At 45.5% G+C, this 114,034-nt stretch carries 123 protein-coding genes and 1 pseudogene (2 of these 124 only partly in view); 30 read left to right on the forward strand and 94 right to left on the reverse strand.

Annotated features, from left to right (window positions below; translation table 11 throughout):
* The 4 genes from ACSQ8O_RS27850 to ACSQ8O_RS27865 form a co-directional block, all read right to left on the reverse strand.
* On the reverse strand, positions 1–610 hold the 5' portion of the coding sequence (locus tag ACSQ8O_RS27850; protein WP_056621243.1) for a manganese-dependent inorganic pyrophosphatase. 323 nt of this gene lie to the left of the window's left edge; the window shows 610 of its 933 coding nt (coding positions 1–610); its start codon is at positions 608–610; its stop codon lies off the left edge, out of view.
* Between the two features lie 165 nt (positions 611–775).
* Complete coding sequence (locus ACSQ8O_RS27855) at positions 776–1,528, reverse strand: polysaccharide deacetylase family protein (RefSeq protein WP_436244337.1); 753 nt, start codon at positions 1,526–1,528, stop codon at positions 776–778.
* A gap of 206 nt (positions 1,529–1,734) precedes the next feature.
* Entirely contained in the window at positions 1,735–2,295 is a 561-nt protein-coding gene (locus tag ACSQ8O_RS27860; protein WP_436244338.1) for a DUF1697 domain-containing protein, read from the reverse strand.
* A 46-nt stretch (positions 2,296–2,341) separates the two neighbouring features.
* On the reverse strand, positions 2,342–3,232 hold the full coding sequence (locus tag ACSQ8O_RS27865) for an HAD-IIB family hydrolase (RefSeq protein WP_436244339.1): 891 nt from the start codon (positions 3,230–3,232) through the stop codon (positions 2,342–2,344).
* Between the two features lie 168 nt (positions 3,233–3,400).
* Between ACSQ8O_RS27865 and ACSQ8O_RS27870 the strand changes: the two genes are divergently transcribed.
* The 3 genes from ACSQ8O_RS27870 to ACSQ8O_RS27880 all read left to right on the forward strand — a co-directional run bounded on the left by ACSQ8O_RS27870 (position 3,401) and on the right by ACSQ8O_RS27880 (position 5,454).
* Positions 3,401–4,177, forward strand: coding sequence for a threonine/serine exporter family protein (locus tag ACSQ8O_RS27870; RefSeq protein ID WP_436244967.1), 777 nt, complete (start codon positions 3,401–3,403; stop codon positions 4,175–4,177).
* Between the two features lies 1 nt (position 4,178).
* The gene (locus ACSQ8O_RS27875; protein WP_436244340.1) at positions 4,179–4,610 is read left to right on the forward strand and encodes a threonine/serine exporter family protein; all 432 of its coding nucleotides are present in this window, start codon (positions 4,179–4,181) and stop codon (positions 4,608–4,610) included.
* A 148-nt stretch (positions 4,611–4,758) separates the two neighbouring features.
* Positions 4,759–5,454 carry a class I SAM-dependent methyltransferase gene (locus ACSQ8O_RS27880; RefSeq protein WP_436244341.1) on the forward strand — a complete coding sequence of 232 codons (696 nt, stop codon included), beginning with the start codon at positions 4,759–4,761 and terminating at the stop codon, positions 5,452–5,454.
* A gap of 33 nt (positions 5,455–5,487) precedes the next feature.
* Here the strand turns inward: ACSQ8O_RS27880 and ACSQ8O_RS27885 are convergent, their stop codons facing one another.
* The 9 genes and pseudogenes from ACSQ8O_RS27885 to ACSQ8O_RS27925 form a co-directional block, all read right to left on the reverse strand.
* Complete coding sequence (locus ACSQ8O_RS27885; RefSeq protein WP_436244968.1) at positions 5,488–5,934, reverse strand: hypothetical protein; 447 nt, start codon at positions 5,932–5,934, stop codon at positions 5,488–5,490.
* 56 nt (positions 5,935–5,990) lie between these two features.
* Positions 5,991–6,338 carry an ASCH domain-containing protein gene (locus ACSQ8O_RS27890; RefSeq protein WP_236284780.1) on the reverse strand — a complete coding sequence of 116 codons (348 nt, stop codon included), beginning with the start codon at positions 6,336–6,338 and terminating at the stop codon, positions 5,991–5,993.
* A gap of 88 nt (positions 6,339–6,426) precedes the next feature.
* Positions 6,427–6,600 (reverse strand): hypothetical protein, encoded by a 174-nt coding sequence (locus ACSQ8O_RS27895; protein WP_436244342.1) that lies wholly within the window; start codon positions 6,598–6,600, stop codon positions 6,427–6,429.
* Positions 6,601–6,708: 108 nt separating this feature from the next.
* Positions 6,709–7,710, reverse strand: coding sequence for an aldose 1-epimerase (locus ACSQ8O_RS27900; RefSeq protein ID WP_436244343.1), 1,002 nt, complete (start codon positions 7,708–7,710; stop codon positions 6,709–6,711).
* A 198-nt stretch (positions 7,711–7,908) separates the two neighbouring features.
* Positions 7,909–8,103: a hypothetical protein gene (locus ACSQ8O_RS27905; RefSeq protein WP_436244344.1), complete on the reverse strand. Its 195-nt coding sequence runs from the start codon at positions 8,101–8,103 to the stop codon at positions 7,909–7,911.
* A 22-nt stretch (positions 8,104–8,125) separates the two neighbouring features.
* Positions 8,126–8,734: pseudogene (locus ACSQ8O_RS27910) on the reverse strand (L-arabinose isomerase family protein); the annotation flags it as partial.
* 63 nt (positions 8,735–8,797) lie between these two features.
* Positions 8,798–10,480: a ribulokinase gene (locus ACSQ8O_RS27915; RefSeq protein WP_436244345.1), complete on the reverse strand. Its 1,683-nt coding sequence runs from the start codon at positions 10,478–10,480 to the stop codon at positions 8,798–8,800.
* 85 nt (positions 10,481–10,565) lie between these two features.
* The gene (locus ACSQ8O_RS27920) at positions 10,566–11,669 is read right to left on the reverse strand and encodes a GntR family transcriptional regulator (RefSeq protein ID WP_436244346.1); all 1,104 of its coding nucleotides are present in this window, start codon (positions 11,667–11,669) and stop codon (positions 10,566–10,568) included.
* A gap of 97 nt (positions 11,670–11,766) precedes the next feature.
* Positions 11,767–12,609 (reverse strand): helix-turn-helix transcriptional regulator, encoded by an 843-nt coding sequence (locus ACSQ8O_RS27925; RefSeq protein ID WP_436244347.1) that lies wholly within the window; start codon positions 12,607–12,609, stop codon positions 11,767–11,769.
* 111 nt (positions 12,610–12,720) lie between these two features.
* On the opposite strand from ACSQ8O_RS27925, the gene fabF reads away from it, so the two are divergent.
* Positions 12,721–13,956, forward strand: a complete 1,236-nt coding sequence (gene fabF, locus ACSQ8O_RS27930; RefSeq protein WP_436244348.1) for a beta-ketoacyl-ACP synthase II — start codon at positions 12,721–12,723, stop codon at positions 13,954–13,956.
* Positions 13,957–14,589: 633 nt separating this feature from the next.
* Here fabF and ACSQ8O_RS27935 read toward each other — a convergent pair.
* Genes ACSQ8O_RS27935 through hrpB form a run of 3 tightly spaced genes read right to left on the reverse strand, consistent with a single transcriptional unit; the run spans position 14,590 to position 18,085 of the window.
* Positions 14,590–14,853 (reverse strand): hypothetical protein, encoded by a 264-nt coding sequence (locus ACSQ8O_RS27935; protein WP_436244349.1) that lies wholly within the window; start codon positions 14,851–14,853, stop codon positions 14,590–14,592.
* Complete coding sequence (locus ACSQ8O_RS27940) at positions 14,846–15,565, reverse strand: hypothetical protein (RefSeq protein ID WP_436244350.1); 720 nt, start codon at positions 15,563–15,565, stop codon at positions 14,846–14,848. The genes ACSQ8O_RS27935 and ACSQ8O_RS27940 overlap by 8 nt, the downstream gene beginning before the upstream one ends.
* 33 nt (positions 15,566–15,598) lie before the next feature.
* Positions 15,599–18,085 carry an ATP-dependent helicase HrpB gene (gene hrpB, locus ACSQ8O_RS27945; RefSeq protein ID WP_436244351.1) on the reverse strand — a complete coding sequence of 829 codons (2,487 nt, stop codon included), beginning with the start codon at positions 18,083–18,085 and terminating at the stop codon, positions 15,599–15,601.
* A 162-nt stretch (positions 18,086–18,247) separates the two neighbouring features.
* Here hrpB and ACSQ8O_RS27950 point away from each other — a divergent pair, with 162 nt between their 5' ends.
* Both ACSQ8O_RS27950 and ACSQ8O_RS27955 read left to right on the forward strand, forming a co-directional pair.
* A complete protein-coding gene (locus ACSQ8O_RS27950) occupies positions 18,248–18,502 on the forward strand; it encodes a YpbS family protein (protein ID WP_056621204.1) in 255 nt (84 codons plus the stop codon).
* A 14-nt stretch (positions 18,503–18,516) separates the two neighbouring features.
* Positions 18,517–18,681: a hypothetical protein gene (locus ACSQ8O_RS27955; protein ID WP_171630646.1), complete on the forward strand. Its 165-nt coding sequence runs from the start codon at positions 18,517–18,519 to the stop codon at positions 18,679–18,681.
* Positions 18,682–18,796: 115 nt separating this feature from the next.
* On the opposite strand, the gene ACSQ8O_RS27960 is transcribed toward ACSQ8O_RS27955, so the two are convergent.
* From ACSQ8O_RS27960 to ACSQ8O_RS27970, 3 genes are read right to left on the reverse strand one after another with little or no spacing between them, the layout of a single operon-like run.
* Complete coding sequence (locus ACSQ8O_RS27960; RefSeq protein WP_436244352.1) at positions 18,797–19,432, reverse strand: NUDIX hydrolase; 636 nt, start codon at positions 19,430–19,432, stop codon at positions 18,797–18,799.
* Positions 19,433–19,476: 44 nt separating this feature from the next.
* A complete protein-coding gene (locus tag ACSQ8O_RS27965; protein ID WP_056621202.1) occupies positions 19,477–19,731 on the reverse strand; it encodes a DUF2164 domain-containing protein in 255 nt (84 codons plus the stop codon).
* A gap of 15 nt (positions 19,732–19,746) precedes the next feature.
* Entirely contained in the window at positions 19,747–20,055 is a 309-nt protein-coding gene (locus tag ACSQ8O_RS27970; RefSeq protein ID WP_436244353.1) for a Dabb family protein, read from the reverse strand.
* Positions 20,056–20,227: 172 nt separating this feature from the next.
* Here ACSQ8O_RS27970 and ACSQ8O_RS27975 point away from each other — a divergent pair, with 172 nt between their 5' ends.
* The 3 genes from ACSQ8O_RS27975 (at position 20,228) to ACSQ8O_RS27985 (ending at position 21,994) form a co-directional block, all read left to right on the forward strand.
* A complete protein-coding gene (locus tag ACSQ8O_RS27975) occupies positions 20,228–20,407 on the forward strand; it encodes a hypothetical protein (protein ID WP_056621199.1) in 180 nt (59 codons plus the stop codon).
* A 161-nt stretch (positions 20,408–20,568) separates the two neighbouring features.
* Positions 20,569–21,555: a YpdA family putative bacillithiol disulfide reductase gene (locus ACSQ8O_RS27980; RefSeq protein WP_436244354.1), complete on the forward strand. Its 987-nt coding sequence runs from the start codon at positions 20,569–20,571 to the stop codon at positions 21,553–21,555.
* Positions 21,556–21,688: 133 nt separating this feature from the next.
* The gene (locus ACSQ8O_RS27985) at positions 21,689–21,994 is read left to right on the forward strand and encodes a hypothetical protein (RefSeq protein WP_235549908.1); all 306 of its coding nucleotides are present in this window, start codon (positions 21,689–21,691) and stop codon (positions 21,992–21,994) included.
* A gap of 65 nt (positions 21,995–22,059) precedes the next feature.
* Here the strand turns inward: ACSQ8O_RS27985 and ACSQ8O_RS27990 are convergent, their stop codons facing one another.
* From ACSQ8O_RS27990 to ACSQ8O_RS28045, 12 genes are all read right to left on the reverse strand, one after another.
* On the reverse strand, positions 22,060–22,620 hold the full coding sequence (locus ACSQ8O_RS27990) for a DNA-3-methyladenine glycosylase I (protein WP_436244355.1): 561 nt from the start codon (positions 22,618–22,620) through the stop codon (positions 22,060–22,062).
* 81 nt (positions 22,621–22,701) lie between these two features.
* Positions 22,702–23,505, reverse strand: a complete 804-nt coding sequence (locus ACSQ8O_RS27995; protein WP_436244356.1) for a TatD family hydrolase — start codon at positions 23,503–23,505, stop codon at positions 22,702–22,704.
* Positions 23,489–24,265 carry an ABC transporter ATP-binding protein gene (locus ACSQ8O_RS28000; RefSeq protein ID WP_436244357.1) on the reverse strand — a complete coding sequence of 259 codons (777 nt, stop codon included), beginning with the start codon at positions 24,263–24,265 and terminating at the stop codon, positions 23,489–23,491. Before ACSQ8O_RS28000 ends, ACSQ8O_RS27995 begins: the two co-directional genes overlap by 17 nt.
* Positions 24,266–24,284: 19 nt before the next feature.
* Positions 24,285–25,052, reverse strand: coding sequence for an ABC transporter permease (locus ACSQ8O_RS28005; RefSeq protein WP_056621189.1), 768 nt, complete (start codon positions 25,050–25,052; stop codon positions 24,285–24,287).
* A complete protein-coding gene (locus ACSQ8O_RS28010; protein ID WP_056621187.1) occupies positions 25,052–25,342 on the reverse strand; it encodes a thiamine-binding protein in 291 nt (96 codons plus the stop codon). Before ACSQ8O_RS28010 ends, ACSQ8O_RS28005 begins: the two co-directional genes overlap by 1 nt.
* 31 nt (positions 25,343–25,373) lie before the next feature.
* Complete coding sequence (locus tag ACSQ8O_RS28015) at positions 25,374–26,390, reverse strand: ABC transporter substrate-binding protein (RefSeq protein ID WP_436244358.1); 1,017 nt, start codon at positions 26,388–26,390, stop codon at positions 25,374–25,376.
* Between the two features lie 288 nt (positions 26,391–26,678).
* Positions 26,679–27,086 (reverse strand): VOC family protein, encoded by a 408-nt coding sequence (locus ACSQ8O_RS28020; protein ID WP_436244361.1) that lies wholly within the window; start codon positions 27,084–27,086, stop codon positions 26,679–26,681.
* A 13-nt stretch (positions 27,087–27,099) separates the two neighbouring features.
* A complete protein-coding gene (locus tag ACSQ8O_RS28025) occupies positions 27,100–27,951 on the reverse strand; it encodes a patatin-like phospholipase family protein (protein ID WP_436244362.1) in 852 nt (283 codons plus the stop codon).
* 270 nt (positions 27,952–28,221) lie between these two features.
* The gene (locus tag ACSQ8O_RS28030; protein ID WP_164483575.1) at positions 28,222–28,362 is read right to left on the reverse strand and encodes a hypothetical protein; all 141 of its coding nucleotides are present in this window, start codon (positions 28,360–28,362) and stop codon (positions 28,222–28,224) included.
* A gap of 81 nt (positions 28,363–28,443) precedes the next feature.
* Complete coding sequence (locus ACSQ8O_RS28035) at positions 28,444–30,009, reverse strand: DUF3369 domain-containing protein (RefSeq protein ID WP_436244363.1); 1,566 nt, start codon at positions 30,007–30,009, stop codon at positions 28,444–28,446.
* Positions 30,006–31,544, reverse strand: a complete 1,539-nt coding sequence (locus ACSQ8O_RS28040) for an ATP-binding protein (RefSeq protein ID WP_436244364.1) — start codon at positions 31,542–31,544, stop codon at positions 30,006–30,008. Before ACSQ8O_RS28040 ends, ACSQ8O_RS28035 begins: the two co-directional genes overlap by 4 nt.
* An 8-nt stretch (positions 31,545–31,552) precedes the next feature.
* A complete protein-coding gene (locus ACSQ8O_RS28045; RefSeq protein WP_436244365.1) occupies positions 31,553–31,933 on the reverse strand; it encodes a hypothetical protein in 381 nt (126 codons plus the stop codon).
* A gap of 320 nt (positions 31,934–32,253) precedes the next feature.
* Here ACSQ8O_RS28045 and ACSQ8O_RS28050 point away from each other — a divergent pair, with 320 nt between their 5' ends.
* Positions 32,254–32,571, forward strand: coding sequence for a hypothetical protein (locus ACSQ8O_RS28050; RefSeq protein ID WP_436244366.1), 318 nt, complete (start codon positions 32,254–32,256; stop codon positions 32,569–32,571).
* A 111-nt stretch (positions 32,572–32,682) separates the two neighbouring features.
* Positions 32,683–33,318, forward strand: a complete 636-nt coding sequence (udk, locus tag ACSQ8O_RS28055; RefSeq protein ID WP_056621175.1) for a uridine kinase — start codon at positions 32,683–32,685, stop codon at positions 33,316–33,318.
* 53 nt (positions 33,319–33,371) lie between these two features.
* On the opposite strand, the gene ACSQ8O_RS28060 is transcribed toward udk, so the two are convergent.
* Positions 33,372–34,529, reverse strand: a complete 1,158-nt coding sequence (locus ACSQ8O_RS28060) for an MFS transporter (protein WP_436244367.1) — start codon at positions 34,527–34,529, stop codon at positions 33,372–33,374.
* Complete coding sequence (locus ACSQ8O_RS28065) at positions 34,519–35,061, reverse strand: hypothetical protein (RefSeq protein ID WP_436244368.1); 543 nt, start codon at positions 35,059–35,061, stop codon at positions 34,519–34,521. The genes ACSQ8O_RS28060 and ACSQ8O_RS28065 overlap by 11 nt, the downstream gene beginning before the upstream one ends.
* Before the next feature lie 169 nt (positions 35,062–35,230).
* Between ACSQ8O_RS28065 and ACSQ8O_RS28070 the strand changes: the two genes are divergently transcribed.
* Positions 35,231–36,346, forward strand: a complete 1,116-nt coding sequence (locus ACSQ8O_RS28070) for an aminopeptidase (protein ID WP_436244369.1) — start codon at positions 35,231–35,233, stop codon at positions 36,344–36,346.
* 79 nt (positions 36,347–36,425) lie between these two features.
* Here ACSQ8O_RS28070 and ACSQ8O_RS28075 read toward each other — a convergent pair whose 3' ends face one another.
* From ACSQ8O_RS28075 to ACSQ8O_RS28100, 6 genes are all read right to left on the reverse strand, one after another.
* The gene (locus tag ACSQ8O_RS28075; RefSeq protein ID WP_436244370.1) at positions 36,426–37,907 is read right to left on the reverse strand and encodes a L,D-transpeptidase family protein; all 1,482 of its coding nucleotides are present in this window, start codon (positions 37,905–37,907) and stop codon (positions 36,426–36,428) included.
* A gap of 206 nt (positions 37,908–38,113) precedes the next feature.
* On the reverse strand, positions 38,114–38,443 hold the full coding sequence (cyoD, locus tag ACSQ8O_RS28080; RefSeq protein ID WP_056621164.1) for a cytochrome o ubiquinol oxidase subunit IV: 330 nt from the start codon (positions 38,441–38,443) through the stop codon (positions 38,114–38,116).
* Positions 38,444–39,058 (reverse strand): cytochrome o ubiquinol oxidase subunit III, encoded by a 615-nt coding sequence (cyoC, locus tag ACSQ8O_RS28085; RefSeq protein WP_436244371.1) that lies wholly within the window; start codon positions 39,056–39,058, stop codon positions 38,444–38,446.
* Positions 39,058–41,028, reverse strand: coding sequence for a cbb3-type cytochrome c oxidase subunit I (locus ACSQ8O_RS28090; RefSeq protein WP_436244372.1), 1,971 nt, complete (start codon positions 41,026–41,028; stop codon positions 39,058–39,060). The genes cyoC and ACSQ8O_RS28090 overlap by 1 nt, the downstream gene beginning before the upstream one ends.
* A gap of 40 nt (positions 41,029–41,068) precedes the next feature.
* Entirely contained in the window at positions 41,069–42,037 is a 969-nt protein-coding gene (gene cyoA / locus ACSQ8O_RS28095) for a ubiquinol oxidase subunit II (RefSeq protein WP_236284836.1), read from the reverse strand.
* A 230-nt stretch (positions 42,038–42,267) separates the two neighbouring features.
* Positions 42,268–42,528: a hypothetical protein gene (locus ACSQ8O_RS28100; protein ID WP_056621159.1), complete on the reverse strand. Its 261-nt coding sequence runs from the start codon at positions 42,526–42,528 to the stop codon at positions 42,268–42,270.
* 256 nt (positions 42,529–42,784) lie between these two features.
* Between ACSQ8O_RS28100 and ACSQ8O_RS28105 the strand changes: the two genes are divergently transcribed.
* On the forward strand, positions 42,785–43,543 hold the full coding sequence (locus ACSQ8O_RS28105; RefSeq protein WP_436244373.1) for an MBL fold metallo-hydrolase: 759 nt from the start codon (positions 42,785–42,787) through the stop codon (positions 43,541–43,543).
* 65 nt (positions 43,544–43,608) lie between these two features.
* On the opposite strand, the gene ACSQ8O_RS28110 is transcribed toward ACSQ8O_RS28105, so the two are convergent.
* The 5 genes from ACSQ8O_RS28110 to ACSQ8O_RS28130 all read right to left on the reverse strand — a co-directional run bounded on the left by ACSQ8O_RS28110 (position 43,609) and on the right by ACSQ8O_RS28130 (position 46,781).
* Complete coding sequence (locus ACSQ8O_RS28110; protein WP_056621150.1) at positions 43,609–43,917, reverse strand: DUF4870 domain-containing protein; 309 nt, start codon at positions 43,915–43,917, stop codon at positions 43,609–43,611.
* A gap of 88 nt (positions 43,918–44,005) precedes the next feature.
* On the reverse strand, positions 44,006–44,998 hold the full coding sequence (locus tag ACSQ8O_RS28115; protein WP_436244374.1) for an NAD-dependent epimerase/dehydratase family protein: 993 nt from the start codon (positions 44,996–44,998) through the stop codon (positions 44,006–44,008).
* Complete coding sequence (locus ACSQ8O_RS28120) at positions 44,995–45,717, reverse strand: copper homeostasis protein CutC (protein ID WP_436244375.1); 723 nt, start codon at positions 45,715–45,717, stop codon at positions 44,995–44,997. The genes ACSQ8O_RS28115 and ACSQ8O_RS28120 overlap by 4 nt, the downstream gene beginning before the upstream one ends.
* A gap of 128 nt (positions 45,718–45,845) precedes the next feature.
* A complete protein-coding gene (locus ACSQ8O_RS28125; protein WP_436244376.1) occupies positions 45,846–46,010 on the reverse strand; it encodes a hypothetical protein in 165 nt (54 codons plus the stop codon).
* A gap of 114 nt (positions 46,011–46,124) precedes the next feature.
* Positions 46,125–46,781: a deoxynucleoside kinase gene (locus ACSQ8O_RS28130; protein WP_056621147.1), complete on the reverse strand. Its 657-nt coding sequence runs from the start codon at positions 46,779–46,781 to the stop codon at positions 46,125–46,127.
* A gap of 311 nt (positions 46,782–47,092) precedes the next feature.
* On the opposite strand from ACSQ8O_RS28130, the gene ACSQ8O_RS28135 reads away from it, so the two are divergent.
* Positions 47,093–47,323, forward strand: a complete 231-nt coding sequence (locus tag ACSQ8O_RS28135; RefSeq protein ID WP_056621145.1) for a hypothetical protein — start codon at positions 47,093–47,095, stop codon at positions 47,321–47,323.
* Positions 47,324–47,399: 76 nt separating this feature from the next.
* Here the strand turns inward: ACSQ8O_RS28135 and ACSQ8O_RS28140 are convergent, their stop codons facing one another.
* Positions 47,400–49,574, reverse strand: coding sequence for a PAS domain S-box protein (locus ACSQ8O_RS28140; protein ID WP_436244377.1), 2,175 nt, complete (start codon positions 49,572–49,574; stop codon positions 47,400–47,402).
* Between the two features lie 191 nt (positions 49,575–49,765).
* Between ACSQ8O_RS28140 and ACSQ8O_RS28145 the strand changes: the two genes are divergently transcribed.
* A complete protein-coding gene (locus ACSQ8O_RS28145; protein WP_436244378.1) occupies positions 49,766–50,698 on the forward strand; it encodes a zinc dependent phospholipase C family protein in 933 nt (310 codons plus the stop codon).
* A 92-nt stretch (positions 50,699–50,790) separates the two neighbouring features.
* Here ACSQ8O_RS28145 and ACSQ8O_RS28150 read toward each other — a convergent pair whose 3' ends face one another.
* The 6 genes from ACSQ8O_RS28150 to ACSQ8O_RS28175 all read right to left on the reverse strand — a co-directional run bounded on the left by ACSQ8O_RS28150 (position 50,791) and on the right by ACSQ8O_RS28175 (position 55,793).
* Positions 50,791–51,510, reverse strand: coding sequence for a uracil-DNA glycosylase (locus ACSQ8O_RS28150; protein ID WP_436244379.1), 720 nt, complete (start codon positions 51,508–51,510; stop codon positions 50,791–50,793).
* The gene (locus tag ACSQ8O_RS28155; protein WP_436244380.1) at positions 51,507–53,762 is read right to left on the reverse strand and encodes a DNA topoisomerase 3; all 2,256 of its coding nucleotides are present in this window, start codon (positions 53,760–53,762) and stop codon (positions 51,507–51,509) included. Before ACSQ8O_RS28155 ends, ACSQ8O_RS28150 begins: the two co-directional genes overlap by 4 nt.
* Complete coding sequence (locus tag ACSQ8O_RS28160) at positions 53,759–53,884, reverse strand: hypothetical protein (protein ID WP_268796235.1); 126 nt, start codon at positions 53,882–53,884, stop codon at positions 53,759–53,761. The genes ACSQ8O_RS28155 and ACSQ8O_RS28160 overlap by 4 nt, the downstream gene beginning before the upstream one ends.
* Positions 53,885–53,972: 88 nt before the next feature.
* The gene (locus ACSQ8O_RS28165; RefSeq protein WP_436244381.1) at positions 53,973–54,299 is read right to left on the reverse strand and encodes a DUF1904 family protein; all 327 of its coding nucleotides are present in this window, start codon (positions 54,297–54,299) and stop codon (positions 53,973–53,975) included.
* A gap of 325 nt (positions 54,300–54,624) precedes the next feature.
* Positions 54,625–55,290, reverse strand: a complete 666-nt coding sequence (locus ACSQ8O_RS28170; protein WP_436244382.1) for a PIG-L deacetylase family protein — start codon at positions 55,288–55,290, stop codon at positions 54,625–54,627.
* A 23-nt stretch (positions 55,291–55,313) separates the two neighbouring features.
* Positions 55,314–55,793 (reverse strand): glutathione peroxidase, encoded by a 480-nt coding sequence (locus tag ACSQ8O_RS28175; RefSeq protein ID WP_436244384.1) that lies wholly within the window; start codon positions 55,791–55,793, stop codon positions 55,314–55,316.
* A 184-nt stretch (positions 55,794–55,977) separates the two neighbouring features.
* On the opposite strand from ACSQ8O_RS28175, the gene ACSQ8O_RS28180 reads away from it, so the two are divergent.
* Complete coding sequence (locus ACSQ8O_RS28180; protein ID WP_436244385.1) at positions 55,978–58,140, forward strand: HelD family protein; 2,163 nt, start codon at positions 55,978–55,980, stop codon at positions 58,138–58,140.
* A gap of 67 nt (positions 58,141–58,207) precedes the next feature.
* On the opposite strand, the gene ACSQ8O_RS28185 is transcribed toward ACSQ8O_RS28180, so the two are convergent.
* Positions 58,208–59,050, reverse strand: coding sequence for a DegV family protein (locus ACSQ8O_RS28185; RefSeq protein WP_436244386.1), 843 nt, complete (start codon positions 59,048–59,050; stop codon positions 58,208–58,210).
* Positions 59,051–59,067: 17 nt separating this feature from the next.
* Positions 59,068–59,916 carry a DegV family protein gene (locus ACSQ8O_RS28190; RefSeq protein WP_436244387.1) on the reverse strand — a complete coding sequence of 283 codons (849 nt, stop codon included), beginning with the start codon at positions 59,914–59,916 and terminating at the stop codon, positions 59,068–59,070.
* Positions 59,917–60,284: 368 nt separating this feature from the next.
* On the opposite strand from ACSQ8O_RS28190, the gene ACSQ8O_RS28195 reads away from it, so the two are divergent.
* Together ACSQ8O_RS28195 and ACSQ8O_RS28200 are read left to right on the forward strand one after the other, a co-directional pair.
* The gene (locus ACSQ8O_RS28195) at positions 60,285–60,656 is read left to right on the forward strand and encodes a DUF7689 domain-containing protein (RefSeq protein WP_436244388.1); all 372 of its coding nucleotides are present in this window, start codon (positions 60,285–60,287) and stop codon (positions 60,654–60,656) included.
* Positions 60,657–60,672: 16 nt separating this feature from the next.
* On the forward strand, positions 60,673–61,359 hold the full coding sequence (locus ACSQ8O_RS28200) for a hypothetical protein (protein WP_436244389.1): 687 nt from the start codon (positions 60,673–60,675) through the stop codon (positions 61,357–61,359).
* Positions 61,360–61,452: 93 nt separating this feature from the next.
* On the opposite strand, the gene ACSQ8O_RS28205 is transcribed toward ACSQ8O_RS28200, so the two are convergent.
* Positions 61,453–62,223 (reverse strand): SDR family NAD(P)-dependent oxidoreductase, encoded by a 771-nt coding sequence (locus ACSQ8O_RS28205; protein ID WP_436244390.1) that lies wholly within the window; start codon positions 62,221–62,223, stop codon positions 61,453–61,455.
* A 61-nt stretch (positions 62,224–62,284) separates the two neighbouring features.
* On the opposite strand from ACSQ8O_RS28205, the gene trhA reads away from it, so the two are divergent.
* Positions 62,285–62,911 carry a PAQR family membrane homeostasis protein TrhA gene (gene trhA, locus ACSQ8O_RS28210; protein WP_436244391.1) on the forward strand — a complete coding sequence of 209 codons (627 nt, stop codon included), beginning with the start codon at positions 62,285–62,287 and terminating at the stop codon, positions 62,909–62,911.
* 7 nt (positions 62,912–62,918) lie between these two features.
* On the opposite strand, the gene ACSQ8O_RS28215 is transcribed toward trhA, so the two are convergent.
* Both ACSQ8O_RS28215 and ACSQ8O_RS28220 read right to left on the reverse strand, forming a co-directional pair.
* Positions 62,919–63,572: a GDSL-type esterase/lipase family protein gene (locus tag ACSQ8O_RS28215; protein ID WP_436244392.1), complete on the reverse strand. Its 654-nt coding sequence runs from the start codon at positions 63,570–63,572 to the stop codon at positions 62,919–62,921.
* A 69-nt stretch (positions 63,573–63,641) separates the two neighbouring features.
* Entirely contained in the window at positions 63,642–63,950 is a 309-nt protein-coding gene (locus ACSQ8O_RS28220; RefSeq protein ID WP_436244393.1) for a hypothetical protein, read from the reverse strand.
* 133 nt (positions 63,951–64,083) lie between these two features.
* On the opposite strand from ACSQ8O_RS28220, the gene ACSQ8O_RS28225 reads away from it, so the two are divergent.
* The gene (locus tag ACSQ8O_RS28225; RefSeq protein WP_436244394.1) at positions 64,084–65,247 is read left to right on the forward strand and encodes a M20 family metallopeptidase; all 1,164 of its coding nucleotides are present in this window, start codon (positions 64,084–64,086) and stop codon (positions 65,245–65,247) included.
* On the opposite strand, the gene ACSQ8O_RS28230 is transcribed toward ACSQ8O_RS28225, so the two are convergent.
* The 10 genes from ACSQ8O_RS28230 to ACSQ8O_RS28275 all read right to left on the reverse strand — a co-directional run bounded on the left by ACSQ8O_RS28230 (position 65,181) and on the right by ACSQ8O_RS28275 (position 80,014).
* Positions 65,181–66,497 (reverse strand): MDR family MFS transporter, encoded by a 1,317-nt coding sequence (locus tag ACSQ8O_RS28230; RefSeq protein ID WP_436244395.1) that lies wholly within the window; start codon positions 66,495–66,497, stop codon positions 65,181–65,183. The two genes, ACSQ8O_RS28225 and ACSQ8O_RS28230, sit on opposite strands and share 67 nt — an antisense overlap.
* Before the next feature lie 99 nt (positions 66,498–66,596).
* Positions 66,597–67,478, reverse strand: coding sequence for a DMT family transporter (locus ACSQ8O_RS28235; RefSeq protein WP_056621103.1), 882 nt, complete (start codon positions 67,476–67,478; stop codon positions 66,597–66,599).
* A gap of 178 nt (positions 67,479–67,656) precedes the next feature.
* Positions 67,657–67,998 (reverse strand): bacillithiol system redox-active protein YtxJ, encoded by a 342-nt coding sequence (gene ytxJ / locus ACSQ8O_RS28240; RefSeq protein ID WP_068667191.1) that lies wholly within the window; start codon positions 67,996–67,998, stop codon positions 67,657–67,659.
* A 133-nt stretch (positions 67,999–68,131) separates the two neighbouring features.
* The gene (locus tag ACSQ8O_RS28245; RefSeq protein WP_436244396.1) at positions 68,132–69,733 is read right to left on the reverse strand and encodes a PucR family transcriptional regulator; all 1,602 of its coding nucleotides are present in this window, start codon (positions 69,731–69,733) and stop codon (positions 68,132–68,134) included.
* 216 nt (positions 69,734–69,949) lie between these two features.
* Positions 69,950–70,366, reverse strand: a complete 417-nt coding sequence (locus tag ACSQ8O_RS28250) for a PaaI family thioesterase (protein ID WP_436244397.1) — start codon at positions 70,364–70,366, stop codon at positions 69,950–69,952.
* A gap of 54 nt (positions 70,367–70,420) precedes the next feature.
* Complete coding sequence (locus ACSQ8O_RS28255; RefSeq protein ID WP_436244398.1) at positions 70,421–72,091, reverse strand: long-chain-fatty-acid--CoA ligase; 1,671 nt, start codon at positions 72,089–72,091, stop codon at positions 70,421–70,423.
* 37 nt (positions 72,092–72,128) lie between these two features.
* The gene (locus ACSQ8O_RS28260; RefSeq protein ID WP_436244399.1) at positions 72,129–73,901 is read right to left on the reverse strand and encodes an acyl-CoA dehydrogenase family protein; all 1,773 of its coding nucleotides are present in this window, start codon (positions 73,899–73,901) and stop codon (positions 72,129–72,131) included.
* 76 nt (positions 73,902–73,977) lie between these two features.
* Complete coding sequence (locus ACSQ8O_RS28265) at positions 73,978–75,165, reverse strand: acetyl-CoA C-acyltransferase (RefSeq protein ID WP_436244400.1); 1,188 nt, start codon at positions 75,163–75,165, stop codon at positions 73,978–73,980.
* Between the two features lie 323 nt (positions 75,166–75,488).
* Positions 75,489–77,882, reverse strand: coding sequence for a 3-hydroxyacyl-CoA dehydrogenase NAD-binding domain-containing protein (locus ACSQ8O_RS28270; protein ID WP_436244401.1), 2,394 nt, complete (start codon positions 77,880–77,882; stop codon positions 75,489–75,491).
* A 92-nt stretch (positions 77,883–77,974) separates the two neighbouring features.
* Entirely contained in the window at positions 77,975–80,014 is a 2,040-nt protein-coding gene (locus ACSQ8O_RS28275) for a (Fe-S)-binding protein (RefSeq protein ID WP_436244402.1), read from the reverse strand.
* Between the two features lie 272 nt (positions 80,015–80,286).
* Here ACSQ8O_RS28275 and ACSQ8O_RS28280 point away from each other — a divergent pair, with 272 nt between their 5' ends.
* The 3 genes from ACSQ8O_RS28280 to ACSQ8O_RS28290 all read left to right on the forward strand — a co-directional run bounded on the left by ACSQ8O_RS28280 (position 80,287) and on the right by ACSQ8O_RS28290 (position 82,724).
* Positions 80,287–80,874 (forward strand): TetR/AcrR family transcriptional regulator, encoded by a 588-nt coding sequence (locus tag ACSQ8O_RS28280; protein ID WP_268796233.1) that lies wholly within the window; start codon positions 80,287–80,289, stop codon positions 80,872–80,874.
* Positions 80,875–80,937: 63 nt separating this feature from the next.
* Positions 80,938–81,702, forward strand: a complete 765-nt coding sequence (locus ACSQ8O_RS28285; RefSeq protein WP_236284895.1) for an electron transfer flavoprotein subunit beta/FixA family protein — start codon at positions 80,938–80,940, stop codon at positions 81,700–81,702.
* Between the two features lie 38 nt (positions 81,703–81,740).
* Positions 81,741–82,724, forward strand: a complete 984-nt coding sequence (locus ACSQ8O_RS28290; protein WP_436244403.1) for an electron transfer flavoprotein subunit alpha/FixB family protein — start codon at positions 81,741–81,743, stop codon at positions 82,722–82,724.
* A 55-nt stretch (positions 82,725–82,779) separates the two neighbouring features.
* Here ACSQ8O_RS28290 and ACSQ8O_RS28295 read toward each other — a convergent pair whose 3' ends face one another.
* From ACSQ8O_RS28295 to ACSQ8O_RS28310, 4 genes are all read right to left on the reverse strand, one after another.
* On the reverse strand, positions 82,780–83,349 hold the full coding sequence (locus ACSQ8O_RS28295) for a hypothetical protein (RefSeq protein ID WP_436244404.1): 570 nt from the start codon (positions 83,347–83,349) through the stop codon (positions 82,780–82,782).
* 157 nt (positions 83,350–83,506) lie between these two features.
* Positions 83,507–84,652 (reverse strand): winged helix DNA-binding domain-containing protein, encoded by a 1,146-nt coding sequence (locus ACSQ8O_RS28300; protein WP_436244405.1) that lies wholly within the window; start codon positions 84,650–84,652, stop codon positions 83,507–83,509.
* 22 nt (positions 84,653–84,674) lie between these two features.
* Positions 84,675–85,469: an SDR family NAD(P)-dependent oxidoreductase gene (locus tag ACSQ8O_RS28305; protein WP_436244406.1), complete on the reverse strand. Its 795-nt coding sequence runs from the start codon at positions 85,467–85,469 to the stop codon at positions 84,675–84,677.
* A 132-nt stretch (positions 85,470–85,601) separates the two neighbouring features.
* Positions 85,602–86,621, reverse strand: a complete 1,020-nt coding sequence (locus ACSQ8O_RS28310; RefSeq protein WP_436244407.1) for a helix-turn-helix domain-containing protein — start codon at positions 86,619–86,621, stop codon at positions 85,602–85,604.
* A 154-nt stretch (positions 86,622–86,775) separates the two neighbouring features.
* Here ACSQ8O_RS28310 and ACSQ8O_RS28315 point away from each other — a divergent pair, with 154 nt between their 5' ends.
* A complete protein-coding gene (locus ACSQ8O_RS28315; RefSeq protein ID WP_436244408.1) occupies positions 86,776–87,201 on the forward strand; it encodes an ester cyclase in 426 nt (141 codons plus the stop codon).
* 88 nt (positions 87,202–87,289) lie between these two features.
* Here ACSQ8O_RS28315 and ACSQ8O_RS28320 read toward each other — a convergent pair whose 3' ends face one another.
* The 3 genes from ACSQ8O_RS28320 to ACSQ8O_RS28330 form a co-directional block, all read right to left on the reverse strand.
* Complete coding sequence (locus ACSQ8O_RS28320) at positions 87,290–88,240, reverse strand: lysophospholipase (protein WP_436244409.1); 951 nt, start codon at positions 88,238–88,240, stop codon at positions 87,290–87,292.
* A gap of 121 nt (positions 88,241–88,361) precedes the next feature.
* The gene (locus ACSQ8O_RS28325; RefSeq protein ID WP_056621072.1) at positions 88,362–88,580 is read right to left on the reverse strand and encodes a YezD family protein; all 219 of its coding nucleotides are present in this window, start codon (positions 88,578–88,580) and stop codon (positions 88,362–88,364) included.
* 19 nt (positions 88,581–88,599) lie between these two features.
* Positions 88,600–89,430 (reverse strand): alpha/beta hydrolase family protein, encoded by an 831-nt coding sequence (locus tag ACSQ8O_RS28330; protein WP_436244410.1) that lies wholly within the window; start codon positions 89,428–89,430, stop codon positions 88,600–88,602.
* Positions 89,431–89,757: 327 nt separating this feature from the next.
* Between ACSQ8O_RS28330 and cysT the strand changes: the two genes are divergently transcribed.
* From cysT to ACSQ8O_RS28350, 4 genes are read left to right on the forward strand one after another with little or no spacing between them, the layout of a single operon-like run.
* Complete coding sequence (cysT, locus tag ACSQ8O_RS28335; RefSeq protein WP_436244411.1) at positions 89,758–90,564, forward strand: sulfate ABC transporter permease subunit CysT; 807 nt, start codon at positions 89,758–89,760, stop codon at positions 90,562–90,564.
* On the forward strand, positions 90,561–91,391 hold the full coding sequence (locus ACSQ8O_RS28340; RefSeq protein ID WP_436244412.1) for a sulfate ABC transporter permease subunit: 831 nt from the start codon (positions 90,561–90,563) through the stop codon (positions 91,389–91,391). Before cysT ends, ACSQ8O_RS28340 begins: the two co-directional genes overlap by 4 nt.
* Positions 91,381–92,466, forward strand: coding sequence for an ABC transporter ATP-binding protein (locus ACSQ8O_RS28345; protein ID WP_436244413.1), 1,086 nt, complete (start codon positions 91,381–91,383; stop codon positions 92,464–92,466). Before ACSQ8O_RS28340 ends, ACSQ8O_RS28345 begins: the two co-directional genes overlap by 11 nt.
* 43 nt (positions 92,467–92,509) lie before the next feature.
* The gene (locus ACSQ8O_RS28350) at positions 92,510–93,625 is read left to right on the forward strand and encodes a sulfate ABC transporter substrate-binding protein (RefSeq protein ID WP_436244414.1); all 1,116 of its coding nucleotides are present in this window, start codon (positions 92,510–92,512) and stop codon (positions 93,623–93,625) included.
* Between the two features lie 53 nt (positions 93,626–93,678).
* Here the strand turns inward: ACSQ8O_RS28350 and ACSQ8O_RS28355 are convergent, their stop codons facing one another.
* The 12 genes from ACSQ8O_RS28355 to ACSQ8O_RS28410 form a co-directional block, all read right to left on the reverse strand.
* Positions 93,679–94,461, reverse strand: coding sequence for a DUF817 domain-containing protein (locus ACSQ8O_RS28355; protein WP_436244415.1), 783 nt, complete (start codon positions 94,459–94,461; stop codon positions 93,679–93,681).
* On the reverse strand, positions 94,458–95,273 hold the full coding sequence (locus ACSQ8O_RS28360) for a VanW family protein (protein WP_436244416.1): 816 nt from the start codon (positions 95,271–95,273) through the stop codon (positions 94,458–94,460). Before ACSQ8O_RS28360 ends, ACSQ8O_RS28355 begins: the two co-directional genes overlap by 4 nt.
* Before the next feature lie 174 nt (positions 95,274–95,447).
* Complete coding sequence (locus ACSQ8O_RS28365; protein ID WP_056621059.1) at positions 95,448–95,921, reverse strand: acyl-CoA thioesterase; 474 nt, start codon at positions 95,919–95,921, stop codon at positions 95,448–95,450.
* A gap of 58 nt (positions 95,922–95,979) precedes the next feature.
* Positions 95,980–97,158, reverse strand: a complete 1,179-nt coding sequence (gene purT / locus ACSQ8O_RS28370) for a formate-dependent phosphoribosylglycinamide formyltransferase (RefSeq protein ID WP_436244417.1) — start codon at positions 97,156–97,158, stop codon at positions 95,980–95,982.
* Between the two features lie 379 nt (positions 97,159–97,537).
* On the reverse strand, positions 97,538–99,442 hold the full coding sequence (locus tag ACSQ8O_RS28375) for a cobaltochelatase CobT-related protein (protein ID WP_436244418.1): 1,905 nt from the start codon (positions 99,440–99,442) through the stop codon (positions 97,538–97,540).
* Positions 99,443–99,470: 28 nt separating this feature from the next.
* Positions 99,471–100,361, reverse strand: a complete 891-nt coding sequence (locus ACSQ8O_RS28380) for an ATP-binding protein (RefSeq protein WP_436244969.1) — start codon at positions 100,359–100,361, stop codon at positions 99,471–99,473.
* A 75-nt stretch (positions 100,362–100,436) separates the two neighbouring features.
* Positions 100,437–100,649 carry a hypothetical protein gene (locus ACSQ8O_RS28385; protein WP_436244419.1) on the reverse strand — a complete coding sequence of 71 codons (213 nt, stop codon included), beginning with the start codon at positions 100,647–100,649 and terminating at the stop codon, positions 100,437–100,439.
* Positions 100,646–101,308, reverse strand: coding sequence for a hypothetical protein (locus tag ACSQ8O_RS28390; protein ID WP_436244420.1), 663 nt, complete (start codon positions 101,306–101,308; stop codon positions 100,646–100,648). Before ACSQ8O_RS28390 ends, ACSQ8O_RS28385 begins: the two co-directional genes overlap by 4 nt.
* A 29-nt stretch (positions 101,309–101,337) precedes the next feature.
* A complete protein-coding gene (locus ACSQ8O_RS28395) occupies positions 101,338–101,493 on the reverse strand; it encodes a hypothetical protein (protein WP_157257047.1) in 156 nt (51 codons plus the stop codon).
* Positions 101,494–101,793: 300 nt separating this feature from the next.
* Entirely contained in the window at positions 101,794–102,273 is a 480-nt protein-coding gene (locus ACSQ8O_RS28400) for a hypothetical protein (protein ID WP_436244421.1), read from the reverse strand.
* A 47-nt stretch (positions 102,274–102,320) separates the two neighbouring features.
* Positions 102,321–102,956 (reverse strand): trimeric intracellular cation channel family protein, encoded by a 636-nt coding sequence (locus tag ACSQ8O_RS28405; protein ID WP_082595807.1) that lies wholly within the window; start codon positions 102,954–102,956, stop codon positions 102,321–102,323.
* 17 nt (positions 102,957–102,973) lie between these two features.
* Positions 102,974–104,050 carry a Gfo/Idh/MocA family protein gene (locus ACSQ8O_RS28410; RefSeq protein WP_436244423.1) on the reverse strand — a complete coding sequence of 359 codons (1,077 nt, stop codon included), beginning with the start codon at positions 104,048–104,050 and terminating at the stop codon, positions 102,974–102,976.
* Between the two features lie 256 nt (positions 104,051–104,306).
* Between ACSQ8O_RS28410 and ACSQ8O_RS28415 the strand changes: the two genes are divergently transcribed.
* A complete protein-coding gene (locus ACSQ8O_RS28415) occupies positions 104,307–104,528 on the forward strand; it encodes a hypothetical protein (RefSeq protein ID WP_056621044.1) in 222 nt (73 codons plus the stop codon).
* Here ACSQ8O_RS28415 and ACSQ8O_RS28420 read toward each other — a convergent pair.
* From ACSQ8O_RS28420 to ACSQ8O_RS28430, 3 genes are read right to left on the reverse strand one after another with little or no spacing between them, the layout of a single operon-like run.
* Positions 104,525–104,911, reverse strand: a complete 387-nt coding sequence (locus ACSQ8O_RS28420) for a kinase-associated lipoprotein B (protein WP_436244424.1) — start codon at positions 104,909–104,911, stop codon at positions 104,525–104,527. The genes ACSQ8O_RS28415 and ACSQ8O_RS28420 overlap by 4 nt on opposite strands.
* A gap of 14 nt (positions 104,912–104,925) precedes the next feature.
* On the reverse strand, positions 104,926–105,249 hold the full coding sequence (locus ACSQ8O_RS28425) for a thioredoxin family protein (protein WP_436244425.1): 324 nt from the start codon (positions 105,247–105,249) through the stop codon (positions 104,926–104,928).
* A 2-nt stretch (positions 105,250–105,251) separates the two neighbouring features.
* Entirely contained in the window at positions 105,252–105,776 is a 525-nt protein-coding gene (locus ACSQ8O_RS28430; protein WP_436244426.1) for a hypothetical protein, read from the reverse strand.
* 67 nt (positions 105,777–105,843) lie between these two features.
* Between ACSQ8O_RS28430 and ACSQ8O_RS28435 the strand changes: the two genes are divergently transcribed.
* On the forward strand, positions 105,844–106,065 hold the full coding sequence (locus tag ACSQ8O_RS28435; protein ID WP_171630778.1) for a hypothetical protein: 222 nt from the start codon (positions 105,844–105,846) through the stop codon (positions 106,063–106,065).
* Positions 106,066–106,132: 67 nt separating this feature from the next.
* Here ACSQ8O_RS28435 and ACSQ8O_RS28440 read toward each other — a convergent pair whose 3' ends face one another.
* The 6 genes from ACSQ8O_RS28440 to ACSQ8O_RS28465 all read right to left on the reverse strand — a co-directional run.
* A complete protein-coding gene (locus ACSQ8O_RS28440; protein ID WP_056621030.1) occupies positions 106,133–107,746 on the reverse strand; it encodes an ABC-F family ATP-binding cassette domain-containing protein in 1,614 nt (537 codons plus the stop codon).
* Positions 107,747–107,783: 37 nt separating this feature from the next.
* On the reverse strand, positions 107,784–109,733 hold the full coding sequence (locus ACSQ8O_RS28445; RefSeq protein ID WP_436244427.1) for an ABC-F family ATP-binding cassette domain-containing protein: 1,950 nt from the start codon (positions 109,731–109,733) through the stop codon (positions 107,784–107,786).
* Positions 109,730–110,779, reverse strand: a complete 1,050-nt coding sequence (locus tag ACSQ8O_RS28450; protein ID WP_235550577.1) for a M42 family metallopeptidase — start codon at positions 110,777–110,779, stop codon at positions 109,730–109,732. Before ACSQ8O_RS28450 ends, ACSQ8O_RS28445 begins: the two co-directional genes overlap by 4 nt.
* 153 nt (positions 110,780–110,932) lie before the next feature.
* Complete coding sequence (locus ACSQ8O_RS28455) at positions 110,933–111,223, reverse strand: Dabb family protein (RefSeq protein WP_056621024.1); 291 nt, start codon at positions 111,221–111,223, stop codon at positions 110,933–110,935.
* A gap of 25 nt (positions 111,224–111,248) precedes the next feature.
* Positions 111,249–112,805, reverse strand: coding sequence for an ABC-F family ATP-binding cassette domain-containing protein (locus ACSQ8O_RS28460; protein ID WP_056621022.1), 1,557 nt, complete (start codon positions 112,803–112,805; stop codon positions 111,249–111,251).
* Between the two features lie 105 nt (positions 112,806–112,910).
* Positions 112,911–114,034: the 3' portion of a DUF6382 domain-containing protein gene (locus ACSQ8O_RS28465; protein WP_436244428.1), read on the reverse strand. 319 nt of this gene lie beyond the right edge of the window; the window shows 1,124 of its 1,443 coding nt (coding positions 320–1,443); its start codon lies beyond the right edge, outside the window; its stop codon occupies positions 112,911–112,913.

Raw genomic sequence — 114,034 nt, forward strand, 5'->3', positions numbered from 1 at the left:
CATCCAAAGAAATCAACTGTGCAACCGTTTTATCACTAAGATCCGCGCCTGCTTTCAGCATGTTCAGACCATACACTTCAGCGTCTACACCAGCGATTGCAGCTAGTTCACGCGCAGCAGCAACGTCTTGCTCTGTGCACGTTGGGGATTTGAATAGCAAAGAATCAGAAATAATAGCAGAAAGCATCAGACCAGCGATATCTGCATCGATGGAAACACCGTTTTCTTTGTACAATTTATTTAAAATCGTTGCTGTGCAACCAACTGGCTCTGCGCGGTAGTAAAGCGGGTGGCTTGTCTCGAAATTAGCAATACGGTGGTGGTCAATTACTTCCACTACACGTACTTGATCGATGTCGCTGGCGCTTTGTTGGCGCTCAACGTGGTCAACCAAGATGACATTTGCTGCTTCGTTAGCAACAGTTTGAACTTCACGAGGAGCTGCTACTTTAAAAGTATCAAGCGCAAATTGCGTTTCGCCATTAATGGAACCTAGACGAACTGCTTCTACTTCTTGACCTAATTTTGTTTTCAGTGCTGCATAAGCAATTGCGGATGTGATTGAATCAGTGTCCGGATTTTTATGTCCGAAAATAAGTGTTTTTGACATTGTACGACTCCTTAAACGACACATTTTAGTGAGAGTGCTTATCATCTCTATATACGATTATACTCAAAAATTTAGGTAAATCCACTATTAAACGAGGAGTGTTCATAAATCCACTAGAAATGCTTGGTAAAATCGATACAAAAGCAAGGAATAAACAAATCTCGCTTACTTGGACGTATCCTCGGTTAATTGCTGTACCCATTCTTCGAATGGTTTTTGGCTGTCTACGACAATGCGATGCAGCTCCAGTGGGGGTTGATCTGACGAAGCCCAGCCTGAGTGTGTGGTGAAGGCATAGCTAAAATGAGCTTTCTTTAAAATTCTGAGCGTCTTGCGGTTGTAATCACCGTACGGATAAGCGAACGTATTCGCTGGTTTCCCCAGCTCTTGCTCGATCTTGGCGCGCGCAGCGAGTATCTCTTCGCGCTGCGCTTTTTTGCTGAGCTTGGGCAAATGCGGATGCGTCACGGTATGTGACGCAATATCCCAGCCCGCTGCGCTCAGCTCATGAATTTGTGGCCAGGTAAGATAACCTGGCGTGCCCACAAGGCCTGTCGACAAGTACAGCGTCGCCGGGAATTTATGCTTCTGGAGGATGGGCAACGCCACCTCCGCGTTATTGGCATAGCCGTCATCGAACGTGAGCAGCACGGGGTGAGCCGGTGACGGCATCTTGTGTGAGAGGACGCTGGCGAATTCGTCCAGCGTCAGGGGGGTGTAGTGATGCGCGGACAAATAGTCCATTTGGCGCGCGAACGTATCGGGGTGGAGCACGTACGTGTTCCCCGGGGCCACCCCGATGCTATGGTAGTTCAGCACGGGGATGCCGACCCCGTGCTTGGCCTCCGCTGGCGTGGCGAAGCACGCCAGGAGGAGGCCCGCGAGCAGCAACGCTTTCTTATTCTTCCAAAGGTTCATCTTAGGTCGCCTACCTTTAACTGAACACGTATGTTCACTGATTGTTCTCCTAAGCCTCCCCCATCAACTCAGCGAATATGCAAAAAATCCCAAGTACACTAGCTACTTATCAACACTTGATCACTGTTGATAACGTTAGCCATTCACTGGGAGGTGCGTTAGTTCGATATTTCCGAACTAAAATTAGGATTACTTGTGCACATGCACTAATAGTCCGATTTCACCGACTCCCCCGCCAATTGAATCAACTTATTCACTGTCTCCCAATTACGAGTCGTCGCAGCCACACCTAGCTTCTTCTCGATAAAGTTGTTGCTGAATTTGGAGTCGCCGTAGTTTTTGCGTATGAGTAGATACACAGTTAATCCCTTGACGTGGTACTCATCCACTTCACTCTGCGCAGCATCTAGCTTAGCAAGCCCCGCATCCGTCGGAGCTTGCGATAAGAAGGTAACGTATCTTTGCTCATTCGCATCCACATTCACACTCGGATATGGTGTGTCTTGTACCACCTCTTGCAGCTCCGCAGGGGTGCGAATGATGACCGGAATATCAAACGTCAGCTGTTCCTTCAACTCATGTACGATCCGATCTCGAAGGGTCGCAGCATCTACTTCTTCAGCATCAAAAATCACGTTCCCACTCTGAATATAGGTACTCACATTCGTAAATGCCATAGATTCGAAGAGCTGCCTAAGCCTGTCCATTTTAATAATTTTCTGACCACTCACATTGATTCCACGCAACATAGCGACGAACCGTGCCATAAAACCCACTCCCTTACACTCTTTCTACTCACCATTTCCTTACCACTTACCCTACCTCATTTACATGCGTTCCATCGATACAGGCAGCAATATATACAGCTACACCATCCTCATCATTACTCATGACTATCTCATCCGCCAGCAGTAAAATCTCTGGATGCGCATTCGCCACCGCAACTTTACGACCTGCCTCAAGAAACATGCCTGTATCGTTCAAATTATCACCGAATACCGTCACATCCTCGGACGTGCATCCAACGAGCTCAGCCCATAACCTCAGACCCATCTGTTTATTTGCTTCGGGATGACTGAATTCAAGGAAATAATGCCCAGCAATATAATTATCCTTCATCAAATGAATATGTACCTCAGAACCCAACACTTCCTGAACCGCAGTTTTCAAAGGTAGAAGCTCCTCCAACAGCCCGATATATGTCAGAATTAGCGTTCGCAATGTTTCCGTAATGTGGAGCTCATCCACCTCTCGAAATCTCGGATCATTCGGTCGACTAGCCAAGAATTGAAGGTCCCCAGTTCGCTCCAATTTCTCATGATGTACCCGCTCGTTATCCTGCTCATCGAGTGCAAACAGCAGCGGTGTGATTCCAAAACTTTTGCCCATTTGAATAATCGCATTACTCCGCTCGTGATCCAGCCAACGCCCGCCAAGGACCCGCTTCTGTACAGGATCAAACAACATCGCCCCATTATACAAAACGAGTGGATACCGCCACGGAATTTCCGAAACGACTGCCTGCGAGCTCTGATAACTACGTGCAGTTGCGTAACTAATGACAGTCCCCTGCTCAAGCGCTGAAGTAATGACGCTTCTTGTATAGTCCGATGGCTTCGCATTGGCGTTTAACAAAGTTCCGTCCAGATCGGTTAAGAAATAGTTAGGATCCTTATGTTGAACAAATTTGATATCCAGACTCATGATCTATCCTCCAAGTCCCTTGTTCTTATCTGTCTTCTTTTTATCCAAGCATTATATCATAAACACATAGAGAATTTTCCTATGTCTCAACCTGCTCTCATTTTCAATCGCAATCAATTTGATTTATACTTAGGTCAATTATTCCAAAAACAGAAAGGTACGGATCACATGGCGCAGCAGCCTGCAGCGACGAATTATGAAATCGCACAAGTGTGTTTACTCGCGGGTAAAATCATGCTGGAAAACGGCGGCGAAACCTATCGGGTTGAAGATACGATGACCCACGTGGCCGAAGCCTTTGGTATTCCGAATTCTCACAGCTTTGTCACACCTACTGGCATCATTTTCTCGATAGATGGGCCTGAACAGACGACCCGACTCATTCGTATTTCTTCGCGATCAACGGATTTACGGAAAGTAACTGTCGTGAATGCCATTTCTCGCAGAATCAGTCAAGGTGAGCTTTCACCAACAGCAGCGTATCTGGAGCTTGAAGCTCTTTGTGCCGATACACGTAGATATCCCGCGTGGTTACAGGCTTTGGCCGCTGCGATCGCGAGCGGTTGTTTTCTCATCATGTTCCAAGGTACGTGGTCCGATTTCTTCCCGGCCTTCCTTGCTGGTGGTGCGGGTACCATCTCGCTGACTTTTTTCCATCGTTTAGTTCCGATCAAATTTTTCGCTGAATTTCTCGCATCCTTAATCATTGGACTTCTAGCCTATTTAACGGTCAAAATAGGGCTCGGTCATAATCTAGATAAGATTATCATTGGCTCCGTCATGCCGCTCGTGCCTGGGCTGCTGATCACTAATGCTGTGCGCGATTTAATGGCAGGACATTTCGTATCTGGCGTCTCCAAAGGCGCGGAAGCATTCTTGACCGCATTCGCGATCGGCGCAGGGATAGCCTTTGTTTTGACATTTTATCCAGGGAAGGGGTTCTAGTATGGACATGTTAGAGCAGCTCGTAACAAGCTTCATTTCGACTTCCGCTTTCGGTATCATTTTCAATGTACCACGTAGAACGCTTGTACAATGCGGGTTTGTTGGGATGATTGGTTGGATGCTCTATTTTTCTTTTCAAAAGGTGTATCTAGATCCAATCTTGGCCACCCTTATTGCTTCCTTTGTAGTCACGATTATTTCTCAGTTTTTCGCGAAAATATATAAGACACCTGTCATCGTATTCAGTGTCTCCGGGATCATCCCGCTAGTCCCTGGTGGACTAGCTTATGACGCCATGCGTAATGTCGTACAAAATCATTACGATGTCGCTGTGCAGCTCGCTGCCAAAGCTTTTTTGCTCTCAGGGGCAATCGCCATCGGACTGGTATTCTCAGAAGTCATTAACGTGTTGATAAGACGAACACGGGCTTAAACTAACTCAATAAACGAATAACAATCTATTCCTTAATAGTTTTTACCTATAACTCCAGTGCTTTTACATCTTGGATTTTTTCCTAACTGCCCTTTACACTAGGGGTATAGAACAATACACCAAGGTTTGGAAATGGAGCTGAAGACGCATGACCGACAACGCTAACCATCAGATTTTAACGAAATTCGATGAAATTGCTCAAAAGTATGACAGCCAACGCAGAAAGTTGATTCCTTGCTTCGATGATTTTTATAATACGGCCGCTTCTTTGGTCCAATTAGACCAGCAAGCACCACGTATTCTTGATTTAGGCGCAGGGACAGGACTTTTCTCATCCTATATCTTGCGTTCGTACCCACAGGCGCGTTTAACCTTAATTGACCTGTCGACGGGGATGCTGGATATAGCCAAAGAAAGATTTGCTGAAACAGGGGCTTCGGAAGTAACCTACCATGTCGGAGATTATTCGACCTTTGAGGATGGAGAGCCTTATGATGCTATCATCTCCTCCCTCTCCATTCATCATTTGGAGGATGAGGCTAAGCAAGCACTGTATGCACATATTTTCCACTTATTAAAACCAGGAGGCGTCTTCGTTAATGCCGATCAAGTCTTAGGCAAGACTCCCTTCCTTGATGGCTTATACCGATCGGATTGGGTCGCCAAGATTGAAGCCACGGATCTATCTCCAGAAGCGCTGCAAGCCGCCTATGAGCGTACGAAGCTGGACAAAATGGCACCGTTGGATACGCAGCTTGGCTGGCTTCGCGACTCCGGTTTTTCAGATGTGGACTGCGTCTATAAGTCCTGTAATTTTGTCGTGATATTGGCTAGAAAAATTTAATGGGATTGAGATGACTGCTTCTACACGGAAGCTTTACCAGATCGTCGGCTTGGAGACCATGAACCACATCATCGCAAGCGTAATGATCACATACAAGATCAAAGCCTTACGTAGCTTGTTTACGAGGAAATTACGATCTTCATGCGGAGCTTTGAGCTGGCGCAACAGTGGTGAGAATGCACGTGCAATGAAGTAAAGCGAAGCAACCATAATTAGGACTGTCGCGACAATCCAAGAAGTTTTCCAACTCCAGGCTGTAATCCATGTTAATAGAATACCAGTAGCGACCAATACATGTCCTGCATGCTTCGTCAGTCGAACCGTAATCCGAAACGGCTCTAAGTAATCAGGCAGCTGCTCGAATGGTGCTCTACGGATAAGTGCTAATAAGGGAAACAAGACGAAATAAGGGCCGATGCTTAACACAACGCTGAAAATATGAATATAGAGCATGATAATATACCAAGACAAGTTGATCATCCTATCTGTAATGTGAATAAACCGTGTGAATCCAAGGACCCACACGGTTCTTTGTGTTATTCGGCTTTTGTAAATTCGTGTACCCATACTTTCATCTGTGGCAGCCAAGGCATACCTGGATGCATAGCGAGAATACTGTCGCGATACTCATCAACGGTTTCGTGACCTTCTTGTTTCGCATGTTCAGGTGTTAGTTCACCCAAAGCTTGCTGATACACATTGGTTACTGTAAAGGATGTTCCTTGCAGATCCATGGTTTCACCAATATCCGCATAACGTCCATTACGACGACAAGCCGTTTTTTGGCCAGCAAGCACTTTGCTTACTTCTGCTTCTTTCGTAACTAGTCGATCGATGGAACACGTTTTTGGTGGTAATGTCTCATTTACGTTCGTTTCATTCATGTTGTTCCCTCCTTTTGCCAGTTTTCATTATAGCGAATCCGCTTCGCTTTGTCGAACTGACACATTTCTTACATTCCAATAGCCGCAATTACTCCCTCAAAGCTTCCTTCAGCTTCGTTGACATGCTCTCCATAGACCCCGACACAGGGGGTTTAACACCGCGCAGACGCGCGATTTCCGCCTTTAATCTCTCATTCTCAGATAACAAAGCCTCAACTTTGGCGATCATCTGATCTCGATCTAAGTGATCCCACTTCCCCATCCTTACCCCTCCTAGGCTCAAAAATACCCCCTCCTCACAAGTCGATCATCCCATCGGATTCTCTCCATGCATCAAAGGGGGTGCTTCCTATTGCTAATCATGTAGCGATTATTTCGTGATTTTGATTGTATATAATCGTGCAGTTTCTTCCCAAACTTCACCTGGTTCCAAGGAAACAAGTCCGATTTGATCAGCAGGCAGATCCACATTCGGCGCATTAACCAAATTCATTTGCGGCTCAGGGCAGAAGAAACCTTCTGTTTTGCCATTGTTCCAGATCATCCATTGCTTATAGGAAGTCCCTACATCATAAACGAGTTTGATACCTTCACGTGCATCTGTCAATGCCATGAAGTTGCGGCTATTTTGCGGAACACTCGTATAGTGATTATCCATTCCTTCGAAAAATGGCGACAAACCGCCAACTTTCATCTTCTCTTCATCCGCTGATAGCGCTTGATACTCGCCAGTTGGCAGCATTCGCTCGTTCAACGCCCAACGCTCACCGATTGTCATTTGGAACGTATAATCCGAAGGCTGGCTGTTCACGGCAAATGGCGCGTTAATCGTTGTATGGAACGCTAACAAGCATGGCATCGCTTCATTGCCCTCATTATGTACGGAAATCTGTTGGTGCAAACCTTGCTCATTCAAGGTATAGATCAAGCGGATTGTAAAGTCGAAAGGTAGGAATTCATGAACGGAATGTCCCTCACGTACTCGCAAAGCTAATGCGACGCGGCTTTCATTGCCATCACTGCTGAAATTCTCAACTGCCCATGGAATATTGTGTACAAATCCATGCAAATGATTACCTGTCTTTGGTTCATTGACTGGGAATTGGAATACATTCCCTTTCCAAGGGAACTTGCCATCTTCATAACGATTTGGCGGGAATAACACAGGAATCCCATGAACGATTGGTCGCTCTTTAAACGCTTCCATCTCTTCCAGCGCAGGCTCGCGCAAGAAACGGTATTCCTTCTCTATATCACGGAAAGCAATCAGATTTGCACCAACATCTGGCAAAACTACCGCTTCATAACGCCCAGCTTGCAACCAAATCGCTTGTTCTCCGTTGTACGTTCCTTCATATGCTTTGGTAGACATCTCTTCATTCTCCTCCTAAATAACTGCTTATCCTTTTGTCCATTATTTGGACGGACACAATGATTTCACTTTAGCCCATGTGTGCGAAAAAAGTCAATGGACGTAAATTGCTTTTATATAGACAAATGTGACATTCCATGAAGTGTGAAGAAAAACCTGAGGCTATGTGCCTCTAGGTCCATTACATACATGGATAACTTAGCGTTTCCAGACAGCATCATTCCAACGAAGCTCATTGCGGAACTGCAAGGTTGATGTATTTTTATTAATAATGACGACTTCAATCCCTGCTAGCTCAGCCCAATCAACGAGTTGCTCTGTGCTCACATTATAAGAAAACACCGTGTGATGAGCGCCGCCTGCAAGAATCCAAGCTTCTGCTGAATCACGCAAGGACGGCTGCGGCTTCCAAAGAACCGAATTTAATTTGCGCTTCTACTTTATCGCCTTCTGTTACAGCAACATGGCGCATATTATCACCAAAACGAGCGACCTTTAAATTGCGACCTTCAATGAATCCCATGGCCGTGCGCATCCAACCACCAATACGCTCAAGCACGGCTGGATCTTCCCAGTAACCGACAATGACTTTACGAGCAATGCCCATGCGTGCGCCGATGATACCATATTCACGGTCACCGTGAGCAGCTTGGTTTAAGTTCATGAAATCCATATCGATCGTATCCCAAGGAATATCACGATTGAATTGTGTATGCAAGTGAAGCAACGGCTTACGATATTCCGAAAGTCCTGCAATCCACATTTTGGCCGGAGAGAACGTATGCATCCAAGTAATAATTCCAGCACAGGAATCATCCGCATTCGCATCAAGACATAGTCTACGAATCGCATCCGGTGCAGTTAGAACGGGTTTGAATACGAGTTTGCTTGGGATAGCTTCGGAACGATCGATACCTGCTGTAATTTGTTTGGAGTGTTCGTCAACTTGAAGTAGTGTTTCAGGTCCGTACAAATGCTGACTACCAGTAACAAACCAAAATACTTTATCTGAAAAAGAGTTCATGGGATTAATGCCTCCTAGGATATTGGGATATTGAATTGCAAATTACGTTCAGTGTGTCACAGATCATGAATGACGAGCTTCCTCGCGAATCGAGCGAAGTTGTTTCATAACATCATTGTCACCACGACCAAAGTAGTCATGCAGCTTGCTATACTCATCGTACAGCTTTTCGTAAACAGCTACATTCTCAGCAATTGGCTTGAATGTTTCTTTACGAACACGTGCCATTTGCTTCGCGGCATCGACAATGCTGTCATAACCGCCTTTATCCGCACCTGCAGCAACAGCTCCGAACATCGCAGCACCAAGCGCTGGCGTCTGTTTCGAGTCAGCAATTTTAATTTCACGGTTCGTTACATCTGCATAAATTTGCATTAAGAGACGATTCTTCTGCGGTAGACCACCACATGCGTACAATTCTTCAACCGCAACCCCATTGCTATGGAATGCATCAACAATTTTACGTGTGCCAAAAGCGGTTGCTTCCAGCAAAGTGCGATAAATTTCTTCTGGTTTCGTAAGCAAGGAATAACCTAGGATAAGTCCATTCAACTCTGTGTCTACGAGCACTGACCGGTTGCCGTTCCACCAGTCCAAAGCGAGTAAACCCGTTTCACCTGGTTTGTAAGCGGATGCACGACGCTCCAACCATTCATGTACGTTGATGCCTTCTTCAGCAGCAGCTTTTTCCACATAAGCAGGAACTCCTTGCTCCACATACCATGCGAAAATATCACCAACCGCCGATTGTCCTGCTTCATAGCCTAAGTAGCCAGGAATGATGCCGTCTTCAACAACGCCGCACATGCCTTCTACTTCTTTCTCTTCTGTGCCAAGCAGCATATGACAAATGGAAGTTCCCATTGCCATGACTAGCTTGCCTGGCGTAACTACGCCAACACCTGGTACAGCCGCATGCGCATCAACATTTCCAACCGCGATCGCAGTTCCGGCAACGAGTCCCATACGCTCAGCCATTGCAGCAGTCAGTTCCCCAGCTTTCGTGCCTAGGGCAACAACATCTCCGCGAAGCTTCGTTTCTGTGACATCTACAAGTCTAGGATCTAATGCTTGAAAGAAATCTTGGCCTGGGTACCCATCTTGCTTGTGCCAAATGGATTTATAGCCTGCTGTACAGCTGTTGCGAACGATCTCGGATTGACCTGTCATTTGAGACACAACCCAGTCCGTCGCTTCTAAGAAACGATCCGCTTGCTCATAAATCTCAGGTGCTTCATTCAAAATCTGCCAAACTTTCGCAATCATCCACTCAGAAGAAATTTTACCGCCGTAACGTGGTAAGAAAGCTTCCCCTCTGCTCGCTGCAATCTCATTAATGAGCGTAGCTTCATCTTGTGCGGCATGATGCTTCCATAGTTTCACCCAGCTATGTGGATTCGCTGCAAGTGCTGGTTCGAAGCACAGGGGTTGACCTTCTTCATTAATCGGGAGCATCGTACAAGCCGTGAAATCAATACCCAATCCGATAATATCTGCCGGATCTACGCCAGATGTACGTACAACTTCTGGAACAGATTGTGTGAGTACATCAATATAATCTTGAGGATGTTGTAAAGCCCAATCGTATTCTAACTTCACACCGGACACCGGCAGTTTCTCATCAATAACATTATGAGGATAAGGCGTCACGTGATCTGCCACCTCTGTGCCATCACTCAAATCAACCAGAACCGCGCGTCCTGATTCCGTGCCATAGTCAACACCAATCGCATATTTCTTCGACATGGGGAGCCTCCTTCAAAATTATACCTGTTTCTTGCTCTTAGTATATAACTTGTACGTACAAGTTGACTGCCCCCATTATTAAAAATTACGGAATGCGAATTGTTGACTCTCGGATGACCAGTTCAGGCTTGTACACTTTCCCAGTTCCGCTGCCGATTACACGCTTATTCTCAATCATATCAATTAAAATGCCCGCTGCGTCGCTGCCAAGTTCCGTTTTGGGATGCGAAAGTGACGTCAATTTCACCTCGGTTGCCGTTGCAAGATTCGAGTCATCGAAACCGATTAAAGAGATGTCTTGTGGAACCTGCATACCAGTTGTACGTACAGCTTCAAGCAGATGAATCGCTAGCTCGTCATTGTAGCATACGAAAGCCGTTGGCCGTTCCTCTGCTGCACTATGTTCTAGCATAGCGAGCGCGCTTCTGTAAGGCTTGGACCGCTTTTCTTCCGTCGTATAATGAATAACGAATTCAGGTAGCAGCGGAATCTGGTAATGATGATGCGCACGTATAAAGCCTTTTAACCGATTTACACCTTGCAAATCGTCCGTTTTGAAAAAGCCCGCTAACCGTCTATGTCCCAGCTGAATCAAATACGCTGCAGCCTTAAATCCACCATCTTCATCATCGACGATCAAGGAAGGACAGTTCATCTCAGGGTATCGCTCGTTTATCATGAGATAAGGAATATGTTGGTAGTCCAATGACAAATAATAGCTAAGATTCGGGTTGCCCTCCGCGCTTTTCGTCGGCTCAATAATAAGACCGCTTAGAGGCTGACTCATCATCATATCCAAACTTTCCCGTTCTTTCGCTTTGTCGTTATCTGTGGAGGAGAGTAGTAGTCTATAACCTCTCGCCCGTAATGTTGCCTCTGCCCCTCTAACAATATGCGGAAAAATATAGTCAGATATATAGGTCGTCAGGATGCCTATCGTTTGTACATCACGTGATTTTTGCGTTTGTGGTGTAGAGACGAAGGTACCTTTACCTTGCATCCGATACAACCAACCTTCTTTCTCCAATTCACCAAACGTCTGCCTGACCGTCTGACGACTCATCAGGAACTGTTCAGCAATTTCATTTTCGGATGGCATTTGATCATTCGGTTTCAGCCTTCCTGTATGTAGCCAGGATAAAATTTCCTGTTTTAATTGTTGATATTTCGGTAATTGCTTTTCTTTCATGCTTCACCTCAGGGCTTTGATTGTGAACGTATTATAGCACCCGTTCAACTTGTATGTACATATTTGTATGAAACGACGTTGATATGTAAATCAGTTGCTATTCAACTAATTTACTCATCAACAATCTGATCTTCGTATCCGTATCAGATCCGATGGATGGCGTATATACACTGCATCTCAGATCCGTTCTCCCTTGCACTTGCAAGGACGTTAGATCGAATAACATTTTCCCCACCTTAGCATGTCGAAATTCAATGAACACTTCAGGCGCAGTGCTGACATCACTCTCGTTCCAAAATGCACGAAAATCCTTGCTCCGCTCACTCAGTTCCTCAATAAATTCACTATACCAGTTATCTCCCACATATTGACCATAATAGGAACGAAACATCGACAAGAAACCTTTGGCGAAGTCACTCCAATTCACTGCCAATGATTTCAATTCTTTCCGGGTAAATAGCAGCCATATCATATTGCGCTCCAACTCTGGGAGCTTAGCAAAGTCAAGAAAGACTGCCGCTGCTGCTTGATTCCAACCAACAATGTGACATCGGCGATCCGAAACAATCGTGGGGCAATCATGAAGCTCCGTCAAAATCCGATTCAAAGCAGGACTAATCGTCGGTATTTGATCAACAAAAGTCGCTGGCGCTGGTTGTTCCAACGCTAAACTGAACAAATACTGCCGCTCATCCTCATTTAGTTGTAAGGCCATAGCAATGCGATCAAGTACCTGTACGGACATTTTGATGTCTCGCCCTTGTTCCAGCCAGGTATACCAAGTCGTACTCACACCAGCAATCGTTGCGACTTCCTCTCGGCGCAAACCCGGCGTACGTCGCCTGCTGCCACCTAATAATCCAACTTCATGCGGCTGGATACGTGACCGATGTGCTGTTAGAAAGTGAGATAATTCTTGAAGCCTCTCCTTCGTGTTCATGCCAGCTTTCCTCCTCAGCCTAGTATCATAGAAGCCATTATACCAGTATAAACGCTAACTTGTAATAGGATACGTAGTGTGACATTCTATATGAAAAAGGAGGACGACGCGATGAAACGTGTAGTTATAACAGGTATGGGCGTTATTACGCCAATAGGAAATCAAGTGGATACATTCTGGGGGAATTTGACGACAGGGCAATCAGGCATTTCTAAAATAGAGCAATTCGACACATCGGATTACAAAACGAACTTTGCTGGCGTTGTCCGGGATTTTGATGCCGAAGCCGCTGTTGGACGTCGCGAGGTGCGACGCATGGATCGCTACTGCCAATTCGCCGTTGCGGCAGCTAAACAAGCCCTCGATGACGCTGCTCTCGTGATTGATGCCTCCAACGAAGAACGTGTTGGTGTCTATATCGGCTCTGGCATTGGCGGCATCCAAACCATCTTGGACAACTATCGAACGCTGTTGACCAGAGGACCAAGCCGAGTCAGTCCGACCGTTGTTCCGATGATGATCGCCAACATGGCGGCTGCACAGGTTAGCATCTTGTACGGCGTTAAAGGGCCAACCTTGGCTCCCGTTACCGCCTGCGCAACGGGCAATAACGCCATTGGCGAAGCCTTTAAGCTCATCCAGCGCGGAGGCGCAGATGCCGTTATTGCCGGTGGCGCCGAAGCGACGGTCACCGACCTCGCGCTCGCGGGCTTCGGCAATGCAACCGCGTTGTCGACGCGCTGCGACGCGCCGGAGCAGGCAAGCCGCCCGTTCGACGCGCAGCGCGACGGATTCGTTGCCGCCGAAGGCGCCGGCGTCTTGATCTTGGAGTCGCTCGAGCATGCGGAGCGACGCGGGGCTCGGATCCATGCCGAAATCGTCGGCTATGGATCCACCTCAGACGCCTACCACATCGTGGCGACCGATCCTGAGGGCTCGGGGGCTTACCGAGCCATGCGCGAAGCGCTGGTTGATGCGGCGATCGACGCGTCGGAGATCAGCACCCTCAACGCTCACGCGACGAGCACCATCGCTGGTGATCTCTCGGAGACGCTGGCGATCAAGCGTCTCCTTGGCCGCGGCGCTTACGACGTGCCGATCAGCGCCAACAAATCCATGATCGGCCACATGCTTGGCGCCGCCGGTGGTGTCGAGGCCGTCGCCCTGATCAAAACCTTACAGGACGGCCTCATCCCCCCAACCATCAACTTGGACAATCCTGATCCACAGTGTGATTTGGATTATGTACCCCATGTGGCGCGGCGTGCGGAGCTTCAGTATGGGCTGTCGAGCTCGTTCGGCTTTGGCGGGCATAATGCGGTGTTAATATTGAAGAAGTTTGGGTGAGCGTGGGAACGGCACATCACTTCGATGTTCCGCAAATTGAGGAATGACAAATTTCAAATAATGTCAGTTGTAAGTAGTTAGTTGGCTGTGTGGACATAATGCACTCTCCTGAGGTCCATCACATCACTATTCTGCAAAGTGGGAAATGACATTTTTCAAATTATGTCAGTTGTAATTTGTCAGTTCGCTGTGTAGAGAAACATAATACACTTTCCTGAGATCCATATCATCACTATTCTGCAAAGCGGGGAATGACATTTTTCAAGAAATGTCAGTTGTAAGTTGTCAGTTGGCTGTGTGGAGGAACATAATACACTTTCCTGAGGTCCATCACATCACTATTCTGCAAAGTGGGAAATGACATTTTTCAATTAATGTCAGTTGTAAGATGTCAGTAGGCAGTTTTGAAAAACGTTATACCCTCGGAACGTATATCACATCATTGATTCAGCTAAAGCAATGTGACAAAAATCCAATATTGTAAGTTGCAGCACGTGGTGATAACCTCTGTTTAATAAATTGGTCAGGTTATAGCCTGGCAGTATCAGTACCACTACTCACGACAAAAACCCGCGCAATATGCGCGGGTTTTTGTGGATTAGCATTTTCGAAAAAGTTAAGTGTGGAGTTGACTTACTTCGCCAACGTTTCACGTGCTGCGTTCACGAGTAGTTCGAAATGCTCATCTTCCTCTAATAACTCCTCGACAGCTTCAATATCCTCTTCTTTGCCTGATTCACGTAAGAAATGAAGAGCGTAGCTCCAGTCGTTTTTGCCTTTGGTGCTTTGAAGCGTGATTTCGTAAGGATGCTCGTGACCTTCGACTTTGAATTCTACATGTCCTAGGTAGCCATCTTCTTTGCTGTGTTCCATACTTGCTTTCAAAATTTCAATCATGTTCAACATCCTTTTCAATTGTTTGTAGCCATGTCCAAATCGCGTTCATGGTGGTTTGTAAGTTTGATGCATTTTCCCATATGTAAGGATTGTGATCTCTAAAATAATCGGCATGACTCCCGATAATCGGGAGCAACAACTGGTGAATCGGCGCATGTTTCACACGGTTCCAAGCGTAAATTCCTAATCGTTTTCGGCTCCAGCCACCCCATGTTCCTAGTCGAGGAATAGGATCAGGGGATTGATTCTGTGGATTCATAGCACGTACGTACAACACCTTATTTTTTAACGATGTCGGAATTGCACATCTCGGTGAGCCAATTTGGATGACTCCAAGGATGTCACAGCCGTGATGTTCCAGCTCTTTTGCTGCCAAAATAGAGGCTATCGCACCCGCGCTATGCCCGATGAAAAGCAGCTTTTTCCCCAGTCCCCTTGTAGAAACGACGAATTCGAGCAAGCTTTTACCGCCATGAACCGATTGTTTTCGGTGTGCATTATGCCACATATCACGTATGATTTCCTGCAACTGACCTCGCTTCGATCGATCCCAATCGCCATATGGAAAGTGAACATGAACACGTACACGTCTGCCTGCTTGCTCATATCGCGAAGCAAGTTTTGCCGCGAAGTCATCCAGGAAGTTAGACGCCGTTGCAAATCCAGCTGAAACATAGATAACGATGTCCGCGGTAACAGCGTGATTTGTCATGACTTGCTCCGTTCCTTTCTAAGAGAAATGGGTTCAGGTTCTAGGCTTTGCACGGTTCGTTGGAATCGCCGCCATAGGGTCATCTGGCCAGTAGTGCTTGGGGTAGCGGCCTTTGAGATCTTTCTTCACTTCAAAATAGGCTTCCCGCCAAAAGCTAGCCAAATCCTTCGTCACCTGCATCGGCCTTTGTGCTGGAGATAACAAGTGCAATGTGACAGGCACCCTCCCTTTCGCAATGCGAGGCGTATCTGCTAATCCAAACATCTCTTGCAAACGTACAGAGAGTGTCGGTGATTCCATATTGCTATAGTCAACGGGGATACGCGACCCACTTGGCACTTGAATGTGCGTAGGCGCCCATTCGTCTAACGAACGTCGTTGCTCCCATGTTAGCATTTCTTCTAATAGGCTTGTCAAGTTAAGACGGCTCAATGCGCCTTTACTTTTTAGTCCATACAGATGTGGACCTGCCCATTCCTCGAGGGTTGCCAACAAGGTTTCATCTCGAAGATCTGGCCAATTTTCCGTAAAACGATGTAAAAAGATGCTGCGTTCCTGAAGTTGCCGAGCCGATCGTGTCCATGGCAGGACCTCTAAGGATTCCGAACGAATCCCTGCAAGTAATGCTTGTAGGACGAGATCCGGATTGGGTTCTTGAAGTGGTTTATCTTTGAGTGTAAGCGCACCAAGCTGCCAAAGTTCTCTCGCTCGCACGGAACCCACTGCACCGTCCCATTCCACAACTTGTTCCTTACGGATGCGGTTTTCAAAAGCAGTGAACAGCTCCTCCTCTTGCAGAGGAGCTGCGAGGTAGATGCGACTCTCCGTTCCGCTATCGTCCAGCTCCGCTGCGACGATATACCGCTCGTTCGAGAGCGACTGCAGCTCCGGCAGCACGGCCCCGCGGCCGTTCGCGAGCGTAAACCGCCCCGCCGACCGTCGCTGCGCGACGCGGTCGGGGAAGGCGAAGGCGAGCAGCAGCCCGCTCGCCGCTGCAGGACTCACGCTCGGCCGGATGCCGAGCGACTGCATCCAGACCTTGGCCTCCGCCGCGATGCGGCGGCAAAGGCCAAGGTCCACACCCTCGCGCGCGTCGCCTCGCAGCGCGCGCCAGAGCTCTTCGATGCGGCTGCGCACATCCGCATCCCTCTCGGCGGCGCGCATGAAATCGCGCTCGCTGAGCATGACCGCGAGCTCGCACGCCAGCGTGCCGAGCTCAAGCGGAATGGCTTGCAGCACCATGTGCGCAAGCCGCGGGTGCAGGCCTAACGCCGCGACACGCTTGCCGTGTGGCGTTAGGCCCTCGTTCTCGTGCAGCGCGCCTAGCTGCACGAGCAGTTCTCGCGCCTGCTGATACGCAGCAGCAGGCGGTGGGTCTAGCCAGACCAGCGCAGCGGGGTCTGGCGCGCCCCAGGCGGCAAGCTCCAGGGCCAGCGGGGCGAGATCAGCTTCGCGGATCTCGGGCGTAGAGCTCGGCGGGAGCTGCCGCTGCTCGGTCTCGGTCCACAGGCGGTAACACACGCCTGGACCGAGACGCCCTGCTCGGCCTCTGCGTTGATCGGCAGAGGCAACGGATACCGGCACCGTCGACAGACGGGTCATGCCGGTGCGGGGCGAGAAACGAGGCACACGCATGAGGCCACTGTCGATCACAACCGTGATCCCCTCGACCGTCAAGCTGGTCTCGGCGATCGAGGTGGCGAGCACGATTTTTCGATGTCCAGGCGTGCGGACAGCCGTCAGCGCTTGATCTTGATCCTCCAACGAGAGATTCGCGTATAAAGGTGCAACATGCACAGCCTCTCCTAATCGCAAAGCCGCAAGTCCATTTGCTACACGATGGATTTCCGCCGCACCTGGCAAAAATACGAGTATACTTCCACTGTGCGCTTGCAACGCTTGCCCAATACTTGCGACTACGACAGGTTCTATTTTCCCAACTACTTTCTGTTGCAGATAGTGAGTATCAACGGGGAAAGTTCGGCCTTCACTCTCAATAATCGGCGCATCATCTAACAGTGTTGAAATCGCATTGGCTTCCAAAGTTGCAGACATCAGCAAAATTCTCAAGTCATCCCGAAGCAGGGATTGGGACTGACGACACAAAGCAAGCCCAATATCTGCATGCAGGCTGCGCTCATGAAACTCATCAAATATGACGATGCCAACCCCATCTAAGGCAGGGTCCTGCTGCAGCATACGGGTCAGAACACCTTCTGTGATAACTTCAATGCGCGTTTTCGCACCAACGCGTGTATCATTTTTCACCCGATAACCAATCGTCTGACCGACTTCCTCGTCTAGCAATTTGGCCATGTAACGCGCTGCTGCGCGGGCTGCCAGTCTTCTTGGCTCGAGCATAAGAATCTTTTGGCCTTGCAGCCATACTGCTTCCAATAATGCCAAAGGAACCTGAGTTGTTTTGCCCGCACCAGGCTGCGCGACTACGATAGCACACGTTCGATCTTGTAAGGTATGTACGAGTTGTGGAAGTATTGCATTTATGGGTAACACGTTCATCGGGTTCACTCCGAGCTCTCTATCTTATTAATGCCATTAAATGTTAGTGCACTGAATAAAAGATCACGATTTGTTCATCTGTTTTCTGTTTGGAAACCTGTTCCTTCGCTTTTCAATCGTGTATACTAGAAGACAATCTAGTCACTAAAGGAGAACTTTAACATGAATGTACATGAAGCGATTTCCAAACATTCGAATGCACAGCATTTGCATCTCGTTCGATTTGCTGAGCTTGATGCGCAGCGAGAGCACGCCATTGACGCGGCTGTCGATCTGTGCAAACGCGGGCTGCCATTTAACGTTGATGCCATCAACGCGGTTACGGCCCAAATTATCGCCCATGCCCAAAAAGGTATTTCTCCACTCCGTTCCCTTGTTACTGAGGATATGGTTCGTGATTACGTAAACAAAGGGTAAGGAGATACATTTCCATGGGTGTACTAACGTTTATTTCAATGCTTGTCATGGGATCCGCCTTCAGCGCTGGATTCTTGCTCTTGTTTAAGCAAAAAATTGCATGGGGAATCACCTGCATTGGTCTCTCCATCGTGTGTTACATCGCGTATGTCTACGTTGCGAATGCCTATTTCGTCTAAAAGATGCTACGCACTACGAGAACCGATCAGATCGACTGATCGGTTCTCTTTCATATGCCTTCATCTCTTCGCCTCTTCATAACTTCATATCTTCATATTTTCAGTCTTAACATCCTCACGCCCAACCGAGCTTCCCCATCTTCTGAAAAAGAAGCTCAAAATACGCTTTAGGATGAGGAACAATTTCCTTCAATGAAATTGACCATGCGACATCTGTGTACTCGCCGTTACTTCCCATTTTGAAACCATTCGCCGTAATTTCCACCCGTTCACCACTAACAAGTTGTTTAAAATCCGAGACGCACACAGCGAATAGTCCCGTCACCTCATCCGGCTGGAGCTCATAGCTTCGCAACGCTTGATCGCAGCGATAGAGGAATACATGACAGAATTCACGATCTATCAGCGTGTCCGAAATCAGATCCTCCTCCACAAATACACCACAGGAGATTAAGTCCTCGAAGTCTACAGAGAGTCCTAATTCTTCCTCTAACTCCCGTGTCCCCTCTTCGACAGTTTCACCAGCAGCTAAATGCCCTGCACAAGAGATATCCAGTAAATCCGGGAAGAGATCTTTGTCAGGATGCCTTAGCTGAAGCAGAAGCTTCGGTACGTTCTCTTCCAAGCTGACAATCCAGCATTGGAAGGTCTGATGCCATAGCCCCTTGGCATGAACCTCGGAGCGAGGCGCCACGCCGAGCCAATTCCTTTTTGCATCAAACACATCAAACTGCTCTTCCGACTTCTTCATTACGTTCCCCACTCCAATCAGGCTCTTACACGAGTCAATGGACATTATCTCCTAGTAAGCTTGGTAACTTTCAACGCGTAGAGATCGTCCTCCAGCACGGTCATTCGGTCTCTGACACCTTTAATTGCATCCTCAATCGCAAGGTTATAAATAGGAGCGGTTAGCTGCTGAAGCATGTAGTCGATCAATTGCTCTGCTGCAATTTGACCTACCGTTACCCCAAGCTCTACATCTAAATGTTCCTGTAAATCACTAATTAGGGCATCTTTCTCATCCTTGGGTAATTTCAAAACTTTCATCTAAACGTCCTCCTATTACTCGAAAATTTGAAAATCGATTTCCTGGAAGGAGCTAACTTCTTTCATCCAGCGCTCAGCCACATACTGGGTATGTACGGGGTGATTATTATAAGCCTCATAAGCGGCTTGATTTGCAAAAACCATAGAGAATCCGTAGTCATAATCCGCTTTCGCACTCACTTGGCGCAGCACTTCAAATTGCTCAACACCAGGTATTGTTGTTAGCTCTTCCGCACTGATCTTTAGGAATCGCTCGGCATTTGCGTTATTTGTACCTGCATGCAGCTTGAAAACAACCATATGTTTAATGTTTGACGTATTCATCCGTATTTCTCTCCTTTTCCATACCATCTTCGCTTATTATAGCGGATTTTGCCGAAAGGAACTATATGGACTCTCACTACCCTCTCACGATGACTAAAAAAAGGGAATATAATCCTCCTCTTTTGAACACATTAACCGAGTACTGTAAATCAGAAGAAAAGGAAGTGCTCCTATGGTTGAAAATAAGAAACATGAAGGCAACTATACAGGTACTACGAATACGAATGCGGAAAATCAAGATATGGCTTTCGTAAATGATACGTTGGAAAACGCGCCAAGCACCTCTTCCATCAATCTTGCCAAAGACGATATTAGTGAAGAAAATGAAGAAAATCAGCTAAACCAGAAATAGTCGGCTTCATTCGTTTAGAGCAGTCATCTCGTTCCTTCCAAGGAGCCGGTGGCTGCTCTATTTTCGTTAATTCGACTTATTTTCAGTAGTATTCAAACTTGGCATCTCCTACCTCGTGCGCTACTATAGACTAAGAAGCATGCATTGGAGGAGGTAGCTACGTGGAACAAGTCATTGTTATTGGTGCAGGCCCTTGCGGATTATCGGCAGCTGTTGCCTTAGGGCGCGCTGGTCTGTCGCCATTACTCATAGAGAAAAGCTGTATCGTGAATGCTATTTATTTATATCCTACGTATTTGCAATTTTTCAGCACACCAGAATTGTTAGAAATTGGCGGTTACTTCTTTTCGACTCCGCATGATAAACCTTACCGCCAAGAGGCTCTGGTTTACTATCGTGAAGTCGCTCGTCGTGAGCAACTGCGCATTCGATCTTATGAAGAAGCTGTTCGGATTGAGCAAGTAGAAACTGGCTTCAAGGTCCACACGTCCGATCAATTTGGCAATAAAGCGACATATGATACACTTAAAGTCGTTGTCGCTACCGGTTATTTCGATCATCCGAACATGCTGGGAATTCCTGGCGAAGTGCTTCCCAAAACAACGCATTACTACAAAGAAGCACATCCTTATGCCGGAGCGAAGGTGGGGATCATCGGCGGTAACAATTCAGCCGTGGATGCTGCCATGGATTTGCTCCGCGTTGGTGCTGATGTGACTGTCGTCTATCGAGGGAAAGATTTCTCTGCCAATATTAAACCATGGGTCCGTCCCTTATTTGAAAGCATGGTGAATAAAGGGCGTATCCGAATGTGGTTCGATTCTCAGGTAGAACAAATTGACGAACATACGATTCATGTGCGAAAAGGAAGCGAACACGTCACTCTGGAGAATGACTTCGTTCTAGCCCTTACCGGTTTTCGGCCGGATCGGTTCCTGCTTACGGATATTGGCGTTCAGTTTCATGAAGAAACGAACGCACCGTTGGTCAACCCAGAGACGATGGAAACGAACATTCCTGGCTTATATGTCGCAGGTGTGGTCGCTTCATCCAAATATGATGCGAACGAGATCTTCATCGAAACAGGCCGTTTACACGGAATTTCCATTACCGAACATATTATTAACAGTCAGAGTCATCAATCTTAGAGATTGGTGGCTTTTTTCCTATTATTCTATGAAAATATTTCCTTTTTTTCAGAGATTCCTCTTCCATTACGAACACTTGTTTGTTATAATGAAAACAAGAACAAACGTTCTAATAGATGAGGAGGTTGTTAACATGATGAACCCCAGTCACAATTTCCGTTTTATCGAAAGAGATTATTGGTATCAGAAGGCATTGTGTGACACTGACCATCTTTTGCCTGCACAGATCGATGACATGCTTGACGAAGCACACACCTACTATGCCGATTACACGTTCAAGTTTTATGACGACGGGTCGGTGACAATCATAGATAACGACACGAACAACCGTATTAAACCTAAGGAACTTACAGGCGCTGTTTATGATTTCTACATTCGCAAACGAATTTATATGATCAAAGCCAATTTAATAGAGAAACAACTCCAACATGCCAATTGAAGCACAATAAGGCCATCTGATTCGGACACTTCGTCCTTCAGATGGCCTTATGTTATTACTCCAAGTTATTCGTTGTGATAACGGAAGCAAGCTTGGCTATGATCATTTACCATGCCAACTGCTTGCATGTAGGCATAACAAATCGTTGAACCTACGAATTTGAAACCGCGCTTCTTTAAGTCTTTACTCATACGATCTGAGATGTCCGTTTTGGCAGGCAACTGACGGCTATCTTCCCAGTTATTCTTGATGGTTTCGCCACCTACGAAGCTCCAAATATACGAATCAAACGTACCAAACTCTTCTTGCACCTTCAGAAAGGCTTTTGCGTTTCCAACAACGGAAGCTATTTTCAAACGATTGCGCACGATGCCGGGATTTTGGAGTAAATCCTGCAGCTTCGCCTCATCATAATTCACGATCACGTGCGGATCAAAGCCATCGAATGCTTCCCGGTAGGCATCTCGCTTCTTCAAAATCGTATACCAACTTAAACCAGCTTGAGCGCCTTCCAAATTCAGCATCTCAAACAAGACGCGATCATCATGCACGGGAACTCCCCACTCATGGTCATGGTAATCTTGATATAAAGGGTCTTCGTTAACCCAACCGCATCGGTTTGTCATCTTATTCTTTCACCTCATCTAAATGTCGAACGTGTGTTCTATTTCATTATAGATCCAATACGAACACTTGTCCAGTTGGATTTAGTCCAGGTCGCAAGACAAGCTATAGAAGCTATTGGTGTTTTGGATTAGAATAGCTGCCGTCTCTTGCACGGTTTTCCCCTTCAGCTCAGCGATTTGTTCAATAACAGCGTGAATCATACGCGGATGTGTCTCTTCACCTGCGAGCGGTCCTTCAAATGGCCAAGGTCCATCCGTCTCCACCATCAGGAGTTCCAATGGATAGTTACGAACGAGAGTTCGAATCTCATTCTCATAGAGAACATCTGGCGTTATCGATATATAATAACCAGCGCCAATCATACGCTCCACGGTTTCGTCAGATCCTTTAAACCAATGGAAATGTGCCCTCTTGAGCCCGTACTTCGCTAGCAGGTCACATACGATATCTGCATCCTCATATACCGCATGAAGTACAACAGGTTTATCCCACTCGGCAGCAAGCTGTAAGAAGCGCTCCAGCAGCCGAATATAAGGTGCTACGTCAAACCACTGTCCCGCCTCTTTTACTTCGTGTCGCGTATAATAAGGAAGGCCAATTTCACCCACTGCGATCATGTCACTTACGTGCTCACTCATCCAACCGATTAATGCCTCCAACTGCGTTTCCGTGGGCAGTTCCTGCTCTGGATGAAACCCGTAAGCCGCAAAGACGCGATCTGGAGCAAGTGACTTCAATTGCTTCGTTGTTTTGCAGGAATCCAGATGTCTGGATACCGCGATCAAAGCCTGCACCTGTGAATCTTCCAGCTCTGCAATAATTGCCTTCGCCGACTGTTCGTCATACATATCGAGATGAATATGCGCATCAATGGCTGACATCATTTGTTTTCTCCTGTCGCAACAGTCCTTGAATATGCTGTCTTAGTGCTATAAACGCCGCTTCCTGCATGATAGCTTCCTGACGTGGTCTTGCAAATGGCACCTTTAACTCTTCCAAGATACTTGCAGGCTTATTGGAAAGCACATAGATACGATCAGACAGAAAGAGTGCTTCCTCGATACTATGTGTGACGAACAAAATAGATCGTTTATTTTGCTCCCAAATGTTAAGGAGCCATGCCTGCATATCCAGCCGTGTTAACGCATCCAAGGAGCCGAAAGGCTCATCTAAGCACATAAGTTCTTGGGGGCTTAACAAGGCTCGTAGAAAAGAAACTCGCTGCTGCATCCCGCCTGACAGTACATGTGGTAGTTCCCGTTCATAGCCGCCCAAACCAACTTTGGGCAGCCATTCTCTGGCTTTGGCGATCGCCGAGGTGCGCGACTCCCCTGCCACTTCCTGTCCAAGTGCTACATTTTCCTCAATGGAGCGCCATGGAAACAACGCCGGTTGCTGAGGCATGTAAGAAATAAGTCCTTTTTTACCCGTCACCTTCTCGCCATCTAGCCAAACTTCGCCAGACGTCGGCTTTACGAGCCCACCAATGATATGGAATAAGGTACTCTTACCGCTGCCAGAGGGTCCAATGATGGAAACGAATTCACCTTGCTCAACATGAAGATGAATATCGGCGAGTACGGAAACATGCCCCTTTTTATTTGGGAACACATGGTGAATCCCAGTAAGTTTTAATTTGCTCATAGTCACAGCACCTCCTCTCTTACGAAGAACGTTTGACGTTCCAGCGAATGATGAGCTTCTCAAGCCCTGCTATTAGCCAGAAAAAGAGCAAACTCAGAATCACAATGATTCCAATTGCCACAAATTCCCGATCCGCTCGGAAGGCTGATTTTTGTAAGATCATATAATAGCCAAGCCCCACATTTCCGCCTAACCATTCGGCAATAACAGCTCCCATCACACTATAAGTAGCTGATATTTTGAGTCCCGTGAACAGAAATGGCAGTGCATGAGGCAGCTCTAATTTATAGAAAATTTGGCGTTTCGATGCACCAATCATTTGCATGTAGTTGTACATGCTGCGATCTGTCTGCATAAAGCCATCTAGCGTTGACATCGTCACAGGGAAGAAACAAACAAGTGAAATCAGTATAAGTTTAGGTAAAAGGCCAAAACCAAATAAAATAATTAACAGCGGACCCAGAGCGATGACAGGGATATTTTGAGATAAAATGAGCAGCGGATAGAAACCTGCTTTAACGAAAGGAAGCCTATGTAACACGCTGGCAACTAGAACACCACCGATGGCTCCCACGCTAAAACCAATGCACATCAAACGAACGGTAGCCCACATATGCATCCACACGCGCGGCATATCTGTCGTACCGTCTCGCCATATTTTAAGCGGACTCGGAAGCAGCCAATCTGCGGTTCCTCCCCACGTGACAGCAAGCTGCCAAATAAACAACAGAAGGATGACTACCACAAGTGGCGGCCATCCTGCTTTGATCCAGCGATGGATGTTCATTATCTGTATTTCTCCGTTAACTTGTCCATCGAGGCGCCCGAAGGATTGAAGTAAATTTTCACCTGAGAAATGACGTTCGGGCTACCCATGTCAATCATCGCGGTATTCATATCTTGAATAATGAGAAGGAGTTGATCCAACTCGCCCTCCATCGTCGTTTCAAGCGGTGATACGAAATATTTAACACCTGACTTCGCAATCACTTCGATTGCACGATCTACGTAAGGAATGACGTCTTCACCATTCACCGTTTTCGGGATAATTTGAATACTAACAAGTGCATTAGCCATAATTGGAATTCTCCTCTTTTCGGATTAGGAATTATTTCGTGCTTCCTGGTAAAAATGTATTCGTGAAGGCAGCATCCACCTCCAGCTTTTTCTCTAAGAGCTTGTGATCCAACATCCACGTGGCATAGTTCTCCCACACGGATTTCTTTTGCTCACCCCAACGAGCAGCATCGTCCTGATAGCGTGGGCTTAACCATTTTTGACTAGCAACGACCAGCTTAGGATCCAGATCTGGGACGGCTTTAATCAAAATATTCGCCGCATCTTCCGGTTTCGAAATAGCGAATTGATACCCTTTGGATGCTGCAGCAACGAACGCCTTAACGATTTCCGGCTTCGAAGAGATCATCTTCTCATTAGTCGCCAATACCGGTGTGTAATAATCCAGTTTATCCGAATATTTGTTCAAATAAATCATGTTTAGCGGCTCACCACGCAATTCCGCATCTACACCCGTCCAAGCATAGTAAATCCATGCGAAATCAATATCTCGTTTGACCGCTGTGAAATAATCCGCATCGCCGATATTGACCATTTTCACTTTCGTCGCATCAGCCTTCTCCGATTGCATCAATGATTCAATCATGGCACTTTCTGAAGGAGCACCCCAACCGCCATACGATTTATTCTCGAAATCCTTCGGCGTTTTGATATTTTTCGCGACAGGTGAAGCAAAACCAGATGTATTATGTTGAATAACTGCAGCAATCGAGACTAACGGCACTCCTTGAATACGGCCTTGCGTAATGCTTTCTTGATAGCTCACACCAAACTCGGCTGCACCAGAAGCGATCATCGTATCCGCTCCACCTTCGCCAGGGGCAATGATTTGCACATTTAATCCCTCTTGCTCAAAAAAACCTTGATCCTTCGCGACATACAGCCCTGTGTGGTTCGTATTCGGCGTCCAGTCTAGGACGACTTTCACGTCAGTTAGCTTTTTCGCTCCTTCTGTCGGTTGAACTGACTTCGTTGAATCATTACCGCAGCCTGCCATTAAGACGGTAAAGCTGACTAGCACAAGTGGTGCAATTTTGTTCCATTTCATACTTGGTTTCCCTCTCCTCTTATCTCTTTATAACCATAAGAAAAAGCCCCCGTTATCCGGGAGCGCCATGTGTAGAAAATGATATGTCCAAACGAAATAAATCGTTGGATGTGCATTTATATGAGATCTCTACGCTGGCATTACCCAGATCAGATAAACGGTTAGTGACAATGACGGTCACAATCTCAGCCTGACTTCTCAAGCTCCCGTGGGTTCTTATTTGGTTAGTCTCTACCATACCGCATGTTTCGACAAAATGCAAACAAATGCAATGCAAGTAAAGATATACTATTTCTCAAGACTCAACTGCCAAGTTACGCCGAAGCGATCCCCTACCCAACCGAATCTTTCACTAAAAGGGTAAGTAGCTAAGCCCATATAGACTTTGCCGTCTTTCGACAGCGTTTCAAATACACGATTAATCTCCTCGACCGTATCGCAAGTCACAAACAAGGAAATCGACGGTGTAAAGGAAAAGGCATGTTTGACCGGACTGTCACTGCACATTATTTGTTGCCCATGAATAGAGAAAGTCGCTTTCACAACACTCCCCTCAGGCCCAGGTCCTGCAGGTCCATAGCGCTCAATACTGACAATCTCAGATTGATCGAATAACGAGGTATAGAAATTCATAGCTTCCTCAGCCTGACCCTCAAACATCAAAAATGGCTTAACTTTCTGTTTCCCTTCACTCACCACTTACAACCCCCTAATGAAGTAACCATTCCTTTAACTGCGATCCCATCTTCTTCGCATCTTCATAGCCAAGCTCATGCAATTTCTCGAGCTTCCGCGGGTCCTTCTCCATTCGTCCAACTTCCACTTTGGTTGAAGGTCGGATAATGATCGCACTTCCATCCGCTTCCATTCGTTCAATTGTTTCTAAGGTGTTATTATAAATTTCGCTGCGATTCACAAGCACATTTACTAGTCCATTATATTTCGGATAAAAACTTTTCGCTAACCAACGTTGCTTGAACGGCCGTTTGCGGTAACCAAGCTCCTTCGTTAATACAATAATATGCTTTTTATTACCGTCAGCAACTGATTTCTGAACAGGAATCGGATCGACCAAGCCGCCATCAAATAAGGTTCTACCTTCAAAATGAATTGGCGTAGCTACAAAAGGCAACGAACTTGAAGCTTGAACGATCGGCATCGTTTGCTGCTGAAGCTGATGTTTCGTGAAATAAATCGGCTCCCCTGTATGTGCATCTGTTGTACCTATAGCAAATTGCTGTGAAGAGGCATAAAACGTGTCATAGTCAAATGGCACAAGCCTGTTCGGCAGCTCATTAAAAATAAAATCCATGCCAAATATGCTTTTACTGCGCAATAAATTTCGATAGCTTAAATAACGATGATCCGCAACATAGTCAATCGTCACTTTCTTATTCCGCCCAGGTTGTTTAGAAATATAAGAAACGGCATTGCACGCTCCTGCCGAAACACCCACCACATAGGGGAAATATAAATCCTGCTCCATAAAGTATTCCAAGACTCCCGCGGTGTATACCCCTCGCATACCTCCGCCTTCCAGTACGAGTCCAATTCCTTCCATGGTGACACCTTCTTTCTGTCTGTCTCAAGCCCCTTTCTAGCATACAGGAATTGTAAATTAAAAGAAACGGGCTTCTTTCTTCGAAAATGAGACAATGACGAAGATTTCATCCTACTTTCTAAGACAAATTAGGGGAAATCACAGTTCAACCGTATTTTTGCCGAAATTTAACGTGTACGTCAACTTTTCGAACCATAGTTCAAGGGACATGTTCATTAAATTACCAAAAACCCTTGCTCCGAAGAACAAGGGTTGACAGCCTTGCAACAATTAAGATTTGTTTTTACTTATGTTATTAAGGCTTGGCGGGAAATCATCCGCTTTCTGTTTCTTTAGTGTCTGTGCCTCTTCCGTGAAGTGCGCAGCATTTTGTTGGTTATTTTTTTTATCCGGCCGATTAACTTTAGGCATTCCTTTCACCTCCATCATCTCAACCGTAGTATGAGAAGGTGATCCTGATCTTATGCCAGAAGTCGGAAATCCTTAAGGTAATTAACGATTTTCTTTATATAATTCTTTGATGACTAGAAACTCATCGAGATTGCTTAGAAACAAATCAACAATAAGAGGGTCAAAATGCTTACCACTTTCAGATTTCAATAAATCCAGAACGCGATCTAATTCCCATGCTTTCTTATATACCCGATCACTGCACAGTGCATCAAATACGTCTGCTAAGGCTGTTATTCTGCCATATAAGTGAATGTTTTCCCCACTTAGCCCTTGTGGATAACCTGTACCGTCGAATCGTTCATGATGCTGATGAGCAATAATCGCCGCGGCGTGCAGTACCTTTTTATTTGAATGCTTGAGCATTTCATAGCCTAAATTAGAATGAGTTTTCATAATTTCGAATTCTTCCGTAGTTAAGGAGCCCGGTTTATTAAGTATGGCATCTGGAATCCCAACTTTGCCTACATCATGCATCGGTGTTGCTAATCGAATCGTTTCAGCTTCCTGCTCAGATAAGCCATACTTCAGAGCTAACAGTCGTGAATACTCAGCCACTCGCTTTACGTGATGACCGGTTTCCTGCGAACGCGTTTCCGTGATCTCGCCCATCGTATAAATGATTTCCTGTTGCGTACTCTCAAGTTCATTGTTCAAATAAATATTCTCAAAAGCAACCGAAACGTTCGCGCAATAAATATCCACGAGGTAATGCTCCCATTCGCTCAGCGCATTAAAACCGTTCATATAAATCACGTTCTCCATCCCCATCTTACTTTGGAAATAGATGATGAAACGATCTGCAGCAAAGCTGCTTTTACGTGTATGAAAAGCCAATTCAATTTCCTCAAGAACATCAGTGGGAACTACATCCCGTGCTCTTGCATCTTGATTCGCCGCATAATCACCGCTAGCTGCAAGAATGTAGATGTCCTCGATCCCTTTCGTCACCGCAAAACTACAATGAATCGCATTCTTATGTAAATTAACGATGGAGGTCATTTGGGTCAGTACGCCTGACGCAAATTTCTTCATGGACTGTAATTCAAACAATGTCGCCGATGACTTAATAATTTCTTCCAGGCCAATTCTACTCTTCTCAATTGTTTTGATATCACGAAAGGAGCGCAGTGCCGTAACAACCGTAGTAAATAATTTCTGCGAGGTTAACTCCGTCTTTTCTTTATAATCATTAATGTCATAATCCATGATAACTGTTCGCTCAGGCGCCTGTCCTGGCTGTCCAGTTCGCAAAATAATACGTACAGCTTGATTATTCAGTTCTTCACGAATGTATTTAACAATTTGCAAACCTGCATCTTCGTATTCCATAACAACATCTAATAAAACAAGAGCCGTTTGCGGCTGTTCTTTCAGAAGTTGTTTCGCTTCCAAAGCAGAATAGGCACTATGAAACGCCAGTTTTCTGCCAGCAAATTCGAGATCCTGTAACACCATTTTCGTTACTTGGTGTATTTGCTTCTCATCATCGACAATAAGTACGATCCACGGGTCTTGTTCCACAGTCCTTAGATTTGCTGCAACGCTGTCTTCCTCAGCAGCAAAAAGAAGCTCATCCTGATCGACAGACTCCACTTCATTAGTCATATCTCAGCTTCCTCCTCTTTGGGGATTGTAATTGCAAATAAACTGCCCTGTCCTCGTACGCTTGAACATTGAATCGTACCATTTAACGATTCTTTCACAAGGTTATACACGATATTCATCCCTAGGCCTGTCCCGCCTTGACCGCGGCTGGTTGTGAAGAATGGATCAAAAATATGATCCAACACCTCCTCGGACATCCCTTTCCCATCATCGGAATAGGCCAGCATGACATGATCGGGATAGTCTAGTACTCGGATACATAAACATCCTTCATCATCAGCAGTATCGTAAGCATGATTCAGAGAATTCATTACTAAATTCGTAATGATTTGAGATAACGCACCTGGGTACGTATACAACTGCAGTTGATCATCGCAGTAAACATCTAGTTGTATACGTGTTTTCTTAAGTACAGGCTTCAAACTTGCGATAATCCCTTCCACATATTCTTTGAATAGGAAGGTTCGCTTCATCTCTACACTTTGATCCACTGAAATTTGCTTGAAACTTTTTACTAAAGAAGAAGCTCGTTCCAAGTTAGATTGAACCATCACTATGCTCTCATGGGAAATGGATAGAAATTGCTCCAAATCGGATTTCTTCATTTTCCCTGCTTCATACAAGGCTTGAAACTCTTTCGCCTTCTGATCCAAGTAACTTATAGCCGTTACACCAATACCAATTGGGGTGTTAATTTCATGCGACACGCCTGCAACTAAATTCCCTAGTGCCCCCATTTTCTCCGAATGTACGAGCTGATCTTGTGTAACTTGCAAGGTATTCAGAGCCTGCTGCAGCTCCTGATAACGTTCATCCAAATTGCTGACCATATCATTAAAAGCATCAGAAACCTCGGCAATTTCTGGTGAAGCTTTGAATTGCAATTTAGGCAGTTCGCCACCTTGCTTCACAATGACTGCCGCTTCACGCAACCGGCTTAATGGCCGGATAACAATGACTCGCAGAATAAGCCATAATAAAATCGATAATATAATTGCAATACTAAGTCCAACGAACAGAATCAGTTTCGTTCTTTGTTTGAGCAGCAATTCCTCTTCCGATGAGTCGAAAATAACCTCTACTGCCCCGACAACAGAACCATCTTCTTGCAGTGGTGCCGTTAATCGAACGATCGGCCTATCACTCTCGGCAATTGGGATACGATCTACAATCGTCTTGTCTAGCTTAGGAATCACGATTTTCGCGGCATTCAGAATCGTTCCTACCTCTTGTCGATTCGAGGAGGCTAAGATTTTTCCTTGTTTGTCATACAGCTTCATATCCATAACGCGATTATTCTTATATTGAATGTAATCGAAAATCTGCTGGATATCGGAGATCGATCTCGATTCTTCATAACGACCGTTGATTGCAATCGTCATACCGCTGATTTGACTTACATATGCTTCACGGATCGATTGATTCAAGCTGATCGTATCAAACACCATCATCGTCGAGATCATGCCCGCTGTGACCGCTGTTACTAGGAATACAATACGTTTCTGTAAGCTTAATTTCTTTTGACGAAAAGACATCAACACACCTACTTCACATCGAACGTAACTGTTTTGCTAACATCGTAAGGCGTGTGGTCGTTATTATGTAAGGAGATCTTCACTTCATGCGAACCTTTACTTAAATGATCCAATACCTTTTGCTTTGTTGTGACTACGATCTTCTCACCCTTGTCTAACGATATATGAACATGACCTTCACCTTCTACACGTTGTTGATCATAATGTTCCTTCGATAACTTCAGATCCGTTGTCAGATCTAAGGTGACAGTATCATCTTTAACAACGTAAGCGACTTCTAAAGTAGGTGTAAACGCAGGTGTGTTGGACGTTGTCGTTTTGGCTTTCCCACAACCAGAAATTACGATTGTTAATGCTGCTAATAAATACAAACCCTTAAATTTATTCATTTTCATCCCCCATGAAGATGTTTTTATATCTATAGATGCCCAAAAAACTATCCTCTCTAGCTTAAGAATAATCAGTTAATTTGTCCACTTTTATTTTGGTAACATGTGTAAGAATGCACCCAATATAGCGAATAGTTAATTTATTCGAAATTGTCTGACAATTAATGTCGAATCCGCATGATAACACTCACATTTTGCGCTTACCCAGGAAATAATTTCATTTCCCGAATCCGAATTATTTCCCCAATTTTGGTGCAATGTAGTAAAGTCGCTTTTCATAGCTTTCCCTTGTCTTTATGAACCCTAAGGAGGTTTCCCCCATGACAGAAACCAATCAGCATCAACAGCCAGTTCAGCACGCCATCGACGCCGCTGATCATGCCATTCTTCAAGCGCAAGACGCCCAGCATAAGCTGCAAGTCGCCATAACCGAAGCTAATCCCCATGCGATTCAATCTGCTCAAGCGGCACTTGTTCAAGCAGATCAACAGGTTTCGCAAGCCCAAAGACAATTAGCTGAATTTGCCAACGAACAGTTTGGACAGCAAATCAAGCAAACGTTCGAACAGTTAAACCAAGCTGCTCAGGATATTGAAGCTAATCAAGAAAAGTTCCATACGCCAAAGCAGGTTCGGTAACCGCTTTGCCTCCCAAAAGTGATCGATATTCGATCACTTTTTCTTTTTAGGCATACATTATGTTAAACTACGTAGGAAGGTTTTCAAGTTATTTGGGGAGGCACTACTTACATGCTCGTGATTGGAATTGCCGGAGGTACCGGTTCAGGTAAAACAACAGTAGCAAAATCGATTATTACAAAACTCGGATCCACGAACGTGACTTTAATTTCACAAGATAATTATTATCTTCATCATAGCGGACTGACCTTTGAAGAGAGGGAACGCATTAATTATGATCATCCACGTGCTTTTGAAAATGAATTGCTCCTTCAGCATTTGAATATGTTGAAAAGCGGGCAGCCCGTCGACATTCCCGTCTACGATTTTTCTAAACATGCTCGCTCACAAGAAACGATCCGTATTGATGTAAAACCCATTGTGCTGCTTGAAGGCATTCACGTTCTAACGGATGAGGACCTCCGCGGCGCGTTAAATATTAAAGTGTTCGTGGATACAGACCCTGATGTACGCATCCTACGTCGTCTATCTCGCGATATTAATGAGCGCGGTCGTTCCTTACAATCCGTTTTCGACCAATACTTAACGACAGTTAAACCTATGCATGATGCATTTATCGAACCGTCCAAAAAGTATGCCGACATCATTATTCCTGAAGGCGGAGAAAATCAAATCGGTATCTCGCTGCTTACCATTTTGACAGAACGCTATATGACGGATCAAGCTGCAAATTACGAAATCGGCTAGCATCAGAAACAGCAAGAAGCCACCTTCCTTTATCTAGGGAAAGTGGCTTCTTTTCATGCCGTACGAGCTTTGAAAATGAAACCTGAGAGACCAAACAACAAGTACACAAGGCCAAGAAAGTAGAAAATACTGAAGACGCTCAAATAGTGAAGAGCTATGCCGCCTACTAAAGGACCAATGATACTCCCTACACTATATTGAATGGAGGCAATAATATTGGCGGTTGGCAGCAAATGTCGCGGCAAAATATCTGCCGCATAGGCCAACCCTAACGAGAAGAAGGATCCTACCATGCCGCCTGCTACGCCTAAGCAAAGCCCAAGTCCCCATAAGTTTGTCCCAACGAAAGGCACACAACTGAACGCCAAAGCCCCTACAATGGCTGTACCCATGAGAATTGGCTTACGACCAATGCGGTCACTCCATATCCCAAGCGGGAGCTGCATGATGAGTCCACCGATCCCCGTTACGGGAAGTAAAAGTCCAATTGTAGACTCCGAAATGCCAATCCGAAGGCCATAGAGCGGAAAGTTGCTATTCATCGCAGCTTCCATGTAGCCAAAGAGCAAGGAAGTTATCAGCGGAAACCATGCTAATGAAATGACTGTTGTTGCTCGTTTATGCGCGGCTTCCGCACGTTCGGCTCGCTCTGGCTTCTCATTTTTCAGTCTCGTTAGCAGTAATAAGATTAGAAGAAAGAATATACTTGTGACCATAAAAGGCACCCAAATCCCCGCTTTAAGCAAGGTTATGCCTAATGGACCCAGACTAAATCCTACCCCGTAGGCCATTCCATACAGGGAGATATTGCGTCCTCTCTTCTCTTTCGGGCTGGAGGCTACTATCCAGAGTTGTGTAGCAAAATGTAAAGCACTGTCGCCGATACCCACTATTAGCCGCAGTACAAACCAAAAGCCAACCTGCTGCCAGACGGGGAAAAGGCAATTAGCAATAATAATTAAGCTCATCCCGATCATAATGACGGGTTTATAGCCATAACGACGAACAGGCTTCTCGATGAAGAACATCGTCGCGAAAATCCCAATATATAGGGCGGCCGCGTTTACACCGTTTGTATCTGTTGATACACCCGAACGATCTAATAATATCGTGAGTAACGGCAGGAGCATCCCTTGACTCATTCCCGCCACGATGATGACCAAGATTAATGTGGTTAATTGATAATTAGATCGCAGTAATTTAAGCGCCATTCCCGAAATCCACCGTTTCCCATCTCTCGGCACAGTCATTTAGCTTGCCATGAAGGGGAACACGGAACTGCGTAAATATGACGAGTCTAGCTTTTTTTATCCATTCTTTGAAAGATGGGTATGTAACGAAGAGGTTCGCATAACGATCGCTCATACAAATAAAGTGAGGCCCTGAGGATTTCTCCGTTAAAAAGTTTAGTGATGTATCGAGAGGCGTATATTTCTTACGCTTCCCTTCCCATTTGTCCACTTCAACTTGGAGATTCGTATCTACATCCTCCAACAGTTGTTCAAGATGCTTCAGACGGGCATAATAGGGCATTTCCGATCGGATATCCATTCTACGGAGCGTTTCCTCATGCTGTGGATAGAAGATCACACGAACGAATTTCCGTTCTTCTGCCCAAGCGATACAAGCACTCATTTCGTGCTCTGTCCAATCTTCGAATGTCTCGAAAACCATGACTGTTCCCTTATCTGAATTTGCCGGGGGTTCATACCCATAGGGTACTTTTATTTGGTCTCGTGCCATAGCTTCCTCCTCTAGTTGATCTTGCATGTCGTTGGTATGATGGAATTACTTACACATATACCTAGTATACCCCTTCCATCTCCATGAAACCATTGCCCAGATTGGATTACAGGATCGCGTTACGTTATAATTTGAGGGTACGTATTATTTATTAAGGGAGACCTATAGGATGAGAGATCCAAGATTACAAACTTTTGCCCGAAACATTATTCGATATTCCGTGAGCCTACAGCCCGGTGAGAACATATTGATTGAAATGATTGGTGTTAAAGATCCAGAACTTGCGAAATGCTTAATTGAAGAGGTTTATGCAGCCGGGGGTAATCCATTCATTGAATTGCGTGATCCTGCCATTACGCGGAGCTTGCAAATGAAAGGAACACAAGAACAATTCAGCACGTGGTCTGCTATTGAACTTGCTCGCATGAAACAAATGGATGCCTATGTAGCTGTTCGCAGCGGAGATAACATCACGGAATCTTCTGATGTGCCTGACGAACAAATGAAACTGTTCCTTAAGTACTTCCAGCGTCCAATCTTTGATGAGCGTATTAACAATACCAAATGGGTCGTTATGCGTTACCCGAATCCGTCGATGGCGCAGCTGGCTGGTAAAAGCACGGAAGCTTTCGAGGATTTCTACTTTAACGTCTGTAACCTGGATTACAGTAAAATGGCAAAAGCGATGGAATCCCTCGTTGATTTGATGAACCGCACGGATCGTGTCCGTTTGGTCGCCAAAGGTACGGACCTCAGTTTCTCGATCAAAGGCATAGGCGCTGTTCCTTGCTCCGGACTTCGAAACATCCCAGACGGCGAAGTATACACAGCACCTGTGAAAGATTCCGTAAATGGTACAATCAGTTACAATACACCGACGATTTACTCGGGTACTTCTTTTGAGAACATTGTCCTGACCTTCGAAAATGGCCGAATCATTAATGCGACAAGCAACGATACCAAGAAACTGAATGAGATCTTGGATACGGATGATGGCGCACGCTATATCGGCGAATTCGCAATTGGTGTGAACCCCTACATTCAACATCCGATGAAAGATATCTTATTTGATGAAAAAATTGACGGCAGTATCCATTTCACACCAGGTCAAGCCTATGAAACCGCAGATAACACCAATCGTTCATCTGTCCACTGGGACATGGTTCTGATTCAACGTCCTGAGTATGGTGGCGGCGAAATTTATTTCGACGATGTGCTCATTCGTAAAGATGGCCGTTTCGTCATTCCAGAGCTCGAAAAGCTTAATCCAGAGAACTTAATGTAGTTAACTATAAGAATAGACGGTAACTTAAAAAGCAGTTGAGACCTCCGAGTAGATTCACTCGGTAAGCTTCAGCTGCTTTTTAGCCTAGCCAATGGAAAATAGTATTTCCCGCGGATTCTGAGTGCTTAGGCAGGTTAGTTGGAATAAGCTTTGACATTTGACTCACCTGGCCAACTCGAATAGGTGAATGTTCACTTGAAAGTATACGCACCTCAGTTCCTTTCGGTACGAAAGGGAATAATTGCTGTATGTCGTCATTTGTTAAACGAATACAACCTAAGGACTTCGCTTCCCCGATCGAGGTTTCATCATACGTGCCGTGTAAAGCGATAGATCCCAGTCCTAAGCCTGCATCACCATAGCTTTGACTTGTCTTACCTTTTGGCTGCTGCACTCGCTCTATAACCCGATAAACGCCATCAGGTGTGCTGCCATTCGCACCGAGTCCAATTTCTTTGTCCCATAGCAAATATGAGCCGCTAACGAGCTGCAACTGATAATCACGCTGATTGACTTCGAGATGCACAGGTTCATAGGGAACCTCATCCCCTCCAACGACATTCGCATAGAACATATGCGCAATATCTGCCGCTTTGGGGTTAAATACCCAGCCCCCATCCCCCTTATAGGCTGATTTGATCTCATTCGAACCCGAAAGAGCTTCAATCGGGATGAAGCTCAAGTAATTTAGTGGATAGTCTTGCAGGAGTTCATCTATTCGTGTGGGCGCTTGTCCCACATTGTCGCAATAGGATGCCAATGCGGTTCGAACTAAATTAGCACCAATCGCGCTAAGCGGTTGGTGCTCTTCAAATTCAGCGTTCAGAAATCGGATGTGAACCAACGCATCTGCCTCTGGCTGATACGTTGCGATAACCAGCGCACGCTTAATATCATCCTCATTGGTCAACAGCATCGTTTTCCCTTTATCCACATTATCCTCCGTGACAATCCCATAGAGGAGAATCGTTGACTTCGGTATTTCCTTTGCCAAAACCAAGGCTTGAGCATGGAGCTTCTTCTCGATTTCTGCATGTGACATCTCTGGCGAGAGATACAGAATAAAAGGCTTGTCTACCGATTCGTAGGTTACTTGCGGGCCTGCACTCCACAATTTCATTTTACTAATCGTCCGTGGTATTGCCTGATCTCCAGCAAAAAACATAACTAAAAGGAAATTGAGGATCAGAAGGACAAGCAACAACATTTTCATAAATTGCGGTAATAAAGGCTTTTGCTTCTCGGGCAGCGTCTGTTCTAGATTCGCAACATGAGTGGCTTGCTGCTGATCAAGGAGGTGAATCGCACGATTTGCAGCAGAATAGAACGGCGAGGGATAGGTTTTGAGCACTTCCTTGTAATGAAACCTGGCTCTCTTCCAATTCCCTTTCTCACGAAATTTCTGCCCCAGATTGAAATGGGCTTCCGGCGAATTCGCATCCAAATAACGAATAACCTTTTCATGGTAAAGTGGATCAGCATGACTAATGAACAAATTCTTGTGCAAATGGACGAGGTGATCATCGAGTTGGTTACGGAATCGTTGGTTTCGTCGGATCATTTGGCTCCTCTCCGTTCATAAATTTAGCTCGTCACACATGTTGATTGATACATTTAGTATCTCTGATACATAATGTATCATGAGCGAAATGGAAAGACAACCTTTTTTCCGACTTAAGCATTGACGTACGCCATCAATTAGAAAAAGACGCCCTCAGCCTTGATAAACAAGGATAAGAACGTCATCTAATTCATGCTATTAACTATTTAATGCGCGACAGTATTATAGGTCATGATCCAGATGGAACCGGCTACGATGGTTACTAAAATAACTAGACCAAATAGCAGCGCCATAATGTTCCACCGTGCATTCTCACCTTCTTTGACATGCATGAAGAAGAACAACTGCACACCAAATTGCAGAACGGCCATTACTAAAATTAATACCAATGTACCTGTCTTCCCAAGCATATGGTTCATGACAACCACGAGTGGAATGATGGTCAGAATGATAGATAACGCAAAACCGATAATATACGATTTCAATGATCCATGCGACCCGTGATTGTTATGAGATTCTGTATGTGGTTGGCTCACTTACATCACCCCCATGAGATAGACGACTGTAAAGACGAAGATCCAAACGACATCCAAAAAATGCCAGTACAAGGAAATGATCTCTACTTTACGTTTCGTAACAGTTGTGATCCCGCGACGCTTCAGTTGAAATATTAGACCAATCATCCAAAGTAGACCAACGGAAACGTGCAAACCGTGTGTGCCAACTAATGTAAAGAAGGCCGATAGGAAAGCACTCGTACTGATTGTTGCGCCCTCATGGTTAACCATGGTAATGAATTCTGAGAGCTCTAGTCCAACGAACGATGCTCCTAATATCACGGTCACAATCAACCAACCGATTAATTGCTTCAGATTTCCTTTGTGCATACCCAGTACAGCTAAACCGCTAGTAAAGCTGCTCGTAAGCAAAATGAAGGTTTCCGCAATAATTCCCGGCATCTTGAATAACTCTTCCGGTGTTGGTCCGCCATTCGTATTTTGATGAAGAACGATATAGGTTGCAAATAACGAGCCGAATAAAATAACGTCAGTGATTAGAAATATCCAAAAACCGAACGTTTTGAGCGATTCGTGCTCTTGTTCATGATCGTGTTCATGGTCATGTGCACCATGTGCAGCTGCGTGTGCCATTATACCTTCACTCCTTTCCAAGCGGCGTCTTCCGTCTTCTTCACTTCATCCGCTGGAATGTAGTAATCCGTATCATAGCTGAAGGAACGAGCAATCATACAGATGGCAACACCAATTAATGATGGAATGGTTAGCCACATCCAATCCCAGACGAATCCGAAGCCCGCAAAAAACCATAACAGCGATATAATAAACGGAATTGCTGAGTTTTTAGGCATATGAATCGGTTCATAGGTAGTTGGTCTAGATTGTTTCTTGCCTGTCCCTTGCTTCGCTTCCCACCAAGCGTCAGCGACTTCTGCTTTAGGCAGTACAGCAAAGTTGTAAAGTGGTGCTGGTGAAGGAATGGACCATTCCAGTGTACGTGCATCCCACGGATCGCCAGTAACATCTTGTTCTCTGAACTTAATGGAGTGAGCAATTTGCCACACTTGGAAAATGAAACCAAGACCCATTAAGAAACCGCCGACGGTCGAAACCATGTTAAGCGGGCCCCAACCCATATCCCAGCTATACGTATAGGTCCGACGAGTCATTCCGTCTAAACCAAGGAAGTATTGCGGCATGAAACATACATAGAAACCAATGTTCCACACCCAAAATGCCCATTTGCCCAAATGCTCATTGAGTTTAAAGCCGAACATTTTCGGCCACCAGTAGTAGAGACCTGCGAAATATCCGAATGCTACCCCACCAATTAATACTTGATGGAAATGGGCAATCAGGAAGTAACTATTATGAAATTGGAAATCAGCTGGAGCGACAGATAACAGAACCCCAGTCATCCCCCCAACAACGAAACATGGAATAAATGCGATTGTCCATAGCATCGGAGTCGTGAAGCGAATTTTCCCTCGGAACATCGTGAAGAGCCAGTTAAATACTTTTGCCCCTGTAGGAATCGCAATTAGCATTGTACTTATCGCGAAGAAAGCATTCACATCCGCGCCGGAACCCATCGTAAAGAAGTGATGCGCCCAAGTAAAGAAGGATAATAAGCTGATGATCAGCATCGCGAATACCATCGATTTGTACCCGAACAGCTTCTTCTTCGAGAAGGTTGATACGATCTCGGAGAAAATACCGAAGGCTGGTATCACGACGATATAAACCTCAGGGTGACCCCACATCCAAATTAAATTGATATACATCATCGGATTGCCGCCGCCGTCCAAGGTGAAGAAATGGGCACCAAAGAAGCGGTCTAAGAATAATAACGCTAGTGTAACTGTCAAGATTGGAAAAGCAAAGATAATCATAATACAGCTTGAAAATACGGACCACGTAAACATCGGCATTTTCATCAACTTCATACCAGGTGTACGCATTTTCAAAATGGTCACAATGAAGTTAATCCCTGTTGCCAAACTTCCAATACCTGAAATTTGAATACCCCAAATGTAGAAGTTCTGGCCCACCCCTGGGCTATGTGACAATTCGGATAGTGGCGGATAGCTGAGCCAACCTGCATCTGGTGAACCACCGATAACGAACGAAACATTGAATAACATAGCGCCCCAGAAGAACATCCAGAAACTCAGTGAGTTCAAGAATGGGTATGCGACATCGCGCGCTCCGATTTGCAGAGGAACAACAATGTTGAATAAACCAAACATGAGTGGCATCGCCATGAACAAAATCATGATTACACCATGCGTTGTAAAGATTTGATTATAGTGATCTGGCTGTAGGAACTGGCTATCCGGAATCGCTAGCTGTAACCTCATTAGAAGCGCATCTACACCACCGCGGAATAACATCAATAACGAACAGATAATATACATTATTCCAATTCGTTTATGATCGACGCTTGTCAACCATTCCCGCCAAAGCCAACCCCATTTTCGGAAGAACGTGAGTACGAATACCATGGCTACTAACGAGAGCCCGATACTAACCTGGGCTCCCAGAATCATGGGATCGCCCGTTACGAAAAACTCGGATGCAAAATCTTTAATTTTATCCAGCATGAGCAGATCTCCCTTTCATAAAACTCTGATCTATCACTATTTACTTCGACATATTCATCTGACTATGATCCATTTGCGAATGGTCCATGGAGCTTTCTTTCTTTATATCCTTTGAATCTTTGCTTTCATGACTAGCTCCGTGACCATTGTGAACAGGCTGACCGTTCGTATATTTCGTTACGATTTGTTCGAAAAGTCCGTCCGGGACCTCTGAGAAATATCTCACACCAGACTTGCCTGGCAATGCTAATTCATCGTATCCTTCTTTGGTTAATTTCGTAGGGACTTTCTTGGTCTTCGCAATAAATGAATCAAAGTCTTCACGCGAAGTAGCATTCACGTCAAACGTCATGTCAGCGAAATGTTCACCACTGAAATTCGCCCCTGTGCCAAAATAATGGCCGATCTCATCCGCTTGCAAATACAACGTCATCGCCATGCCTGACATCGTATAAATTTGCCCGCCTAATTGTGGAATCCAGAATGAGTTCATTGGCGCATCCGAAGTGAGCTCGAACTTAATTGGTGTATCCTCTGGAATTTGCAAATAATTCACAGTAGCAATCCCTTGCTCTGGATAGGTAAACAACCATTTCCAATCTAGTGATGTCACTTGAATGGTAATCGGTTCTTTATCCGACTTCAATGGTTTCGACGGTTCCAAAGCATATGTGTACTTCAGCGTAACCACAGCCAATGTGACAATGATGATGATCGGCACAGCCCACCAAACGATTTCGAGTGAGGTACTGTGAGACCAATTTGGTTTATACGATGCCTTATTGCTTTTGCTATCGCGATATCGCCACACAATCCAACCCGTAAGCACAAGAACCGGAACAAGGATTACCCCACATAAAATAGTTGCAATCACAATTAAATCTCTCTGCTCTGCACCAACGGGTCCTTTAGGATCCAACACCATAGCTTGGCTGCAGCCAGAAAGTACTAAGATGATGGCGACCATCATGAAGAGCATTCCTGCTTGTACAAGCTTTCTCTTCTTCATCCACTTAACCTCCCAATCAACAAATCCTGCCTGTTATCAACATATCATCTTGTTCGTCAAAGTTCACCATCACAAAGTCAACTTAACAAATACGTCAACGGTTCGACGTAGTAATGTAAAACAAATGTCACAGAACGTTTGTTGACTCTGCTGGAAAAATATGAACAGCAAAAAGCCTTCCAAGTATTAAACTTGAAAGGCTTGCATAGTATTCCTTCGAACCCTCGTTCTCATTCGCTCTTGGAAACATTGCGAGAGTGTACCAAATGAATAGCGGTGCGAATCACATAAATGTGGACACTACCGACCATGAACCCAATACCCACCATTAAAGTTGTATTGCGATCACTGAAGCTTTCTAAACTGACTAAGCTAAGTACTAAACCTATAGCAAGCAACGCCCACGCGGCAAAAGTCATTAATTTCACTAACGGCATCACATCACGTTCAACACGCTCAACGGAATTTACGGACACGGCTCTATTTGACATTATCATCATCACTCCTGACTTAAATGTAAGTGCTTTAAAACTAGTATAACACAAAAATCAGATTTTGTTCATATTTTATTCACACGATGATCAAAATTTGGACAAAAATACACTGGGTAATTTCATATTGTAATTTAGTATTGACATTTATTGAATTATGTGTTATAATAAAATATTTGATTGACATTTAACTTTCCAATGAATATGATAATTCCATGTCTTATCACACTTATCATTCCAATTTGGAGGGTTTCGCATGCAAATTTCAGAAGGACTTTATTCCGTTGACTTATCCGTCCCACTCATGGGACGAATCAACGTCATTCATCCCGCCTTATTCGTCGATGAGCAAGGAGCTGTACTTGTAGATACAGGCTACCCTGGTACTCTTCCACTCCTACATAAAACATTAGAAAACTTAGGCGTTGATGCATCGACTTTGGATTCCGTCATCCTTACACATCAGGATATCGATCATATCGGAGGTTTACCTGCTCTTCTCGAAGCTTCCTCCCACCCCCTTGAAGTATTCGCTTCTGAACTAGAAAAACCTTATATTCAAGGCGATAAAATGTTAATTAAAATAACCCCCGCATCGATTGAACGTGCTGTTGCGAATTTACCTGCCGACACGACTCATGAGTGGCGAGACGCGTTTCAACGTAACCTTGAGAACCCGCCGAAGGCACCGGTTAACACCCTTTTGGAAGATGGTCAGGTAATCGACAGATGTGGTGGAATTGTTGTAATCCTCACGCCTGGCCACACACCTGGTCATTTGAGCCTTTATCATAAAAAAAGTAAAACATTAATCGCCGCGGATTCCATGGTTGTCGCTGAAGGCGAACTTCAAGGACCTATACCAGCTTATTGCGCTGATTATCCAATAGCCCTACAATCATTGAGAAAATATTTGCAATTCGATATCGAACAAGTTCTATGCTACCACGGCGGCTTAATCACCGATAAAGTGAATCAACGAATCGCTGAAATCGTAAATTCAATAGAAACTTAAAGAACCAAAAAGGGCTGACAACCGTATAAGATCTACGGTAGTCAGCCCTTGCTACTATGTACGTTCTACTTCAGAAGTGTATAGCTGCCGATAATAGGAAGAGGTTTTACTTGACCTTGCGCTGCTGCAACAATGCCCAGCACAGCCAAAATCACCAAAGCCAAGTTAGCAATCGGCTGAAGGATCCAACCAATGAACGGGATAATGCCGAGAACCACATTCACAATGACCCATGCCAAAAACAAAGTAAGTCCTTGATTGGCATGGTACCACGCAAACTTGGATTCCTTCGCCGCGATTAACGGGATGAAAAACAAAATGTACGCAAGAATCGCCATTCCCTTGTTACTTTGAATATCTGTGGAATCGTACATGGACAGCACCTCATCTTCTCAGAGTTTTACTCTTCCATTATATTCAAATTTCAGCAGCTATTCATCCGCCTAGTGGACAAATCTCAAATTATTTTTGACCAACCTTCCACTCGTGCCAAGCCTTCAGCAACTCCTGCTCTCGCCCTGGTTTTAATCCAGCTACTCGAATAATATCAGTGCCTCGACCTTGATCCCATTCCCGTGTATCTTTCACGGTGTCAATTAGTGCTCTCGTCGTTAATCCCGATTGGAACGCTTTTGCATTGTTTAACTGCAACATGCCGATCAAGCTGTCGCTTGGCAGCCACAGCGGCAGCTCCATCCATGGACCCACCCCTTTTTCAACTAAGAACTCTTCCGTCACCCAAGTAAGCGTCGACTCCACATCGTTGTCGTTAGATCTGCAAGTTTCCATAACCTCTTCCATTGAATACTCATTTCCACTCGCATGGATAGTTCCTGTTACGCCTTGTTCAATCAGACCTATCGTCCACTTCGCTAGGTCACGTACGTCTATGAATTGAAGCTTTCGCTCTTTGGGCAGCGGAACTAAAACCTCGCCGCCTCGTTGTAAACGAGCAGGCCAGTAAGTGAATCGGTCTGAGGCGTCATAAGGCCCTACGATGAGACCTGGGCGAATGATGAGTGCTCCAAGAGGAAATGCTGCTTGGACAACCTGTTCACATTCCGCTTTGAGAGCCCCGTAGCGCTGTCCAGGATCTGTTGCCTCTTCAAGCTGTAACACAGGTGCCGCTTCATCTAAATGGACCTGCTTTAAATCCGCGTACGCAGATACGGTAGATATGAATGTGTAATGCTTTGCACGTCTTTTCAATATTTCGGTTGCTGCCATCACAGACTCCGGCTCATAGCCACTTGTATCAATGACCGCATCCCACTCCCTATCCTGCAGTTTAGTAAGGTCGGTATTCCGATCACCTAGAAGGTGATGGACTTGAGGAAATGCAGCAGCATCGTTAAGACCACGATGGAACAGTGTCACTTCGTGTCCTTTCGCGAGTGCTGCTTCCGTCAGTGCTCTTCCTAGAAATTTGGTGCCGCCAAGGATCAGAATGTTCATGTGTGACCTCCACCTCGCTCCGGGTTTACTTGAATGATCTCATCTAATATAGTTCTCGCTTTTCTTACCTTCTCTTCCTCAACTGTCCCACTCACACTTCCATTTTCTCTTACAGCTGTGCCAAGGTGGACATTATGCACCCCTGTAGCTTGGACAAATGAACTCAAACTATCAAGTGTGAGTCCACCACCTGGCAAGATATTTAAGTGACTGCCGCGGGTAAGAGCCATAAGGAGTCGTATCTGCTCAACAGCATGAAGTACACTTGTGGATCCTCCCGATGTGAGCACGGATTGAATTTGTTTATAAGACATCAGCATTGGCAAAGCTTCTGCTTGTTCTTCTATTTCGTCGAAGGCCCGGTGAAAAGTCACAGGCAAAGAAGTAGCCGCTAACAAATTTTCAAGATTGTGGCGATCAATCTTCTTCTCCGGTGTCAACACGCCAAATACAAGAGCGGTGGCACCTGCTTGCTCCGCGCCTTGGATCGTATCGATCATCGTTGCGATGTCTTCCTCAGACATATGAAAGGACCGAGCATGCGGACGAATCATCACGTGCACAGGGATATTCACAGCAGATATGATTTGCTTAACAAGCTCTATCTCGGGTGTCAAGCCTCCAAGTTGCAAATTTGCAACAAGTTCAATCCGATTTGCGCCGCCAGCTTCAGCTCGTAAAGCATCTTGCAATGTAGTCGCGATTACTTCCAATAGCATGTTTCGAACGACCTCCACTTTCATATATATGAATTCCCACTCTCACTCTAACACAAAGTGGACAACACAAAAAACTCCATTAATCTATTCGATTAAGGAGTTGTGTTACCCTATGGGAAATGTATGTCCTAAATATTCGAAGCTTTTTGCCATTGTTGTTGATGCACTTCGACGAGCTCAAGATTGGCAAATGAACGACTAAGCTTCAACATTTTCTCCGTTGCTGCTAATTTCGGCAATGGTGCACTCATAGGCTTGCCTTTGTAACATACGATAAACAACAATTTCATCACCTTCGCTTTCTAGGATTACAACGTTTGGTTGGCTTTGCTGCTATATCATTCGAAAGACCCCCTCAGATTTGAGGGGGTCTTTCGACATTTCGACAAATTTCGCTTCGGGTTATATTACACGATCGCCAGTTCAGATAACTTTGCCCGAACTTCTTGTGCTAGTTGAACAGCATCTGCCTTGCGATTCACGACATCGACGCGATCCATATCAACGATAAGAACTTCAGACGCATGATAATGATTCATGACCCAGTCATCATAACCTGACCAAAGCTTACGATAATAATCAACCAATGATTGATCCTGTTCAAAACTGCGGCCACGAAGACCAATGCGGTACATGACGGTTTCGAAGGAAGCCTTCAAATAAACCATCAGATCCGGCGCCTTCTTAGGCAGCTCCGCCAACTCTGACATCATGTTATCAGCCAAGCCCTCATAAACATCAAATTCTAATTGTGAAATGCGCCCTAGCTCGCGGTTCACCTTGGCAAAATACCAATCTTCATAAATACTTCTATCCAGTACATTTCTGTTATGTACTAATGCCTGTTTAATGGCCTTAAAACGCGTATTCAAAAAGTGCAATTGCAGCAAAAACGGATACCGATGCTTTTCGATTTCTTCCGGTGAAGCTGTGTAAAATAACGGTAATATCGGATTATCATCGACACTCTCATAGAAAACATTCGAATTTAGTTCTTGCCCAAGTAAAGTGGATACTGATGTCTTACCAAGACCGATCATTCCCCCAACCACAATCACTGCCATTGACCCCTTTCTCCTTCTACCCAATCGTAATTTACCTACTGTCAATTCAGCAAAGCTTACCTATTATACAAGGAATTCAAAGGTGAGGGAACCCTCTATTTTTTCCTTTATCATTTGACTTAGTTGTTGTTGAAGAGTCCAAGTACTTGGCCACGCAAAATTCCCGGCAACGTCTGCTCATATTCTACATAATTTAGGAAATCCTCAATGTAACCCACAAAAAAATTAAGAACACAGTGTGATGAATTCATCTGCCATACTGTCCCTATTTATAAGTACTTAACAACTATCCATATGACAGAGGTGTATCGATGATTTACGGAACTAAGCTACTAGATACAGATTCAGAATTATTTGCTGCTGCCCTATCAAAAACGCCAGTGTTCGTATGGTCACTCGATCAATTAGGCGTTTATTACCAAGTAACTACAGGGATTATCGTTAAATACACGCCAGATCATGTACAAGTCTACAATGAAAATAACACCACTATTTCCACTTGGTATTCAAGAGAAACTTCGGAATTTAGTATTGCATTCTAAAGAAATGAGAAAACCGCCGATACCGGTTCAACCCGTCGGCGGTTTTCAGCTTCTTATCGTGTGTAACACAAGCAAATCAATTATGCTCCCCCGTATACGTTGGCAAGAACACATCAATAGTCGTCCCATACCCCACTTGGCTCTGGATGGTCATAGTTCCTTTGTGCGCTTCGACAATCTTGAAGCACATCATTAAACCTAAGCCAGTTCCCTTCTCTTTCGTTGTATAAAAGGGCTCCCCTAACCGTTTCAATCGTTCCTCCGGTATGCCACATCCGTTATCTTGTGTCCGAACTCTAATCTGATCATTCTCGTGCAAGGAAACGATTAATTTGATTTGACCGTCCTGCGGCATCGCTTCCATCGCATTTTTGATCAAATTGATGAATAATTGCTTCAAATGCATCTCCGAACACGTAATCTCAGGTATATCTGATTGGAATTCCAAGACAAGCTGTACGTTACAGAGTACGGCTTGCGTATCCAGAAGGGCAATGACCGATTGCAAGATCGTCACTAAATCGCTTTTTTTATACGTAATGGCTTCCGGCTTAGCGATCACTAGGAATTCACTAACAATGAAATTGATCCGATCCAACTCCGATAACATGATATCAAAATAATGCTTTTTATCTTTCAGATCATGCTGGAGAAGCTGCAAGAAACCGCGAAGCGAGGTAAGCGGGTTCCTAATTTCATGCGCTAGCCCCGCCGCGAGCTGTCCTGCTACGGACAGTTTGTCCGATTTGCGGAGAAGCTCCTCCGTTTGCTTCCGTTCAGTAATATCTCGTGTAATACCTGCGAATCCGAAAATATCACCTTTTTCGTTCCTAATGGGCGTTTTCGTTATACTCACATGGATTAATTGACCATCTTTACGAAGCCGAACCGATTCCATCCCTGTTATCTGCTTCCCTAGTCGCAATTCGTTATACATATCTTTGCGTTCTTTTTCCAAATAATCAGGATAAGTTGGTAATTTTCGATCCGCTAACTCCGCTTGACTCCAACCAAATATTTGCTCATGCGCGGCATTGATTGAGATCACTCGCTCATTCAAATCCAGTACACAAATTGCGTCCGTGGTGTTATTAATAACAGATTCTAGAAGCTCCTTCGTTTCTCTGAGCTCAGTTTCCATCCTCTTGCGTTCCGTAATATCGACACATGAACCAATAACCTCTACCATGCGCTCACTCTCCATAATGGGTCGCAATGAAGTGAGATAGGTAATCCCCCGGAAGGTTGCTTCAAACATCACATTTTCTTCGCCATTCCAAGCTCGATGGTAATAAGTTTCTATATAACTGGCCAAAAAGGCTGGCCAAATATCATGTAGCGTATTCCCTAAAATGTGTGATGGCTTAAAACCCAAACGATAAAGCAGCTCACCGTCACACAATGTATGGATGAAATTCCCATTTATTTTTCTGAACTTTAAAGTCATCCCCTGTTGTCTTCGTACAGTGTCATGGAGATCCTGTTGAGCGACTCGCAACGATTCTCGATCACGATTGAATTGCGTGATATCCTTCGCGATTAAATACACGCCATCCAATTTATCATTGACAATGATCGGAACATTTTTGACTCCTAATTCAATCTGTTCGCCACTCTCTTGCTGAAACACCAACATATAATTATCATTTTGCATGAGTATGCCGTCAGCAGATTCGAATCTCGTGTTATTCTGCAGAAAAATATGATGGATAAATTGAGAGAGCAATTCTTCTTCAGGGTAGCCTAGAATCCGCTCCATGGCTGGATTGACACCTTGTATCCGACCATGGATATCACAGGTCAAAATACCTGCCGGATTATGCTCAATTAATGATTTATAGCGCTGTTCGCTTTCCGCCAGTTTACGTGCCATGTCAGACTGTTGGGAGATGATCTTAACTTGCACAATGAATGCCTGAGGTTTGTTGTCAGCATCTCGCATGATTGACATCCGCCAGTCAACGCATAGTAAAGATAAATTCTTATGTAGGATACTGATCGTTTCTTGATAGGTAGGTAACTCTCCACCAAGTAAATTTTTCATGATACGCTCTATGCGACGCACTTGATTAGGTTCTACTAACGAATTCATTTGCGTTGTAAGGAGCTCCCGCTCCGAGTAGCCGACGATGTCGCACAAGCTGCGATTTATTTTCAACCAATGACCCTCAAGCGAAATCAGAGCCATTCCCATTGTAGTGAATTCAAAAATCGCATCGAACGATGGCTCCATTTCCGAATGCTTGTTCATATATTTTCCCCCAGGGTACATGCTTAGATGGTGATCTTCACCGTTTGATAGATTCGACAATCCCACTAACAATCCTGCACTTAGAGCCTTAAGGATCGAAATTGTTCACGAAATATGCCCTTGCTTTCCATCATTATGTTAGAATGGAAAGGTTCATTATTCTTCATCTCACGTTATAGGAGGTTGCTCCCTTGCCCAATATTTGGACACATTTAATTTTCGGTCAAAAAGCGATGAACCAACTTGGCCACACTTCGGTTCTAAACGATAAACAGCAGCGTCACATCTTTTCTCTTGGCTGCCAAGGACCTGATTTCCTTTTCTACCACAACTTTCTACCTTGGCAAAAAGACAAGAAATTAAATACACTTGGTAGTCTCATGCACAAGGAGTCCTGTGGACCCTTTTTACTTGAGCTAGTTCGACAGGTGCAGGGTCGCGGCCTTTATAATCCTGCGGTTCTCTATGTTCTCGGTTTTCTAACACACCATGTTTTAGATCGCAATTTACATCCTTATGTATTCTATAAATCTGGTTTCAAGAAGTGGGATCATCAACGATTTGAAATCATCATGGATACACTTTACGCAAAGCATGAACGCGATATCCAAACGTGGAAAACGCCAGTATGGAAAGAGATATATGTAGGTGAAAAGTTCCCCTTGGGCATCGTTCCGGCTCTTACGGCTGCAACCGCAATCCATTACCCAGGAATCGCCTCACAAATGCAGGATTCCGATTGGGACGACGCCTACTATGACATGATCCGTGCACAACGGCTATTTCATGATCCGCATGGAATTAAACGAATATTGACAGTTGGTCAAATATCACCATTGGTTTACACAAAGCATCCCGCTCCACGCGATTATTTTAATGAAGCCAAGACGACTTGGAACTGTCCAACCGATCTGAATGAAACTTATACGTACAGTGTATGGGAATTGTTGGAGACAGCGATGAATGATGCCGTCCTTGTGCTTGAAGCAGCCATTCAAGTCTTGCAGCGAGGCACCGAAGCTGACTACGACGCACTTCGCGAAGTTCTCGGAAACCGCTCATACGAATCGGGTAAGAATTGCGAGCTAAACTTGCCGATTACTTATGTACAACCTATCTTGTAGAATAGCTAGGCAATCTTTACATAGTCAATATATACTATTCGTTTCGGAACGTTGGTTTCGGTCTATACGAATGAAAAAAACCATGAATATTGTCATTCATGGTTTTCATTATGCCTACTAGATGGGATTTGCCAGTCGATCTCTGTCATATCAAGTCGATTCAGCACGGTATTGACGTTAGAAAAAGGCTTGCTGCCAAAGAAACCACGATATGCCGATAACGGGCTTGGATGGGCCGATGTGATGATTACATGTCGAGTGGTGTCGATCAGAGTTCGTTTGGCCTGTGCGTGGCTTCCCCATAGCAAGAAAATGACAGGCTTCTCACGTGCACTTAATGCTTGTATGATCTGATCCGTGAATCTTTCCCAGCCCATTCCCTTATGCGAGTAAGGTAGTGCCTCACGAACGGTTAATACCGTATTTAACAACAGAACGCCTTGTTCTGCCCATGCTTTCAAATAACCATGATCAGGCACCATACAGTCGAGATCTGACGCTAGTTCTTTGTACATATTTCTTAACGAAGGAGGAATGGCAATCCCTGGCTTCACAGAGAAACTAAGTCCATGAGCTTGTCCACTCCCATGGTAAGGGTCTTGCCCAAGTATTACAACCTTTGTATCCTCAAAGGAGGTCCACTCCAATGCAGTAAACACTTCATCCGCTGGTGGATAGATCGTGTGCTGGGAATACTCTTCCTGCAGAAACTGTTCAAGCGCCTTATAATAAGGTGCTTGAAATTCGTCTGCCAAAACCGTCAACCAATCATTTGTAACAGGTTTCACACCGTAGTTCCCCCATCTAGTCATTCAGTACCTAGTGCACCAGTAGCAACATCCATCAGCACAATCTTCCCGTCTGTTTCTGTTCCATCTGCTAGAACTAGCTTCAACTTGGGAGTTTTCCCTTTTTGAACAAGTGCTTGTACTTGTGTGTCGGTTAAGCTTCGACCGAAGCTTTCCTTCCAAATAACGAAGGAGCAGCCTTCCTTATAATGCGAGCAGCCGTAGCCCTTTCGACCCATAAAGAGGGAGCCGCCACAGCCAGGTCTAGGACAAGTTGCAATGAACGTACTAGCTCCATCCCCTGCAGGTTTCGCAGCAGGCGCTCGCTTCTTCGCAGGAGCTTTCGGTGCACCGTCTCCACGAGCCGCCGTCTTCGTTGTTGCTGAGCCACGTTTGCCAGATGATTCTGGCGCATTCTCGCCCTCGAAATCCGTTTTCGAAGCTCTAGCTTGCTTGCGCACCTTATCGACAATCAGCGTCGCAAATCGCTTCACATTGTGCATAAACTGGTCGTCCGATGCAGTGCCACGGGAAATTTCGTTCAATCTGCGCTCCCATTGCCCTGTCATTTCAGGTGACGTTAACAGCTCAATGCCCGCTCCGCGAATCAATTCAACAACCATTCTGCCTTTCTGGGTCAAAATGATTTTCTTCCCCTGCATGTCGATATAGCCGACTTTCTTCAATCGTTCAATCGTTGCTGCTCGTGTCGCAGGCGTGCCCAAACCGGAGTCTTTCATCGCATCGCGGAGCTCTTCATCCTCAATCTGCTTCCCTGCGCTCTCCATTGCCTTCAGTAAGGTACCTTCATTAAAATGCTTAGGTGGCTGTGTGTCTTTCTCTTTAACAATCGCATCCGTACACAGCACGTCCCCATTCGCATCGATGGAGAACGGTTCGTTGACTTCGACCTCTTCGTCGTCATCAGTGTCTTCCTTTTCTTTCCCTTTGGTCGCCTTCACCTTTTCCTTCTTCTGATCAGCGTAAATGACCTTCCAGCCTAGCGATAACAATTCTTTGACAGTTGTCTTGAAAAGCTCTTGTTCCACTTCCGTCATGACGGTATGCACCTTGTAGGCAGCAGGCGGGTAAAATTGGGAGAGAAAACGTCTAACAATAAGATCGTACAATTTCTGCTCATCCGGACTTAGTCCTGAAGCCTTCTTATTCGTAGGCAAAATGGCATGGTGATCCTCAACCTTGGTTGGATTACAAATAAATTTATTATTAATATGAACAAGATTGCGATTCGCACCTTGTACAAGTTCGTGATAAGCCGTTCCTTGCAAGGCGTTTAGCGCCTTATGCATATCCGGAATATTTTGCTCCGTCACATAGTTGGAATTCGTTCTAGGGTAAGAAATAACCTTGTGCTTCTCATACAATGCTTGCGCCGTATCCAAGGTTTTCTTCGCCGAGAATGCATATTTCGCATTAGCCTCACGTTGCAGCAAGGTCAAATCATACAATTTGAATGGGAATTCTTTGGTTTCTTTCACCTCATAGGACTGAATCCGTGCAGGTTTCCCTTTTACCTTTGCAGCAAGCTCTGCCGCCTTCTCACCATCTGTGAAACGTTCACCCTGCCACATGCCCCGGTATGGTGTTTCCCCTTGCGCGAAGTGCCCCTCCAGCTCATAAAATTTGAGTGAGGAAAACGCTTCGATCTGCTTTTGGCGATCATAAATCAGCGCAAGCACCGGCGTTTGAACGCGTCCCACTGATAGCAACACATTATGTTTCGTCGTAAACGCACGTGATCCGTTCATGCCAATCAACCAATCCGCTTCACTGCGAGAGCGCGCGGCGCGCGTCAAGTTCTCGTATTCGGCGCCATCCTTTAACGTGGCAAACCCATTGCGAATCGTTTCCGACGTTAAATCGGAGATCCAAAGCCGCTTAACAGGCTGATTGAGCCCCAGATGCCGCTGGATAAGGGAGAAAATATGCTGCCCTTCTCGCCCCGCATCGCACGCATTAACCAGTTGATTGCACTTCTTCGCTAACTCCGCGATCACCTTGAGCTGATCATACGTACGTGGGTTAGGAATTAACTTAAATTCAGAAGGGATAATCGGAAGATGATTAATATTCCACTTTTTATATTTTTCGTCATAATGATCTGGTTCCGCCAGCTCAATCAAATGTCCGATTGCCCACGTGATGATATATTGCTCACCTTCTAGATGAGACCTCATATTTTTGGCTTTTGGTTCTATTGCGGCAGCTATGTTTCGCCCCATATCGGGTTTTTCCGCAATAATTAATGTCTTCAACCACAAATCGCTCCTATCATGTGATTCCCGAAGTCATACTGGAAATCAGATTCTGTCGATTCAGTGTATCCCACTTTATTATCGCCTGCAATATCGATTGCGTGAATTATGACTTTTGGCATAAAAAAAACCTCTCACACCACCATAGAAGTGGAATAAGGGGTTTACATGGATGTATGGAAATGAAGTTATCATGATAGGTCAAACATATTAAACCAATTTCCCATTCCAATAATAACTATCTTCCCGATATACCTTGAAAGCAATTTCAACCTCAGGAATCCCGAGTGATAAAATATGTTTAGTCAGAACCTCTGCATAGGCATCACGAATTTCCTGCCCTCGCTCGAACCAGCCTACTTCAACAAATGGATAGGTTGCACAGATCTCACCTTGGAAAATAGAGACGACCGGCAAACATTCCAACATGAAATTGTCTGTACCACAAGCACAGACAGCAGCCAATTCGGATATCAGCGCTGTGCTAATAGATTGAATTTGAGGAACGCTGATCCCTCTTATTATCATATGAGGCATTGTCGAAAGCTCCTTTGCTTGCTGGAGCGGTTAAGCTCTCATTAATTCTTTTATGGTTTGCAAGGAGACCCCTGTTTGATGGTAAATTTCAATAAGTGTCGCACGTGGATGTGTTCGAACAAAATCTTTGACTTTATTCGAATCGTTCAAAACTAGCTGCGAGCAGCTTGTACATCTTGTTTCCCATTTCGTGAGGAAAACGCGCCCACATTTATCACAATTACAAAGTGACATCCTTACACTCCCCTAGAAACATTGAATGACCTGCTCGTTAAGGTCATTCGTAATGTCAGGTCAATTTCTGGGGGTACATCAGAAATTTTTTTCACAATATCGCCAATTCATTTCCAATCTGCCAACCGAGCACAAAGGCCTCCCAACGTCTCTCTTCTGGAAAATCCACCAGATTGCCAAAATGTCTCCCAATCGTGACATGCTGCGTTTGATGAGCTTTAAGTGCAGCAGCCTTCACTGGCCATAGCTTCTCGGTGTCAATTAGAATGGACGGTTGAAGCCCTTGGGCACGCAGCAGCGGTGAATAGGCATAATACAATTTTCTTACGCTCGGACAAGCTCCACTATGCACTGCCGCAGTAGTCGCCTTGGAGATCGCGATATGGTCACGATGTCCATTGCCGCCATCCTCAGCAAACGTGTAGACATTCTCCACTTCGTGATGCTGAATAAACGTGATAATTTGTTGTACGAGTGTTTCAAAATCAACTTCATCCAACTGACCATCAGGCCAGCCTAAGTGTTCAATCGTAGAAATCCCAAGTATTTCCGCTGCTGCACGCATTTCATGTTCTCGTAGTTCCGCTAATTCTTGCCGGTTCTTCGCCCGCTCCAACCCTTGTCTTCCCGCATCGCCACGTGTGGCTAGAAGCAAGACGTTGTCTTCTCCAGCATCAGCTAGACGGCGAATGAGGCATCCGCTTAAGAATGTTTCATCATCGGGATGGGCATAGATAAACCCGTTCTGGGACCCCATTGCACGTCCACCTCCTCTTTCATTTATGCTAAAACAGCCTCAATGTCGGCGCTAATGTCCGCAGGTTCTGTACGGGCACTGTATTGTTTAACCACATTTCCGTTCGCGTCAACTAAGAATTTCACGAAATTCCATTCAATGTCACCTGTGCGATACGGCTCAGGCGTATGGCTTAACAAATACGTGTACAATGGATGAGCATGCTCACCTTTTACATCAATTTTATCAAATAACGGGAATGTCACTTGGTAGTTAAGCTCGCAAAAAGCTTGGATCTCTTCATTCGTCCCTGGTTCTTGACCAGCGAATTGATTACAAGGAAATCCAAGTACGACCAACCCCTGATCTTGGTATTGCTCATAAAGCGCTTGAAGCCCTTTATAATGCGGCGTAAGTCCACATGCACTTGCCACATTCACAATAAGAAGCACCTTCCCTTTATACGCTGAAAGTGTTTGTGTTTCGCCTGAAATCGTTGTTACTGCGATATCATAAATAGACATGAATCCCTTCGCCTCCATGAATTAAAATGCATACTTCCTGAGTATACCATTCCTTTCCACAGAAGCCCAAATGATCGCCGATGATTTTCCAGAATCACTTTCTATCTCCCGCTAGGTGTGTTATAGTGTTTACCTGTTTATGACAAATCAATAGACAACATCTGATCTTAGGAGGTAACTGATCTTGGACACAAAGACTCAAAGTGCCTATCAAGAAGAACTTCAACGGCTTGAACAAACAAATAAGGAAATTGATAAACAACTAGAACGCCTTCGAGCAACTCCTGTTTATTACGGTCCTGATTTAACGGAGCAAGCACTTGAAGTTTTGCGTGAGAACGGCAGGCACAATTTAACCAAAGCCATTGATGAGCCTTATTTCGGCCGTCTTGACTTCGAAGAAACAGGCACCGGTTCTCCATCACCGCTTTACATTGGTAAAGCCGGAGTGGAAGACGAACGAACAGGTCGACTTCTCGTCATTGATTGGCGTGCACCAGTAGCAAGCCTATTCTATTCCTTCACAGGCGGCTTGGACGCAGCTTCCTATGATTCGCCGGATGGTGTTATCGACGGCTTAGTCTATTTGAAACGAAACCTCGTTGTGCGCAAGCAAATTCTCCAGCGTGTTGTCGATACATATGACCGGAATGAAGACTCCCTGTCTGTCGGCGATGAGTTCCTGCTATACCGCTTAGGCGAAAATAAAGATAACAAGCTGCGCGATATCGTCTCCACGATACAAGCGGAGCAAGATCGGATTATCCGTGCAGCGAAGAATACCGCACTCATTATTCAAGGGGTCGCAGGAAGCGGTAAAACAACCGTAGCTCTGCACCGCCTCGCCTTCCTTCTCTATCAATACCGCGAACAGGTTCGGGCAGAACGAATGATTATTTTCGCACCCAACTCCATGTTCTTGGACTATATCTCGGGCGTACTGCCTGAGCTTGGTGTCGGTAATATCCAACAGAGTACATTTACCGATTGGGCACTTGATGTACTCGATCATGAAGTGCAAATTGCAGATCAAGAGATCACATTACAACGTTGGTTTGCCCTCGGAAGCAAACGGCCTCCAGTTGATGACCAAGCGCCAGGACGCTTCAAAGGAGCTATCGCTTTCAAAGGCTTCCTTGATGACTGTCTCAACCGTCTTGAAGCCGCCTACGTTCCTACGGCGGACTTCTCCCCTTGGGATGGCGTCAAACTTCCCATAGCTACCATTCGCGAATGGTTCTTCGTCGAGAATAAGCATTATCCGATGATCAAACGCCGTGAGCGCGTCGTTGCGCGTATCAAGCGTTGGATGGAGATCCAGCTTGAGAAGGTTTGGGAGCAAAGTTTGAAAAAAGAGCTGAAGAAGAAATCCGCTCAGAAGCTGCGAACCTATTTGACAGGATGGCCTGAGTATACAGCATTTACATTCTATAAAATACTGTTCACAGACAAAGGTCGGCCTGACAGCTTGCCTGTAGAGCTGCTTCAGAACATGCCCGAATCCATCGTCGCTGCATCAGCGAAGCTTTTCAAAAAGAAGGAAGTTGGGCTCGAGGATCTAGCTCCTCTCCTCTACATTCATTCACGGCTTCATGGCATTTCGTCGGAACGGCTATTCGATCATGTTGTCATTGATGAGGCACAAGACTTCTCACCATTCCAAGTCGCGGTCTTAGATGCGTATACACGCAACAGCTCATTCACGATTTTGGGTGATTTATCGCAGGGGATACATGCGTATCAAGGCATCCAGGACTGGAAGGAATTCTCCAGTCTGTTCCAAGAGGAAGAAACAGGATATTTCGAGTTGGAGCGGAGCTATCGTTCCACCATGGAAATCATTCAGTTTGCCAATTCGGTGCTCCAACGCGGCGTAAGCAATCCCTTACTTGCCGTTCCAGTCTTCCGCAGCGGGAATAAAGTTCGTGTGCTGCAGACTTCGCTCAAAGAGCGGCTGCCACTGGTGCAGAAGGCGATTACTAGCTTACTAGCTGGCACTTCCAGCACCGTCGCTGTCGTTGCTCGAACGGAAAAGCAAGCTCAGGAGCTGCATGATGCGTTGACGCTCATCGGGATCGAGACGAATCTGATCACCTCCAAGCAACGTGTTTATCGTGGCGGTATATCGGTACTGCCCGTTTATTTGACGAAAGGTTTAGAATTCGATGCTGTTATTCTGATGGACGTTACCGCGGAGCATTATGAAACAACTCTCATGGATGCGAAACTTCTCTATGTAGGCTGCACACGTGCACTACATGAGCTTTGGTTGCTCGTGACAGGAGACATTTCGCCATTAGTAATTGTGGATCAACCGGAGATCACGACGACGGAGTTTCCGAAGTAAATAATTAAAAGACACCTACTCACCGATCACTTGAATCGATCGGAGGATAGGTGTCTTTTTTCACAGCTTAGTAGGCGACTAATACGCCACCTTCACCCGCATAGGTGCCAATCACGGTACCCATATTGGAGAACAGCACATTACGGAACGGATGCTTTTCTAAAAGCTGAGCCATAAATTCGCGCGCTCTAAGCTCACAATTACTATGCGCTATAGCAATCACATCCTTCTCGTAATCATGTTCCTTATCACCAAGAAACGAGAGTAATCGCTTCAAAGCTTGCTGCGAGCCGCGGATTTTCTCCACAACCTCAATCGCGCCTTCTTCACTTGCTTTCATGAGAAGTTTAATATTCAAGACAGAAGCCACTGCGCCGCGGACGCGATCGAGCCTCCCACCTTTGATGACATTTTCCAACGTATCTAAGAAAAAGAAAGTCCCTGAGCTCGGTACCGCTTGCTGAATGGAAGTTGTTACCTCTTCATAAGACATGCCGCTTGCCGCCATCCGAGCTGCTCGATATACAAGCACGCCTAATCCAAGTGAAGTAGTCTTAGAATCAATGACTTCGATGCGGCCAGTATAACCATCTTCCAACAGCATTTCTTTCGCCATAACAGCGTGATGGTACGTTGAACTTAACGCCGATGATAGACACAATACAAGAATATCTTGATCAGGGCTACCCTTCTGATACTCACTTAGGAAATGCCCAGGTGACGGGCTTGAGGTTTTGGGCAACGCACTCTCCCGCTTCATCCTGGCATAGAAATCAGCAAGATCCATATCTGATGGCATACATTCCTCGCCAAATTGAACAGATAAGGGAACGATCCCTACTCCTATTTCTTCTATAGTGCTTCTCAAAAGATCGCAACTGCTGTCCGTAATAATCTTGATTGTCGTCATGGGTGTCCACTCATTTCTTATTTTTTGGCGAAAACAATACCTAGCGTATGTGGTCCGCAGTGGCTCGAAACGACGCAACCGGTTTCCGTCAAATATACGTTTTTCACATTGGTATGTAATTCAAATTGTTCTTTCACATATGCCGCTTCTTCATGAGCCTGCGCATGTGTGATGAACATGAAATCCGTATCCATGTCATCTTTAAAAGCCAGTGCATTCTCCAAAAGTTGATGGAGCGCTTTCTCCCGTTTGCCTCTAATTTTGTCCGTTAATTGCATAGCACCGTTAATGACTTGAACAATGGGTCTAATTTTCAGTAGACTCCCAAAGAAAGCCTGTACGCTAGAGCATCTACCGCCTTTATGCAGATATTCCAAGGTATCAATGATGAAGGATACTTCTATTTTATCAATGAACGACGTAACAAGTGCTTGAATTTCTGATGGGCTTCTTCCTTCTAATGCAGCTTGCGCCGCTTTAACTACTAGTACGCCAATTCCTGTTGATAGGTTTCGAGAATCGATCACCCTAATTCTACCATCTGGGAAACTCCCAGCGGCAATCATCGCATTCTGGATCGTCGACGATAACTCAGAGGATAAACCGATAAAAACAATATCTTCACCCGCTTCCAATACTGGTGCAAATGCACGTTCAAAATCGCCAGGTGATGGCGCCGCTGTTTTGGGCAATTTACCTGTATGCGCCACAAAATCAAACAACTGCTCAGCATGAATATCTACACGATCCTGATACGATTGTTCCTCGAAAATTACATATAATGGAACGACCCCGATCTGATAGCGCTGCAGTAACTCCTCTGGCAAATCACTTGTACTATCTGTAAAAATTCGAACTTGAGACATCCGTTCCTACCACCTTATCTACCAGTATTCACTTCTGATGAGAACGTCTATCACTAAAGCTGTTTGTGTCTAGTATAATAGAACGATTCCCAAAGCTCAATCCTACAATTTTAGACATAATTCGCCAATTTTCGCTAAATTAGCTGCAAAAGCCCAATAAAAAAACGGTTTAATTCGCTATCATTCTATGATATGTTAAATATTGCAATGGTATTTTTACCCAATATTTCAAAGGAATGGTGAACAATGACTCGATTGTTAAAAGGTAAAAAGAATCTAGTAACTGCTGCTATTGTAGTAGGAGCAATTGCCTCTGGCGCAACCACCGCTCTTGCTGGCATTACTACTTCACGTACACGTTAGATTCAATGGTTTCTACACCAGGTAATTACGCGTGGTTAGGCGATGCGACAGGCACATACAATTGTCTCGCATACGCATTAGGCAACTATAGCTCGTGGGACTGGCCATGGGGATTGAGTAATCCGGATACTTGGAAAGCAGATACCTATTTAAAATCAAAAGGTTTCGGAACTAGTAAAGATATCAACAGCACGGATGTTGCCGCTTATGAAATTATTTCATACGGAAACATTTATTCCATTACGCATTTCAGCAGAATTGCAGCTTCTGGTTATACCAATGCCAAGTGGGGCAATTATGAGCTTCTTCAAAGTTATGGCTGGCAGCCGTACAGTGCAAATAATTACGGACCAGCCGTTAAAAAATACGCTCACTAAGGAGAGGTGATATCCATTGAAGAAAATAATAACTTTCTTATCTTTATTTGCTTGCAGTTTTCTACTCGTATCCTTTTTAATGAATAATAAAAACGTTTCTGCAGCTGAGAAACAGATTAACGAAAGCTTCGCTGCCATATCCGAACAAATAAATAAGGAAATTTCTTTACAATCAAACCTCTCGTTCAGTTCGAATCCCTATGACTATATCAAACAAAATGAGGATTTTGATAACATCATTAAACTAGGAAATGATGCACTCCCCTACTTAGATAAAAAGTTAGCTAACAGCAAGCAAAACGGCTTGCAAGAGTACATCACAGCAATAGCCATTGAACGTATTGCAAAATTGGATTTAAAAGAAAATGAAAATACTGCATGGGAAAATGGAAAAGGTTTTTCAGCGAAATGGAACCTTCATCTTAAATCCATCCCTTCATCCGTCGATGCTATTCTGACGGATAAACAACTCAATTCAGATGATAAAGTAAAGAAGATCATTAAACTCGGAACACCAGCAATTCCATTTATAGCTGATAAAATTGAGCATGGCGATGAATCTTTATTCCCAGCATTAATCGCTTTAACGAAATACGACGGTAATAACACCGTTGCCGATGAAACCATTTCTAACAAAAAAGAATGGGTAACTGCTCATAAATCGCAGTATAATAATCTGAAAGAATACGTGCTACAGAAATAACGGTAAGCACACACCAAGCCTCTCATAACAATGATTCCCTCTCAAATTCACAAAGCACTTGTGCTGCCAACCGCAGCATGCAGTGCTTTTTTTCTAGAATCCGTATATCGTCATGCCGCCATCAACAAACAGCGTTTGGCCTGTAACATAGTTCGCTGCATCAGAAGCTAAGAATACAGCTGGCCCGACAAGCTCCTCTAACTCTCCTACACGACCCAGTGGTGTACGTGCAATAATTTCGGCCAAATAATCCGGCTGATTCAAGATTTTCTCTGTTAACGGCGTTTTGAAATACCAAGGTCCGATGCCATTTACCAAAATGCCATATTTCCCCCACTCCAAAGCGAGCACCTTGGTCATTTGGATCATCGCAGCTTTGGTCGCAGCATATACGACACCTGTGCGCAGCGCTACTTGCCCCGCAACGGATGCAATATTGATGATTCGTCCATATTCCCGCTGTTGCATGTGTCGACCGACGATCTGAGAGCACAAGAAAGCGGATTTCAAGTTTGTCTGCATGATCGTGTCCCATTCCTCGTCTGGAACGGCTAAAGCTTGACTCCGGATGTTCATGCCAGCATTATTAATTAGAATATCTATGCGCTCTGTTTCTTTGATGATAACCGAAACCGCCTCCTCAATTTGTTCACGATTCGTAACATCGACAGGAAACGGGTAGGCTTGTCTACCTAAAGAGCGAATCTCACCCGCCACTGCTTCCAAATCTGAAGCAGTTCGAGCGAAGATCGCGACGTCAGCCCCTGCTTCAGCTAAGCCAATAGCAAGTGCTCTTCCAATGCCTCTTCCGGCTCCGGTCACCAAGGCAACTTTATTATTCAGTTGAAATGAAGGTAAATACATCGTTGCATCGTCCAATCTATATAGGGAGTCCCATTCTGTCTAGAGGAAAGAAGGGTTGTATATGCAATATTCCATCAAAGAAGAGAAAGCCAATGCGATTACACATGGTATTGGTGTTGTACTCAGCATCGCAGCACTTGTCTTGCTCATCATACAAGCTTGCACACAAGGAAATGCTCGGCATATCGTTAGCTTTAGCATTTTTGGCACAGCACTTGTTCTCTTGTATACTTGTTCCACATTGCTGCACAGCGTTACACAATCGAAATTAAAGGATGTTTTTGAAATTCTTGATCACTCGGCGATCTACGTGCTAATCGCGGGGAGCTACACGCCCTATCTACTCGTTACCTTACGGGGGTCTCTGGGCTGGACATTTTTTGGCGTCATATGGGGGCTAGCCCTCATTGGCATCGTGCTGAAGCTATTTTACGTCAAAAGATTCGTACTCGTTTCAACCTTGTGCTATATCGTGATGGGTTGGTTGATTGTGATCGCGTTCAAGCCACTATACATTCAGTTGCCGCTTGGCGGCATTTTCTGGTTAGTAGTAGGTGGCTTATTCTACACACTTGGCTCGATATTTTATGTATGGAGGCGCATCCCGTATCACCATGCCATCTGGCACGTATTCGTGCTAGCCGGCAGCGCCAGTCATTTCATTTCCGTATTCGGTTATGTGAGATAGTCTCATTTCACATGAACAACTGCTGTAGTTGCTGCAAAGATACAGCTACCTCTAATTGATTGGCTACCCGCTCATAACCTAGTTCATTTGGATGAATCGCATCCTCTGACAAAAATTGAGCTGCTTGACCAACGAATGCGTCGTAAACCTGCACGATTTGAATATGCGGCTGCTCTAATTTACGCAGAAATAGATTAAAACGCTGTACCCAATAAGCTGCATCTGGAATCTGCGGTAATGGATTATATAAACCAATTAAGGCCAGTAAATACGGGGTTTGTATACCTTGCCGCAGCCTTTCAATTTGAGCGATAAGTTTACGATAGTTGGATTCGTACGTTTGTAAAGCTGTTTTGAGCACCGAATTATCGCCATCATAAAAGAAAGGAATTGCCGCTTGAATGAGATCGTTTCCGCCAGCTGTAATGGTGATGAGAGTCGCTTCTTGAATATCCTTCTGAAGCTGCGGATCAGATTCGATAGTCTCCAGCAATTGCGCAGTCGTGGCACCATTGGTGCCAGCATGACGTAAGGAAACAGGTACATTCAGCAAACATTCCAACCTTTGTCGATACAGCGAAACGAAGCCTTGACCTTCCTCAGCACCATAACCAACGGTTAAAGAATCACCAAATGCCAAATATTGAATTCTTTTTTCCATCGCTATCCTCTCCCCTAAAGCGTGACGTATATTACTATATGCGCCACCGCCCAGTTTGGGAAGGGATACCTACAGGGGTTCATTCGTCGTTTTTTTTGCGCTTACATGTTGATTCACATACTTTTCAATTTGTTCCTTCTCCGCATAGGTGAATTGGAACTCACTATCACAACCTTCATCGTGCAAAACGATCTGTACAATCTCACCTTCGATATTACAAATCACAAGAATAGATGGATCGATCAAGCCTTCTGGAAGCTTTTCACCATCTTCTAGCTGGATACCCAAATAAACATCCTGCCACTGACCGCGGCTTTCCTCTTCAAGAAAGCATAAACTAAATCGGTGTTCCTCATGCTCTGCCCCATACTTCATCATTGTCGTTTCCTCCAATTTCATATCTTCAAGAATGAGCCCTCTAATAGCCCTTATATCTTTGCATTTGGTAGTTCTCGCTTCTATATACTACAATGGAGTTAAGAACCATTCAACAAAGGAGCTTACAAAGCCAATGAAATCAATGATCACACAAACCATAGAAAGCAATGCCGCAAGATTTAAAGACATCTCACGCTTTATTGGGGCAAACCCCGAGCTTGGACATGAAGAATTCCTTGCATTTGCTCGTTTAACCGAAGAATTAGCCTATCATGGCTTTACGATCGAACGCGGTGTTCTAGATATTCCTACCGCTTTCATCGCGACTTATGACTCAGGCCAACCAGGCCCTGTCGTTGCGTTCATGGCTGAGTACGATGCCCTTCCTGAGCTCGGTCACGCCTGTGGCCATCATCTCATCTGCATGATGAGCATCGGGGCTGCAATCGGCCTCAAATCCGTCTTAGCCGAAACTGGCGGAAGCATTCGCGTCTACGGAACGCCAGCCGAAGAAACGAAAGGCGCAAAAGTTCCAATGGCTGCTGCTGGGCTTTTCCAAGACGTTGATATTGCACTCATGGCACACCCTTACTATACGTATGAAAAATCAGGCGAATCGCTCGCGATGGATGCGATCGAATACGAATTCTTTGGTCGCTCCGCACATGCCGCAGCACAACCGTATGAAGGCATTAATGCGCTTGACGCGGTCTTACAGCTCTTCAACAGCATCAATGCGCTGCGCCAACAGCTCAAGACAGATGCGCGTATTCACGGTATCATCAGCGAAGGCGGGAAAGCACCGAACATCATTCCCGATTATGCCGTTGCTAGATTTTACGTCCGCTCAGCTACTCGTACGTACACGAACGAGCTTGTCCAGAAAGTCCTGCATTGCGCAGAAGGTGCTGCACTTCAAACCGGCTGCACGCTGAAAACATCATTCTATGAATACTCGTACGATGAGCTCCGTACGAATGAAGCTTTGTCGAACGTGTTCACTGATCAATTGTTCGAGCTTGGCATCCAACCGAACGAAATCGAAATTGGCAAAGATCACGGTTCCCTAGATCTCGGCAATGTCTCGACCCAGTGTCCCACCATTCACCCATTCGTGAAAGTAGTTCATGAGCGACATTTGCTGCATACCAAGGAATTCCGTGATCTCGCCATGACGGAACCGGCTTTAGACAGTATGCTCTTCACGGCCAAAGCGCTAGCCTATACGGCTTATGAAGTACTCTCCAAACCAGCTTTATTAGCTTCCATAAAAGAGGAATTTGCCGCTGCGAAATGATCGTTCTTCCGCTCTTCCAGTTGTGCAAGGATCGTGTAGAACATCGCCATACCGATTACGCCGCTGAGTGCGATCAACGAAGCCATAAGCCAGGAAGACAGCATACCGCCTAAGATAACGCCTAGACCACCTAAGAACGTAGCTCCTCTATATACCATGCCATATAAGGCCATATAGGAGCTGCGGGCATGGTCTGGTGCCAGGTTGCCAAGATACGCTTGCTTAATCGGAACATACATCAGTTCTCCAACCGTGGCAATCAGCATTGATAGCAAGAGTAAACCTGGTTGATTGCTGTAAGCTAGATAGCTATACCCCGCGATATAGCAAGCATAGCCAATAAACAGGACTCGGCGATCAGAAAACCTACGCATTAGAACCCCCATAAAGACCGAGAGTACAACCACGAGCACTGTGTTCTCCGTACGCATAAACCCTAACATCTTGAAGCCATCAATTCGCCACGCATCCGTTACCCATGGAAGGAAAGGCGTATCCACCATCTCTTTCCCTAAGCGAACAGCCACGTAGTTCCCTAAATGAAACTCCACCGAAACCAACAATAAGGAAGCCATTGTGAAAATCAGAAACGTCTTATCTCGCAGAACCATGCGGTAATTCGCCCAAATGGATGGGCTATTCTTCTTCGCTGTGCTGGGCTTCCCACTTATAGGCGCCTTATAATCATCTTGAATATAGACATAAGTAATGATTCCTGTTATCAATCCGATCACAGAGAGCGCAATAAACAATTCAAATAAATACGACTTAAACAAGAATGCGCCCGCCATACCCGCGATAGCAAATGATAAATTATTCATCCAATACATGATGGCATACATAAATTTACGTTCTTCTGGAGCGGTAACATCTAGGAGCATCGCTTCATTGGCAGGTCCATGGATTCCCCAGAATATGCTGACAATAATCATGAGTAGGAAGGTGATGCCTGCTGATTCAAACCACGGCGAATTCACTGTCGCCATAAGAGCGAAACAGAGCATCCAACCAACTTCTGCGGCAAGCATTAGCTTTTTCCGACCAAATCGATCCGAGTAATAACCACCTATGATCCCAGCAACAACACCGGCCATAATACCCAGAATAACAACCAACCCAGCCGGTGTGTCCCCTAATTTCCCCGAGAAATAAATCGACATAAAGGGAAGCACCATATTGTTCGCTGTGCCCGAAAGGAACGAAAGACCTATTCTTAATTTCACATTACGATGAAAATCTCGAAACCTCATGCTGTCTGTACCCCCTTCTCTACAACTTTTGAAAATTGATCAACAGCTATTCCCTTCAGATGATTGACCATAGTTCAATTAATGAACAAAAAGAAACCTTTACGGTTTCTCATTACTACGTAAGAATAAGGCTACGCCAACCAACAGGAGACATCCTGCTAAAAGCTGCATCGTCGTAATCGTTTCGCCCAGTAAGAAATAAGCCAAAATTGATGCACCCAACGGCTCTCCAAGCACGGTCATCGATACCGATGAAGCTTTCATATATTTCAGCAGCCAATTAAAGACATAATGACCGAAAATTGTGGAAACGAAGGCTAACAGGAAAAAGATGCCCCATTCCTTCCATGGATAGCCCGTAAACGATTCGCCAGAATAAACATTCGTCACCGCTAGTGTTAGCCCAGCGAATAAGAAAACGAGAAAGCTATATACATAAGCGGAAATGCGCTCCCGCAAGCTTTTGCCCAGTAACATATGAAATGCTACTGCGATCGTACCCACGAAGGACAGCACATCCCCCTTAAGCGCCTCTCCGGAAAATTGAAAATCGCCCCATCCGATACAGATGGCTCCCACAATCGCGATACACATCGCAATCAATGAGGTACGGCTTGTCCGAACACCATAGAGCAAGAACGCGCCAACCAGCACAAAAATCGGTTCCAGCGTCAAGATCGCTGTTGAACTAGCCACCGTCGTATATCGCAGTGAGTCCATCCAGAATAAAAAATGCAGGCCTAGCGCAATGCCCGATACTGCCGTGCGCAGCCAATCTTTCAGTTTGATTCTCTTAAATTCATTGCGGTAGGTCCAGAGGAATGGCAGCATTAATACATTGGTCATAAATAATCGGTACATGGCAATGATGGAGGCTGATGCGTCTGACCACTTAACAAAAATTGACGAAAAAGATATCGCAATGATGCCAATTACTAGGTAGATCGGGATTGGGATTTTCGTTTTATTCATTGCATTCATGGATATGTAAACTCCTTAGTTGAACGTTTCCGTCATGTTGTCGTCAATAAGTATATAGGAGGATGTTTGGCTTGCCAATCTTTTTTTGACCACCGTTCATTTAATGCACAGCATGAAAAACCCTCCGTTCCACCTACATCACGTAGACAAAACGAAGGGCCCAATGTGTGTGACAGTATTAGTCCAAAACCGCGGACATATGTTTGTTCGTCACTGACCAGTGCGAAGTATTCCAGATGGATTCTTTATTTTTGAAATAAAGAATTTGCGGGGACGCATGCTTGATACCAAGATCCTCTGCAATTTGATTCGATACCGGACGTGATTCAATCACTTTCACCAAGAAATAATCAACAGCCTCGTTATGTGTACCAGCCAAATATTGTTCGTATTCATCAAGCGCGCTAGCACTTACTGGACAAGTCGTACTGTGTTTCAGAACGACAGCAGGCTTTTCGCTGGAACGATCAAGCACTTCCTGCCATTCAGTTAACGTCGTTAACTCTTTCCATGCAGACATGTTTCACATCTCCTTTCTCTACTCTCTCTTCAAAATTATAAGGTAACGAATTCGCTTATGCAACTAACTTAGCAACGCTATACACATAATAAAAAACCCTTAGCGCCATCTGGCTACCTCGGGTTCTATTGACTTAAGATCTCACTTGCAAAAATTGACGGAAAAGGAATACCGCTTTCAGCTTCAAGAGGTCATTTACTTTTTTGAAATCGACTTGCAGAAGATCACTAATTTTCTCCAACCGATACGTAACCGTATTACGATGAATGAATAATTGCTTAGCCGCCTCGCTGACTTGACCATCATTCCGAATAAAAACTTCAAGTGTACGAATCATTTCTTGGGAGTACTCCGGATCCTTCTCTAAGAGAGGACGCAAGATCTTGGCACAGTAATCCTCCATCATCGGAGACGACAAGTGCTGGAAGAGATGAGCGAATTCAATCGTTTCATAATGCAGGACTCGATCAGGCAAACAGAGCTTCTCTGCCATCCGCCCCGTTTCACCACACTCCAGGTACGCTTCGCGAAGCGCCGTTGGCTTCACCTTTAGCGCTGACGTGTAGAACACCATGCCATCTCGATCGGACGCATGCCCAGCGTCTCCCTCATATTTACTTAACAATTGCGATAGCTCTTCTTCTGGGAAGCCATCCGCTTGTGTCGTCGAGTAAATGGAGAACAGGTGATCCTTCAGAACAAAATGATGTCCACGCAAGTTGCTTGATTTCGAATGGGACTCCATGTATTGCTTTAACTCTTTAAGCTTCTCGTTTGTAGCATCTGGAATCAAGGACTCCTTCTTGCACTTTCCAATCACACATTGGTAAGCACCTGTGAAGATGAATAATCCTCTGGACTCAGCTTGCTCCATAAACTCTTCAAGGGAAGTTCCTTTGTCCAAATAGCGGATCAGGTTATTCTGTAAATCCCGCTCTGCTGAAGCTTCCACATGGGATCTGAATGTATAACTCATATGAAAGGTCAATATATCAGCGGCTTGTTGGAACAAACCTTCTTCAACGGTTGCTAGTAACATCACATCTGGAATAATTAACAAATGACCTAATGGTTCATCATCTTGTTGTTGCAATCCAACGCGATACGCTCTTTCTTTCCCCGCGTATACCCAGCCAGACTTCCGTTTTTTCGGCCAATTCTGAGCAAGCTGTTCAGAACTCCAGTTACTGGTATTATATAAAACTTGACCTCTCGATCCAACAACCGCCATCGGATACCCCAAAATTTCACAGACGAGTTGAAACATAGAAAGCATATTGTCTTGCTTTAGTCCAAATTGCATCAGCTTCTTCTGCTTTTCAAGTACCGTTTGCAGCAGTTCTGTATTTCGACGATACTCGGCGTTAAAAAGTGCATTCATTTGATCCGAAAATGTAAATTGAAAGGGCATCTCAATAATAGGAAAATGTAATCGATCCGCTTCATCCATAACGATTTGCGGCAGCTCCGTCCAAAATCTCCCGAGCTTAATCCCTAGACCTGCGGCTCCGCGGTCATTTAGTTTGCGCAGGAGGTTCACGGTTTCTTGCGGGCTGTCTTTCATCGCGAAGGCTGTAGTAAACAGCATTTCACCTGATTTCGTCCAATCTGCAATATCAGGTGCGTCCATGACATTGACTGATTTAACAATTCGGGATTCCCCTTGTTTGCCGGCGACTAGCTTTGCTTCCGTTAATGGATAAATCGCCAACGCTTCACGAATGGTAAGATGCATCGTGCTTCCCCCCTATGCCTTTTCATCGATTATAGGATGACCGTATGTCATCAGTCAATGTATTTACGTAAGAAAACATAACATCAATAGAAATTTTATGAAATTTTCATGAAAATTATTAATTTTATGTAAGGTTATATGACATTAAATGTGGAAAAGAACCTTCACAACCACGATCTCCATGGTAATGAAGGCTCCTTTTGCTGAAGCTTTCGTCTAAATCACCCGAAACGTCCCTGTCCCCATCGTTCCCAAATTACCCTCACTATCTTCAACTCGGCCTTGGGCGGTAATCATTTTACGTGATTGATGGACAAGTTCTGCTGTCACGAGCAGCCTACCCGCATATAATGGTGACACAAAATGCACATTCAGATTTGTCGTAACAACCTTCTCCTCGGGCCTAGCTATCATTGCAATAATGCCCATTGCCGTATCTAACAATGATGAGGTTACACCGCCATGAACCATGCCAATCGGATTCAAATGATGCGGCTTCGCCTCCAAGGCAATCGTGATAACACCGTCCTTCAAGTCTACAAATTCACAACCCAGAAAGCCCCAGAAGGTGGGCTCCGCTGCTGCTGCGAGTTGCTGCAATTTGCGAATTATACGATCATTTCCATCATCCATTGGACTCCCTCCTTCTTTGTAAGGGCTGCCCCTACGCATGATGAGAAAACACACTTACCGCTTAACTTCTTCCTCTAGTAATTGCCGCCTGAGCACCTTTCCAATCATCGTTTTCGGCAAAGACTGCCTGAATTCAACTTTACGAGGGACTTTATAGGCCGCCAATCGTTCTCTGCACCAGACATCTAACTCTTTTTCCGAGAGCGTCATACCTTCTCTTAGCACGATAAAAGCTTTCACGGTTTCCCCACGGTATTCATCGGGAACACCTGCGACAGCCGCTTCGAGAATCGCTGGATGCTCGTAGAGAACTTCTTCAATATCGCGTGGATAAATATTAAAGCCGCCTGCAATAATTAAATCCTTTTTACGATCAACGATTGAAAAGAAACCATCCTCATCCATGCGTCCCATATCACCGGTATATAACCAGCCATCTTTGATCGTCTTTGCCGTTTCTTGTTCCCGTTTCCAGTAACCCTTCATAATTTGAGGGCCTTTAATAATAATTTCACCGATTTCACCAATCGGCATTTCCTCGCCAGAGTCAGAATCCACGACTTTCGTTACCGTATCCGGAAAAGGAACACCGATGGACATAATTTTACGAAAACCCCAAATCGGATTCGCATGCGTAACCGGAGAAGCCTCTGTTAGCCCGTACCCTTCAATTAATCTACCTCCGGTCAACGCTTCAAATCGCTCTTGAACCTCCAATGGCAGTGGCGCTGAACCGCTTACACAAACATTAATCGAAGAAATATCAACTTCCTTCACCCGTTTATGATTGATTAACGCGACATACATTGTAGGTGCACCTGGGAAAATCGTAGGCTTTAATTTGTGAATCGTATCGAGAATCATATCAATATCGAACTTTGGAATAAGGATTAGCATCCCTGCTCGATACATCGATTGATTCAGTAGAACCGTCAGACCAAAGACGTGGAAACAAGGAATCGCCCCTAAGAAACGATCTCCGCCAGGCTGGACTTGATAACACCAATTGCTCGTCTGATACGTATTGGCAATTAAATTGGTATGCGTTAGCATCACACCTTTGGATAATCCTGTGGTTCCGCCTGTGTATTGAAGCAAGGCAATATCGTCATCTGCGTTGACGTCAACACAGATAGGGGTAGCCGAAGCTGCTCGCAGTAACTTCTTGAATGCATATACGCCATCACCATAGGTAACATCCAGTTTGGCGCCATCCTTTTTCATTTTAATCGGATATAAAAGATTCTTAGGAAACGGTAAATAGTCCTTAATCGAGGTCACGATAACATGACGCAGAAATGTCCGCGATTTCGCCTTCTGTACGCGATCAAATAGCAGATCCAATGTAATAATGACGACAGCTTCCGAATCAGAGAGCTGATGAATCAGCTCTCTCTCGACATAAAGCGGATTCGTCATCACGACAATTCCACCCATCATCAACGTGCCGAAGTACGCAATGATAGCCGAAGGACAGTTCGGCAGCATAATCGACACCCGTTCCCCTGGACGTACCCCAAGATCCATTAACACGTGAGCAAATTGATAAGACGCATGTAGCAATTCGCGATACGATAGCTTTTTCCCCAAGAAATACAAGGCAGGCCGTTCGGGAAATTGATGTGCTGAATCAACCAACAAACGTGCTAGATTATGTTTCGGGTACTCGTAAGTCGGCGCCACTTCCGATGGATAATGACGCAGCCAAGGCTTTGACTCCCTCATACAAAACCATCCCCTTCAGGTTCTTGACTCCCAAGACTCATCCGATGAATTTCTCACCCTGAATTACACGTGCGGCGATGTCGCGCTTCAACCCCACCGTATTGACACTACTGCGTCTAGACAGCTTCTTGAGTATGGATAGTTGAGTCCGAAGCACATCTCCTTCTTCCATCGTACTGAGCGCTTCTTTCGCATATGCCTCAATTTTGTCAAAAGCCTCATGAATAAATACAGTCGTAACTTGAATGGCATTCGTCGCCTTCGCTTCACCAAGTTTGTGAATGAGCTTTTGGGTTCTTAACAGACCACTTTCGGCTGCAAAAATCTGAATCATGATATCCGCAAGGTTGCTTAATACTTCCTGATTTTTCTCGAGAGCCATACCGTATTTCTGTACGGCAAGCCCGCCCACCATGAGGAACACCTTTTTGGCCATCCCGACCAAATGAGTTTCTTCAGCTAATGTACCTTCAAACGTTTGACCTGGCATATAGGCAAGTAACTCACCTTGTAGTGCTTGCGCTTTTTGCAGCAAAGGCAGCTCGCCTTTCATCGCTTTCTTGACTAGTGTACCCGGGATGAGCAGACGATTAATTTCATTTGTCCCTTCGAAAATACGATTAATCCGCGAGTCGCGATAGATCCGCTCTACTTTATATTCTTGGATAAAGCCGTAACCACCATGAATTTGTAGTCCCTCATCCGCAACAAAGTCTAGAACTTCCGATGCAAATACCTTATTAATTGAGCATTCGAGCGCGTATTCTGATATGCCTTTCGCCGATATTTTGCCTGCATCAGGACTGGAATGGTCAATATCCTTGAGGATCGTATCAAATAGGCCAGTCGTCCGGTACACCATGCTTTCCAAGATATAAGTCTGGATATTCATTTCTGCAAGTTTTTTACCAATTAGCGGAAATTTTGAGATTGGTGTTTGGAATTGCTGGCGCGTATTCGCATATTTCACTGCAAGCTCGATCGTCTCCTTGGAAGCACCTAGACAACCAACAGCTAGTTTATAGCGTCCGATGTTCAAAATGTTAAAAGCGATGAGATGTCCTTTCCCGATTTCACCGAGCAGGTTTTCTACAGGCACTTTCACGTCTTCGAAAAATAAAGGGCGCGTCGAGGAGCCTTTGATTCCCATCTTTTTCTCTTCAGGTCCCATCGTAAAGCCTGGATCTCCTTTTTCCACGATAAAAGCGGTAAAGTCTGTGCCATTGATCTTCGCATATACGATGAATATATCTGCGAATCCAGCATTTGTGATATAAAGTTTGGAGCCGTTTAACAAGTAGTGTTTCCCGTCGTCAGATAGACGGGCCGTAGTTTTGGCACCAAGGGCATCTGATCCAGATGTCGGCTCCGTTAAGCAATAGGCAGCAATTTTCGCCCCTGTCGCTAAGTCAGGCAGATACTTTTTCTTCTGCTCTGTTGTACCGAAGAACACGATAGGTAACGTTCCAATCCCAACATGCGCGCCAATGGATAAAGCAAATGAAGAGGCACGTGCTAGGTTCTCACTGATAATCGTAGAGCTAACCTTATCCAAGCCGAGTCCGCCATAGATTTCTGGCACATCCGCCCCAAGCAACCCAAGATCACCGGCACTACGCATGAGTTTGACAGTCAAATCATAATCTAACTTTTCTATATGCTCATCATTCGGCATAACTTCCCCGTTTACGTAGTCACGCGTTGTTTCTGCAATCATACGATGTTCTTCCGTGAAATCCTCCGGTGTTACGATGGAATGAAAATCAAGATCCGATATAACAAAGCTTCCGCCAACGACTTTGTTCGTCATGAGTCAACTCTCCTTATGATTTGGAATGATGATAATGAACACCTATATGAAGGTAAAATGAAATATGAGTGCTGCTTTACTCCGCTGCATGGACTTGAAACACGCCAGCTGCTCCCATACCACCGCCGATACACATTGACACAACCCCGTACCCGCCGCCTCGACGCTGCAGCTCATAGATCAAACTTGTTGACAGCTTTGCACCTGTGCAGCCAAGTGGATGACCCAGTGCAATCGCTCCTCCATTTACATTGACCTTCTCCTCGTCAATTCCCAGCTCGCGAACGATATGAACGCACTGTGAGGCGAAAGCTTCATTAATCTCAAAAAGATCGACTTGATCTTGGGAAATACCTGCCATCTTCAGCGCCTTCGGAATCGCTTTGACCGGGCCAACGCCCATGATTTCCGGCTCCACACCGGAAAGTGCAAATGACAGGAACGTCGCCATCGGCTTCAGCCCGAGCGCTTCCGCGCGCTCACGGCTCATCAGCACGGCCGCAGCTGCGCCGTCAGACGTCTGTGACGCGTTGCCCGCCGTCACAGAGCCCCCCAAGCTGAACGCAGGCTTCAGCTTGCTCAGCCCTTCCACGGATGTATCGGGGCGAACGCCCTCATCCGTGGCAAACACATACTCACGAACGAAGGCTTTGCCTCGTTCGTCCACGCCCTTCACGCTCGTGCTCACCGGCACGATCTCGTCTGTGAAGCGGCCCGCTGCGATGGCCGCCGCTGCCTTCTGATGGCTGCGCGTCGCGAAGCCATCCTGCGCTTCGCGCGAGATGCCGAAACGCTGCGCGACGGCTTCGGCCGTATGCCCCATGCCCATGTACACCTCGGGCATGGTCTCGACCAGCCGCGGATGCGGCGAGAGCTTGAAGCCCGTCATCGGGACGTGGCTCATGCTCTCAACGCCTCCGGCGATGATCACCTCGGCGTGGCCGAGCATAATGCGCTCCGCCGCATAGGCGATGGCTTGCAAGCCGGAGGAACAGAAGCGATTGACCGTGATTGCTGGCACGGTCACGGGAAAGCCCGCATACAGCGACATCGTGCGGGCGAAGTTCAGCCCTTGCTCGCCTTCGGGCATCGCGCACCCGATGATGATGTCCTCGACATCACCCTTGTCGAGACCAGGCACTCGCCGTACGGCTTCTTCGAGTACGGCTTTGCCTAGATCTTCCGCGCGTGTTTGCGCGAAACTACCTTTTTTCGCGCGTCCAACAGCTGTGCGTGTTATGGATACAATGACGGCTTCCTTCATCGAACTCACCTCATTAGGAATAGTTGGGTATCATACTTCACAAATTGTGTTCTCATCCTTTTCGTTATCTTTATCCTCAACCTCATTCTCTCCCCTGCCCCGAAAGGGAACGAGAGTGCGCTATTTCAGCGGAATGAGCTTATTTGGGCGTGAAAGGGAACGTAGGTGCACTATTTACTCGAAATGACGACTAATTACTCGTTTTTGGACCAATTAGCGCACTGTCGTTCCCCTTAACTTCGAAATCAGGGTTAATACTCACAAATAGCGTCTCTACGTTCCCTAACGGAGTTACTCGTGAGGGGTAAGTCAACGCCAGTTTCTTAATTCCTCAAAGCCTTGCCCTTCGAGAGCATATACTGCATCCGCTGCTGCGTCTTGATCTCACCGCATAAGCTCAAAAACGCCTCGCGCTCCAAATCCAGCATATATTGCTCCGTCACCAATGTCCCCGCAGGTACATTCCCACCTGCTAAAACATGTGCCAGTTTATTGGCAATCAGTTGGTCATGCGCACTAATGTAGCCGCCCTTCAGCATCGAGTAGGCACCGACCTGCATAACAGCCTTCCCGTTCTCGCCTACGACACGGATTTTCTCAATCGCAGGTGGCGTATAGCCTGCCGCATCCATCCGAAGCACGGCATGCTTCGCTTCATAAATCCGATGATCCGAATTTACGACTACGGAATCTTGCGCTCGCATATAGCCAAGACGTTTCGTATCATGGCCGCTCGTGGACACCTTCGCCATGGCCACGGTCTCAAATGCCGCATTGATCCATGGCTGCAGATCAACTTCCGGATCTCTTACTTGCTGACTGGCCAACAACGCTAACTCTTTGCAGCCGCCTCCGGCAGGAATGAGTCCAACCCCCGTTTCAACGAGTCCGTAATACGTCTCCGCCGAGAAAATCGTTTGATCCGCTGGCATACATGCCTCTACGCCACCACCGAGCGTCATTTTATGCGGGGCAGCGACGACAGGTTTATCCAGTCTTTTCAGCTTCAGCATGGCGTTCTGGAATAACCGAATGATACCATCCACTTCATCCCACTCGCCGTCCTGAGCTTCCATCAACAGGAGCATTAGATTGGCGCCAACACAGAAGTTTTTGCCCTCATTGGCCACAACCAGCCCCCGATAATTACTACGTACCTCATCAACACTTTGCTGAATCATCGTGAGAATATCGGCCCCGATCGCATTGTTCGGAGAGTTGAACTCCAGGCAAGCTACGTCATCACCAATATCGATTAAACTCGCTCCGCTGTTCGAGCGGATGATTTTGTTCTGCTGCTTGAGAGATGCCAGCGAAATGATCTCTGGCGGCGACTCCACCTCGCGAAGCTCCTCGTTCAAGATCGCGAAGGTCCGACCCTCTTTCCGCTCATAGAAACTGTCATGACCCGCGTCAATCCATGCTTTTACCCACTCGGGAACAGTACTGCCTTCCGCTTCCATGCGTTCCACAGAACGTTTTAGCCCAATCGCATCCCATGTCTCAAAAGGACCCAACTCCCAGTTAAAACCCCACTTGAGCGCATTATCAATATCAACGATTGTTTCCGCGATTTCGTCGCGTTTCTCAGCAGCGTACAGTAGAACCGGCTTCAGAATGTTCCACGCCAGTTCCGAATACCGATCCTTCGCACCAAGCAATGCCTTCAACTTGCCCACAGTTCCCTTCGCCTGTTTGGCAGCCTCCAAGGATGCTGAACTAATTTTGCGACCTGCTGCGTATGCCATAGTCTCTAAATTCAAAGCTTGAATTTCCTTACCTTCCGCCGTTTTCACCTTTTTATAAAAGCCTTGACCTTGTTTCTCGCCAATCCAGCCTTTGGCTACCATCTCTTTTAAAATAGCAGGCGTATCGAAAACTTCCTTCTCCACTGGATCCGTCACGAGATCGAACACATTGTTCGCCACATGTACAAAAGTATCAAGACCAACAAGGTCAAGTGTGCGGAATGTCGCGCTTTTCGGCCGCCCCATGGCAGGTCCTGTAACCGCATCTACCTCTTCAACCGTATAACCTTTGGTCAGCATTTCTCGTAAAGTAATCAGCAAACCGTAAGTACCAATCCGATTACTTATAAAATTAGGTGTATCTTTCGCTTGCACAACGCCCTTACCAAGCTTTTTCTCACAAAAATCACTCATACTCGCGATGATCGCAGGATCCGTTTGCTCATTCGGAATAATTTCCAATAATTTCATGTAGCGCGGAGGATTAAAGAAATGAGTCCCTAGAAAATGTTTCTTGAATACTTCCCCAGCGTTCTCAACCATGGCATTTATGGAAATTCCTGACGTATTCGACGAAACGATCGTACCGGGCTTCCACACCTTTTCAATACGAGCGATAAGTTCTTGTTTAGCCTGTAAATTTTCGATAATGACTTCGACAATCCAATCCACTTGGCTCAGTTTCGCCAAATCATCTTCGATATTCCCTGGCGTGATGCGAGAAGCAAAAGTTTCACTATACAAGGGTGCTGGGTTAGTCTTACCGAGCTTCTCCAGAGCAGTAACAGCAAACCGATTCCGTACTTTGGGATGATCGAGCGTCAAACCTGCCGCTTCCTCTTGTGGTGTTAACTGTTCAGGCACACGATCGAGCAATAAAACAGGAATACCTACATTGGCCAAATGCGCAGCAATACCGGAACCCATTACACCCGAACCGATTACCGCTGCCGTACGAATAGTTGTCATGAGATCATCTCCTTAAAGTTTTCATTAGAAAACTAGCTTCGAAAGCATCACTTTAGTTTTTCGATCGAAAAACTAGCATCATATGCACTACTTTAGTTTTTCGATTGACCGAACACCGATTGTGCAAGAATTTCTGCGATATCTCGTGCTTTTACCTGCTCTTCTACTTCTTTCAGCTTCGTGCCATCCTCCACCATCGTCAAACAATAAGGACACGCCGAGGAGATCACCGTTGGTTTTACACTCAGCAGCTGCTCTGTACGCGCCACATTTACACGAGTACCGGCTGTTTCCTCCATCCACATCATGCCTCCGCCCGCTCCACAGCACATGCTGTTCTCACGAGAACGCGCTTGTTCCACAAGTTCCACACCAGGAATCGCCCGTAACACGTTACGTGGCTCTTCATACACCTCGTTATAACGACCTAAGTAACATGAATCGTGGTACGTTATACGTTCATTGACCTCATATTGCGGAGTCAAGCGTCCATCTTTCACCCAGAGATCCAGCAGTTCTGTATGATGAAAAACCTCTGCCGTTAATCCAAATTCGGGATACTCATTTTTGAACGTGTGGTACGTATGCGGGCATGTTGTAACGATCTTCCCTACCTTATACTTCTGAAAAGTAGCGATATTGTCCGCACACAGCTGTTGGAACAAGAATTCATTCCCCATCCGACGCGGTGTGTCGCCTGAATTTTTCTCTTCGTTTCCTAATATGGCAAAAGAGATACCAGCCTCCTTCATTAATTTCACGAATGCATGTGTAATTTTGCGACTGCGATTATCATAGGCACCCATTGAGCCTAAAAAGAACAAATACTCGAAGGTTGGATTTTCCTTAACAGTTCGCACTTCAAGTTCGTCTTCTGGGTCGACCTCTTTGACCCATTTCACCCGATCATTGCGGGAAATTCCCCAAGGATTGCCTTGTCTTTCAATATTCTGAAGTGCGCGTTGACCATCATGCGGCATACTGCCTTGCGTTAGCACCAAGTGCCTGCGCATATCAATGATTTTATCCACATGCTCATTCGCTACTGGACACTGATCCTCACAATTTCGACAGGTTGTACAAGCCCATAGCTCTTCCTCGGTGATCACGCCTCCGATGAGTTCAACCTCGAGCGGGTTCCCCGTTGATTCTGGTGCGAACACCATGGCAGGAACCCAAGGAGATTTGGAAGTAATGGCCGCCCCCTTCTCCGTCAAATGATCGCGCAGCTTCGTAATGAGATGCATTGGGGACAGCAGCTTGCCAGTCGTATTAGCGGGACATACGCTCGTACAACGACCACATTCCACACAGGAGTAGAAATCCAGCATCTGCTTTTGCGTAAAATCCTCAATCTTGCCAACTCCGAATGTCTCTGCGTCCTCATCCTCCAAATTCAGGGATGCCAGCTTCCCTGTCGGCTCCGTGCGTCGCAGCAAGATGTTTATCGGAGCGGTAATAATGTGAAAATGCTTGGACTGCGGCACATAAATAAGGAAGGACAACAAGATCAACAGATGCATCCACCAGCCTACATAAAAGCCAACTGTTGCCGCTGAATGTGACATCCCTTCGAACATAGCTGCCCAAACCGATGTCAACGGAGCGAAGCCTGAAGCTGGAAGCCCCTCACGAATACGTTCAAAACCACCGCTAATGACGACTGACAACATCAGGAACATGATAAAGAACACAACAATACTTGGCTTCCAGCCTCGCTTAAGGCGTTTAAGCTTCTCGATATAGCGTCGATAGGTCGCGTAACCCATGGCCAGCACGATCAACCCGACCGTCACTTCCTGCATGAGGGTGAAGTAGTCATAACCTGGGACAGGTAACCCTCGGTCAATTAATCCTTTTAAAATAAGGTCCAACGCGCCTAGCTGTAGAATGATGAAGCCATAAAAAATCACGATATGCATGATGCCGCTTTTTTTATCCTTCAATAACTTCGTCTGGCCAAACACTTGAACCATAAACCCCTTGAGCCTTAAGCTCGCTTCCTTCTTCAAATCCACCGATTTCCCCAACTGAATGTATAAGTATCGGTGATACACAACCCGGCCGAACCCGTAGAGTGCCAAACCCGTAACCGTCAGAAAGAGGAGAAACTGAATCAGCGTACCGGTCATGGAGGACCCTCCTTTTATTTAATTTGTTAACACAACATTTTTGTTAACGCTTACATTCATGAATCGCAAAAAAGCAAATTCCGTGAGTCCCTTTTTTTAAAATAAGAGTAGAAACCTGCTTCAATGTGAAGAGTAAGCCGACAAACCTCCTTACATGCTTGGTTAAGCGGAATAAGTCGTTGACAAGGCGTACTGCGTATTTTATGATGAAATTACAAAATGAATGAGTATTCATTCACCGATATTTGTATTCTAACACCGAGGTGATCTCCTTGACAAGTGGCAAAAAACCAGACAAGTATTATGCGATTCTCGAAGGCGCGATGAAAGTATTTGCGGAAAACGGGTTTCATAAATCCCAAGTTTCACGCATTGCCAAAGAAGCCGGCGTCGCGGATGGCACCATTTATCTCTACTTCAAGAAGAAGGAGGATATCTTAACTAGTCTTTTTCAAGAGAAATTAGGCGAGCTTGTCGAGAAATTCAACGCAGCTGTCCGAGAAAGCACGAGCCCGAAGGAGGCGCTGCGTAAAATCTGTGAGATCCATTTTAGTGAGCTGGAAAATAACATTCATATGGCCTACCTCACGCAAATTGAGCTTCGTCAAAGTGATTTGGAGCTTCGTAAAGAGATTGGTCTTGCCCTAAAGAGATATATTATCCTCATTGAAAATATATTAGAAAAAGGAAAGAATGACGGCAGCTTCCGTGCGGATCTGGATGTGAAGCTGGTGAGACTTCTTATTTTTGGAGGTATGGATGAAGTCGTCACCTCTTGGCTGATTTCTGGGCAAAAGTATTCATTAACTGCACAAGTTGGACCTACGCTTGATTTTTTCATTAAAGGAATTGAGTCGTAATGTAAACGTTGGGCAAGCGAGAAAAGGTCTCTATTTCATGTATATTCAGGAGGGAGCTTGGCTATGGACATTTTTGTATTATTGAAGCAAACGTTTGATACAGAGGAGAAAATCGTCTTGCAGAATGGCGTCGTTCAAGAGGATGGCGCGAAGTTCGTCATAAATCCGTACGACGAGTATGCGGTAGAGCAAGCTATACAATTGCGAGATGAGCATGGCGGTAAAGTGACACTTCTATCGATCGGACCTGATCGCACGGCGGAAGCACTGCGAACCGCTCTCGCGATGGGTGCTGACGAGGCTGTTTTGATTACCGATGACCGAATCCTCGGGGACGAATTTGAAATTGCTGAAATTTTAGCCGCGTATTTACGCAGCCAATCTGTCGATCTCTTACTAGGAGGTAACTTCTCCGTTGATAACGGTGCAGGTCAAGTAGCTATTCGTCTAGCTAACCTACTTGGATTGCCTCATGTTGCTTCAATTACGAAGCTGGAAATCACAGGAGAAACAGCACTTGTTCACCGGGACGCCGAAGGCGATATTGAAGTCATCGAGGTACCACTCCCTGCTCTTTTTACAGCGCAACAAGGCTTGAATGAACCTAGATATCCCTCACTTCCTGGCATTATGAAAGCGAAGAAAAAACCTTTCCAGCACTTAACCCTAGATGATATTTCTGGCGCTGATGCCATTCTTGCCAAAACGACACGACTGGCTTTATCCCTCCCGCCTGAGCGTCAAGCTGGTCGCATTCTCAAAGGTGAGCTTGCCCACCAAGTAACTGAGCTCGTTCAAGCACTGCGAAACGAATCCAAAGTGATCTAAATGCACTCGAAACTATAATTACTTAGGAGGCTATATCGATGGCTAAACAATTTCTTGTAGTTGCAGAAGCTCGCAGTGGCAAGCTTCGTCAAGTATCCTTTGAGGCCTTACGTTCGGCGCAGCTTTCTGCTGCTGATGGTGATACACTTGCTGCTGTTATGCTCGGTGGCGCTGGCACGAAAGCGTTGGCTGGTGAGCTCGCTGCTTACGGAGCAGAAACCGTCTATGTAGTCGAGGATCCTCAGCTCGAGAGTTATAGCTCTGAGGCATATCTAAGTGCTTTGTTGGCCGTTACCGCTGTTGCCGGACCTAATGCCGTTTTCTTCGGCCATACAGCGATAGGCCGAGACCTTGCACCATTGACCGCCGCTTCGCTCTCCGCAGGCCAAATCTCTGACGTTACCGCCATCGAACGCAGCGGCGATAACGTCTTGTTCACCCGACCGCTTTACGCTGGCAAAGCGGTCGAAAAGAAAGCGTTTACCGACCCTGCCGCACCATGGGTCGTCACGATAAGACCGAACAACATCGCGCCTGCTTCGCCTGACGCTTCGCGTCAAGCTGTGATCATCGATGTTGCCTATCCCGCTCCTTCCCTGCGCAGTATCATCCGGGAGGTCGTGAAAAAGACGTCCGGCGCCATCGACTTGGCAGAAGCCAAGATCGTCGTCTCCGGCGGGCGGGGCGTGCGCAGCGCCGATGGATTCCAGCCGCTCGAAGAGCTGGCTGCCGTCTTAGGCGGCGCGGTTGGGGCTTCCCGCGGGGCCTGCGACGCGGGGTACTGCGAGTACGCGATGCAGATCGGCCAGACCGGCAAGGTCGTGACGCCGGAAATTTACATCGCGTGTGGCATTAGCGGCGCCATTCAACATTTGGCGGGGATGAGTTCTTCGCGCGTCATCATCGCGATCAACAAGGATGCGGAGGCGCCGATCTTTAAAGTCGCCGACTATGGAATCGTCGGCGATCTGTTCGAGGTCGTGCCGCTGCTGACCGAGGAGTTTAAAAAGCTGCTGGCGTAAACGCAGCAGACGAGTGCAGCCCCCTTCGCAATACGCGAAGGGGGCTGCTTAATAATCATTTCCTCCATTTTCGCCGAACCAAGAAAAATGTCATTCCTATCACAACTACTCCAATTACCGCAACCCAGATAAAGGGCTGCGTGCGTGACAGCTCACCTTCAAGATGAACTTGTTCTGTCGGGAGTTTACCCTCACCTAATACAGCCAGATCCTCCTGCGCTTGATCTAAAGCAACCGTCCGATCGCAAATGATTGTGACAAGCAACTCTTTGTCTCCATACATGGTGGAGGGCTGGGCATATACCAAATATTCCTTACCATTTTCAAATTTAAATCCACAATCCCCGCCACCGCTCCCCGTATGAATAATAATTTGAGATTCAGTGCCACCTTTCCATATACGACTTACGTCGAATAGCGCAGCTTTGGTCATACTTCCGTTTAAGTTTTTTTGCTCCTTCACTTCAAGCACTTTCCCAGAAAAAACAGCTTCCGATCGACTAAATTGATCTTTCACAGTTTGAGGCTGAGCACAAGAGCAAGCATATACATTTGAAGAATGGAAGATCATCATGAAACTTAATCCTAGAACCGTCATAAGTAGGATACTTATTACTCTTCTCACCACAACTCCCCCTTCTAACCCCAACTTCATAACAACTCACACAACTCTTAAACGGACTAGCGTTCCCAAATGTTTCAAGCATAATGTAAATTATTCCCTATCGAACTGATACATTTAGCTGTTTGATTGTTTATTATCGTTGTGCTCGTTGCATCGCCTAGGTTAGGAACTGAATATCATGGGTGAGGTCGTCAACCGCTGCAAATTTCAACAGTTTAGCCCCCTCTACTGCTAATTCATCTTGTTCCTGAGAAGATAAACTCCTGAAGGGTTCAATGGTGAGTGTCGCTGTTCCGCTCCCCCGCTTGATATTCCATATTCCTCTAACAAAGCCGTCAACGAGGATAACTGACCGAATGATGCCGTTCTTGGTGAATACCCGATTTCGATAAGTGTCATCTATAATCCGTGAGCGGTCTGCATGTGACAAGAGGATATTATCAAACTCTCCCAAAAATCGTGGTGGAGCTGCAACGGCAGGGTTGGGTCTCGGTGCATCTGGCAGGTCGAACAATTCATTCCCCTGCTCATCATGAAAACAGATGAGATCAGGACGAAGTTTCTCGAGTACTTCACGCAACCTGGTTAGACCCGACCATGCCTGCATGTCCTTGACTGAAGCTGGGCCAAAGGCGGACAAGTAGCGTTGGATCATTATCTCCAGCTTCGGTACGGAAGAGAGGGACGATCCCAGCCAGAGTTCTGCAGACGTATGCAATGCTTGGCCACTTAGACCCCAGAGTCCGCGAGGCGGCACTTGAACAAGTGGTACCAACGTCCGAATGGCAGCTGCGAGAGCATCCGGATCTCGGTCCGGCCATTCTTCACGTAGCCGCTTGCCTATTTCGCTGAATGTCATTGGCTTCGCTTCAACCAATGCTCGGCCTGCGGCGGCTAGCGCTTGTGCATCTAAACCAGCGAGACTCTTGCCATAGGCACCGGTAAAAGCTCGGTCGTGGACACTTTGCACCAATGGTCGCAATTCCAAACAATCACGAGCTGACACTAAGTGAATTGTAGAGCGCATCATCGCGATGCGCACCGCCTTCCTTTCTTCAATAAGTTGACTCAGTTCTTCCTGTCGAAATTCTTCAAGCCGTGTCCACAAAGCATAGTATGGAGGATTGGGGGCTTGAGCCTGCAAACCAACTAAATGCTCAATGGCTTCAAGCGCTGGCAGATTGACTCTCCTAAGCAGCAATTGTCTCTCGAGCAAAGCGCGGTTCAAAGCGCGTCTTCCAAGAACTGAAGCAGTTTCAAGATTAGCTGCCGTATTGACTGGCTTCTTCTTACCTGTATCCACGCACTCGCCTCCTAAATAAATATCAAAAAATAGTAGGTACCATCCCACCATCCATACGAATCGGAGAACCTTTAAATGCGGAAGCATATGGGCTGCATATGAAGGCAGCTAGTCTTCCGATTTCAATAGGATTGATAAATCGTTGGATTTCAGATTGAGGTAAGATTGTAGACATTAATTGTTTCTCTTTTTCTGAAAAAGTCATATCTTCATTAGGATACATACCCTCAATTATTTGATGTACATTCTCAGAGAGTGTGGGCCCTGGCATGATCGTATTGACAGTAACTTCTGTTCCTCTTGTTAATTTAGATAAGCTCTTTGACAATGATAAGAGCATGGATTTCGTCATACAATACTGTGGCATTTGACCGGAAGGCATCATTGCTTCTTCACTCGCGATGAAGATAATCCGCCCAAAGTCATTTTTCAGCATGTTAGGTAAGTAAAATTTAGATAATCCATTTGCAGCTAGAACATTGGTACGGAAGTACTTTTCCCATATTTCATCATCAATGTCCTCATATTGCATCATTTCATAAATCCCCATATTGTTCACTAAAATATCTATGTCGGGGTATTTTTTAAATAGGGCCTCTCTTTGCATACGATCCACAATATCGGCCGTCGCATTTTGAGGTGAGGTATCCGGGAAATCCGACTTCATTTCTTGAACAATACGCTCTACCACTTCAAAGTTCCGTCCATTAATGAGGACATTCACACCTTCTTTCGCAAGTTCAATGGCTATTGCTTTCCCAATCCCCTTCGTAGATCCTGTAACTAAAGCTGTTTTATTGATTAATCCCATATCCATCGTACTTGTCTCCTTTTATATAACCATCTTGTGCCCGGATAGGGATTATATTACTTGGTCTGGATTGTTCCGTAACTAGCCTATGGCGCCAAAGTTCTTGCATAACACGCCAAATAATCGAAGCTGTACATATTAGTTCTTTGTAGCAAAGGTTACGTTGGCCGCACGCCAATTGGAAGGAGTATCGCCTTCCCACAAGCGGAAGGCGCGGTAGAATGAGTTCTGGTCTTCATATCCAATCAAGAAAGCCACTTCTTTAATTTCGAACGTGGGGTCTGCCAAGTACTCCCTTGCCTGTTCATGTCTAACTTGAGTCAACAGTTGCTGGAAGCTCGTGTTCTCATCTGTAAGCTGGCGCTGCAATGTACGCTCACTCATACCCAACTCCTTTGCGACCGTATGAATGTCGGGGCGTCCTCCGGTAAGGCTGCGTTTCAAGATCCATTTGACCATCTCAGTAACAGATCGTCTACGCTGCTGTTCATCCAAGGTTTGGTCCAGAACAGGAGTGAGCATCTCTAGTAATTCTTCGTTGTACGAAACAAAGGGGCGATCCAAATCTCTTCGATCCAATGTCAAACGGTTACTTTGTGCACCAACCCCGACGCGGCAGCCAAAGTAAGCTTCAAGTGCTTGTACATCGCCCATGGGCTGTGAAAATTCGACGAATCTCGCCGTTAAAGGCTTGCCTGTGCCTCGTCGTCCGAGTTCCAGCAGGTATGCCAGTGTGATTCCAACTAGCATGGATGGACCGGTTTGCTCAGTAGTCAGCCAATTCAGTTCGATTACACAGCTCTCACCCTCCTCGGTGATATGTAAGCTTTCCGGCGGGCACATTTGCTTATAACGAACCATTCGGTTTAGTGCATCACGATAGTCACGAGCATGGTAAGTCGCTAAGACAGACGGTGGGTACTTAGCTGTTTCAAAGGCGGTCACTAGCTTGATAATTCCTTGGGCATTGTCACCTATGAGATCGGAATAAGCCTGCCATATCGCAAAATATTGGGTAGTGGTGACTCCTGTTTCAGTCATAATGGTGAGCGGCAAACGTGCTTGACGAGCTATATCGTGGGGAGAAATCCCCAAGCGACGTAATCCTGCCCAGAATCCTAGCGGGATTTTAATCCGGTCTGAGGTAAGATGCTTCATACATTGGAGCCTCCTTCATTTTACATTAGTTTAACACATTGCCTTTGAAAGTTACCTGTCTCATCACCCTTCTAATCCGCCGCTTGCACTTCTACCCGCAATCCCCTATACTTTTCTACCAATCACTCATTTTTCCAACTAAGGAGCAACGCCTATGTCATTATCACCAAGAGACGTCGTTCAACGATTTTTTCAACTAGTCCGTTCTGGCAAGCAGCCCGATGCAGCCCATGATTACATGGCCGAACAGGTTCTAGCTCATCAAATGACAGCTGAAAATGAAACAACAGTCCATCGGACGCCGACGAATTATGCTGATCATGTTCGCGAAATGCTTGACGCTTATGGCACTTTTCAATTAGAAGTTCAGGAGCTCCTCGCCCAGGAAGATCGTGTCTATGTTCGGTGGAAACAAACGGGTACACATATTGGAGAAGTTGATGGCTTCCCACCTACCGGGAAACCGATTGTCGAAATCGCCAGCGCTGTTTATCGTGTGGAGGATGCAAAAATCGTAGAATACTGGATCCAAATCGACCGTGAAGGCATTCGTGCGCAACTCGAATGGAATGCGAAGTAATAACTAGCGAACTCACACTGTGGCATTTCCAACCATCACCAAAAAAGCTGTTCCCACCAGCCCTCAGGCCGATAAGGAACAGCTTACTTCACTTCGCGATCCAACTATCTAACCTTGCAACAATATCTCCCATTACCTCATCGCGATTAATTTCATTCAACATTTCGTGCCTGCCACCTGGATATAGCTTATAGCTGATATCTTGTATCCCCAGCTTCTCATAGGTCTTAATTAAACTGCGAATACCCTTTCCTTGCCCGCCAACTGGATCATCCTCACCTGAGAAAATATAAATTGGAATCTCCTTGCGAATACGAGCCAAATGCTGGAGGGTATGTATTTCCATTAATCCTTTGAAGAAATCCCTGAAGTATCCCGATGTAAAAATCCCACCGCAGTAAGGATCATTGATGTATGCATCAACTTCACGTTCATCCCGACTCAACCAATCAAACGCCGTACGATTCGGCTTGAACTTCGTATTAAACGATCCGAAAGAGAGTGCGGTCAACAGGACACTCCTAAAATGATCTCCTCGAATTGCTGCTTCCAGCGTCGCTATCCCAATTCCAACTTGTAGAACTGGGCCTTCTTTTCCATTCGAACCGGACAATAGAATCCCTTGAACATGAGTCGGGTATCGCTCCAAATAAGATCCCATGTAATACTGCGTTAAAAATGAACCCATACTATGCCCTAGCATAAATAAGGGTAGATTCGACTCTGCATAACGTGTACGAATTTGTGACGTAATTTGTCCCATTGCATCAGCCATGGCATGAAAGCCATCCTTGCCAAACTTACCCACGGCTTCTAGAGAACCCGCTGTTCGGCCATGTCCCAAGTGATCATTTGCATAGACGGCGTATCCGTTCTTAGTCAGAACATCAGCTAATCGCTCATATCTGGCTGCTGTTTCTGCCATCCCGTGTGCAATCTGCACAATCCCCTTGAATCCCACGTCTTCCGAAGGCAGCCACTCGTACACATAGTGTTTGATTCCCTGCGTATCTTCCCAAATAAAGTGACCTTTACGCATAAGATTCTCCTTCCAAATCTCGCTTCTACTCCTCATTAGTATACGTCTTCTGACGAATGAAAACAGCCCCCATTCCACAAGGCATGGGGGCTGATGATAAATGATAAGTCCAATAATGAATCTAAACTTTACTCTTTTGTTTGTTCGTCGATTTCACCGCTTGTAAGGTGGCTTGTGCTTGTGGCGCAGCCGCGGTCTCAAATCTTTTTCTTTCTGTTTTATCAATCTGTGTAATCTTGCCATCATGAACCACAATTTGTACAGAACCATATTCTAGTCCATCTAAAATTTGCTTAATTCGCTCAACCCAAATTTCGTCTAATTCCAGTGGTTTCGCCATCGTCATGCCTCCATGTCATTTAAATTGTCCAATCATTCCACTCTTTGTTTCGTTTATACGTATAGTTTAGCCAATCTCCCGTTTTCTCCAGCAATTCAGTCGTTGATGGTGTCGTCGAGTACGTATGATTTGCTTGATACACGAGCTCCAGGTCACACTGACCTTCTTTGCGCAGCCAGAACATCTTCTGATATAACGGTGCATAATCGACAGGAATGGTTTCATCTGCTGTTCCATGAAGAACAAATACATCGCCAGTAAATTTACGTAATTGTTCAAACGGTTGATGCTGCGACAAAGATTCGAAGAATCGACTTGTTAGTTTATAACCATGATGATCGATCGAACCACCCAGTGGCAGTTTCTCGTATTCGTTTTTGCCGACGATTCGCATAATATCGTTGTGTGGATGGGCAACAGCCGACCAAAGGACAAGGGTTTTCACGCGATGATCCTTCGCTGCTGTTAAGACTGCCGCGGCACCGCCTAAGCTATGTCCAAGTAGAATAACTCTACTCAGATCCACACAATCAATAGAAACACCATAATCAATCACTCGTCGGGTCTGTTCAATGAGTACATCTAGTCCACCTGCGCCGTAATCCCCTGTACTCTCGCCACAGCCACCATAATCAAAACGAAGTACAAAATAACCTTGTGCGCTAAAAGAACGAGCTGCCTTTACAAAAAGCCGGTCAACACCGATTCGACTCCCGATAAATCCGTGACAAATGATGATCAAGGGCCAACGCTGACAATCGGCTTGAACCGCTGCGGTTTGCTGTGTAGGGTAATGTAATGTTGCGGCTAATTCGACATCGTCGCTTTGAATCGTGATGGCATGCTCCATGCTGGTAACTCCCTTTCATTACTCATATTAATCTTATCTTTTTACTCGGAATTAAAATGTAAACCAATCTTAGCATGGGATGGTACTGGTGTCAATGAGTGTTTTACTTAATTAACCAAACATTTTTCATAAAAATTGTTAAAGATTTTTCTTTCAATGTATCTTCAAATTTCAAAAATGCATTTCTACTATTATAGGAAAAAATAAATACTTAACATCACCTGATTACCCCAAAATTACTTATTGACAGAATAATCCTGGCGCTGTTATAGTCATTTTAATAAAACCAAGTAAGTTGGTATGCTTTATAAGAATAGGTGGTGCTCCATGCGTAACAAGGTTTTTAAAGCGACGGTTCGATCCGTGCTTATAGGCTACTTAATTGTGCTTCTTCTTATCCCCATAGCCACCATCTACGTCAAAGGATTTTCACTAGGCTGGGAACCTTTTTGGAAAGAAGTCACAGGACCTTTAGCATGGAAATCAATTGTGTTAACAGTGAAGTTAAGTATTATTGCAACGGTCATTCAAGCAGTGATAGGAACGATAATCGCCTATGTCCTAGTCCGATATCGATTCCGGGGACAGAGCATTCTTAACAGCATGGTTGATCTTCCTTTCTCACTTCCGACTTCCGTTGCAGGCCTAATGTTCCTCACCCTACTAGGACCACAAAGTCCACTAGGAGCTTGGCTAGACTCGGTAGGAATTAAACTGCTTTACAATCAAACAGCAATTGTTATTGGTTTAGTCTTTGTTACTTTCCCATTTGTAGTACGAACGGTTCAACCACTATTAGAGCAGATTGATCCAGCAGAAGAACAAGCGAGTTTCACACTTGGTGCAAACAGATTCTATACGTTTTATCGCATCGTATTGCCAGCGCTATTGCCTGGTACGATTGCTGGTAGTATGCTCGCTTTCTCCCGATCACTTGCAGAGTTTGGTGCCATCTCCTTGATCTCCGGTAACTTACCCGGTAAAACGATGGTCGCCTCCGTCTATATATATGGTGAAACACAGAACTACAATCCTGAAGGTGCAGCTGCTATCTCACTTGTGCTCCTGACACTCTCCGTCCTGATTTTATGGGGAATCCATTTATGGACTCGCGGAAAGGGGCGGCTAGCATGAGAAAGTTATTGATTGGCATTTCTTTTTTGGTCATATTCCTACTAATCATATTGCCATTCTTAGGGATTACCTTTGGCGCATTCGAAGATGGCCCTGGTGCATTCTTTGATGCACTTGTTCGTCCAGAAGCTCTGCACGCATTAAAGATTTCATTCATTATCGTAAGCATCGTTACCGTGCTCAATGCCATTATCGGAATTTATATTTCCTTAGAAATTGTTAGAGGTTCATGGATTTCACGTTGGTTGAAACCGATCATTAATGCTCTAATCGACTTACCTTTTGCGGTATCACCTGTCATTGTAGGTTTAATGGTGATCTTGATTTTCGGACCCAACACGGCACTCGGTACATTCCTCGAAGATCATAATATGAAAATCGTTTATGCGATTCCCGGGATGGTTATTGCAACCATGTTTATTACCTTCCCGCTAATGGTACGTGAAGTGGTTCCCTTATTAGAAGAAATTGGGACACAGTCCGAAGAAGCTTCCGCTACCTTAGGCGCTGGACCCATTCGCACTTTCTTGCAGGTGACTTGGCCGAGTATTCGCTGGGGCGTTGTGTATGGTTTGATTTTGACGATAGCTCGATCGCTCGGAGAATTCGGATCCATCCTGGTTGTTTCAGGGAATATCATTAATCAAACTCAAACAGCTACGACACTTGTCTATCAAGACGCTGAACAATTCCAGCTCGTAGCAGCCAATAGCGTGGCCTTCGTATTAGGTCTCATCTCCATTACGATTTTATTATCGCTAGAGTGGTTGAAACGAAGAAGCGAAGCAACGAGAAATCATGGAGGAGGATCCCCACATGCACATTGAAGTAACCAACTTAAATAAACATTTCGGAGACTTTCATGCGATCAAAGATGTTAATTTCAAAATAAAAGAAGGGAATCTTGTCGGTTTGATTGGACCGAGCGGCGGTGGTAAAACCTCCATCCTTCGGATGCTATCCGGACTCGAAAGCCCAACTAGCGGTGATATTTATTTCGATGGCAAGCTCGCCACTCACCTTCCGGTTCAAGAGAGAGGCATTGGCTTCGTCTTTCAAAGTTATGCCCTATTTAAGCATATGACCGTTTTTGACAACGTCGCTTATGGGTTGAAAGTACTCAAGAAATCTAAGGCTGAGATTCATGATCGTGTTACTTATCTAGTGAACTTAATGGGTCTCGCAGGTCATGAGCGAAAATATCCGCACCAACTATCCGGCGGACAACGCCAGCGGGTAGCTTTCGCTAGAGCACTAGCACCTGAACCACGGCTGCTATTACTCGACGAGCCTTTCGCCGCAATCGATGCCAAAATTCGTAAAGAGCTTCGCGTCTGGCTGCGTAATTTGATCAACGAGTTCAAAGTAACGACCCTTTTCGTTACGCATGATCAGGATGAAGCGATCGAGGTTGCCGATGAAATCATCTTGGTCCAAGGCGGTAAAATTGAACAACAAGGAAGCCCATGGGAAATATATACGAAGCCTGCCTCATCATTTGCAGCTTCTTTCATTGGCGAATCCAATGTCCTTCCCTCCTATTCACCACTTGTTGGATTCCCTACACTTGCAGATCTCCAACAAGATGGCAAATGGCTTCCTGATGTGAATGTACTTATACGTCCTGAGAACATCGAAGTACGTCCGCACAATGTAAGTCATTTGGCAACAGCTGGTGAAAAAGGCAAAGTAACGCATGTTCACTTCCGCGGCGATTCCTGGTATCTAGAAGTGGATACAGGTAACATCAAGCTTTTCGCTTATCAGCCCGTGAAAGAACGCATTTATCAAGTTGGCGATGAAGTTAATATTCTCATCCACCAGATTTCCGTATTTACCCAAACAGGTACAACCTGGATTGATAATCAGGCCAAACAAGATCCACAGCCTGTCTTCATATAACCAATACCAAATAAGCTTTAGAAAAGAAGGGGAGTTGTTAACCATGAAAAATTTCAAAACGCTTGGCCTAGTTACTGCAGCATTATTCACAGCAAGTATTGCTCTTACAGCTTGCGGATCCGGCTCAACGAAGACTGCTAGCACAAGTGCTCCATCTGCTGCTGCAACGACAGCTGCAACAGCTGCGGCTAGTACAACACCGAAAGCTGATGGCGGAAAAGTAACGATTACAGTCGGTGCTTACTCCATTTTGAAAGATTCCTTTGATGTAATCCTGCCAAAATTCAAAGAAGAATATAAAAAGAAAACCGGCACAACGGTTGAATTCCAAGAATCATATGTGGCTTCCGGTTCACAAGCTACTGCTATCATTCAAGGCTTTGAAGCGGATATCGCTCCACTATCTCTTGAAGGAGATATTCAAAAAATCGTGGAGAAAGGTCTAATTACACATGACTGGAAAAAAACGCCACAAAAAGGATTCGTAACAACTTCTATCGCCGCTATCGGTGTGCGTGAAGGGAATCCGAAAGGCATTAAGGATTGGTCTGATCTGACAAAGCCAGGCGTTGAAGTCCTCATTCCGAACCCAAGCACTTCTGGTGGTGCTAAATGGGATATCAATGCTGTCTACGGTGCTGGTCTCAAAATTTCCGAAGCTGCTGGTAAGCAAGACCCTGCTGTAGCCAAAGATCTTGTAGCTAAAATATACAAAAACATTAAAGTCCTCGATAAGAGCGGCGCAGATTCCCTAGCGACCTTCGATAAAGGGGTAGGCGATGCGATTATTACGTATGAGAATGAACTTGTCGCTCGTATTCAAACTGGCAAGAAATATGTTGAAGTTATTCCACAATACACGACTTCCATTGAAAATCCAGTTGCTATTATTGATAAATATGTAGATAAACATGGTAATCGTGCTGCTGTCCAAGCGTTCTATGACTATTTGTTCTCTGTTGATGCTCAGAAAGTATTCGCTGACAAAGGCTTCCGTTCCGTTCTTCCAGAAGTCGCTAAGCAATACGAGAAAAACTACACAACGCCTCCAGGCCTATTCAATATCGAATACCTAGGTGGTTGGGACAAAGTGAACAAAGATCTTTACGGTAAAGGCGCTATTTGGGAAACCATCCTTGCCGAAGGCGGAGCGAAATAAACAAATTGCAAAAAGAACCCCCAGAGGCTAAAGCTTCCGGGGGTTTCGCTATTTCATGCACCTTTAACTTGCTTTGGATATTTGATTCGCTTCAATTCCGCGACGATGATGATCGTAATAATAACCAACATAAACCAAGAACTAATTTTACCCCAATGAACAATCCGCCAAGAAATTTCTTGATCTGGATAGCGCCAAGCACCAAGAAAGGTTGAAATATTTTCAGCCAGCCAAATAAAAAAAGCAACTAACATGAAGGAAAGGATCGTATGCATGCGATAGGTTTGGGTGGTGACTGTGAACCGAATATGTGACTTAAAAAACAAGATTACAATCAAGGCAATGAGAATCCACCTAATATCATACATAAAATGATGGGTAAAAAAATTAGCATATATAGCTATCGATACCAGGATCGCCATGTATTTGCTTGGCCAATTAACAAGATGTAGATCAAAACGTTTCCACGCCTGACACACATAACTCGATACACTTGCATACATAAAACCGCTGTACAGCGGGACTCCGGCTATTTTCGTCAAGCCTTCCTCTGGATAGGACCACGATCCCATGTGTACTTTATACAACTCCAGCCCAAGACCGATAATGTGAAATACTGTGATAACCTTCAGCTCATCTACACTCTCTATCTTCGTCCATACCAATACTAATTGCGCGAGAATACACACAAGTAAAATGAAATCATAGCGATGTATGAATGGCAGGGATACTGCTTTGGACACAGCCAATGTCAAAAAGATGATAACAGGAAAAATGCAGCATAAGGCCTGTTTCCAACCAAAAATGAGAAAATCTTTTACATATTCTCTCTTCATTCGTTCTCCTGAGTTCCATTAGATTTCATATACTTGACCTCTGCGTGATTCACATTAACTAGCTCTTCATCAACAATTGAATCATCATGTTTATTTACTTTTTGTCGCCATATTTCGTTGCCTCTGTACCACTTGTTTGAAGTTTCGTAGAACGAATGATTCTTCTCTTTCACTCGATAATCATAAGTCAATTCCGTATCACAGCTTATCGAGCCTTCTAAATACGCTTCCGTTACGTCCAGATGAAATTGAAACCGATTCTCGGTAGGATTATAAAATTGCAAATCTACGTAATTATAAAATACACTCGTTCCCGTCCCAAAGGGGATTACTCTGCGGTCATCTGGGAATAAATCGAAGCTGTGATGGTGCCTTTCTTTAATCATAAGCGGCGTATGTAATGCTAGCCAATATAACATATTCGCTAACTGACACAAACCACCTCCTGTACCTACTCGTACTTCGCCATGTGATAGCATGAGACCCTCGATGTACCCCTTTTCTTTACTAGTCACACCAATTAGCTTCCAAAAGGAAAACGTTTCACCAGGATGTATCACAATCCCATCCACTTCTCTAAGTGCAATTTTCAAATTCACAATCTTATTTTCTTGTAAAATGGGATCCGTATTGCCGAGCACCCGCCGTAATATAGATTTGTGCTTCTTCACTGTGTAAGTATATGGCTGAGTACTTTTATTATAAGCATATTTGATTAGCGGATTTAAATTGATGATACGTCGTTGTAACATCAGCTGCTGAACGCGGAGCCTATATAAGAAAGGAAATCGTTTGCCTATTCGTTGTTTCATGTCAACAAGTCCCACTGATTTTTCATCCTTATCTGTAAAATAAAATGGAGGCAGTCAATCCTCTCTTCATTTGACTCCTTAACCATTCAAAAAGTTGTGAGATTGTCACTTTTTCCAAAGAAAAAAGCAGTTCCCTCATTGGGAACTGCTTGCTGTATCAGGCAAACGTATAGCTTATAGACGTGCTTCCTTACGAAGCTTTCGCGCTGTAAACCGTGCTTCCGCGGATTCGAACAGCTTTTTTTCTTCATCCGTCTCGGCAATAATGCCTGGGACTGGACACGGCTGCCCCGCGTCATCTAAGGCAACAAACGTCAGAAACGATGTGGCAGTATGTTTTTTTTCACCAGTCAGAAGATTCTCAGACTCAATTTTCACATAAACTTCCATCGAACTCCGATGCGTCCACGTAACAAATGCCTCCAACTGAATCGCCTCACCTAGCTTTACCGGTGCGAAAAAATCCAAGCTATCACTCGAAGCTGTTACCACACTCTTACGACAATGGCGCATGGAGGCAATCGTCGCAACTTTATCAATATATTGCATCACGCGACCACCAAACACTGTGTTATGGTAGTTCGTGTCCGCTGGCAAAATAATTTCTGTCAACACGGTTCGAGACAGTCTTGCTGCTTTAGGTTCCATAGTGCTTGCCTCCGGATGATGACTTCAGACATGGTATAGCATACTTCAGTCATTCAGTTTAGTTGTAATTCAATGTGAGCTTACCAGCTGCTTCTTTAGCTAATCTGCGTGCTTCTTCCACTGTTTCCCCAGAACTCAGAGCAACAGCCATACGGCGACCTACTTTGGTTTCTGGCTTGCCAAATACTCTTACTTGCGTATTCGGGACGGATAACGCCTCGTCAATGCCGCTAATGGTATATTCTACTTGCTCGCGATCGGCTTTCAGCGTGTAACTGGCACCTGGTGTCAATAAGCGAACGCCCGTTATCGGGAATCCAAGAATCGCTCTCGCATGCAGCGCGAACTCACTAAGATCTTGCGTAGCCATCGTAACCATCCCTGTATCATGCGGACGCGGGGACACTTCACTGAAGTATACGCCATCTGCAGTTAGGAATAATTCAACGCCATATAGACCGTGACCGCCAAGTGCATCGGTAATCGTTTTTGCCATTTGCTGTGCATCCACAATTTGCTGCTCAGACATCGTATGCGGCTGCCAAGATTCAATGTAATCGCCGTCTTTTTGAATGTGACCAATTGGTTCACAGTACGTTGTTCCTGAAACTGAACGAACCGTCAATAACGTAATTTCGGATTCAAAATGGATAAATTCTTCGACGATCACACGCGCGTTTTTGGCACGTCCGCCTTCCATTGCAATGTTCCATGAAGCTTCTACACCTTCAGGTGTACGGCAAACACTTTGCCCTTTTCCAGAGGAGCTCATGATCGGCTTGATCACACAAGGTGTCCCGATTACGGCAACTGCTGCGTGCAATTCTTCAAGGCTATTAGCAAACTCATATTTGGCCGTGCGTAGTCCCAGTGTTTCAGAAGCAAGTCGACGAATCCCTTCTCTATCCATTGTTAAACGGGATGCTGTCGCCGTTGGGATAACACGGTAGCCTTCTTTTTCAAGTTCTACAAGAACAGACGTTGCGATTGCTTCAATTTCCGGCACGATGAGATCCGGGCGCTCTTTCTCGATAACCGCACGAAGCTGCTCGCCATCTAACATTGAGATAACGTGGCTGCGATGCGCAACTTGCATAGCAGGAGCATTCGCATAACGATCCACGGCAATCGTCTCTATACCGAGTCGCTGTGCTTCAATAATAACTTCTTTGCCTAGCTCACCAGAGCCAAGCAGCATAATTTTCTTGGATTTGTTGGATAATGGTGCTCCGTACATGAGATGAAATGCCCCCTAAATGAAAGATGAGTACAAGCTATGAAAGATGATTACATATGTGATTCATCCGATTAACGTCGGAGTTTGGCGAATTTTACCTAGATTGACCCTGATCTATTGTACTGGATTTTGAGGTTAAAAGATAGATGAGATCTTCAGATTACGCTGTTGGCAGTTACGCTAACCGTCACTTTACGTACGACTCAACAGGGGGGGAAATATAAAAATATGTAAAAAATACTTCTAAATTGCGTCATTGGGATAGTTTCAAGCGAGTAATGGATTTTCTCCAGTTAATTTTAGGATTTAGGAGATACATCTAGAAAACCCAAAAAAATAACTGGAGTTTTATGTAGGTTATTACAAGCCAATGAACTGATCATGATTGTATCGATTTCAGCAATAGTTTACGTAAAATAGGCACAAGCTGTTCATGCAATCCTTCCACATTGGGAACAACGATAGAGCTTCGCCCATACATATTACGCATCGCGTTCCTCTGTGTTTCATGAACGGTACCATTTGCCAGAAAAACGCTGATCACCTCGATACCCATGCGTCTAGCTTGCAGAACGGCTTCATGTGTATCCAGGATGCCGACATCGTTGTAGTTGGCTGCCGAAGGCTCCCCATCCGAGAACACGAGGAGGATGCGCTGCCGCTCTGTGCGCCGCAGCAGCTGCTTCATCATCTCACATATTGCGAAGCCATCGCGATTGTCCTGCTGCGGCTCCAGCTGCATCAGAGCCGCTCCACTCCCGGACGCGAGGCAGGAGCCGAAGTCCACCGCAATCTGGAACAGGTTCGGTGCCTCCTGCTCGGTTACGCGGTCCGCATCCTCCCAGAATCCCACAATTTCGTGGGGGATTCGCAGGTTTTGGAGGGTCTCGTGGAATAGCACGAGACCGAGTTTGGTTTCGTCCATTTTGTCATACATGGACGCCGAGCAATCGACGAGCAGCGCGAACGCTGCGTCGAGCTGGGGTACCGGCGCGCGCTTCTTATAGAAGAGGCGCGGCAGCTCTTGCGTGACGGCTCGCGTTAGCCGCTTGTCGAGCCGCCCGAACAGCCGATCGCCGCGCGGGGCGATCCGCCTCTGCTCCAGCGTGCGCCGTATCGCACGCTGCAAGGGCTTCGCGAGCGGCGCTGCGCGCTCGCTCAGGCGCCTGAACCCGTCCTCCTGCGCAGCAGTAGGACGTTCAGGCAAGAGCCAGGTCGCCGTCGCGTACGCGGCGACCTCGCCCTCCCCGTGCCCCGCGGCAGCGGGCACGGAAGGCCCTTGGCGCCGCTCAGCGGCGGCGCCGGTGCGCTGGGCGCGCTGCGAGCGCCCCTGGGCGATGGCGAGCGCCTGGTCGGCGGCATCGCCCTCACGGGGCGCAGAGCCCTGCGCGGCGGTGCGAGCGCCGCGCTCCAGCTCGAACCGCAGCAGCCCTGGGCTGCGGTCGCTGCTCTCACGATGCCAAGTCGGCATCCGTTCTTGGCCCGGCAGTTGACGCTCCCCCTCTTGATCGGGGAGCACATCATCGTTGGCGAGCCGTTTCGCGCGCTTCAACTCGCCTTTATAGTCCGCAGGCAGGGGATCTGCGCTCCCGCTTCCCTGCTGTGTCCAGAAGTACGCAGACACAGCATCACGCTCCAACAACGGGGACAGCTTCTCCAGTATGTCTTCACACAAAACCGCAACTTGATCCGTATGCGCCGCTTCCTCTACTTGCTCTAGCATCGCATAGAGTCCACCCAAACGGCCCGTTAACTCGCTGCCAAGCGCAGAAGAGAACGACTCACCTTGCCACGACTTTCCAGTAAACCAACCATACACGATCAACAGTAACGCATCTGCCAACTCACCTTTGCTCACATGCGTTCGGAGCTTATGCTCGAAATATCCGCCTAAGATCTGATGCCGATGTGCAAATACAGCTCCCATTCCAGAACGTTGGCTGCGGCAAATTCGCTCCAAGCGCATATCCTCACATAGTGCAAATAAGCTATTTGCCAGCTTCGGAAACCTGGCACTTGAGCAGTAATGGAGGTAGGCAGTCACTGCCTCTTTTCCTGTAAACCAAGCGCTGCCAAGGCAACGCAGATATACATCGCTTTTCATACCCGCTGTTTTATCACGAAGCGGATAGTCCCACCAAAATTGACTCACCGTCATTTGCAAAGCAGTTTCATCATAATGCGCGTGAAATCCAGCCTCAACTTCCAGCTTTTCACGTTTCGTAAATAAACGAGCCAAATCCACCAACTGCATGTGGAGCAGCGCATCGATTTTATCATCCAATCGGCTAAGACTTCCTACGAACATGGTTTTACAGTAACGTTTCAGCCGTATTCATCACAGCTGCACGTTCCCTTTCATCCTCTAGCTTATCCGCAATCGCCCGCGTAACTGCCCGCATAGGTGGTATATACGCCGCCAAATCACACGCGTCTAACAAGGCCCTAATCGAACCGGCTTCATCGGGCAGTTGCCCCATTTCAATCAGGGAAAGTAAATCAGCAGATAGTTGTACGAAAGTACGTAACAACTTTTCATCACGCAGCACGGAACGGCTTTTTAACAACTGAAACAATAATTCTCCTTGCAAATAAGGCACTTCCACAGTGACAAAACGATTTTTCAGCGCTTCATTTAACGGAACAGTACCAATGTAGCCTTCATTAATCGCTGCGACAACTCTGAAATTCGGATGCGCAATAATTACTTCGCCTGTGAATGGGTTTGTTATTGATCTGCGGTGATCCAGCACGCCATTGATAAGAGGCAGTGTTTCTGGTTTGGCCATATTAATCTCATCAATATAAAGAAAGTGCCCCTTGGTCATCGCTTTCATAATTGGACCGGGGATAAACGCAATTTGGCTGCGACCTTGCTCATCATGTGTTAGTGTTTTGAAGCCAAGTAACGCCTCCGCATCCAAATCCGTGGAACAATTCACGCTGTGCATAGGCTGATGAAAGATAGCGGATACGTGCTCTGCAAGTTTCGTTTTGCCAGACCCTGTCGGCCCCTTTAAGAGTACATTTTTGCCTAGAAAAAGTGACAAAATCGCATCTGTGAGCAGATCTTCTGTGGGAGCTTCATATGCTGCAATTCCGATTAGCTTACTGTCCTCGGCGGAATGAAGGATTTGCTTTTGCTCCTCCAATCGCGCTCGAACCTCTGGTGGTAAACCATCTATTTTCAAAAAATCTGTCATCATCGCGTCGGTAATCCTCTCCTGATTGCATTATTCTCTAACTATTATCAGGAAAGCGCGAATTGTCAAGCTTCATCAGGTTAACCAAGGCTCCTCAATGACGGAATGGGCATAGAAAGCCATGGCTTCACCACAAGAAGGGCAGCTTGGTTTAGACGAAAATTCGTTGTATACCTTCGCCAAGCTGTAGGCCGTTTCATAATTTATTGCAATCATCACGTCTTCTTTGTGGACATATTCACATATTTTCGAGCTGCAATAGGCGCGAACCTTGTATTTATTACTCATTTGGAACTATTGAACGTATATTGCACCATGGTATTAAACTCGTGCAAGTACATATCCATGCGTTTATTTTTTCGTTGCTGCATGTCGTAGTACATCATTCGGTTTACGAACAAAGCATTTGACGAGATGAAAATATGCGAATCAGGATAAATACGCGTCAAAACATGACGAATCACATTGAGGCTGTCACTAGGTATAGGTTTCGCAGATACCCAATCCATTTGAGCGCCCATACCTGAACCGAATAATCCCGCTTCCGTCGCTGAATCGTTATACTTGCTTAATTGCTTAACTTGATCATTCATACCTGGATCTTGGAACTCTCCCATATCAACAGCTACGTAGATATTCGTATCCGTCATTGCTATTGAAGTAGTACCCAAACGAGCCTCTTGCATCACTTGATCAGCTACTTCGCGGTTCATGGAAAGATAGGTATTGTGATGTGGATTCTCTTCCTTTATTCGTGATTGATCTACTTTTTTGGCAGGTGCAATTTCCTTCAAATGGTCGCGATGCTTCGCATCTCCAGAATCAGATAGTCCTACACTCTGAATAGACAGCGATGCCTGTTCTATTTTGTTTGAGTGAGTTGCTGAACACCCCGTCAAGCCGACGAAGGCAGCCGTCATGATGACTGACATTTTCACAGCATTCATCGTCATTCCCCCCTATTTCTCTGTATATATTACTTGCTTGGGAGCCCATCTGCTTCCTTGGTATACGCAATTAGCGCAATTTCGTACCCTAATTCCTCTTTCATGCGAGTTTCTAGATTGCGAAGATCTTGCATTAATTCCTCATGAATACCTAAATTTGCAAAATGATACGATTCCATTTCCATGTTTATATGCCCCCTTTCTTAATATTAAATTGACACTAGTTTTAATATGGTCTATTTCCCTTATTTTTACTAAACGTCTCGGTGAAAATATGACAGTTCATCTTCTGACAACCCTAGCTTCATATAGCAAATTGGAATCTGCACTTATTTACATGAGTTATGCACTTCGTGGTAACGACTGATATTTCTGTTTTATTTTCGCAGTTCGATGAAATGTGGATGGTTAAGTGAATCACAAAAAACCTCCATCGCCACCACTCAAGTTTGAGCGGTTTCAAGGAGGTTCATTTCACTTTACATCTAATCTTCTTTCTTCCTGGTCTCATCCATATCTTCTAACAGCTTACGAACAGCTTCCGGATCTACATTTCCTTGATCATGAAAAGCTCGAAGCTTCTGAAGGAGATCTGCCGCTATGGCCTCATCCTCGGATTGTTCTGCTTCGTGGGAAGGATCAAACCAAATATAGAAGCCTTCAGGCCCATTTCGTAAGAAGGAAGCATTCCAATGCTCTGGATAGGCATACCCCTGCTCGCCAAAAATCATACCTAGCACATCATCATTCTCTATTGGCATTAAGTAATGAAAGGACTCCGGCTCTCCCGTATTGGTGAAATCTCGGTGCATGTAGGCATAATGCAAGTAATGTTCACCAGTCTCTGAATCCTTCGATATTTCATACAGATCTAACTCCGTTTGCAACAATTCCTTGACGGAAATAATACGGGTCGCAATCGTTTCAGCTGAAATTTTCTGTTGCTGTGTTAAAGATGCTTCCATTTGACTCTCCTCCTATCTCCAAGCAATTACCATGCAGCTGAATTGGACTACGAATCCGATCTTCGTGTGGATTCCACTAAAGTATCACGCAAAGAGCGTTTCGGCAGCTTCCATTTGTAGTTAACTGAGAACATGCGCAAAATGATGATAAGTGCAAAAAGAATGGCTAACTGCCATGTGCCCTGTGACCAACCAAGTCCAACTAACGCTCCCGCTAGCATACCCCAGACCGCATAAATTTCATCTTTGAGCACCAATGGTTTCCGACCTGCTAGCACATCACGGACCATACCTCCGCCAATCCCCGTGAGTACCGCGGCAACGATAATGGCACTTAATGGATGGCCCATATTCGTTGCATAGAGCGCCCCTTGGATAGCGAATGCTGCTAAGCCAATTGCATCGAAGAAGGCTTCCCAAGTTTTCCACATTCGAATATATTTCACAGGCATAAGGAAGACAACTGTCATTGCAAATAATGCGATTTGAAAATACATCCCTTGCTCCCACAGAAGTACAATCGGTTTTCCGATGAGCATATTACGGATGATTCCGCCACCAAATGCTGTAACAAGCCCAAGTACATACACACCTAAGATATCATATTCCTCTTCCATCGCCACAATTGCACCACTAACTGCGAAGGCGATCGTCCCGATGATACTAAATAACTCCCAGTTCACTTGCTTGCAGCCCCTGTCTACTCGATGTCCCAGTTCAATTTCACTTCATCGCCCGTTTGCGACGAACGGTAAATCGCATCTAGGATCAAATTATTCGTGTAGCCTGTCATGACAGACGTTATCGGCTGAGTACCACTCGTGATACTGGACAAGAAATGCTGCACCATACGTGCACGTGGATCATCATTCGCTGCAGGAGCTGAAAGTTCTGTTTCCACGATCCGATCGAATTTTTCAGCAAAAAGCTTTCCTTTCGCACCTTTCAAATAGGCACCGCCTTCAGAACCAAGCAGCTGCACGACTGGCAAGTTATCCGTCTCCAGTAGGCCTGCCCAGCTGACATCCAAGGAAAGAGTTGCCCCATTTTCAAACTTAATCAAGGCTGTTGCTAAATCCTCGACATCAAATTTCCCTTCCCAATTCGGGGCTCCCCATGTGCCAATCCCTTGCTTGCGCGGTCCGAACTCTGCATAGGTTGATCCATAAACGGAAACCGGCTTTGGATTCCCCATTAAATACAGCGTTAGATCTAACATATGTACACCAAGATCGATTAATGGACCTCCGCCTGATTTATCCATTTGGGTGAACCATGTTCCCCAGCCTGGAATGCCCTTACGTCTCAGATAGCTCGCTTTTGCATGATAAATGTGACCAAGCGCACCTTTTTCCACTTGCTCCTTCACAGCTATGGACGAAGCTTCCCAACGCATTTGGTGCGGAATCATGAGAATCTTGCCCGATTTGCGCTCTGCTTCAACAATTTGACGAGCTGATGCTAAATCGATCGCCATCGGCTTTTCCAGCATGACATGCTTGCCAGCCTCTAACGCCTTTACCGCAATTGGTGCATGCCACTCATTCGAAACAGCAATGACAACGGCATCAATCGTAGGATCCGCTAACAATTTATCTGAATTTGCATATACCTGTTCAATGTTATGATCTTTCGCTCTCATTTCAGCAAGCGGCAAATAGACATCTGTCACACCTGCTAGCTGCGCCCATGGTATCGTTTTAAACGTCTCCATGTGTACATTTCCGATATTTCCGGCACCAATAATCCCAATGCGAGTTGGTTTTGTTTCTGTCATTTCTGTGACCCTCCAGAACCTGTTAGAATACAATCTTATCTATTATAAATGGGGTTAACCCTCCCCGCAACCATGAATCTGGCCCTCTAAAATTTATCTTAGCGGAACTAGCCCTGTAGCGCTATTATTCACATATAATAAATTGCTAAAACTTTTTTAATAGTTGCACGCAAACATATTTAACATTTGAAATGTATCCTAAATAGTGTAAGGCAGCAACAAAGCAGCATTTACCGTGTAAAGGAGGGTTTTGAACATGCAAGCAAACACAATCCGTTTCAAGAATAAATCGATCCCTGTGATGAATTTTACTCATAAACGTTCCCAGATGGAGTTACTTTCAACTAAATTAAAGGAATACGAACTACATTTTGAATTTCGCAGAAAATTAAAAATGATCTCGATGATCGAGATCATTGGAGATGTCGCTATTTTCAAATACAATGATGGTACCAAGTTGTACTTAGAAGTTTCCTAATTGGACGGTGGAAAATATTCTTTACTCAGCTGATCAAGCTCCTGCAGAGAGCGTCGGGCCCATGCTTCCATGTCTGACAGCTTATCGATCTGAGCCAATAGCGCTCTCTTCAGAGACACTTGGTAATCTGGCACCTCACCCGCATAAGGACGAATCGTTGCAATCGGCATTAATGCGATCTCTTGATGGGATAATGCCCTTCTTTGATGAAAAAAAGCTACGCTTGGATCCATCGGATTATGTAAATCTCCTTGTGTAGGGTGATCCTTCACGGCAAGAATGCGAACTGCCGCCTTCATGGTAGAGGACATTTCTACAACTTCACCATAATAAACCCCTGTTTTATACTCAGCAATAACGCGGTCTCCGATTTGAAAACTCATTGTATACTCCACTCCTATTCTTGTTCTACTAATGGCCTTAGTCTGCGGTATAACTCATCCACGGATTGCATCCGATATATATATTGCTTCTCTTTCCCAGGTTCGATGATGACCACGCAAGGGACACTTGCAATTTGCCATTCTTGGCTGATGTGAGGCAGAAAATTAATATTACATTTCACTAACGGCATGTTTGGCTTCATCGTCAGTATAATGTCCAACATGCGCTCTGTTACTTTGCAAGTACCGCATAACGGCGTGTACATAAAGACAGCAAATGATTTTTCGTTATCTTGATTTACTTTGGATTGTAATTCTTGTTGAGATAACTCTTGCATCGCTATGCCCCTCTCTCATCCAGCCATACTAAGCTTTCAAACGCATAGTCAATCAGATCAGAAAAGTCATCAAGATGGCTCTCATCAATTTTGCGGCCAAAGGATAACGTAATGAGATTGCGATACTCCTCTGGTTGTTCACCATACAGATAGGAAATTTGTTGGGTAATACGAGGGCGTTGCTCCCAAAAAGCATTCAATTGTGCTTCAATCATCGGACAATCAATTTCTGGATCGTTCACATACGTATGAAGTTTAATTAACAGCGTGCACCCAGGCTTAGCCGTAGGATTTTCTAGAATTTCAGCTGCCAAATCACTCAAATGCACATGTAAGTGAATTTCTGCTTTATTCGGTAATCCCACTTGTCTAGCAAATTCAATAGCAAATGTGCGAGACATCGAGGACAAGTCAATTAAATCTTCTCTTCGTGTTATGATGATTTTACCTTCCAAATCCAAATCATAGACGGCTCCTTCGAGCACAACTTTGATATTGTCATAGATCGTCGGATCAAACATCCCCACACACCTTCTTTCATCTTTTCTTTGATTCGATTATACTATGGATATACCATGTAAAGAAGGTGTTCTTATGTCAGACAAGCCTCAAGACCAGCAAGCCGACCAGGTCGAACCACAAGGTGTCAAAAAAGTCAGTTTAGCCGACGCGATCAAAGCCAAACTAGCTCAGAAACAAGCGGATCAAGCCGCAGCTCGTGCTAACCCGAAAGCAGCAGGAAATGCGAATCAAACTGCGAAAAGCCAAATGACCAAAAAAGTAAATAACCAACGCCGTCGCACTGGCGGCAGCTAGACAACACTTTGTGTAGCTAAAAGCGCCCTGAAAGTAACACTTCAGGGCGCTTTTCACTTTTTATTATTTATGCGTATTGAATTTCACGTTGTTTCTTCACATCTTCGCTTTCCAAGTACTCATCGTACGTCAGCATTTTGTCGATTAGACCTTTCGGTGTCAACTCCATAACGCGATTCGCAATCGTTTGAATGAACTGATGGTCATGGGAGACGAACAACATCGTACAGTCGGAATCAACTAGCCCATTGTTTAGCGCAGTAATGGACTCCAAATCCAAGTGATTCGTAGGCTCATCAAGAATAAGCACATTCGCACCGCTCAGCATCATTTTGGAGAACATACAACGAACTTTTTCTCCTCCGGAAAGGACATTCGCTTTTTTCAGCGCTTCTTCACCAGAGAACAACATACGCCCTAGGAATCCACGTAAGAATGACTCATCCGGATCTTTGGAATACTGACGCAACCAATCCACAAGTGTTAGTTCGGAATTGAAGTAGTCTTGGCTGTCTTTTGGGAAATAAGCCTGCGACGTCGTTACACCCCATGAGAACGTACCGCTGTCCGCTTCCATTTCGCCCATCAAAATTTTGAATAAGGTTGTTTTGGCAATCCCGTCTGGGCCTACGAAAGCAACTTTATCCCCTTTGTTCAGGGTGAATGTCACATTGTTCAGTACTTGAACACCATCAATCGTTTTGGAAAGACTTTCAACTGCAAGCAATTGCTTACCAGCTTCACGCTCACCTTTGAAGTGAATAAATGGATATTTACGGCTGGATGGACGAATATCTTCAAGTGTAAGTTTTTCCAATTGTTTTTTACGGGAAGTAGCTTGCTTGGATTTGGATGCATTCGCACTAAAGCGCGCGATAAAGGCTTCCAACTCTTTGCGTTTTTCTTCCGTTTTCTTGTTCGCATCACGTGCCAAACGAAGCGCCAGTTGGCTGGACTCGTACCACCAGTCGTAGTTACCAACGTACATTTGGATTTTACCAAAGTCGATATCAGCGATATGTGTACATACTTGGTTCAAGAAGTGACGATCATGTGATACAACGATTACAGTGCCTTCAAAACGGGACAAGAAGTGCTCTAGCCACTTGATGGACTCCAAGTTCAAATGGTTGGTAGGCTCATCGAGTAATAGAATGTTCGGGTTACCGAATAACGCTTGTGCTAAGAGCACGCGAACTTTCTCGTTGCCATCAAGATCCTTCATTTTCGTATCATGCAGGGATGTTGGAATACCTAGACCAATCAATAGCTCAGCTGCGTCGGATTCTGCTTGCCAACCATCAAGATCTTGGAATTCTCCTTCGAGCTCAGCTGCTCTCATGCCATCTTCTTCGGAGAAATCAGCCTTTGCATACAGGGCATCTTTCTCTTCCATGATTTTGTACAAACGGGAATGCCCCATAACGACAGTTTTCAAAACTTCAATATCATCAAATTCGTAATGATTCTGTTTAAGGACAGCCATACGCTCACCTGGTGTGATGCTCACTTCACCTGTATTAGGCTCGATTTCACCGGAAAGGATTTTGAGGAATGTGGATTTACCTGCACCATTCGCTCCGATCAAGCCGTAGCAATTTCCTGGTGTGAATTTAATATTGGCGTCTTCGAACAGGGCTCTCTTGCCATAACGAAGCGTCACGTTATTTACATTAATCATGGGGTCTATATACCTACCTTTATAATATTTTCTTCTATCATAACTTATTTCGCTCTATTTCTTCTACTAACTCTGATAAATAAGTCCATCTTTCCATTGCAGCCTCAAGCTCCGCAGCGGTTTGTTGCTCTTGTTCATAGAGATCACGAGCGAGATCAAAGTTACTTCCAGAGTTTTCGATTTGCTTTTTCAAGCTGTCGACTTTGTCCTCCAAAGTAGCAATCGTGTTCTCGATTTCGTCCCATTCCTTCTGGTCTTTAAACGAAAGTTTCTTCGGACGATTCGTAGCTGGAGCCGAGCTTGAAGGATTTGCAACAGGAGTGCCGCTAGTCGTCTTCGCACTCGCTTGGCGAATGATTTCTTTCCGAGCTTGCTCCGCTTCTTCTTGTTCCCGTTTGTCTTCCAAATAATCGGAATATGTTCCAATGAAGGGCTCTATCCCACCATTACCGTCGAAGGCAAATAAATGCGTCACGGTTCGATCCAAAAAGTATCGATCATGGGAAACCGTAATAACAGCCCCGGAGAATTGATCTAGATAATCTTCCAGTATCGTCAAAGTTTGGATGTCCAAGTCATTGGTCGGCTCATCGAGAAGCAAAACATTCGGTTCGCCCATTAACGTACGTAACAAATAAAGTCTACGGCGCTCTCCACCCGAGAGTTTGCCGATTGGCGACCACTGCAAATTAGGAGAGAATAAAAAGCGCTCAAGCATCTGTGCGGCCGAAATGGTTTCACCATCCGACGTGCGGATCTGCTCTGCGGCTTCCTTGATATATTCAATCACACGCATCTTCTCGTCCATTTCAACGTTCTCTTGCGTGTAATAGGCCAACTTGACGGTTGTGCCGGTCTCAATCGTGCCACTGTCGGGCTGAATGCGCCCGGCGAGCATGTTAAGCAGCGTCGACTTGCCGCTGCCGTTCGGACCAATGATGCCGAGACGATCCTTCGGCATCACAATGTAGCTGAAGCCGCAGAGCAGCTGCTTCCCGCCTGAGAAAGACTTGCTGATGTCGTCAAGCTCCATCACCTTTTTGCCAAGGCGGCTGCCAGCCAGCGCCATGTCGAGCTTCTCACCGGGACCGTCAACCTTGCGGTCCCTTAAATCCTCGGCGCGGTTAATACGCGCCTTCTGTTTCGTCGTGCGCGCCTTCGCGCCGCGACGGAGCCAGGCCAACTCGCGGCGGAGGAGATTCTGCCGCTTATCTTCACTAGCGGCTTCAGAATCCATCCGCTCGGCCTTCTTCTCGAGGAACCACTCGTAGTTCCCCTCATAGCTGTAAATCTTGCCCCGGTCCAGCTCCAGAATGCGGGTGGTGACCCGCTCTAGGAAGTACCGGTCATGGGTAACGAGCAGCAAAGCGCCGCGCCACTTACTGAGGAATTCCTCGAGCCAGATGGCCGTCTCGTTATCAATATGGTTCGTCGGCTCATCCAGGATGAGCAGATCGGCGGGCTGAATGAGCACGCGCGCCATGGCGACGCGTTTGCGTTGACCACCAGACAGCTGGCCGACGGGCTTTTCGAACTCGCTGATGCCGAGCTTCATCAGCACGGTTTTGGCTAAGGTGCTGGCTTCCCAGGCACCTTGCTCATCCATGCGCGCCTGAGCAGAGAATAGGCGCGCTTGTTTCTTCTCGCTTCCGGAATCCTGCTCCAACTCCGCAAGGGCCAGCTCATAGTCGCGCAACGTCTTCATGAGCGGCGAATCGCCGTGGAATACTTGCTCAAGCACCGTAGAGTTCGGATCGAATTCTGGGTTTTGCGGCAAGTATTCCACGCGGAAATGGTTCGCGTGCACAAGCTTGCCGCGATCCGGTGTTTCCAGACCCGCCAGCATCTTCAGCAGCGTGGACTTGCCTGTGCCGTTCACGCCGATGAGGCCAATGCGCTGCTTCTCGTTTAGCGTGAACGAGATATCATCGAAGAGCACTTTGTCGCCATAGGTTTTGGTTATATCGACCGCGCTTAGAATATTCATCCTTGCACCGGCTCCTGGATGTACGCCGCAAGAAGGGCTGCTGTGTTCACTACAGCATCCATATGCGTTCGCTCCATGCTATGTGACGCATGAACTCCTGGCCCAATTAGCGCCGCACGAATGTCACGGCCGCCTCTAAGCGCTGCGGATGCATCGGATCCGTAGCGCGGATAAATGTCCACGGCATAGCCGATTTCTAGCTTCTCGGCATGCTCAATCATTTTCGACGTCATTGCATAGTCGTAAGGCCCTGACGAATCTTTCGCGCAAATGGAAACATCGCGCTCGCTTCCGCTCAAATCATCACCAAGCGCACCCATATCTACTGCGATAAAGTCTGTAATATCTTCTGGAATAAAAGATGAGCCATGACCCACCTCTTCATAATTGGAGAAGAACAGCTTGATCGTATAGAACGGTTGGATATCTTGCTCTTTCATCCATTTAAGAAGACCAAACAAGGATGCAACGCTTGCTTTATCATCCAAATGACGAGATTTCACATATCCATTTTCCTTCACCTGTACACGCGGATCGAAAGAGATGAAATCACCAACACGGATGCCAAGTGCTTGCACATCTTTTTTGGAGTTCACTAGCTCATCAATACGAACTTCCATATTCGCCTCATCGCGCTTGTACTCTCTCGCATCTTCGTATACGTGCACGGATGGTCTGGACGTAAGAATCGTACCATCATAAACACGCTCATCACGGGTATGAATTTGCACGTACTCATTCTCAATTGCACCCATCATAAAACCGCCAAGCGACGTAATTTTCAACGTGCCATTTTCTTTAATTGAACGAACCATAGCACCAAGTGTGTCCACATGCGCGGAAATGCCAATTACACGATCAGAACTCGCGCCTGGAATGGTCACGATGCCGCAGCCTTTATTCGTATAAGAAAGCTCAAAGCCAAGTTTACTCACTTCTAGCTCAACTTTTTGCATAATGTGATGCGTATACCCTGTTGGACTAGGAGTCCGCAGTAGCATTTCTAGAACTTCTGTCATGTAAGCTCTATTTAATTTAGACTTCACTTGGATTCCTCTCCCATGTCTATGTAATTTCGCACCTGCGCTAAACACACAAAAAACAGTGCAGCCTAAGAATTTTCGCTCGTCCATGACAACGTCAAGAACGAGCCTCTTCTAAGGATACTACACTGTTCTCCTATGTTTTTCAAACATGGGTTAGCTTACAAAATCAACACAGATGGACGTTCCATCAAGAACTGTTTTCATATGAGCTTTGACTTGTTCGTGCACAGGGTGCGTATCGTAAACCTTCAAATCGTCTAGAGAATCAAACTTCGTAATGAGTGCGATATCGTAAGAACGCTCTAGGTGTAAAATATCAGTTCCAACCTCAATGTGCCTTAAAACCGGGATTTTACCCTCCATGTTCGTAAGAACAGCTTTGGTTACTTCAATGGCTTCTGGACTACGATCTTTGAGTTTAAAAAACACGACATGCGTTAACATCGTTATCTCCTCCGATTTGAATAAATTAATTTGTAACCTTGGCAGACCACTCTTCAACGTCCCATACACGTGTTACCCAGCCTTCATAGAATTCAGGCTCATGGCAAACAAGCAGGACAGTGCCCTTGTACTCTTTCAGAGCACGCTGAAGCTCCTCTTTGGCCACGACATCCAAATGGTTCGTCGGCTCATCGAATAACAACCAGTTGCTTTCCTGCATAAGCAGTTTGCACAAGCGAACTTTCGCTTGTTCGCCACCACTTAACATGCTCATCGCTCGCGTGATATGCTCATTCTTAAGCCCAACTCGCGCAAGCGCTCCTCGAACTTCATTCTGAGTCATGGAAGAGAAGGAATTCCATACATCATCAATCGGCGTCATGCTTGGTGCTTTGACCTCTTGTTCAAAGTACGCAGGACTCAAATAATCACCGCGATACGTCTTACCGCTGAACGGTTCTATTTTGCCAAGAATCGTCTTCAATAAGGTGGATTTACCTACCCCGTTGCAGCCGACGATCGCAATTTTCTCACCGCGTTCAATCGTCACATTCATTCTTGGGAGCAAGGCACGATCATAGCCGATCTCCAAATTTTCCGCTTCAAATACGATTCTACCACTTGAACGCGATTCTTTGAATACAAATGTAGGCTTCATTGCCGTTTCTGGGCGCTCAATGCGGTCAATGCGATCCAACTGCTTTTCACGGCTCTTCGCACGAGTTGAAGTTGAAGCACGTGCTTTATTACGCGCGATGAAATCTTCCTGCTTTTTGATATACTCTTGCTGTTTCTCATAAGCGTCGATATGCTGCGCCTTATTCATTTCAGCCATATCAAGGAACTTCTCATAATTCGCCGTATATCGCGTCAACTTGGAAAATTCTAAATGATAGACAACATTGACAACTTCGTTCATAAATTCCGTATCATGTGAAATTAGCATGAACGCATACGGATAATCTTTCAAGTACATTTTCAACCACTCAATGTGTTCCACATCCAAATAGTTGGTAGGCTCATCAAGCAATAGCACGGTTGGCTTTTCTAGCAAAAGCTTTGCAAGAAGAACCTTCGTTCTTTGTCCACCACTAAGAGATGTCACATCACGATCTAATCCAATCGCATTCAAACCAAGACCATTACCCATCTCTTCGATTTTCACATCAAGCAGATAGAAATCACCGATCTCCAAACGTTCTTGAATTTCACCCATTTCCTCAAGAAGCACTTCAAGCTCCTCAGGCGTGGCATCTCCCATTTTGTCGGTAATAGCCATCATTCTTTTTTCTTCTTCATACAAAGGCAGGAATGCATCACGCAAAATATCACGGATTGTTCGACCTGCGGCCAACACGGAATGTTGATCCAAATATCCGTAATGGACTCTCGGTGTCCATTCTACTTTTCCTGTATCCTTCAAAAGCTTGCCTGTTAATATATTCATCAACGTGGATTTCCCCACGCCATTAGCTCCTACAATGCCAACGCGTTCACCAGCAAGCAAGCGGAACGAAACATTTTTGAACAATGTACGATCACCAAAGCTGTGGCTTAAATCTTCAATTGTTAAAAGACTCATTTTGTAAAACCAAACCCCTGTCTAGTTCTGAGATAATCACGTATTTTACTCGCGACTTCTTATTATACCACTGCTCATCGCAGACAGGAAGTAGAACTATTTGTATTAGAGCCGAAAAGTCAGTTCTTGTCGAATAATTCGCACAATGTCCCCATCTTTTAACGTATATCCTTGATAGGTGACGAGTGGAAACTCATTCAAAAACGTTCCGTTCATAGAGCCTGCATCTCGAAGCTGAAAACCATTGCTAGTTTGAACAATTTCCGCATGAATCCTGGAAACACCTACATCTTCCACCACATAATCGACTCTGCTGCTTGAATCCCCTCTACCAATGGTAAACACTTCACTGTTAATAGGAACGGTTTGGTTGACTCCTTCAACTTGCCTCTCCAATCGAGGGCCAAGTTGATCTCGCTTGGGAGATTTCCCAAGTAGCACTGTGGCATTTGAATGTGATGGACTGAGCAAGGTTGTATGCAAGGTCAGATTTTGATAATAGTGCTGGATGTCCAGTGGATCCGTCGCACAATTAGCATCATCAAGCATGACTTCGTTACCGGGATCATAGATGTTGTGAGCGGTAGAGGAACTTTTCTGATTTTGAATCATTCGACTAGAGAAATCAGGGCGACCTAAGAAAAGTAGAACGAAGCCCACATCCCCCAATAACAAAGTAGTTCCTGCAATGATTTGCAGCAGGCTTGTCGAGGGACTTTCCAAATATTGCTGCCACAGAAAAGCAAGTAAAATAAGGATAAAAGCAATCGTCATCCATCGCCACCGTTGCTGTAGAGGTATGAAGGATAGTTGCATCTGTTCACGTTTAGACAAGATGGGATTTTCAGTTTTGGGCTGGATGTGTTTCGCTTCATCATGCTTCCAATGTGCTTTGGGTAATCCTTGTTCTGGTACCGGGGCTACAATAGTTTCGGAAGGTGGGGTAGCAATTGTTTCTCGTTTAAGAATCGGCTCGTCCATCAACTTTAATAACGCTTCCTTATATGCTTGAAAACTTTTTCTAGCTAAATGTGTTGGCACCCAAGCCTGCAGTTGTACCTGTTCCTCTTCTCTAAGATGTAGGATAAGTTTATGGAGAAGTGCATCTATCGCAAGATAGCTCTCATCGACATCATGAGCTATATTTAGCGGCGCATACGTCAGGTAAACATCCGACCAATCTTGTCCTATGAAAATAAAATTATCTTTCAAGACGAAATTCATCTCAC

The organism is Paenibacillus sp. LjRoot56 (assembly GCF_964253335.1).
Taxonomy (GTDB): Bacteria; Bacillota; Bacilli; order Paenibacillales; family NBRC-103111; genus Paenibacillus_E; species Paenibacillus_E allorhizoplanae.

Coding starts and splice junctions, on each gene's coding strand:
- ACSQ8O_RS27855 (WP_436244337.1), bottom strand. CDS start 1,528: ATGAACCTTTGGAAGAATAAGAAAGCGTTGCTGCTCGCGGGCCTCCTC.
- ACSQ8O_RS27860 (WP_436244338.1), bottom strand. CDS start 2,295: ATGGCACGGTTCGTCGCTATGTTGCGTGGAATCAATGTGAGTGGTCAG.
- ACSQ8O_RS27865 (WP_436244339.1), bottom strand. CDS start 3,232: ATGAGTCTGGATATCAAATTTGTTCAACATAAGGATCCTAACTATTTC.
- ACSQ8O_RS27870 (WP_436244967.1), top strand. CDS start 3,401: ATGGCGCAGCAGCCTGCAGCGACGAATTATGAAATCGCACAAGTGTGT.
- ACSQ8O_RS27875 (WP_436244340.1), top strand. CDS start 4,179: ATGGACATGTTAGAGCAGCTCGTAACAAGCTTCATTTCGACTTCCGCT.
- ACSQ8O_RS27880 (WP_436244341.1), top strand. CDS start 4,759: ATGACCGACAACGCTAACCATCAGATTTTAACGAAATTCGATGAAATT.
- ACSQ8O_RS27885 (WP_436244968.1), bottom strand. CDS start 5,934: ATGATCAACTTGTCTTGGTATATTATCATGCTCTATATTCATATTTTC.
- ACSQ8O_RS27890 (WP_236284780.1), bottom strand. CDS start 6,338: ATGAATGAAACGAACGTAAATGAGACATTACCACCAAAAACGTGTTCC.
- ACSQ8O_RS27895 (WP_436244342.1), bottom strand. CDS start 6,600: ATGGGGAAGTGGGATCACTTAGATCGAGATCAGATGATCGCCAAAGTT.
- ACSQ8O_RS27900 (WP_436244343.1), bottom strand. CDS start 7,710: ATGTCTACCAAAGCATATGAAGGAACGTACAACGGAGAACAAGCGATT.
- ACSQ8O_RS27915 (WP_436244345.1), bottom strand. CDS start 10,480: ATGTCGAAGAAATATGCGATTGGTGTTGACTATGGCACGGAATCAGGA.
- ACSQ8O_RS27920 (WP_436244346.1), bottom strand. CDS start 11,669: ATGAAAGAAAAGCAATTACCGAAATATCAACAATTAAAACAGGAAATT.
- ACSQ8O_RS27925 (WP_436244347.1), bottom strand. CDS start 12,609: ATGAACACGAAGGAGAGGCTTCAAGAATTATCTCACTTTCTAACAGCA.
- fabF (WP_436244348.1), top strand. CDS start 12,721: ATGAAACGTGTAGTTATAACAGGTATGGGCGTTATTACGCCAATAGGA.
- ACSQ8O_RS27935 (WP_436244349.1), bottom strand. CDS start 14,853: ATGATTGAAATTTTGAAAGCAAGTATGGAACACAGCAAAGAAGATGGC.
- ACSQ8O_RS27940 (WP_436244350.1), bottom strand. CDS start 15,565: ATGACAAATCACGCTGTTACCGCGGACATCGTTATCTATGTTTCAGCT.
- hrpB (WP_436244351.1), bottom strand. CDS start 18,085: ATGAACGTGTTACCCATAAATGCAATACTTCCACAACTCGTACATACC.
- ACSQ8O_RS27950 (WP_056621204.1), top strand. CDS start 18,248: ATGAATGTACATGAAGCGATTTCCAAACATTCGAATGCACAGCATTTG.
- ACSQ8O_RS27955 (WP_171630646.1), top strand. CDS start 18,517: ATGGGTGTACTAACGTTTATTTCAATGCTTGTCATGGGATCCGCCTTC.
- ACSQ8O_RS27960 (WP_436244352.1), bottom strand. CDS start 19,432: ATGAAGAAGTCGGAAGAGCAGTTTGATGTGTTTGATGCAAAAAGGAAT.
- ACSQ8O_RS27965 (WP_056621202.1), bottom strand. CDS start 19,731: ATGAAAGTTTTGAAATTACCCAAGGATGAGAAAGATGCCCTAATTAGT.
- ACSQ8O_RS27970 (WP_436244353.1), bottom strand. CDS start 20,055: ATGAATACGTCAAACATTAAACATATGGTTGTTTTCAAGCTGCATGCA.
- ACSQ8O_RS27975 (WP_056621199.1), top strand. CDS start 20,228: ATGGTTGAAAATAAGAAACATGAAGGCAACTATACAGGTACTACGAAT.
- ACSQ8O_RS27985 (WP_235549908.1), top strand. CDS start 21,689: ATGATGAACCCCAGTCACAATTTCCGTTTTATCGAAAGAGATTATTGG.
- ACSQ8O_RS27990 (WP_436244355.1), bottom strand. CDS start 22,620: ATGACAAACCGATGCGGTTGGGTTAACGAAGACCCTTTATATCAAGAT.
- ACSQ8O_RS27995 (WP_436244356.1), bottom strand. CDS start 23,505: ATGATGTCAGCCATTGATGCGCATATTCATCTCGATATGTATGACGAA.
- ACSQ8O_RS28000 (WP_436244357.1), bottom strand. CDS start 24,265: ATGAGCAAATTAAAACTTACTGGGATTCACCATGTGTTCCCAAATAAA.
- ACSQ8O_RS28005 (WP_056621189.1), bottom strand. CDS start 25,052: ATGAACATCCATCGCTGGATCAAAGCAGGATGGCCGCCACTTGTGGTA.
- ACSQ8O_RS28010 (WP_056621187.1), bottom strand. CDS start 25,342: ATGGCTAATGCACTTGTTAGTATTCAAATTATCCCGAAAACGGTGAAT.
- ACSQ8O_RS28015 (WP_436244358.1), bottom strand. CDS start 26,390: ATGAAATGGAACAAAATTGCACCACTTGTGCTAGTCAGCTTTACCGTC.
- ACSQ8O_RS28025 (WP_436244362.1), bottom strand. CDS start 27,951: ATGGAAGGAATTGGACTCGTACTGGAAGGCGGAGGTATGCGAGGGGTA.
- ACSQ8O_RS28030 (WP_164483575.1), bottom strand. CDS start 28,362: ATGCCTAAAGTTAATCGGCCGGATAAAAAAAATAACCAACAAAATGCT.
- ACSQ8O_RS28035 (WP_436244363.1), bottom strand. CDS start 30,009: ATGACTAATGAAGTGGAGTCTGTCGATCAGGATGAGCTTCTTTTTGCT.
- ACSQ8O_RS28040 (WP_436244364.1), bottom strand. CDS start 31,544: ATGTCTTTTCGTCAAAAGAAATTAAGCTTACAGAAACGTATTGTATTC.
- ACSQ8O_RS28045 (WP_436244365.1), bottom strand. CDS start 31,933: ATGAATAAATTTAAGGGTTTGTATTTATTAGCAGCATTAACAATCGTA.
- ACSQ8O_RS28050 (WP_436244366.1), top strand. CDS start 32,254: ATGACAGAAACCAATCAGCATCAACAGCCAGTTCAGCACGCCATCGAC.
- udk (WP_056621175.1), top strand. CDS start 32,683: ATGCTCGTGATTGGAATTGCCGGAGGTACCGGTTCAGGTAAAACAACA.
- ACSQ8O_RS28060 (WP_436244367.1), bottom strand. CDS start 34,529: ATGGCGCTTAAATTACTGCGATCTAATTATCAATTAACCACATTAATC.
- ACSQ8O_RS28065 (WP_436244368.1), bottom strand. CDS start 35,061: ATGGCACGAGACCAAATAAAAGTACCCTATGGGTATGAACCCCCGGCA.
- ACSQ8O_RS28070 (WP_436244369.1), top strand. CDS start 35,231: ATGAGAGATCCAAGATTACAAACTTTTGCCCGAAACATTATTCGATAT.
- ACSQ8O_RS28075 (WP_436244370.1), bottom strand. CDS start 37,907: ATGATCCGACGAAACCAACGATTCCGTAACCAACTCGATGATCACCTC.
- cyoC (WP_436244371.1), bottom strand. CDS start 39,058: ATGGCACACGCAGCTGCACATGGTGCACATGACCATGAACACGATCAT.
- ACSQ8O_RS28090 (WP_436244372.1), bottom strand. CDS start 41,028: ATGCTGGATAAAATTAAAGATTTTGCATCCGAGTTTTTCGTAACGGGC.
- cyoA (WP_236284836.1), bottom strand. CDS start 42,037: ATGAAGAAGAGAAAGCTTGTACAAGCAGGAATGCTCTTCATGATGGTC.
- ACSQ8O_RS28100 (WP_056621159.1), bottom strand. CDS start 42,528: ATGTCAAATAGAGCCGTGTCCGTAAATTCCGTTGAGCGTGTTGAACGT.
- ACSQ8O_RS28105 (WP_436244373.1), top strand. CDS start 42,785: ATGCAAATTTCAGAAGGACTTTATTCCGTTGACTTATCCGTCCCACTC.
- ACSQ8O_RS28110 (WP_056621150.1), bottom strand. CDS start 43,917: ATGTACGATTCCACAGATATTCAAAGTAACAAGGGAATGGCGATTCTT.
- ACSQ8O_RS28115 (WP_436244374.1), bottom strand. CDS start 44,998: ATGAACATTCTGATCCTTGGCGGCACCAAATTTCTAGGAAGAGCACTG.
- ACSQ8O_RS28120 (WP_436244375.1), bottom strand. CDS start 45,717: ATGCTATTGGAAGTAATCGCGACTACATTGCAAGATGCTTTACGAGCT.
- ACSQ8O_RS28130 (WP_056621147.1), bottom strand. CDS start 46,781: ATGGCAGTGATTGTGGTTGGGGGAATGATCGGTCTTGGTAAGACATCA.
- ACSQ8O_RS28135 (WP_056621145.1), top strand. CDS start 47,093: ATGATTTACGGAACTAAGCTACTAGATACAGATTCAGAATTATTTGCT.
- ACSQ8O_RS28140 (WP_436244377.1), bottom strand. CDS start 49,574: ATGAACAAGCATTCGGAAATGGAGCCATCGTTCGATGCGATTTTTGAA.
- ACSQ8O_RS28150 (WP_436244379.1), bottom strand. CDS start 51,510: ATGACTAGATGGGGGAACTACGGTGTGAAACCTGTTACAAATGATTGG.
- ACSQ8O_RS28160 (WP_268796235.1), bottom strand. CDS start 53,884: ATGCCAAAAGTCATAATTCACGCAATCGATATTGCAGGCGATAATAAA.
- ACSQ8O_RS28165 (WP_436244381.1), bottom strand. CDS start 54,299: ATGCCTCATATGATAATAAGAGGGATCAGCGTTCCTCAAATTCAATCT.
- ACSQ8O_RS28170 (WP_436244382.1), bottom strand. CDS start 55,290: ATGGGGTCCCAGAACGGGTTTATCTATGCCCATCCCGATGATGAAACA.
- ACSQ8O_RS28175 (WP_436244384.1), bottom strand. CDS start 55,793: ATGTCTATTTATGATATCGCAGTAACAACGATTTCAGGCGAAACACAA.
- ACSQ8O_RS28185 (WP_436244386.1), bottom strand. CDS start 59,050: ATGACGACAATCAAGATTATTACGGACAGCAGTTGCGATCTTTTGAGA.
- ACSQ8O_RS28190 (WP_436244387.1), bottom strand. CDS start 59,916: ATGTCTCAAGTTCGAATTTTTACAGATAGTACAAGTGATTTGCCAGAG.
- ACSQ8O_RS28195 (WP_436244388.1), top strand. CDS start 60,285: ATGGTTTCTACACCAGGTAATTACGCGTGGTTAGGCGATGCGACAGGC.
- ACSQ8O_RS28205 (WP_436244390.1), bottom strand. CDS start 62,223: ATGTATTTACCTTCATTTCAACTGAATAATAAAGTTGCCTTGGTGACC.
- trhA (WP_436244391.1), top strand. CDS start 62,285: ATGCAATATTCCATCAAAGAAGAGAAAGCCAATGCGATTACACATGGT.
- ACSQ8O_RS28215 (WP_436244392.1), bottom strand. CDS start 63,572: ATGGAAAAAAGAATTCAATATTTGGCATTTGGTGATTCTTTAACCGTT.
- ACSQ8O_RS28220 (WP_436244393.1), bottom strand. CDS start 63,950: ATGATGAAGTATGGGGCAGAGCATGAGGAACACCGATTTAGTTTATGC.
- ACSQ8O_RS28225 (WP_436244394.1), top strand. CDS start 64,084: ATGAAATCAATGATCACACAAACCATAGAAAGCAATGCCGCAAGATTT.
- ACSQ8O_RS28230 (WP_436244395.1), bottom strand. CDS start 66,497: ATGAGGTTTCGAGATTTTCATCGTAATGTGAAATTAAGAATAGGTCTT.
- ACSQ8O_RS28235 (WP_056621103.1), bottom strand. CDS start 67,478: ATGAATGCAATGAATAAAACGAAAATCCCAATCCCGATCTACCTAGTA.
- ytxJ (WP_068667191.1), bottom strand. CDS start 67,998: ATGTCTGCATGGAAAGAGTTAACGACGTTAACTGAATGGCAGGAAGTG.
- ACSQ8O_RS28245 (WP_436244396.1), bottom strand. CDS start 69,733: ATGCATCTTACCATTCGTGAAGCGTTGGCGATTTATCCATTAACGGAA.
- ACSQ8O_RS28250 (WP_436244397.1), bottom strand. CDS start 70,366: ATGGATGATGGAAATGATCGTATAATTCGCAAATTGCAGCAACTCGCA.
- ACSQ8O_RS28255 (WP_436244398.1), bottom strand. CDS start 72,091: ATGAGGGAGTCAAAGCCTTGGCTGCGTCATTATCCATCGGAAGTGGCG.
- ACSQ8O_RS28260 (WP_436244399.1), bottom strand. CDS start 73,901: ATGACGAACAAAGTCGTTGGCGGAAGCTTTGTTATATCGGATCTTGAT.
- ACSQ8O_RS28265 (WP_436244400.1), bottom strand. CDS start 75,165: ATGAAGGAAGCCGTCATTGTATCCATAACACGCACAGCTGTTGGACGC.
- ACSQ8O_RS28270 (WP_436244401.1), bottom strand. CDS start 77,882: ATGACAACTATTCGTACGGCAGCGGTAATCGGTTCGGGTGTAATGGGT.
- ACSQ8O_RS28275 (WP_436244402.1), bottom strand. CDS start 80,014: ATGACCGGTACGCTGATTCAGTTTCTCCTCTTTCTGACGGTTACGGGT.
- ACSQ8O_RS28285 (WP_236284895.1), top strand. CDS start 80,938: ATGGACATTTTTGTATTATTGAAGCAAACGTTTGATACAGAGGAGAAA.
- ACSQ8O_RS28290 (WP_436244403.1), top strand. CDS start 81,741: ATGGCTAAACAATTTCTTGTAGTTGCAGAAGCTCGCAGTGGCAAGCTT.
- ACSQ8O_RS28305 (WP_436244406.1), bottom strand. CDS start 85,469: ATGGATATGGGATTAATCAATAAAACAGCTTTAGTTACAGGATCTACG.
- ACSQ8O_RS28310 (WP_436244407.1), bottom strand. CDS start 86,621: ATGAAGCATCTTACCTCAGACCGGATTAAAATCCCGCTAGGATTCTGG.
- ACSQ8O_RS28315 (WP_436244408.1), top strand. CDS start 86,776: ATGTCATTATCACCAAGAGACGTCGTTCAACGATTTTTTCAACTAGTC.
- ACSQ8O_RS28320 (WP_436244409.1), bottom strand. CDS start 88,240: ATGCGTAAAGGTCACTTTATTTGGGAAGATACGCAGGGAATCAAACAC.
- ACSQ8O_RS28325 (WP_056621072.1), bottom strand. CDS start 88,580: ATGGCGAAACCACTGGAATTAGACGAAATTTGGGTTGAGCGAATTAAG.
- ACSQ8O_RS28330 (WP_436244410.1), bottom strand. CDS start 89,430: ATGGAGCATGCCATCACGATTCAAAGCGACGATGTCGAATTAGCCGCA.
- cysT (WP_436244411.1), top strand. CDS start 89,758: ATGCGTAACAAGGTTTTTAAAGCGACGGTTCGATCCGTGCTTATAGGC.
- ACSQ8O_RS28340 (WP_436244412.1), top strand. CDS start 90,561: ATGAGAAAGTTATTGATTGGCATTTCTTTTTTGGTCATATTCCTACTA.
- ACSQ8O_RS28345 (WP_436244413.1), top strand. CDS start 91,381: ATGCACATTGAAGTAACCAACTTAAATAAACATTTCGGAGACTTTCAT.
- ACSQ8O_RS28350 (WP_436244414.1), top strand. CDS start 92,510: ATGAAAAATTTCAAAACGCTTGGCCTAGTTACTGCAGCATTATTCACA.
- ACSQ8O_RS28355 (WP_436244415.1), bottom strand. CDS start 94,461: ATGAAGAGAGAATATGTAAAAGATTTTCTCATTTTTGGTTGGAAACAG.
- ACSQ8O_RS28360 (WP_436244416.1), bottom strand. CDS start 95,273: ATGAAACAACGAATAGGCAAACGATTTCCTTTCTTATATAGGCTCCGC.
- ACSQ8O_RS28365 (WP_056621059.1), bottom strand. CDS start 95,921: ATGGAACCTAAAGCAGCAAGACTGTCTCGAACCGTGTTGACAGAAATT.
- purT (WP_436244417.1), bottom strand. CDS start 97,158: ATGTACGGAGCACCATTATCCAACAAATCCAAGAAAATTATGCTGCTT.
- ACSQ8O_RS28380 (WP_436244969.1), bottom strand. CDS start 100,361: ATGACAGATTTTTTGAAAATAGATGGTTTACCACCAGAGGTTCGAGCG.
- ACSQ8O_RS28385 (WP_436244419.1), bottom strand. CDS start 100,649: ATGAGTAATAAATACAAGGTTCGCGCCTATTGCAGCTCGAAAATATGT.
- ACSQ8O_RS28390 (WP_436244420.1), bottom strand. CDS start 101,308: ATGAATGCTGTGAAAATGTCAGTCATCATGACGGCTGCCTTCGTCGGC.
- ACSQ8O_RS28395 (WP_157257047.1), bottom strand. CDS start 101,493: ATGGAAATGGAATCGTATCATTTTGCAAATTTAGGTATTCATGAGGAA.
- ACSQ8O_RS28400 (WP_436244421.1), bottom strand. CDS start 102,273: ATGGAAGCATCTTTAACACAGCAACAGAAAATTTCAGCTGAAACGATT.
- ACSQ8O_RS28410 (WP_436244423.1), bottom strand. CDS start 104,050: ATGACAGAAACAAAACCAACTCGCATTGGGATTATTGGTGCCGGAAAT.
- ACSQ8O_RS28415 (WP_056621044.1), top strand. CDS start 104,307: ATGCAAGCAAACACAATCCGTTTCAAGAATAAATCGATCCCTGTGATG.
- ACSQ8O_RS28420 (WP_436244424.1), bottom strand. CDS start 104,911: ATGAGTTTTCAAATCGGAGACCGCGTTATTGCTGAGTATAAAACAGGG.
- ACSQ8O_RS28425 (WP_436244425.1), bottom strand. CDS start 105,249: ATGCAAGAGTTATCTCAACAAGAATTACAATCCAAAGTAAATCAAGAT.
- ACSQ8O_RS28435 (WP_171630778.1), top strand. CDS start 105,844: ATGTCAGACAAGCCTCAAGACCAGCAAGCCGACCAGGTCGAACCACAA.
- ACSQ8O_RS28440 (WP_056621030.1), bottom strand. CDS start 107,746: ATGATTAATGTAAATAACGTGACGCTTCGTTATGGCAAGAGAGCCCTG.
- ACSQ8O_RS28445 (WP_436244427.1), bottom strand. CDS start 109,733: ATGAATATTCTAAGCGCGGTCGATATAACCAAAACCTATGGCGACAAA.
- ACSQ8O_RS28455 (WP_056621024.1), bottom strand. CDS start 111,223: ATGTTAACGCATGTCGTGTTTTTTAAACTCAAAGATCGTAGTCCAGAA.
- ACSQ8O_RS28460 (WP_056621022.1), bottom strand. CDS start 112,805: ATGAGTCTTTTAACAATTGAAGATTTAAGCCACAGCTTTGGTGATCGT.